At 66.3% G+C, this 89,121-nt stretch carries 76 protein-coding genes and 1 pseudogene; 29 read left to right on the top strand and 48 right to left on the bottom strand.

The window, feature by feature from the left end; all coding sequences use genetic code 11:
- Positions 1 to 125: 125 nt before the first annotated feature.
- A complete protein-coding gene (gene coaBC / locus A9973_RS16895) occupies positions 126 to 1,322 on the top strand; it encodes a bifunctional phosphopantothenoylcysteine decarboxylase/phosphopantothenate--cysteine ligase CoaBC (RefSeq protein ID WP_183014877.1) in 1,197 nt (398 codons plus the stop codon).
- Between the two features lie 95 nt (positions 1,323 to 1,417).
- On the opposite strand, the gene A9973_RS16890 is transcribed toward coaBC, so the two are convergent.
- The 8 genes from A9973_RS16890 to A9973_RS16855 form a co-directional block, all read right to left on the bottom strand.
- Entirely contained in the window at positions 1,418 to 3,946 is a 2,529-nt protein-coding gene (locus A9973_RS16890; RefSeq protein ID WP_183014876.1) for a TonB-dependent receptor, read from the bottom strand.
- Positions 3,947 to 4,049: 103 nt separating this feature from the next.
- Positions 4,050 to 5,021, bottom strand: coding sequence for a FecR domain-containing protein (locus A9973_RS16885; RefSeq protein WP_255469191.1), 972 nt, complete (start codon positions 5,019 to 5,021; stop codon positions 4,050 to 4,052).
- 14 nt (positions 5,022 to 5,035) lie between these two features.
- A complete protein-coding gene (locus A9973_RS16880; protein ID WP_183014874.1) occupies positions 5,036 to 5,575 on the bottom strand; it encodes a sigma-70 family RNA polymerase sigma factor in 540 nt (179 codons plus the stop codon).
- Between the two features lie 131 nt (positions 5,576 to 5,706).
- Positions 5,707 to 6,699 carry a tripartite tricarboxylate transporter substrate binding protein gene (locus tag A9973_RS16875; RefSeq protein ID WP_183014873.1) on the bottom strand — a complete coding sequence of 331 codons (993 nt, stop codon included), beginning with the start codon at positions 6,697 to 6,699 and terminating at the stop codon, positions 5,707 to 5,709.
- Between the two features lie 115 nt (positions 6,700 to 6,814).
- Positions 6,815 to 7,504 carry an AroM family protein gene (locus tag A9973_RS16870; protein WP_183014872.1) on the bottom strand — a complete coding sequence of 230 codons (690 nt, stop codon included), beginning with the start codon at positions 7,502 to 7,504 and terminating at the stop codon, positions 6,815 to 6,817.
- Complete coding sequence (locus A9973_RS16865; RefSeq protein ID WP_183014871.1) at positions 7,501 to 8,430, bottom strand: DUF1177 domain-containing protein; 930 nt, start codon at positions 8,428 to 8,430, stop codon at positions 7,501 to 7,503. The genes A9973_RS16870 and A9973_RS16865 overlap by 4 nt, the downstream gene beginning before the upstream one ends.
- Positions 8,427 to 9,131 carry a dipeptidase PepE gene (gene pepE, locus A9973_RS16860; protein ID WP_183014870.1) on the bottom strand — a complete coding sequence of 235 codons (705 nt, stop codon included), beginning with the start codon at positions 9,129 to 9,131 and terminating at the stop codon, positions 8,427 to 8,429. Before pepE ends, A9973_RS16865 begins: the two co-directional genes overlap by 4 nt.
- A 79-nt stretch (positions 9,132 to 9,210) precedes the next feature.
- Positions 9,211 to 9,978 (bottom strand): IclR family transcriptional regulator, encoded by a 768-nt coding sequence (locus tag A9973_RS16855; RefSeq protein ID WP_183014869.1) that lies wholly within the window; start codon positions 9,976 to 9,978, stop codon positions 9,211 to 9,213.
- Positions 9,979 to 10,172: 194 nt separating this feature from the next.
- On the opposite strand from A9973_RS16855, the gene A9973_RS16850 reads away from it, so the two are divergent.
- Both A9973_RS16850 and A9973_RS16845 read left to right on the top strand, forming a co-directional pair.
- Positions 10,173 to 11,429: a M24 family metallopeptidase gene (locus tag A9973_RS16850; protein WP_183014868.1), complete on the top strand. Its 1,257-nt coding sequence runs from the start codon at positions 10,173 to 10,175 to the stop codon at positions 11,427 to 11,429.
- 20 nt (positions 11,430 to 11,449) lie between these two features.
- Positions 11,450 to 12,097 carry a CerR family C-terminal domain-containing protein gene (locus tag A9973_RS16845; protein ID WP_183014867.1) on the top strand — a complete coding sequence of 216 codons (648 nt, stop codon included), beginning with the start codon at positions 11,450 to 11,452 and terminating at the stop codon, positions 12,095 to 12,097.
- Positions 12,098 to 12,116: 19 nt separating this feature from the next.
- Here A9973_RS16845 and A9973_RS16840 read toward each other — a convergent pair whose 3' ends face one another.
- On the bottom strand, positions 12,117 to 13,157 hold the full coding sequence (locus A9973_RS16840; protein ID WP_183014866.1) for a metal-dependent hydrolase: 1,041 nt from the start codon (positions 13,155 to 13,157) through the stop codon (positions 12,117 to 12,119).
- A gap of 107 nt (positions 13,158 to 13,264) precedes the next feature.
- On the opposite strand from A9973_RS16840, the gene A9973_RS16835 reads away from it, so the two are divergent.
- From A9973_RS16835 to A9973_RS16825, 3 genes are all read left to right on the top strand, one after another.
- Positions 13,265 to 13,903 carry a DedA family protein gene (locus A9973_RS16835; RefSeq protein ID WP_183014865.1) on the top strand — a complete coding sequence of 213 codons (639 nt, stop codon included), beginning with the start codon at positions 13,265 to 13,267 and terminating at the stop codon, positions 13,901 to 13,903.
- 16 nt (positions 13,904 to 13,919) lie between these two features.
- Positions 13,920 to 14,456 (top strand): hypothetical protein, encoded by a 537-nt coding sequence (locus A9973_RS16830; protein WP_183014864.1) that lies wholly within the window; start codon positions 13,920 to 13,922, stop codon positions 14,454 to 14,456.
- Between the two features lie 99 nt (positions 14,457 to 14,555).
- Entirely contained in the window at positions 14,556 to 15,206 is a 651-nt protein-coding gene (locus tag A9973_RS16825) for a dUTP diphosphatase (RefSeq protein WP_183014884.1), read from the top strand.
- A gap of 82 nt (positions 15,207 to 15,288) precedes the next feature.
- On the opposite strand, the gene A9973_RS16820 is transcribed toward A9973_RS16825, so the two are convergent.
- The 6 genes from A9973_RS16820 to A9973_RS16795 form a co-directional block, all read right to left on the bottom strand.
- The gene (locus A9973_RS16820; RefSeq protein ID WP_183014863.1) at positions 15,289 to 16,401 is read right to left on the bottom strand and encodes an NADH:flavin oxidoreductase/NADH oxidase; all 1,113 of its coding nucleotides are present in this window, start codon (positions 16,399 to 16,401) and stop codon (positions 15,289 to 15,291) included.
- A gap of 94 nt (positions 16,402 to 16,495) precedes the next feature.
- Positions 16,496 to 17,266, bottom strand: a complete 771-nt coding sequence (gene ehuA, locus A9973_RS16815) for an ectoine/hydroxyectoine ABC transporter ATP-binding protein EhuA (RefSeq protein ID WP_183014862.1) — start codon at positions 17,264 to 17,266, stop codon at positions 16,496 to 16,498.
- Complete coding sequence (gene ehuD, locus A9973_RS16810) at positions 17,263 to 17,934, bottom strand: ectoine/hydroxyectoine ABC transporter permease subunit EhuD (protein WP_183014861.1); 672 nt, start codon at positions 17,932 to 17,934, stop codon at positions 17,263 to 17,265. The genes ehuA and ehuD overlap by 4 nt, the downstream gene beginning before the upstream one ends.
- The gene (ehuC, locus tag A9973_RS16805; protein ID WP_183014860.1) at positions 17,931 to 18,584 is read right to left on the bottom strand and encodes an ectoine/hydroxyectoine ABC transporter permease subunit EhuC; all 654 of its coding nucleotides are present in this window, start codon (positions 18,582 to 18,584) and stop codon (positions 17,931 to 17,933) included. The genes ehuD and ehuC overlap by 4 nt, the downstream gene beginning before the upstream one ends.
- A 9-nt stretch (positions 18,585 to 18,593) precedes the next feature.
- Positions 18,594 to 19,508, bottom strand: a complete 915-nt coding sequence (gene ehuB / locus A9973_RS16800) for an ectoine/hydroxyectoine ABC transporter substrate-binding protein EhuB (RefSeq protein ID WP_183014859.1) — start codon at positions 19,506 to 19,508, stop codon at positions 18,594 to 18,596.
- A 178-nt stretch (positions 19,509 to 19,686) separates the two neighbouring features.
- Positions 19,687 to 20,841 carry an ABC transporter substrate-binding protein gene (locus tag A9973_RS16795; RefSeq protein ID WP_183014858.1) on the bottom strand — a complete coding sequence of 385 codons (1,155 nt, stop codon included), beginning with the start codon at positions 20,839 to 20,841 and terminating at the stop codon, positions 19,687 to 19,689.
- 241 nt (positions 20,842 to 21,082) lie between these two features.
- Between A9973_RS16795 and A9973_RS16790 the strand changes: the two genes are divergently transcribed.
- Positions 21,083 to 21,508, top strand: a complete 426-nt coding sequence (locus A9973_RS16790) for an OsmC family protein (protein ID WP_183014857.1) — start codon at positions 21,083 to 21,085, stop codon at positions 21,506 to 21,508.
- Between the two features lie 129 nt (positions 21,509 to 21,637).
- Complete coding sequence (locus A9973_RS16785) at positions 21,638 to 22,927, top strand: Nramp family divalent metal transporter (protein ID WP_183014856.1); 1,290 nt, start codon at positions 21,638 to 21,640, stop codon at positions 22,925 to 22,927.
- A 90-nt stretch (positions 22,928 to 23,017) separates the two neighbouring features.
- On the opposite strand, the gene A9973_RS16780 is transcribed toward A9973_RS16785, so the two are convergent.
- Together A9973_RS16780 and A9973_RS16775 are read right to left on the bottom strand one after the other, a co-directional pair.
- Positions 23,018 to 23,239 (bottom strand): XRE family transcriptional regulator, encoded by a 222-nt coding sequence (locus tag A9973_RS16780; protein ID WP_183014855.1) that lies wholly within the window; start codon positions 23,237 to 23,239, stop codon positions 23,018 to 23,020.
- A gap of 181 nt (positions 23,240 to 23,420) precedes the next feature.
- Positions 23,421 to 24,038, bottom strand: a complete 618-nt coding sequence (locus tag A9973_RS16775; protein ID WP_183014854.1) for a TetR/AcrR family transcriptional regulator — start codon at positions 24,036 to 24,038, stop codon at positions 23,421 to 23,423.
- Positions 24,039 to 24,121: 83 nt separating this feature from the next.
- On the opposite strand from A9973_RS16775, the gene A9973_RS16770 reads away from it, so the two are divergent.
- The gene (locus tag A9973_RS16770) at positions 24,122 to 25,405 is read left to right on the top strand and encodes an MFS transporter (RefSeq protein WP_183014853.1); all 1,284 of its coding nucleotides are present in this window, start codon (positions 24,122 to 24,124) and stop codon (positions 25,403 to 25,405) included.
- 16 nt (positions 25,406 to 25,421) lie between these two features.
- On the opposite strand, the gene A9973_RS16765 is transcribed toward A9973_RS16770, so the two are convergent.
- On the bottom strand, positions 25,422 to 26,129 hold the full coding sequence (locus A9973_RS16765) for a GntR family transcriptional regulator (RefSeq protein ID WP_183014852.1): 708 nt from the start codon (positions 26,127 to 26,129) through the stop codon (positions 25,422 to 25,424).
- A gap of 128 nt (positions 26,130 to 26,257) precedes the next feature.
- Here A9973_RS16765 and A9973_RS16760 point away from each other — a divergent pair, with 128 nt between their 5' ends.
- From A9973_RS16760 to A9973_RS16750, 3 genes are read left to right on the top strand one after another with little or no spacing between them, the layout of a single operon-like run.
- Positions 26,258 to 27,253 (top strand): tripartite tricarboxylate transporter substrate binding protein, encoded by a 996-nt coding sequence (locus A9973_RS16760; protein ID WP_183014851.1) that lies wholly within the window; start codon positions 26,258 to 26,260, stop codon positions 27,251 to 27,253.
- 43 nt (positions 27,254 to 27,296) lie between these two features.
- Entirely contained in the window at positions 27,297 to 28,097 is an 801-nt protein-coding gene (locus A9973_RS16755; protein ID WP_183014850.1) for an enoyl-CoA hydratase/isomerase family protein, read from the top strand.
- 20 nt (positions 28,098 to 28,117) lie between these two features.
- Positions 28,118 to 29,389, top strand: coding sequence for a CaiB/BaiF CoA-transferase family protein (locus A9973_RS16750; RefSeq protein WP_183014849.1), 1,272 nt, complete (start codon positions 28,118 to 28,120; stop codon positions 29,387 to 29,389).
- A 142-nt stretch (positions 29,390 to 29,531) separates the two neighbouring features.
- On the opposite strand, the gene A9973_RS16745 is transcribed toward A9973_RS16750, so the two are convergent.
- The 13 genes from A9973_RS16745 to clpS all read right to left on the bottom strand — a co-directional run bounded on the left by A9973_RS16745 (position 29,532) and on the right by clpS (position 52,603).
- Positions 29,532 to 30,260, bottom strand: coding sequence for an ABC transporter ATP-binding protein (locus tag A9973_RS16745; RefSeq protein WP_183014848.1), 729 nt, complete (start codon positions 30,258 to 30,260; stop codon positions 29,532 to 29,534).
- On the bottom strand, positions 30,257 to 31,060 hold the full coding sequence (locus A9973_RS16740; RefSeq protein ID WP_183014847.1) for an ABC transporter ATP-binding protein: 804 nt from the start codon (positions 31,058 to 31,060) through the stop codon (positions 30,257 to 30,259). Before A9973_RS16740 ends, A9973_RS16745 begins: the two co-directional genes overlap by 4 nt.
- Positions 31,057 to 32,145, bottom strand: a complete 1,089-nt coding sequence (locus tag A9973_RS16735; RefSeq protein ID WP_183014846.1) for an ABC transporter ATP-binding protein — start codon at positions 32,143 to 32,145, stop codon at positions 31,057 to 31,059. The genes A9973_RS16740 and A9973_RS16735 overlap by 4 nt, the downstream gene beginning before the upstream one ends.
- The gene (locus A9973_RS16730) at positions 32,142 to 32,993 is read right to left on the bottom strand and encodes a branched-chain amino acid ABC transporter permease (RefSeq protein ID WP_370539500.1); all 852 of its coding nucleotides are present in this window, start codon (positions 32,991 to 32,993) and stop codon (positions 32,142 to 32,144) included. Before A9973_RS16730 ends, A9973_RS16735 begins: the two co-directional genes overlap by 4 nt.
- A 234-nt stretch (positions 32,994 to 33,227) precedes the next feature.
- Positions 33,228 to 34,373, bottom strand: a complete 1,146-nt coding sequence (locus tag A9973_RS16725; protein WP_183014844.1) for a branched-chain amino acid ABC transporter substrate-binding protein — start codon at positions 34,371 to 34,373, stop codon at positions 33,228 to 33,230.
- 263 nt (positions 34,374 to 34,636) lie between these two features.
- Positions 34,637 to 38,458 (bottom strand): trifunctional transcriptional regulator/proline dehydrogenase/L-glutamate gamma-semialdehyde dehydrogenase, encoded by a 3,822-nt coding sequence (gene putA / locus A9973_RS16720; RefSeq protein WP_183014843.1) that lies wholly within the window; start codon positions 38,456 to 38,458, stop codon positions 34,637 to 34,639.
- Between the two features lie 144 nt (positions 38,459 to 38,602).
- A complete protein-coding gene (locus A9973_RS16715) occupies positions 38,603 to 39,250 on the bottom strand; it encodes a membrane integrity-associated transporter subunit PqiC (protein WP_370539499.1) in 648 nt (215 codons plus the stop codon).
- A 5-nt stretch (positions 39,251 to 39,255) separates the two neighbouring features.
- Positions 39,256 to 40,926 carry an intermembrane transport protein PqiB gene (locus A9973_RS16710; protein ID WP_183014842.1) on the bottom strand — a complete coding sequence of 557 codons (1,671 nt, stop codon included), beginning with the start codon at positions 40,924 to 40,926 and terminating at the stop codon, positions 39,256 to 39,258.
- Between the two features lie 40 nt (positions 40,927 to 40,966).
- Entirely contained in the window at positions 40,967 to 42,316 is a 1,350-nt protein-coding gene (locus A9973_RS16705; RefSeq protein ID WP_183014841.1) for a PqiA/YebS family transporter subunit, read from the bottom strand.
- Entirely contained in the window at positions 42,316 to 44,628 is a 2,313-nt protein-coding gene (gene clpA, locus A9973_RS16700) for an ATP-dependent Clp protease ATP-binding subunit ClpA (protein ID WP_183014840.1), read from the bottom strand. Before clpA ends, A9973_RS16705 begins: the two co-directional genes overlap by 1 nt.
- A gap of 55 nt (positions 44,629 to 44,683) precedes the next feature.
- Positions 44,684 to 46,903 (bottom strand): penicillin-binding protein 1C, encoded by a 2,220-nt coding sequence (gene pbpC, locus A9973_RS16695; RefSeq protein WP_183014839.1) that lies wholly within the window; start codon positions 46,901 to 46,903, stop codon positions 44,684 to 44,686.
- Positions 46,900 to 52,137 carry an alpha-2-macroglobulin gene (locus A9973_RS16690; RefSeq protein WP_370539498.1) on the bottom strand — a complete coding sequence of 1,746 codons (5,238 nt, stop codon included), beginning with the start codon at positions 52,135 to 52,137 and terminating at the stop codon, positions 46,900 to 46,902. The genes pbpC and A9973_RS16690 overlap by 4 nt, the downstream gene beginning before the upstream one ends.
- Positions 52,138 to 52,288: 151 nt before the next feature.
- Positions 52,289 to 52,603, bottom strand: a complete 315-nt coding sequence (clpS, locus tag A9973_RS16685; protein WP_006220276.1) for an ATP-dependent Clp protease adapter ClpS — start codon at positions 52,601 to 52,603, stop codon at positions 52,289 to 52,291.
- A 226-nt stretch (positions 52,604 to 52,829) separates the two neighbouring features.
- On the opposite strand from clpS, the gene A9973_RS16680 reads away from it, so the two are divergent.
- Complete coding sequence (locus A9973_RS16680) at positions 52,830 to 53,075, top strand: cold-shock protein (RefSeq protein ID WP_006220277.1); 246 nt, start codon at positions 52,830 to 52,832, stop codon at positions 53,073 to 53,075.
- 95 nt (positions 53,076 to 53,170) lie between these two features.
- Positions 53,171 to 53,698 carry a DUF192 domain-containing protein gene (locus A9973_RS16675; protein WP_183014838.1) on the top strand — a complete coding sequence of 176 codons (528 nt, stop codon included), beginning with the start codon at positions 53,171 to 53,173 and terminating at the stop codon, positions 53,696 to 53,698.
- Between the two features lie 114 nt (positions 53,699 to 53,812).
- Here A9973_RS16675 and pcaF read toward each other — a convergent pair whose 3' ends face one another.
- From pcaF to xseA, 7 genes are all read right to left on the bottom strand, one after another.
- Positions 53,813 to 55,018, bottom strand: a complete 1,206-nt coding sequence (pcaF, locus tag A9973_RS16670) for a 3-oxoadipyl-CoA thiolase (protein WP_105556335.1) — start codon at positions 55,016 to 55,018, stop codon at positions 53,813 to 53,815.
- Between the two features lie 162 nt (positions 55,019 to 55,180).
- A complete protein-coding gene (locus A9973_RS16665) occupies positions 55,181 to 56,557 on the bottom strand; it encodes a chloride channel protein (RefSeq protein ID WP_183014881.1) in 1,377 nt (458 codons plus the stop codon).
- A 167-nt stretch (positions 56,558 to 56,724) separates the two neighbouring features.
- The gene (locus tag A9973_RS16660; RefSeq protein WP_183014837.1) at positions 56,725 to 58,416 is read right to left on the bottom strand and encodes a methyl-accepting chemotaxis protein; all 1,692 of its coding nucleotides are present in this window, start codon (positions 58,414 to 58,416) and stop codon (positions 56,725 to 56,727) included.
- 27 nt (positions 58,417 to 58,443) lie between these two features.
- Positions 58,444 to 58,695, bottom strand: coding sequence for a hypothetical protein (locus A9973_RS16655; RefSeq protein WP_183014836.1), 252 nt, complete (start codon positions 58,693 to 58,695; stop codon positions 58,444 to 58,446).
- Positions 58,696 to 58,701: 6 nt separating this feature from the next.
- Positions 58,702 to 59,280 carry a superoxide dismutase [Fe] gene (sodB, locus tag A9973_RS16650; RefSeq protein WP_105556338.1) on the bottom strand — a complete coding sequence of 193 codons (579 nt, stop codon included), beginning with the start codon at positions 59,278 to 59,280 and terminating at the stop codon, positions 58,702 to 58,704.
- A gap of 142 nt (positions 59,281 to 59,422) precedes the next feature.
- Positions 59,423 to 62,407: an ankyrin repeat domain-containing protein gene (locus A9973_RS16645; RefSeq protein ID WP_255469190.1), complete on the bottom strand. Its 2,985-nt coding sequence runs from the start codon at positions 62,405 to 62,407 to the stop codon at positions 59,423 to 59,425.
- 88 nt (positions 62,408 to 62,495) lie between these two features.
- A complete protein-coding gene (xseA, locus tag A9973_RS16640) occupies positions 62,496 to 63,863 on the bottom strand; it encodes an exodeoxyribonuclease VII large subunit (RefSeq protein ID WP_183014835.1) in 1,368 nt (455 codons plus the stop codon).
- A 352-nt stretch (positions 63,864 to 64,215) separates the two neighbouring features.
- Between xseA and A9973_RS16635 the strand changes: the two genes are divergently transcribed.
- From A9973_RS16635 to lpxK, 3 genes are read left to right on the top strand one after another with little or no spacing between them, the layout of a single operon-like run.
- Positions 64,216 to 64,842: a MotA/TolQ/ExbB proton channel family protein gene (locus A9973_RS16635; RefSeq protein ID WP_183014834.1), complete on the top strand. Its 627-nt coding sequence runs from the start codon at positions 64,216 to 64,218 to the stop codon at positions 64,840 to 64,842.
- Positions 64,839 to 65,252, top strand: a complete 414-nt coding sequence (locus A9973_RS16630) for a biopolymer transporter ExbD (RefSeq protein ID WP_183014833.1) — start codon at positions 64,839 to 64,841, stop codon at positions 65,250 to 65,252. The genes A9973_RS16635 and A9973_RS16630 overlap by 4 nt, the downstream gene beginning before the upstream one ends.
- Positions 65,249 to 66,292: a tetraacyldisaccharide 4'-kinase gene (lpxK, locus tag A9973_RS16625; RefSeq protein ID WP_183014832.1), complete on the top strand. Its 1,044-nt coding sequence runs from the start codon at positions 65,249 to 65,251 to the stop codon at positions 66,290 to 66,292. Before A9973_RS16630 ends, lpxK begins: the two co-directional genes overlap by 4 nt.
- Here lpxK and A9973_RS16620 read toward each other — a convergent pair.
- Positions 66,289 to 68,484 (bottom strand): IgaA/UmoB family intracellular growth attenuator, encoded by a 2,196-nt coding sequence (locus A9973_RS16620; RefSeq protein ID WP_183014831.1) that lies wholly within the window; start codon positions 68,482 to 68,484, stop codon positions 66,289 to 66,291. The genes lpxK and A9973_RS16620 overlap by 4 nt on opposite strands.
- Before the next feature lie 196 nt (positions 68,485 to 68,680).
- Between A9973_RS16620 and A9973_RS16615 the strand changes: the two genes are divergently transcribed.
- From A9973_RS16615 to rpsT, 7 genes are all read left to right on the top strand, one after another.
- Positions 68,681 to 68,863 carry a Trm112 family protein gene (locus A9973_RS16615; RefSeq protein ID WP_183014830.1) on the top strand — a complete coding sequence of 61 codons (183 nt, stop codon included), beginning with the start codon at positions 68,681 to 68,683 and terminating at the stop codon, positions 68,861 to 68,863.
- Between the two features lie 10 nt (positions 68,864 to 68,873).
- Positions 68,874 to 69,638 (top strand): 3-deoxy-manno-octulosonate cytidylyltransferase, encoded by a 765-nt coding sequence (gene kdsB, locus A9973_RS16610; protein WP_183014829.1) that lies wholly within the window; start codon positions 68,874 to 68,876, stop codon positions 69,636 to 69,638.
- 91 nt (positions 69,639 to 69,729) lie between these two features.
- The gene (gene adk, locus A9973_RS16605; protein WP_183014828.1) at positions 69,730 to 70,386 is read left to right on the top strand and encodes an adenylate kinase; all 657 of its coding nucleotides are present in this window, start codon (positions 69,730 to 69,732) and stop codon (positions 70,384 to 70,386) included.
- A gap of 134 nt (positions 70,387 to 70,520) precedes the next feature.
- A complete protein-coding gene (locus A9973_RS16600) occupies positions 70,521 to 71,279 on the top strand; it encodes a 3-hydroxyacyl-CoA dehydrogenase (RefSeq protein ID WP_006220294.1) in 759 nt (252 codons plus the stop codon).
- A 346-nt stretch (positions 71,280 to 71,625) separates the two neighbouring features.
- Positions 71,626 to 73,185, top strand: a complete 1,560-nt coding sequence (gene murJ / locus A9973_RS16595; RefSeq protein WP_183014827.1) for a murein biosynthesis integral membrane protein MurJ — start codon at positions 71,626 to 71,628, stop codon at positions 73,183 to 73,185.
- 193 nt (positions 73,186 to 73,378) lie between these two features.
- On the top strand, positions 73,379 to 74,341 hold the full coding sequence (locus tag A9973_RS16590; protein ID WP_183014879.1) for a FecR domain-containing protein: 963 nt from the start codon (positions 73,379 to 73,381) through the stop codon (positions 74,339 to 74,341).
- A gap of 310 nt (positions 74,342 to 74,651) precedes the next feature.
- Positions 74,652 to 74,915, top strand: a complete 264-nt coding sequence (rpsT, locus tag A9973_RS16585) for a 30S ribosomal protein S20 (RefSeq protein ID WP_006225453.1) — start codon at positions 74,652 to 74,654, stop codon at positions 74,913 to 74,915.
- 123 nt (positions 74,916 to 75,038) lie between these two features.
- Here the strand turns inward: rpsT and A9973_RS16580 are convergent, their stop codons facing one another.
- Positions 75,039 to 75,965, bottom strand: coding sequence for a LysR family transcriptional regulator (locus A9973_RS16580; protein ID WP_183014826.1), 927 nt, complete (start codon positions 75,963 to 75,965; stop codon positions 75,039 to 75,041).
- Between the two features lie 113 nt (positions 75,966 to 76,078).
- Here A9973_RS16580 and lysA point away from each other — a divergent pair, with 113 nt between their 5' ends.
- A complete protein-coding gene (lysA, locus tag A9973_RS16575) occupies positions 76,079 to 77,311 on the top strand; it encodes a diaminopimelate decarboxylase (protein ID WP_183014825.1) in 1,233 nt (410 codons plus the stop codon).
- Between the two features lie 52 nt (positions 77,312 to 77,363).
- On the opposite strand, the gene garL is transcribed toward lysA, so the two are convergent.
- From garL to A9973_RS16550, 5 genes are all read right to left on the bottom strand, one after another.
- Positions 77,364 to 78,131 carry a 2-dehydro-3-deoxyglucarate aldolase gene (garL, locus tag A9973_RS16570; protein WP_183014824.1) on the bottom strand — a complete coding sequence of 256 codons (768 nt, stop codon included), beginning with the start codon at positions 78,129 to 78,131 and terminating at the stop codon, positions 77,364 to 77,366.
- 66 nt (positions 78,132 to 78,197) lie between these two features.
- On the bottom strand, positions 78,198 to 79,199 hold the full coding sequence (locus tag A9973_RS16565) for a tripartite tricarboxylate transporter substrate binding protein (protein WP_183014823.1): 1,002 nt from the start codon (positions 79,197 to 79,199) through the stop codon (positions 78,198 to 78,200).
- A 103-nt stretch (positions 79,200 to 79,302) separates the two neighbouring features.
- The gene (locus A9973_RS16560) at positions 79,303 to 80,415 is read right to left on the bottom strand and encodes an Ldh family oxidoreductase (protein WP_183014822.1); all 1,113 of its coding nucleotides are present in this window, start codon (positions 80,413 to 80,415) and stop codon (positions 79,303 to 79,305) included.
- A gap of 26 nt (positions 80,416 to 80,441) precedes the next feature.
- A complete protein-coding gene (locus A9973_RS16555; protein ID WP_255469189.1) occupies positions 80,442 to 81,266 on the bottom strand; it encodes a FadR/GntR family transcriptional regulator in 825 nt (274 codons plus the stop codon).
- A gap of 52 nt (positions 81,267 to 81,318) precedes the next feature.
- A complete protein-coding gene (locus tag A9973_RS16550; RefSeq protein ID WP_183014820.1) occupies positions 81,319 to 82,248 on the bottom strand; it encodes a dihydrodipicolinate synthase family protein in 930 nt (309 codons plus the stop codon).
- A gap of 222 nt (positions 82,249 to 82,470) precedes the next feature.
- On the opposite strand from A9973_RS16550, the gene A9973_RS16545 reads away from it, so the two are divergent.
- The 3 genes from A9973_RS16545 (at position 82,471) to A9973_RS16535 (ending at position 85,574) form a co-directional block, all read left to right on the top strand.
- Entirely contained in the window at positions 82,471 to 83,472 is a 1,002-nt protein-coding gene (locus A9973_RS16545; protein ID WP_183014819.1) for a tripartite tricarboxylate transporter substrate binding protein, read from the top strand.
- A gap of 74 nt (positions 83,473 to 83,546) precedes the next feature.
- The gene (locus tag A9973_RS16540; protein WP_183014818.1) at positions 83,547 to 84,515 is read left to right on the top strand and encodes a tripartite tricarboxylate transporter substrate binding protein; all 969 of its coding nucleotides are present in this window, start codon (positions 83,547 to 83,549) and stop codon (positions 84,513 to 84,515) included.
- Between the two features lie 102 nt (positions 84,516 to 84,617).
- A complete protein-coding gene (locus A9973_RS16535; protein ID WP_183014878.1) occupies positions 84,618 to 85,574 on the top strand; it encodes a 2-hydroxyacid dehydrogenase in 957 nt (318 codons plus the stop codon).
- 155 nt (positions 85,575 to 85,729) lie between these two features.
- Here the strand turns inward: A9973_RS16535 and A9973_RS16530 are convergent, their stop codons facing one another.
- From A9973_RS16530 to radA, 3 genes are all read right to left on the bottom strand, one after another.
- Positions 85,730 to 85,969, bottom strand: coding sequence for a hypothetical protein (locus tag A9973_RS16530; RefSeq protein ID WP_105556354.1), 240 nt, complete (start codon positions 85,967 to 85,969; stop codon positions 85,730 to 85,732).
- A gap of 154 nt (positions 85,970 to 86,123) precedes the next feature.
- On the bottom strand, positions 86,124 to 86,903 hold the full coding sequence (locus A9973_RS16525) for a sulfite exporter TauE/SafE family protein (RefSeq protein ID WP_183014817.1): 780 nt from the start codon (positions 86,901 to 86,903) through the stop codon (positions 86,124 to 86,126).
- A 94-nt stretch (positions 86,904 to 86,997) separates the two neighbouring features.
- Positions 86,998 to 88,359, bottom strand: a complete 1,362-nt coding sequence (radA, locus tag A9973_RS16520) for a DNA repair protein RadA (RefSeq protein ID WP_183014816.1) — start codon at positions 88,357 to 88,359, stop codon at positions 86,998 to 87,000.
- Between the two features lie 427 nt (positions 88,360 to 88,786).
- Here radA and A9973_RS16515 point away from each other — a divergent pair.
- A pseudogene (locus A9973_RS16515) lies at positions 88,787 to 89,121 on the top strand (hypothetical protein); the annotation flags it as partial.

Here is an 89,121-nt window from a genome sequence, read left to right as displayed (position 1 = left end):
CCCCCAAGGGTTTTGCCCCCCTTGATCCCCCCTGAATGCATCGCGAACGGCGCAATGCCGCAATGCAGAATAAAATCACCCTCCATTCCTCGATTTCACGGCGCTGAACCCGCCGCCACGCCCTCATGCTCGATCTCGCCCGCAAACGCATCGTCCTCGGTCTGACCGGTGGCATCGCCTGCTACAAAATCGCCGAGCTGGTACGGCGCATGACCGAACAAGGCGCCACGGTCGACGTGGTGATGACGGAGGCGGCCACGCACTTCATCACCCCCGTCACCATGCAGGCCCTGTCGGGCCGGCCGGTCTTCGTAGACGCCTGGGATGCGCGCGTGCCCAACAACATGGCGCACATCGACCTGACGCGTGGCGCGGACGCCGTGCTGATCGCGCCCGCCAGCGCCGACTTCATGGCCAAGCTTGCGCACGGCATGGCGGACGACCTGCTGTCCACGCTGTGCCTGGCGCGCGCCTGTCCCCTTCTGGTGGCGCCCGCGATGAACCGCGAGATGTGGGCCAACCCGGCCACGCAGCGCAATGTCGAACAATTGCGCGCGGACGGCATCAGCGTCCTGGGCCCGTCGGCCGGCGAACAGGCCTGCGGCGAAACCGGCGATGGCCGCATGCTGGAAGCGCATGAGCTGCTGACCGACCTGATCGCGTTCTTCCAGCCCAAACTGCTGGCCGGCCGCCATGTGCTGCTGACCGCCGGCCCCACGTCTGAACCCGTGGACCCCGTGCGCGTGCTGAGCAACCGCTCGTCGGGCAAGACCGGCTACGCGCTGGCGCGCGCCGCCCGCGAAGCCGGCGCCCGCGTCACGCTGATCACCGGCGCCACTTTCCTGCCCGTGCCGCGCGGCGTGACCGCGCTGTCGGTCACCACCGCGCGCCAGATGCACGACGCCGTCATGGCCAGCGCCGCCGACGCCGACATCTTCATCGCTGTGGCCGCGGTGGCCGATTGGCGCGTGAAGAACGTCAGCACGCAGAAGTTGAAGAAGACCAGCGAAGGCGGCGGCGCGCCGTTGATGGAATTCGAACCCAATCCGGACATCCTGGCCGAAGTGGCCAAGCTGGAAAACGGCCCGTGGTGCGTGGGATTTGCCGCTGAAACCGAAAAGCTTGCGGAACACGCCGAAGCCAAGCGCGCCCGCAAGGGCATCCCGCTGCTGGTGGGCAACCTGGCGCACAAGGTCATGGACGCAGACACCACCGAACTGGTGCTGTTCGACGAGCAAGGCGCCCACCCCCTGCCCGCCGGCGACAAGCTGGACGCGGCGCGCCGCCTGATCGCCGAAATCGCGGCGCGGTTCCCGGCGTAGGATGGGTGAAGCGCGGGAGATCGGGGGCAAGAACCCCCGTCTGGAACGCGCGTAACTCATCAAACAATGCTGGCTTGCTAAGCCGATCCCCAGCGTCAGAACTTGTAGTTCACCGTCATCAGCGCGTTGCGCGGTTCGCCGTAGTAAGCGCTACCGTACGACCCCAACCCGCTGTAATACGTCTTGTCGAACAGGTTGTTGATGTTCAGCGAGGCGCTCAGCTGACGGCTGAATTCATATCGCGCCATCAGCCCCGCGATGGCATAGCTTTTCTGGTCGGCCACAACATCGCGTCCCCCAACGGAAGCCGTGTAATAGATGCGGCTCTGCCAGTACACGTTGCCGCCGATCGTCAATGCGCTCCAACGGCCCGGAAAGCGATAGGTCGTCGCCAGCTTGAAGAGTTGCTCGGGGTCGGTGGTGTTGACCTTGGCACCCGTCGCGTCCTTGGAATTGCGATAGGTATAACCCGCCATCACCTGCCATCCGGGTGCGACTTCGCCTACGGCGTTGAGTTCAAAACCATTGCTGGTGACGCCCTTGGCGGCGGTGTATGCCGCCGAACCGTCGGGGCGCGTCGCGTTCGGGTCCAGCAGCGCGACATTGCTCTGCTTGATCTGGAACACCGCGATCGCAGTATTGAGCTTGCCGTCGAAATACTCGCCTTTGGCGCCGACCTCATAGCTTGTGCCAGTCTGCGGATCCAGTTGACGGTTGTTGCGGTCGAAGTACCAGGCCAGGGGCTTGAAGATATCGGTATAGCTGGCGTAGACGGAGTTGTACGCGTCCACGTCATACACCACGCCGGCATAGGGCGTGACCTTGCCGCTCACATTGATGCTTGAAGGCTCTTGCCAGCCGTCGCCGCGCCAGACCTGGCTCCAGTCATAGGAATTGACCCGCGCGCCTGCGATCAGGGACAAGGCGTCCGTCGGGCGCAGCCGCACCGTGCCATAAGCCGCCCGCTGCAGCGTACTGATGGGCGCCTCCGACGTGACATAGCCGGTAGGCCTGGGCGGGTTGTTGTCCCAATGGAAGATGTCCGGGATGTCATAGCTGGTGGGCACGCCGTTGGACGAAATGCTGTGGCTGTTGACGGATGACAAACTCCAGCCCACTACGGCTTCGTGACGGCGCCCGCCTAATTCGAACGGCCCGCGCAACTGCAGATCAATCGTCTTCTCTTTGGAGCCTGACGGGAACTGAGAGGTGTAGCCCAGCATGGAATGCGTATCGGCATCGATGAACCCCACGCCGTTGGAAATCAGCGCTTCCTTGAGCTTGTTGCGCTTGTAGCCCAAGGCCACCTTGGCCTGCCAATCGTTGCTGAACTGATGGTCAAGCGTGGCAAAGACCTTGTCGCTTTCCTGAACCGTCCGCCCCCATTTGGCAGCGGGGCTGAACGAGCGCGGGAAAGTCGCCCGCGTGCCATCGCTGAAGAACAGCGGAATGTGCGTCCACGACGATCCGGTCCCCTCGTTTTCTTGATGGTCCAGGCCCAAAGAAAGCAGCGTGGAAGGCGTCAGGTCGGCTTCGACGATGCCGTAGAAGATGCGTTCCTTTTGCTGGTAGTAGTCGAAGAACGCGTGGCGGTTCTGCTGCGCGGCGACGACACGTCCACGGATGCCGCCACTTTCTGAGAGCGGACTGGACAGGTCGACCTCGCCGCGATAGCGGTCCCACGAACCGGCGGTCATGGCGATCTGTCCTTGAAAGTCGCGCGTAGGCCGCTTGCGCACCAGATTGACGGAGCCCGACGGATAGCCGGTGCCGTTAAGCAGCCCGCTGGCACCGCGCACCACTTCAATGCGGTCGTAGATCGCCGTGCTGGTGGTTGAAAACGTGTCCCAGCTGCCATCAGAGGTGGACAAGCTGGGCAGTCCGTCGTATTGGAAGTTGTCCAGGGAGAAGCCGCGCGACGAGAACGCGTAGCGTTGCGTGTTGTCCTGCGCCACAGTGACGCCCGGCGTCTGCTGCAGCACGTCGGCAATGCTCAACAAGCCTTGGTCGTCCATCTGCTGGCGCGTGATGATGGACACCGATTGCGGGGTCTCGCGCAGCGACAGGGTCAAACCGGTTGACGAGTCGGTGGGGCCGCCCAAATACGAACCGCTCCCTTCCGTCACCTGGCTACGGTGGTACCGGCCTTCGACCTGGATCTCGGGCAGGATTGCCGCATCGGCGGCCGACGAGGACGGCTGTCGGCGCAAGATCCAGGTGTCTGCGCCGCTCGGCACGGCCACCAGGCCTGTACCCGCCAACAGGCGCTCCAGGCCCTGCCGGATTGGATAAGCGCCATTCACGCCAGGCGACGCAAGCCCACGCACCAGTTCAGGCGGCGCGCTCACGCTGACGCCAGCGGCTTCGGCGAACCCGGCAATTGCGCCTGGCAGCGGGCCCGCAGGCACCTGGAACGCCAGGGTGCGGGCTGCCACGTCGGTTTGGGTGGCAGCGTCGGCTGCCGTCGCTTGGGCAAATGCCCGCGACCCCAAGGGCAGCACCGCTGATACCGCGACGGCGAACCAGCCAATGCGCAATGCGCGCGAAACAGGTGATACCGCGAACGAAGCCGGCGCAATCGCGGCTGCGGGGCGTCGGCGGGCGGAGGTCAAAGGGTTGGCCATGCGTTGTTCCTTGTAGGCGTGCCTGGATGTTGAAAGCTCACATCGAAGAGGACACGCCAGGTCCAACAAAAGGGCCAAAAAAAAGGATGGACTGCAAAAACGATCAGGAAGAGGCGCCGGCGGCCACCACCGTCACCCAGTAGCGCGTGCGGTACCGCGCCTGCACTGGCAGCAAATGCGCCAGGTTTTGCAGGATGGCATCGGTGTCGCGCAGCTGGAAGGCGCCCGTGATGCGCAGATGGCCGATTTCCGGGTCGCAGCGCAAGATGCCAGGCCGGTAGCGCGCCAACTCGGCGACAAAGGCGTCCAGGCACATATCGTCCACGGCCAGGATGCCGCCCGGCCATTTGTCGGCATCCGGCTGCGCCGTGCCAGCAGCAGCGATGCGGGACTGATCGAATCTGGCTTGCTGCCCGGCCTCCAGTCGCAAGCTGTCGGCCCCGCTGCGCGGGGTGACCTCGACGGTCCCACCCAAAACCGCGACGCGGCTGTCCTCATCCCCCTGCTCCACAACGAAGCGCGTGCCCAGCGCCCGCGCCGTGCCGTGGCTCGTGCGGACCCGGAACGGTCGGGCGGCGCTGTCCGTTGCCGTCTCCACGAGAATCCGGCCCTCTTTCAGCACCACCAGCCGCTCGGACGCGTCGTACACGGTATCGATGGCCGTTCGGGTATCCAGCCAGATCCGCGTGCCATCGGCCAATTGCACCTGGCGCTGCTCTCCCGTCGCGGTGGCGTGGGTCGCAGTCAGGTGCTGCCAGGGCACGGCACGCAATGCCAACCATGCGGCAGGCGGCGCCACCATCAGCAGCACCATTGCGCGCACCGCTGCACGGCGCCCGCAGGTCCGGCGCAACGTCGCCGCAGCCAGCGTCGGCGGCACGCTGCCCGCGTGTTGGCTGACCTGCAGCGCGCGCTGCCAGGCGCGCTCGTGATCCGACGCCCGGGATAGCCATTGCTCAAAAGCGTGTTCGTCCCGGGGCGTGGCATCCCCGCCATGAAGCAGCACGAACCACTCGGCCGCCTGAACGGCCACGTGGCGCGGCAGTGGCGGGTCGGGCAATGGAGAATTGGGCAATCCTGCGACGCCTGTCATGGGGCCAGCAAAATGCACTCGGTCATGGCCTGGGCCATGTATCGCTTGACTGATCGCTCGCCGATGTTCATCTGTTCGGCGATTGCCGCGTAGGTCAGGCCTTCAATCTGGGACAGGATGAAGACCGTGCGCACTTTGGCCGGCAACCCGTCCAGCATGGTGTCGATCTGCTGCAGCGTTTGCAGGATGATCAGTTGCTGCTCGGGGGACGGCGCCAGCGCTTCGGGCAGCAACGCCAGCGTTTCCAGATATGCCTGTTCCAGCGCCCGGCGGCGCAGGAAGTTGATCAGCAAGCGGCGCGCGATAGTGGCCAGATAGGCGCGCGGTTCGCGCAAGGCCCCTGTCGGCGCGGAGGGAGCATCGCCAGCCGCAGCCGGCGCCAACAGGCGCAGGAACGTGTCCTGCGCCAAGTCAGCCGCATCGCCCGAGTGCTTCAGCCTGCGCCGAAGCCAATCCTGCAGCCAGCGGTGATGCTCGCTGTACAACGTCTGGACGTGTCCGTGAGGTGCGGATGATGAGGAGTCGGCGGCGGACATGGGCGGCGGAAGGCGGACGTTGAGGCGATTGCGCCGGATGCGGGTCCGGAGGCCGCAAGGGAGCGGTGCCGGATTCTATAATGAGAGTCAATCTCATTGCAAACCTACGCACCGCCGCCGTCCAAGCCCGCTTACTGCTCCAGGCTGATGTTCGCGGTCTTCACGATTTCGGCCCACTGCTTGCGGTCGTTTTCCAGGAACTGGCTGGTCTTCTCGGGCGTCATGTCCGTTACCGGCTCCGAGCCCAGGCCCGCCATCTTCTCGATCACACCAGGCTGCTTGAGCACGTCTTGCAGCGCGGCGTAGTAGGCCGCCAGCACGTCGGCGGGCAAGCCTGCCGGCGCGAACACGCCCTGCCACGTCGGCATGTCGAAACCCTTCAGACCCTGTTCGTCCAGCGTCGGCACGTTGGGCAGTTGGGGCGCGCGCTTGATCGATGCGACCGCGATGGCCTTGACCTTGCCTTGCGAGGCCAGGGGCGCCGCGGTCGAGATGTTGTCCATCGTCATCGCGATGTGGCCGCCCAACAGGTCGGTGATGACCGGCGCGGCGCCGCGATAGGCGGCGTGCGGGACCTTCACGCCCATCTTGTACAGCATGGTCTCGGCGATCAGGTGGTTCGAAATGCCCACGCCTGCCGTGCCGTAGGTGGCCGTCGGCGTCTTCTGGAAATAGTCCTTGAGTTCGGCCAGGTTGTTGGCCGGCACGTCCTTGTTCACGATGACCACGTTCGGCTGCACCGCCGCCAGCGTGATCGGCGTGAAGTCCGCGGGCTTGTAGTTCGTGCCCTTGGGATTCAGGACGTGGGTGATGGCCATGGAACCGGCCGCGGCGATGCCGATCGTGTAGCCGTCGGCAGGCGATTGCGACAGGCGGAACGCCATGATGTTGCCGCCGGCGCCGGCCAGGTTTTCGACGACGACCGTCTGGCCCAGCCGCTGCGACAGCGGTTCGGCCAAGAGGCGCGCCAGCGTGTCGGCGGAGCCGCCGGGCGCGAAGCCCACCAGCAGCCGCACGGGTTTCGTGGGCTTCCACGCATCGGCGGCCATGGCCGTGGAGGCGGCCGTCAACGCGCTGACGGCGAACAGGGCGCCAACGGCGCGGTGCAGAGTAAGGCTGAACATGAAAAGACTCTCCCAACGATAAATTGACGAAGACTGCTTCGTCTCCCCTCGCCGCTCGTTCGGCATGGCGGCGGACAGGACGCCCGCCGCCATGCATCGGCCAGCTACGGCGGCGTTATTCCAACAATTGCGACAGCGCCTGGGCGACCAGCCGGTTCGACAGCAGCACCGGCCGGCCCGACGCCTGCGCGACCGCTTCGCGCATGCGCGCGGCATAGCCCATGCAATGCATGACGATCAGGTCGCAAGACGCCAATGCCTGGCCCGCTTGCGCGAAACTGCGCGCGGCCTGTCCGGCGTCGGCCTCGTAAGGCGAGGCGTGCACGACCTGCGTCTCGCAAGACAGCGGCACGGCCATGTGAAAGAAATCGACCTGCTCGGCCAGTGGCACCACCAGCCCTACCTTGCGGCAGTGCTGCGACAAGCCGGCGACAAGGTGGTCGACGACCTGCTGCGGTTCGACGACCAGCGTGCGCATCGGCGCGATGGCCGTGCCGGTGCACAGCGGCACCAGCACGTCGTAGCCCGCGCCGTCCGCCTGCCGCATGACCTCGGCCAGCCGGGCTTCGGCGGCGGCGGCATCCAGTTCGATCTGGGCGCCGTCGCGCAGGCGCGTGGCGAAACGGTATGCGCCGTCCTTCGGGGCCAACGCGGCAAGCGCCGCGGCATCCAGCCCGTCGAGCGCGCCGAATTCGTCGATCCGCACGGCGTCGCCCAGCAGCCGCGCCATCTCGGGCACGACATCGCTGCGCGGCGATTCGCCGATGGTGAAGAAGGCCACCCGGCGCGATTGCGGCGCGCTCATGCCGCGCCGCCGTCTACGCGGCCCACGGTCTGCAGGTGCGCCATCGACCCGTAGCGGCGTTGCAGCGCGTGCCACTCCGCGTCGTCGAAGAACGTCATCGTGCGCTGACCGTACAGTTTGGCGATCTCGATGCAGAAGCGCATGGCGACGTCGGCGTCCACGGCGTTCGTGACGCCCGTCGCGCAGCCCGGCACAGTGGTCTGCGCCGTCAGCGCCACGCCCACGACCGGCGCATCCGTCACGATGGCCGGCTGCATCAGCGAGTTCACGTGCCACAGGCCGTTCTCGTAAGGCGTGATGTCTTGCGTGGTCAGCGGCAGGGTCACGGGCAGTTCGCCGCTGACCCAGCCCATCACGTCCAGCATGGTTTCCGGAATGCGCAGCAGGTAGCCCTGCTTGGCCACCGGCGTCAGCGCCACGCCGCGCTTGTTGACCAGGCGGTTGCCGCGCGTCGTATCGACCGACAAGATCGCGTCCATGCGCGGGTCCACCTCGTGCGACATCATTTCGCGCATGGGGAACGGCGAACGCATCATCGGCACCGGATGGTGCGGCCGCGTGCCGGCGCGCGGGCAGATATGGGTGCGGATGCGCACGGTGCCGGGCAGGACGTCGCCCTGGCGCGCCATCGCCATCAATTTGAGCGCCGCGGCGATGGCGACGACCGCGCCGTCGCTGTCGGACACCAGGCCCGTGACGGCCGGGCGCGCGCCGATGCCGCCCAGGCGCCCCACGATGCCCAGTTGCGGCGCCGCGTCATCGGCGCCGGGGATCACGATGGACAGGAAATCCGTGGCCGCGCCGTCGCGTTCAAGGCGGGTCACGTCCACGTCGCACTCGCCGGCCGCGCGCAGTACCTGCGCCACGGCCTCGCCCGTGATGTGGGCGGACGACAGCAGTTCGATGGTATCGATCACCTGCTTCATGCCGAGATCTCCAGCGGGCCGGGACGGAACACGCGCGGCTCGGCCAGGCCCAGGAACAACGGTGCGTCGTGCGGACCGATCAGCGCGACCTTGCCGCCCCGCACGCGCAGTGCGGCGCCTTCGGGCAGCCCCAGCACGGGCATCTCCGGATTCAGCGCGCAGAATTCGGCCAGGCGCTGGGCGCGCGTTTCGCCGCGGTGCCCGGGCGGATGGGCGTTGGTGTAATGCGGATTGATCTGGAACGACAGCAGGCCCAGCGCGTCGAAGCCCTCCGGGTCCGTGATGGGCATGTCGTTGGTGGTGCAAATGCTGGGGCACGTCAGGTTCGAACCCGCGCTCCAGCCCAGGTAGGCTGCGCCTGCGCGCACGCGGCGCGCGACCACATCCAGCAGGCCCTGGCGGCGCAACTGGCCCAGCAGGTTGAAGGTGTTGCCGCCCCCCACGATGATGAGCGCGGCGCTTTCCAACGCGGCCACCGGGTTTTCGGCGCGATGCAGGCCTTGAATGTCCAGGCCGGTGTTGGCCAGCGCCGACGCCACCAGCGCCGTGTAGTCGTCCCAGTCGCGCGTGACGCCGGCGAACGGCACGAACACCGCCGGCGCGCCGGGCGGCAGGGATGCGATCAGTTCGCGGATGTCCGGCATGGCGTGGACCAGATAGCCGGCATCACTGCTGGAATTGCTGAGTAGCAAGAGGTTCATGGAAGAAGGTTCCGTCAAGGGTTCTGGGAGTGTTCTGGATGGCGTCGGCGCGGACGCATCGGAAAGGGAAAACGTCGGGTCAGGCCAGCCAATAAGGGTCGTTCAGTTCGCGGCCCAACGCGGCTACCTGCTGCAGCACGGATTCGCGCAAGCGCGCCACACGGGCCGCGTCGGCCTGGAACGACACGAAAGACAGGCACAGGCCGCGCAATTCGCCGGTCGCGGGATCGCGCACCGCGGCCGCCACCGCGCCGATGCCGGGCATGGCTTGATCGATGGCGACGCCGCAGTGGTCCGCACGCGTCTGCGCGACCAGCCGGGCCAGGTCGCCAACGGTCGCGGGGCAATCGCGGCCTTCCATCGGCAAGGGCTGATCGGTGTCGGTGCCGTACAAGGCCTGGAATTCGGCGTCGTTCAGGCGCGAGAGCAGCGCCCGGCCCATCGCCGTGCCCGAGGCGTTGCGGCGTGATCCGGGCGGCGACAGCACCTGCACCGGATGCGACCCGTTCAACCGCTGCAGCACCACGGTTTCACGCTGATTGAGAGTGGAAAGATAGGCCGTCAGGCCGCTGTCGTCCGACAAGCGGGACAGCACCGCGCGGCAGGCTTCATCCAGCGGCGTGGCGGCCATGCCGGCACGCACGGCATGGGCCAGCAAGGCGCCCGGGCGATAGCGGCGCGTGGCGGCGTCCTGGTCCAGCATGCCGTAGTGCTGCATCTGGTTGAGCAGGCGCGAGGCCGTGCTCTTGGGCATGGCCAGGCGCGCCGCAACGTCGGTAAAGCTCAGTTCCGTCGCGCCTTCCGCGTAAAGCGCGAGGACGCGTTGGACACCATCGAGAATGCTCATGTTTGTTCCATAAATCGGAACTTAAGTTCCTTAATTGGGAACAAGAATAATGCAAGGCGCGAAAGACGGTCAATACGGCTAATCCCTGTTTCGGATCCAGGCCCGGGCTCTGGTGAAGTCTCGCGAATTGATTAATTCATTTGAATGAATTAAATTGCGGACCTATCGCTTCTCCCACCCCTCAGGACTTCGTCATGCCTACGCCCCCCTCTCCCCTGACCCTCACCGAACGCGACCGCCGCTGGCAGCTTGCCCGCGACCTGATGCGCGCCGAGCACCTGGAAGCGTTGATCGTCTACGGCGACCGGGAAGCCTGCGCGCCTGCCGGTTTTGCGCACGACTGCTACTTCTCCAACGACCGGCCCGGATCCATGGTGGTTTTCATCGGCGACGAGACGCCGCGGGTCTACACGTTTGCCTCGCTGATGGTCGCCGACCATCTGCAAGCCGCATTGCGCGGCGACCTGCAATGGATCGCGCCCGAACAACTGTTCGTAGGCAAGACAGGCCGCGACGTCGGCGCCTGGCTGGCGACGCGCGGGATGAACGGCACCCGGATCGGCGTGATCGGGCTGGAGCCCTACCCGCCCTTCTACTTCGATGGCGCCATGCCCGCCCGGACGCTTCAGGCGCTGGAAGCGGCGGTGCCCGAAGCGAAGTTCGTGCCGGTGTACCGGCCTTTCTTCCAGCGGGCATCCGTCAAAAGCGGCGAGGAACTTGCGCTGATCCGCCATGCCGCGCATATCGGCGAAGCGATGAGCGAGGCGCTGCGCGCAACCGCCAAACCGGGCGTATCGGAGGCCGAGTTGGTAGCGGCGGTGACGGCCACCTGCTTTTCGATGGGCGGCTACACGGCCGAGATACTGCTTGGGTCAGGTCCGGAATATGTGGGGTGGGGCCCTGCGGCGTGGCAGTACCGCGCGCAGGCGCCCAGGATCCTGCGCGACGGCGATTTGATCCTGTCGGAGATTTTCGCGCTGTACGGCATGATGGAGACGCAGCATCAGGCCGCGGTGGCGATCGGCGACGTCCACCCCGATATCCTGCGCGCAGCCGAGGTGGCCCGCGCCAGCTACGAGGCAGGCGTACAGGCGCTGCGGGTCGGCAGCACCTTCGGCGATGTGGTCGACGCCATGGAGGCGCCGTTGCTTACGGCCGGCGGCTGGCACGTCCATCCGCTGATCCACAGCATCAATCCCTATGGTCCTGTAGGATTCGGCATCGCGCCGGGCGTGGAATCGCTGCCCGAAGCCGCCCGTTACCCCGAGCTGAAGCGATTGCCCACCGTGGGACGCGACGTGCCCTTGCAGGAAGGCATGTGCTTCGCCTTCGAACCCAATTGCGCCTTCGGGCGTCACATGGCTAATATCGGCGGCACCGTGCTGGTCGGCCCGACCGCGGGGGTCGAACTGAACGACAACACGACCCGCTTGATGCACGCGGACATCTAGCCAGACACGCCCGCCAGACCATGACGACCTCGACGCCAGACCAAGACACGCTGAACGCGCGCTCCCGCGACACCCGGGACCGGCTCATCCGGGCCGGACTGGCCCTGTTCAGCCGTCAAGGGCTTGATGGCGTGCGCACACGGCAACTGGTGGACGAAGCGGGCGTGAACCAGTCTGCCATCCCCTACCATTTCGGCGGCAAGGAAGGCGTGTACGCGGCCGTGCTGGAACAGGTGGCCGCCGGCATCGCCAGCCGTCTCGACTTGCAGCCGCCCGCGCCCGCTTCCCCCGACGCGGCCCGCGCGGCGCTCAAATCGCTGATGCGGGACTTTGCTTGCGCCCTGCTGGACTCCGAAACGTCGACGGCGGGCAGCCTGCTGCTGGCGCGCGAACAGCTCCGGCCCACGGAAAAATTCGACGGGCTCTACCTGCAACTGTTCCTGCCCCTGCACACGAACGTTGCCGACCTGGTGGCCGACATCCGCAACCAAGCGCGCGGACACCGTGAACAGGTGCTTCGCGCCCACGCGATCCTGGGCCAGGCGCTTGCGTTCGCGGTCGCGCGTGAAGCGCTGCTGCGACGGCTTGGCGTGCCGGCCCTGTCCCGCAAAGACGTTGCCGACATCGCCGGGATGGTCGGCGACATGGCCATCGCCGCCTGCGCCTGACCGGCGGCTGCCGGCGCGCTTATTTCATCGACCCTTCCGACCATTGCTCCAGCGGCAGCGGCGGCTGCGCATGCAGGATGCGCGCCAGCACCCGCTTCAGTTCGGCCCACCCGCCCCGCTCGCTGGGCCACACGGCGGGCGTGACCGGCGTCCACCCGCCGTCCGCCGCGCGCTCGGCCATTTTGAAGCGGAAGGTGTAGTGCCCCGCCATGCCCATGCGCAGATCGGACACCACCAGCGCGTCGCCGATCGCGTCATAGCGCAGCCAGTCGTCCGTGAACCAGCGCAGCCGCTGATGCAAGGGCACCTCAGCCAGCGGACGGGCCAGCTCCAGGTTCAACGGCTGGCGCAGCCATTCCGGCTGGCCGCGGTCGAACAGGCTGCTGACGGCTTCGTAGTAGTCCCCGTCGGCCGTCTTGGCGATCACACGCCACACCAGCGTGTTGAACGGCATCGACACCGCCCGCAGTTCCGTGACGGCGATGCCCTGCTGGCGCATCGCGTCGCGCACGCGGTCTTCGGCCATGATGCGGCCCGCCAGGCCGAAACCCAGATAGGCCGTGCTGAAGACCAGGGCGGCCGCCAGCAGTCGGCGTGCCCGGTCCGTCATGCCCACCGCGATGGCGAACAGCACCGCCGCCAGCAAGGGCACCGTATAGACCGGGTCGATGATGAAGATGGCCGACCAGCTTTCAGGGATGGGCGTGAACGGCCAGAACAGCTGCGTGCCGTAGACGGTGAAGGCGTCCAGCACCGGGTGCGTCACCAGCACCAGCCACAAGGTCAGGAACAACCTTCGCCCGCTGTAGGGCGCCTGCGGCCAGTATCTGCGCATCAGCCAGGTCAGCAGCAGCGCCAGGCCGGTCAGGACGATCAGCGAGTGGGAAAAGCCCCGGTGGTAGGTCATGAGCGAAACCGGGTCCGGATAGCGCACCAGCACGTCCAGGTCGGGCACCGTGGCCAGCGCGGCCCCGTAGATCAGCGCCCGGCGCCCTTGGAAGCGCCCCAGCATCACGCCCTGTATGCCCGCGCCCAGCACGGCTTGTGTCACCGAATCCATAGTTCCCCGATATATCGCATCATTCAGATAGCCTAGATAACATTTGGCCATCAAGGCAGGCGTTAAGATACCCGATTGCTTTCAGCTAATTTTCAGACTTCGCCTTCATGGACCAATACATAGACAAAATCGGCCTTTTCATCGAGGCCAACCAGATGTGGGCGGGCCCGATCACCTTCCTGCTGACCCTGGGTGAATCCGTGGTCTTGCTGGGGCTGTTCATCCCCGCGACCGCGCTGATGCTGCTGACTGGCGGCCTGATCGGCGCCGGCACGCTCGACCCCTGGGGCATCATCGCCTGGGGCATCGCCGGCGCCATCGTAGGCGATGCGCTGTCGTATTGGCTGGGGCGCTGGGCCGGTCCGGGCGTATTGCGCCGCTGGCCGCTCAAGCAGCAGCGCACCGGCGTGGCGCGCGCGCGCCTGTTCTTCTACCGCTACGGCTTCGCGTCGGTGTTGATCGGCCGGTTCCTGGGCCCGATCCGTTCCACCATCCCCACCGTCGCCGGGGTGATGGGCATGGCGCAAAGCCGCTTCCAACTGGCCAATGTGCTGTCCGCGCTCGTGTGGATGCCGCTGATGCTGGCGCCGGGCTACATTACCGCGCGCAGCCTGGGCACCGCGGAAAACACCCAACAGATCGCCATGATGATCGGCGCTGGCCTCTCTGTGCTGCTAGGATGCGGACTTCTGCTCGCCATGATCCGCAAGCGCCGCCAACCGGCGCGGGCCAGGCGCGGCAACTGAACTGGAAGAGAGAGTCATGGCGATAGATCCGGAGCCGAAAAACGGCGATTTCGCGCGCTATATCGAAAATCTGACGAATGCCGGCGGCACTACGCCCGGCCGCGTCCCCGACAAGCGCGATGCCGCCCGGCAGGCCACCGCCCCGGTCGCCGTGCCCGTGCCGCCGCCCAGTTCCGACTCCCTGTCCACCGCCCCTTGGGGCAAGGCGGCGCCGCCGCCCTTGCAGTCCCGGCGCGACGCGGGATCTCCCGGCTCGACGGCGCCCGACCAGAACGACGAAGGCGCGGTCTCGATGGCCCGGCGGGCGCGTCAGCGCAAGATCGGCGCCGTGCTGACGATCGGCGGCATCCTGGCCGGGTGGGCAGCTGTCAATATCGGATTCCGCGCGTTCCGCAACCCGCAATTCGATCTGGACGAACTGGTGCCCGCCGTCTTCCTGGGATTCTTCGCGTTCATGCTGATCAAGGCGGCCGGCGCCGCGCGCAAACCGGGCAAGGGCTTGCTGGACAAGCTGCCGCCGCTGAAATCGTCCTACCGCAAGGACGGCGGCTGACCCCGATGGCCCGTCGGCCGAGCGGCTAAGTGCTAACATTTCCGCCGCAATTGAACCGCCCCTATAGAACCCGGAGTGAAAGTGAATAACGTTGTCGGATTGAACCAGGCCCAAGCGGCCACGATGCTGAAGTTGCAGGACCACTTGAACAGCATGATCAATCCCGACTGGGTCAACGGCGGAGCCCGCTTCCTGCGCGCCGCCTTCGTCGAGTCCGCTGAAGCCCTGGAGCACTACGGCTGGAAGTGGTGGAAGAAGCAGACCATCGACCTGCCCCAGGTGCAGATGGAACTGGTCGACATCCTGCACTTCTACCTGTCCCACACGATCGTAGAGGCCCGCGGCCAGCTGGATGGCGCGGCCCAAGCGCTGGTGGCCGACCTGGCCACGCCGCCCACGGTCGTGCTGGACGGCAAGGACTATGCGCTGAACGCCCTGCCCGTGCCGGAACTGCTGGAACTCATCGGCGGCCTGGCCGTCTGCGGCCGCGCCAGCTACAAGGTGCTGGAACAGACCATGACGGCGTGCGAAATGAGCTGGAACGACGCCTACACGCAGTACGTGTCGAAGAACGTGCTGAACATCTTCCGCCAGCAGCATGGCTACAAGGAAGGCACCTACATCAAGATCTGGAACGGCGAAGAAGACAACGTCGTGCTGGCGCGCCTGCTGTCGCAGCTGGACCCGGCCAGCGCGGATTTCGCCGATGCGCTGAACCGCGAGCTGGAACAGGCCTATTCCCGCCTGTAATCCGCGCTCTTGCCGAAACGCAAAACGCCGCCTGGGTCTGAACTGACCCCAGGCGGCGTTTTTCTTGGCTGCGTGCCGCCGGTCAACGCTGGCCGAAGCGCGTCTCGCCGAACAGTTCCTTCAATTCACGTGGCTGCGAGCGCCAGTATTGGTGCGGCGCCGACACCTGCCCGCCCAATTCAGCCGCCGCATGCCACGGCCAGCGCGGGTCGTACAACATGCCGCGCGCCAGCGCGACCATGTCGGCCTGCCCTTGCGCCAGGATCGCTTCGGCCTGCTTCGCTTCGGTGATCAGCCCGACCGTGATCGTGGGCATGCCGACCTTGCGCTTGATGGCGTCCGCGAACGGCACCTGATAGTTCGGCCCCACCGGAATCTTCTGTCGCGACGACACGCCGCCGCTGGAGACGTCGATGAACTCGCAACCGCGCACCTTCAGCGCTTCGGCGAACGCCAAGGTCTGCTCCAGGTCCCAGCCGCCTTCCACCCAATCGGTGGCCGACACGCGCACGCCCAGCGCCACGCCGGACGGCGTGACCTCGCGCAGCGCCTGGAAGACTTCCAGCGGAAACCGCATGCGGTTCTCCAGCGAACCGCCGTAGGCGTCCTGACGCTGGTTCGACAAGGGCGACAGGAACTGGTGCAGCAGATAACCGTGCGCGGCATGCAGTTCAATCGCGTCGAAACCCAGGCGGATGGCGCGGCGGGCACTGTCCGCGAAGGCGTCGCGCACGCGCGCCAGGCCCGCCTCGTCAAGCGCGTGGGGCGGCGGTTCTGACGCATTGTGGGCAATCGCCGACGGCGCCCAGCCCTGCCAGCCGCCATCGGCGGGCGGCACCAGCTGGCCGCCGTTCCAGGGCGCATCGCTGGACGCCTTGCGTCCCGCGTGGCCCAGCTGGATGCCCAGCTTGATGGGGGAATAACGGCGCACCGCGGCCACCACGCGGCCCAAGGCAGCTTCCGTCTCGTCCGACCAGAGGCCCAGGTCCCCCGGGGAGATGCGGCCATCGGGCTCGACGGCGGTGGCTTCCGTGAACAGCAGCGCGGCGCCCGACAAGGCAAGGTGCCCCAGATGGATCATGTGCCAGTCGGTGGCACAGCCGTCTTCGGCCGAGTATTCGCACATGGGCGCGATGACGATGCGGTTGGCAAGCGGAACGTTGCCGACCGCCGTGGGACTGAACAGGTGACTCATGCTGGGGCCTCCGGGCCGTTGGACGCCACAGCATAGCGCCGGCCGACGACGGCCCTCCCAATCCCAACGCCCCCGTCAGGGTTAAACGCCACCGCTATTGGCCTTCGATCACGCTGTCCAGGAACTGGCGCGTGCGCGCCTCTTTCGGCTGGCTGAACAGCACGGTGGATTCGGCGTCTTCGACGATATTGCCTTCATCGAAGAACAGCGTGCGGTCCGAGCTGCGTTCGGCGAACTTCATCTGGTGGGTCACGATGATCATCGTCATGCTGCGCCGGGCAGACAGGTCCCGCAGAATCTGCAGGATGCCGCCCACCAGTTCCGGATCCAGCGCGGAGGTGACCTCGTCGAACAGCATGATCTCGGGGCACATGGCCAGCGCGCGGGCGATCCCCACGCGCTGCTTCTGCCCGCCGGACAGCTGCGCGGGGTAGACGTCCAGCTTGTCGCCCAGGCCCACCATGTCCAGATATTCCACGGCGCGTTCGCGCGCCTGGTCCTTGGGCAGGCCCATCACATGCACTGGCGCTTCCATCGCGTTGCCCAGCGCCGTCATGTGCGGGAACAGGTTGAAGTGCTGGAACACCATGCCGATCTTGCCGCGCACGCGGCGCAGGTGCTCGGAATTGGCCCCCACGGGGCGGCCGTGCTCGTCCTTCCACATCGATTGGCCATCGACTTCGATGTCGCCGCTGGTGGGCTGGTCCAACGTCATCAGCACGCGCAGCAAGGTGGATTTTCCCGACCCCGACGGGCCGATCACCGCCACCGTCTGGCCGGCCGGAATATCCAGGTTGATGCCGCGCAGCACCTCCAGCTCTCCGTAACGCTTGTGCAGGTTCTTGATGTTCAAGCTGGCGCTCATCGCTTTCCTCCATATCGTTGCAGGCGGGCCTCCAGGCCGCGCACGCCCCATGCCGCCAACAGGCTCAAGGCCAGGAACAGCAGGCCCACCAGCGTCAGGGGTTCGGTGTACCGGAACGTCGCGGACCCGATCATCTTGCTTTGCTGCAACAGTTCCACCACGGTGATGGCCGACAGCAGCGGCGTGTCCTTGAACATCGCCACCAGGTAATTGCCCAGCGCCGGCACCACGGGCGGGATCGCCTGCGGCAGCACGACGCCTATCGCCGTGCGCCAGCGCGACATGTTCAGGGCGGTCGCGGCTTCCCACTGCCCGCGCGGAACCGCCTCGATGCCGGCGCGGTAGACCTCGGCGCAATACGTGGCATAGTGCAGGCCAAGCGCCACGATGCCGGTCGTAAGCGGCGACATCCGCACCCCCGTCAACGGCAGCACGTAGAACAGGAAATACATCTGCACCAGCAGCGGCGTGCTGCGCACGAACTCGATCACGAACGCCGTGGGCAGCGACACGATGCGCAGCCGCGAACGCCGCAGCATCGCCAGCGCGAGGCCCAGCGTGACCGCCACCAACATGCCCAGCACCGTCGCCTGGATGGTGATGACCAGCGCGGAGCCCAAGGTGGGCAGGATTTCCAGCGCGAAAGACCAATCGAATACCGGTGTCATCGGACGCGGACCCTCCGCTCAAGCAGGCGCACGCCCGCCGTGATCAGCAAGGCCACCGCGAAGTACAGCAGCAGCATCAAGCCGAAGATCTCGGTGGTGCGCAGCGTTTCGCTGCGCAGCAGCTGGCCGCGGAACGTCAGGTCGGTGATGGTGATCAACGACACCAGCGCCGTGTTCTTCATCAATTCGATCAGCAGGTTGCCGGCCGGCGGCAGCATGGCGGGCACCGCCTGCGGCACGACGATGCGGCGCAGGATCTGCGCGCGGGTCAGGTTCAGCGCGACGCCGGCCTCGCGCTGGCCGGGCGGCACGGCGCGGATGGCCCCACGCACCACTTCGGCCCCGTACGCGCCGGCGTTCAATGCCAGCACCACGATCCCCACCAGCATGGCGGGCAGCTGGACGCCGAACAGCGGCAGCACGAAATAGAACCAGAACAACTGCACCAGCGCCGACGTGCCGCGGAAGACCTCGACATAGATCGACGCCAGCCAGCGCAACGGCCGCATGGGCGACAGGCGCCCGATGCCCGAGACCAGGGCCAGCGGCACCGCCAGCACCACGGCGCCCGCCATGATTTGAAGCGTGACGGCCAGCCCCTCAAGCAGGGGCGGCACCAGCTCCGCGATGTGCTCCGAAACGAGTTGCATCGGCGCCCCTTACTGCCCGGCGCAAAGCTTCGCGGCGGTCATGCCCTGGGGCAGCTCCTGGTCGGTGAAGCCGAACGGCGCCACTCGTTTCTTGTGCTCGTCGGTGCCAATGTACTTGGCCAGTTCCGCGTTGAAAGCATCGGCGAAGGCCTTGTCATCAGTGCGGAACGCATAGGCTCCGTAGCCGCGCACGCCCTTGCCGTCGATCACCGGATCCGTGAACGGCTCGGCCTTCTCCAAACCGCTGCCAGCCTGCGTCTTGCCCATCAGGTCATTGACGGTCAATCCGGTGGCGGCATAGGCGTCGGCCCGCCCGGCCTGCACCCCGGACAGGGCGCTGACGGCGTCGGGAAACACCACGATCTGGCCCGCCGGAATCTTCACTTTCTCGGCGTACTCGCCCTCGATCGCCCCCACCACCACGCCCAGCTTGACGTCAGGGTTCTTCACCACGTCTTCATAGCTGTGCAGGTTCTTGGGATTGCCCTGTTTGACCAGGAAGGCCTGCCCCACCCCATAGGTCGGGTCGGAGAATGCCACTTGCTGGCAACGTTCCGGCGTCACATACATGCCGGCGGCGATGATGTCGAACCGCTTGGCGGCCAGCCCGGGAATCAACGAGCCGAACTCGGTCAGCACGCCTTCCACCTCGTTGATGCCCATGCGCTTGAGCACCACGCGGGCGATCTCGACCGATTCGCCCGTGACCTTGGCTTCCTTGCTGTCCATGTAGGCGAACGGCGCCTCGTTGGCATAGCCGACACGAATCTTGCCGGCGGCCTTGGCCGCTTCCAGCGTATTCGTGGCGCCCGCCGGCGCGCCGCCTGCCACCGGGGCGGCCTTATCGGCGCCCGAGTCGGAACACGCGGCCAACACGCCCAGGCTTAAGGCCAACAGCAAGCGTCTGGATCGGAACAAGGTCATGTAATTTTTCTCCCAAATCTATTTCTAGGTGCATGGCTTCACTAAAAATAATACGCTATTAAATGATTTCTATAAGAATGATATGGGCATGAAAAAGCAGGCCTAAGCCTGCTTTTAGGGACTGATGCCCTATGGGGCGTCAGTAAATGCTACGAAACGTAGAAATTTCTATCAGCGCCTATTCCGCGTACGCGAACCGGCCGTTCTTGACGATGCCCATCACGCGCGCCCGCTCGTCGAAACCCTGATGATTGTCCTTCGAGATGTTCAGCACGCCGTTGGGCACGACCAGGTCGCGCGTCGTTTCCAGGGCGTCACGCAAGGCCGCGCGGAATTCCGGCGTGCCGGGCTTGGCGCCCGTCTTCAGTGCGCGGGACACCGCCGAATCCAGCAGCATCCAGGCGCCGTAGGCGTCGCCCGCGAACTGCGTCAGCGTGTTGGCGCCGTACTGGCCTTCGTACTTGTCCGCGAACGCCACCGCCACCTTTTTGACCGGGTTGCTGTCCGGCAGCTCACGCGCCACCACGCCCGGGCCGGTCGGGAACAGGGTGCCCTCGACGTCCTTGCCGCCGACCTGCAGAAATTCCAGCGTGCCGATGCCGTGCGTCTGATAGATCGCGCCCGTATAGCCACGTTCCAGCAGCGTCTTCTGCGGCAAGGCGGACGGCGTGCCCGCACCCGCGATCAGCACGGCGTCCGGCTTGGCTGCGATGACCTTCAGCGCCTGCCCGACCACCGACGCGTCGGTGCGCTGGAAGCGCTCCTCGGCCACGATCTTCAGGTCGTCGCCCGCGGCGGCCTTGAATTCCTTCCACCAGCTGTCGCCATACGAATCCGCGAAGCCGATGAAGGCCACATTCTTCAGGCCCTTCTTCTTCATGTCTTCGACCAGGATGGTCGCCATCAGCGAATCGTTCTGCGGCATCTTGAAGGCCCAGGCGCGCTTGGGATCCGACAAGGGTTCCACGATGACGCTGGAGGCCGCCAGCGCGATCATCGGCGTCCCGGTTTCGGCCAGCACGTCCAGCCCGGCCAACGCGGCGGCCGTGGTGTTGGGGCCGACGATGGCATCGACCTTGTCTTCCGAGGTCAGCTTGCGCATGTTTTTCACCGCGCGGCTGACATCGGTGCCGTCGTCCAGGACCACGTAGCGCGCCGGTTCGCCGCCCAGCGTGTTCGGCCACAGGCGGATCGCGTTGTTGGTCTGGATGCCGATGGCGGCGGCGGGACCCGTGGTGGACACGTCCACGCCGATCACGATTTCGGCGTGGGCGGACAGAACTGGAAAGACCAGCGCGGCGGCGCAGGCGTAGCGTAGGAAATGGCGGGACATGACAGCGGCTCTTGGGTTTGAATGAAACGGATGCCGCTATTTTGCCTGATGGGCATCAAGCGCTTCGGCCTGCCGTTACATCGGCTTGCCGTTGCGCACCGGTGGATTCCGCGCCCGCCCCCCGCGCTCGCCGTATCATCGACGATGCCGCCTCCGGCAACATGCACCGCCCGCAGCGGCGGATCGCATCCCTGCACCGGACGCGCCCGCGACGGGCGCGCCCCCCTCAACAGGAGTCACCATGAAGAAAACCGCATCCGCCGCCTGGTCGGGCGATCTGAAGACTGGCAAGGGCACGATCTCCACGCAAAGCGGCGCGCTCAAGAGCCAGCCTTACGGCTTCAATACGCGCTTCGGCGACACCCCGGGCACCAACCCCGAAGAACTGCTGGGCGCCGCCCATGCCGGCTGCTTCACCATGGCCCTGTCCAACATCCTGTCCGAATCCGGCATGGTCGCCACCAGCCTGGACACCAAGGCCGAAGTCACGCTGGACAAAGTGGACGACGGCTTCTCCATCACTGCCGTCCACCTGACCGTCGAGGCCGTCATTCCCGGCGCCACCGCGCAAGCCTTCGAGGAAGCGGCCCGCAAGGCCGAAACCGGCTGCCCGGTGTCGAAGGTGCTGAAGGCCAAGATCACGATGGAAGCCAAGCTCAAGTCCTGATCGTCCCCTGCCCCTGATGGCGCGCCGGCGCGGCGCGCCATTGGTCGCCCCTATCCCGGGCTTGCCCAAAATCAATTTGACGGGCGGCCTGCACTTCTAGAAAATGAGAACCATTCTCAGGAGTGTCGCATGACCCGATTCATCTACGCGATATCAGGCGGCAAAGCCGCCCTTGCGCACGACGCCCAGCTTTCGGCGAATCTGCGGCGCATGGTCGGTTCGGGCATCCTGGTGGCCGTGGGCTACATCGATCCGGGCAACTGGGCCACCGACATCGCCGGCGGCAGCGGCTTCGGCTACGGGCTGTTGATGGTCGTCATCACGTCGGCCTTCCTGGCGCTGGGGTTCCAGATCCTCGTATCGCGCCTGGCCCTGGCCACGGGCCAAGACCTGGCGACGCTGACGGCCCGCCACCTGTCTCCCGCCTGGTCCAAGGCCGCCTGGCTAGCCGGCGAAGCCGCCATCCTGGCGACCGCGCTGGCCGAACTGATCGGCGGCGCGATCGCGCTGCGCCTGCTATTCGGCCTGCCCCTGATCGCCGGCGTGGCGGTGACCGGCGTCGGCACCTTCGCCGTGCTGGCGCTTACCCGCGGCAATGCCGACCGCCATGAACGCGTCATCGCCCTGTTGCTGGCGGTCGTGGCGGCATCGTTCGTCTTCCTGCTCTTCAAGGCGAACCCGGCCTGGACGGAAGTCGCGCATGGCGTGACGCAAACGGGCCATGCGTTGCGCGATCCGCAGGGCTTCCTGATCGCCTTGGGCATCCTGGGCGCGACCCTGATGCCGCACAACCTGTATCTGCACTCCGGCTCGCTGGCTGAGCGCGCGAAGGCGCTGCCGCCGACCGCGCTCGACATGGCGATGCGCCTGGCCCGCAACGACACGATCGTGTCGCTGGGCGTGGCCATGCTGATCAATTCGGCCATCATGATCGTGGCGGCGGCGTCGCTGTCCGGCTCCGGGCTGATCGTGTCCAGCCTGGATGACGCCCACGCCGTGATCGGCCAGACGCTGGGCGTCGGCGCCGCCATCGTCTTCGCCGTGGCGCTCTACGCCGCCGGCCAAAGCTCCACCATCACGGGCGTGCTGGCCGGCCGGATCCTGTCCCGGGGCTTCCAGATTCGCAGCAACTGGTCGGACCGCCGCCGCGCGCTGGCGACCCGTCTGGTCGCAGGCGCCGCCGCCGTGGGCCTGCTGGTCTTCACGGGCGGCAAAGACCCCGACGAACTGCTGGTGTTGAGCCAGGTCATCCTGAGCCTGGCGCTGCCCTTCGCGCTGGGTCCGCTGGTGATGCTGGCCTGCCGCAAGGGCGTGATGGGGCCGTATGCGCTGCGCGGCGCCTGGGCCTGGGCGGCCATCAGCGCGACAGTCGGCATCGTGGTCCTGGACGGCTACCTGCTGGTCGACATGGCGGTCTAGGCAGCCACGCCTTGCCACGTGGGGGGCCGCCCGCGGCCCATAAAAAAACGCCAGCGTCTGCTGGCGTTTTTTCTGGCCGACCGCTTGCGCTCAGTGGCGGGCGGAGATGACCGGGTGCTGCTGCCGGCCCGCGTCCATGTCGTGCAGGACTTCGCCGACGGCGCCGCCCCAGGAGGCCAGACGAACCTTCAGGCGCAGCCAGGCGGCGCGCGCGAAGGGGCCGGACAGGGTTTCCGCTTTGACGGCCTCGCGGATCAAGGACCGCTCCAGCGCATCCGACATACGGGCATTTTTCAACGCGGTATCGCTCATGATTCTCTCCTTGAGAAAGCGCGATGTGGAACAACACGAATTCATGTTAGATCCGCGTTTGCTGCGTTGCAACGGAAATTTCAACCATTTTTTTGTTCGTTGCGCAATGGGGACAAACACCACCATTACGGTGCATGCGGCACCACATTAAGCACTGCTTTTGTGCAGTGCAATACGCCTTTCAGTCAGGCAAGTGGGCCTGGATGAGCTTATCGGCCATCTCGGCGACCCGTCCCGCCGGGCCGCCCTTGCCAAACAGCTGGCTGGACACGAAGGCGCCCTCGATCAATAGCAGCAATCCATCGGCCAGCGCCTCGGGGTCGGTCGCGCCCATGCCCGCCGCCATCTCGTTCAACCGGACACGCAGCGTCAGCTTGTGTTCGACGGCGACCGCTCGGGCGGGATGCCCGGCTTCGGGGTACTCGACTGCCGCGTTGGTCAGGCCGCAGCCCCGGTAGCCGCTCTGCACGGCGCGCTGGCTCAAACCCGACAGGTAATCCAGCAGTTGCGCCCGCGGATCGCCGGGATGGGCGGCGCAAGCGCCGTCGAAACGCGCCCAGAACTCCGCGTCGTAGTCGCGCAGATAGGTGGCCGCCAGCTCGTCCTTGGACGAAAAACTGCGGTACAGGCTGGGCTTGGTCACGCCGGCCTGGGTCACGATGGCGTCGACCCCGACCGCGCGGATGCCGTCGCGGTAGAACATCTCGCGCGCGGTCTTGCGGATACGGTCTGCCGCCAGCAGGGGTTTGCTTGCCGGCGTGTCCGGGGTGGCGGACGGGACGGTGGGTTTGCTGGCCATTCGGGTCTCCATCAAATAGTGCTTGACGATGTTACTGACCGGTACGTACTATTCGCAAATCTTAATACGTACCGGTCAGCAACATGAGTATAGCCCAGCCCCCTATTCCGTTCCGGCGTGCCGGCCAGAAGTACGCTTTTGTCGTCGTTGCGGTGATATTCCTGTCGTTGCTGGTGTCGGCCGGGCTGCGCTCGTCGCCCAGCGTCCTGCTGGTGCCGCTGGAAGAAGCCTTCGGCTGGAGCCGCAGTTCGATCTCGTTCGCCGCCGCCGTCGGCATCTTCCTATATGGACTGATCGGCCCCTTTGCCGCCGCGGCGATGGAGCGCTTCGGTTTGCGCCGCATTCTGATCAGCGCCCTGCTCTTGATGTCCGCCTCCAGCGCCGTCAGCGCCTACATGACCGAGCCCTGGCACCTGCTCATGACCTGGGGCGTGTTCTCGGGCATCAGCTCGGGCGCGGTGGCCTCGGTGCTGGGCGCCACCATCGTCAACCGCTGGTTCAGCAAGCACCGCGGCCTGGTCATGGGCCTGTTGACCGCCAGCACCGCCAGCGGCACGCTGGTGTTTCTGCCCGTGCTGGCCACGCTGGCTTCGTCCGGCGACTGGACCCGCGTGGTCTGGACCGTGGCGGCCGCCGCCGCGGCGCTGGTGCCGCTGGCCTGGTGGCTGGTGCCCGACCGCCCGTCCAGCGTCGGCCTGGTGCCGTTCGGCAGCGACCCGAGTGCGCCGCCCGCCCCCGCCGCGCCGCGCACCGGCATGGTGGCCGCCACCTTCGGCGCCTTGGCCCGCGCCGCCAGGACGCGCACGTTCTGGTTCCTGTTCGCCACGTTCTTCATCTGCGGCTTCACCACCAACGGTCTGGTCGGCACGCACCTGATCGCGCTTTGCGGCGACCACGGCATGCTGGAAGTCCAGGCGGCCGGCCTGCTGGCGATCATGGGCATCTTCGACCTGGTTGGCACCACGGCCTCGGGCTGGCTGACCGACCGCTACGACCCGCGCAAGCTGCTGTTCGTCTACTACGCGCTGCGCGGCCTGTCGCTGATCTATCTGCCCTATTCCGACTTCTCGTTCTACAGCCTGTCGATCTTCGCGATCTTCTTCGGCCTGGACTGGATCGCCACCGTGCCGCCCACCCTGCGCCTGACGACGGAAGCCTTCGGCGAGCGCGATGCGGCCATCGTGTTCGGGTGGATCGTCGCGGGCCATCAGCTGGGCGCGGCCACCGCCGCCTGGATGGCCGGCGCCATCCGCGAGGCGCAGGGCAGCTACATGATGGCTTTCGTGATCTCCGGCGCCACGGGGCTCGTCGCCGCCGTGATCGCGCTGCGGATCGGCAAGAAGCAACTGACCGCGCAGCCGGCCTGATCGGGGCCGGCCCCGGTCAGGATTTGACCGCGGCGCCCGGGCGGCCTCGAAGGTTGTAGGCCTTCTTGCCGCCCACGTGCTTGCGGATCAGCGTTTCGGCGCGCTTGCCGTCGCGCGCCATCAAGGCCTGCACGAACGCCTCGTGGTCCGAGACCGCGGTCGTCCATTCGTCCAGGTCGAAGTTGGATTTGTAGCGCAACGCCTGTACCTGCAGGTTCAGGCGGTCATAGGACTGCGTCAGCGCCGGATTGTGCGCGGCGCGGTTGATCGCGATATGCGTGCCCATGCTGGCCGCGAAATACGCGCGGATATCACGCTTCTCGTAGTTCTCAAGCATCTGCGCATGCAGGCCCGCGATCTGGGCGAGCTCCGCGTCCGACGCGCGCTCGGCGGCGCTGCGCACCGCCAACCCCTCCAGCACCGACAGCACATCGAAGATGTTCTCGATGTCGTCCGCCGACAACTCGATCACCATCGCGCCGCGCTTGGGCTGCAACGCCACCAGCCCGTCCGAGGCCAGCATCCGATAGGCCTCGCGCAGCGGCGTGCGTGAAATCTTCAACTGGTCGCACAGGTCCCGCTCGTTGAGCCAGGTGCCCGGCTTCAGCGTGCCGTCGATGATCAATTGCCGCAGCCGCTCGGCCACGACCGCCGGCAAGGTGGGATGGTGGATGGCCAGATCCGGGACGGACGCGTCCGGAATCAGGCTTTCAGGGTTAGCCATGGGTTGTTCACGCTCACAACATCGATTATTTTTGTATCTGGTATACCAGACACCAAAGGCATACCAACCTGACCCCATCATAAATCAAGCAACACCCGGGCAGGCCTCATCCACCAAGGAGACTCCATATGAACAAGCATGTTCGCGCCTGGACGGGCGCGCTGGCGGCAGCCGCCGGCCTGACCGCCGCCGGATCCGCCGTGGCGCAGGATCCGGCGAAGTGGCCGGAACGCCCCATCCGCCTGGTCGTCGGTTTTGTGCCGGGTGGCGGCACCGACGTATCGGCCCGCATCGTTTCCACGCGCCTGTCCACGTTGCTGGGCCAGCAGATCGTGGTCGAAAACAAGCCGGGCGCGTCCGGCCTGATCGCCGCCGACTATGTGGCGAAAGCCGAGCCCGACGGCTACACGCTGTTGCTGGCCAACATGCAGTCGACCGTCGCCGCGCCCTATGTCGTGCAATCCAGCATCGACCCCATCCGGGATTTCACGGCGGTGCGATACATCGGTTCGGTGCCCAACGTGCTGGTCGTGAACCCGGCCAAGCACCGCTACGCCACCGTCCAGAACCTGGTGGACGACGCCCGCGCCAAGCCCAAGCAGCTGCTGTATGCCTCATCCGGCATGGGCAGCCCGCAGCATCTGAGCGCCGCTCGCTTTTCGCAGATCGCCGGCGTGTCGATGGAGCACGTGCCCTACAAGGGCAGCGGCCAGGCCATGACCGACCTGCTGGGCGGCAGCGTGGACATGAACTTCGACACCCTGCCCGGCGCGATCAATCAGATCCAGGCCGGCAAGCTGCGCCCGCTGGCGGTGACCAGCGCCGAACGCAGCAAGCGCCTGCCGGACGTGCCCACCTTGGCCGAATCCGGCATCAAGGGCCTGGACATCGTGCAGTGGTACGCCGTGCTGGCCCCCGCCAAGCTGCCCCGCCCGATCATGGACAAGCTGGACCGGGCGCTGGCCCAGACATTGGCCGACCCCGAGATCGCCGCCAAGCTGGCCGACCAGGGCATGGACCTGGGCGGCGGGCCGCAAACCCCTGCGGCATTCGCGGCCTATGTGCAGGACGAATGGACCAAGTACGGCAAGCTCACCGCCAGCCTCGGCCTGACGAAACAATGATCCCCAGCGGGGGTCCGCCCCCGCGCCTGACGAAAGGAAAACCATGAGCGCTACCTCTACTCCCGACTCCTCGCCCGTCCTGCTGCAACGCGATGGCGACATCGCGACCGTGGTGCTGAACCGCCCGGAAAAGCTCAATGCGTTCACGATCGACGGCTGGCGCCTGCTGGGCGACGTCTTCCTGGAACTGGACCGCGACGACGGCGTGCGCTGCGTGCTGTTGCGGGGTGCGGGCGAAAAGGCATTCTCGCCCGGCAACGACATCAGCGAATTCGAAACCGCGCGCAGCAACAAGCGGCAGGCGGTGGAATATGGCGCCGTCATGCGCCGCACCATCGAGGCCATCGGCGGTTGCCGCCATCCGGTGGTGGCGCAGATACACGGCATCTGCGTGGGCGGCGGCCTGGAAATCGCCAGCCTGGCCGACCTGCGCATCTGCGGCGAAAGCTCGCGGTTCGGCGTCCCGATCAAGAACCTGGGGCTGGTGATGTCGTATTCGGAATTGGCGCCGCTGGTGCGTCTTGTCGGGCCGACAACGGCGCTGCAAGTGCTGCTGGAAGGCACGATCTTCGACGCCGCCGAAGCCCTGCGGCTGGGCGTGGTCACGCGCGTGGTGCCGGACAGCGAGGTGGCCGGAGAAGCGCAGGCCGCCGCGCGCCGCATTGCCGACGGGGCGCCGCTAGTCGCGCGCTGGCACAAGAAGTTCGTGCGCAACCTCGTGCAAGGCAAGGCATTGACTGACGCCGACCGCGACGAAGCGTTCGACTGCTTCGACACCGAGGACTTCCGCGCCGGCTACCGCGCTTTCCTGGCCAAGGCCAAACCGCAATTCAGCGGCCGCTGAACGAAGATCAAGGAGCAGGCATGCATGACGATATTCGCGGCCCCGGCCGCCCGCTTTCCGCCAACGCTGATGTGCCCGCCGGCGCGCTGGCCGGCATGCGCGTGATCGAGCTGTCGCAGATCATGGCCGGCCCGACCTGCGGCATGATGCTGGCCGATCTTGGCGCCGATGTGATCAAGGTCGAGAAGATCGACGGCGGCGACGATTCCCGCCAATACCGCGACCCGCAAATCAACGGGATCTCGGCCCCTTACCTGATGCTCAACCGCAACAAGCGCGCCATCGCGCTGGACTTGAAGCATCCCGAAGGCAAGAAGGTCCTGCTGCGCATGATCCGGGACGCCGATGTCGTGACCGAGAACTTCCGCAAAGGCACGATGGAAAAACTGGGCCTGGGCTACGACACGCTGCGCCAGGAGAACCCGGGCCTGATCTATTGCGCCGTCTCCGGATACGGCACGACCGGCCCGTACGCCGATAAAGGGGGGTTCGACCTGGTGGCGCAAGGCTTCTCGGGTTTGATGGCCATAACCGGCGAACCCGGCGGCCCGCCGCTGCGCACGGGAAACTCCGTGGCCGACATCAATGCGGGCTTGCTGGCGGCATTCGGCGTGCTGGCGGCCTACCAGCACAAGCAGCGCACCGGCGAGGGCCAGATCGTCGAGACTTCGCTGCTGGAAGCCAGCCTGCAGCAGCTGTACTGGCACGCCGCGATCTACTTCGGCAGCGGCGTGTCGCCCGGCCCCACCGGCTCGGCGCATGTACTGAGCGCGCCGTACCAGGCGTTTCCCACGGGCACCGACTGGATCATCATCGGCGGCGCGAACGAGAAGAACTGGCAGCGCATCGCGCAAGCGCTGGGCAAGCCCGAATGGGCCGACGATCCGCGCTTCGCGCGCAACCGCGACCGCATGAATAACCGCGACGAACTGGTGGCGGAGATGTCGGCCATCCTGGAGACGCGCAGCGCGCAGGAATGGCTGGACGTTTTCGACGAGGCCGGCGTGCCCGCCGGCCCGGTGCATTCGGTCGCGCAGGCGCTGTCGCATCCGCAGACGCTGGCTCGCGGCATGGTCGTAGAACAGGATCACCCGGTAGCCGGCAAGGTGCGCACCGTCGGCATGCCAGTGAAGCTGTCGGCCACGCCTGCGCAATACCACCGCGCGGCGCCCAGGCTGGGCGAGGACAGCATCGCGATCCTGGGCGAGTTCGGCTACGGCCAGCAGGAAATCGACGCACTGATCGAGGCCGGCGTGGTCATGGCCGTGGACCGTGAACGCGCACCGGCTTAGAACATCCAAAACCCACGCATGAGGCCGCCGTCAGCCGAGGACCCCGGAGCCATCCGAAGCGCAGCCCCACCGGGGCGAGCATCGGAATGGCGCAGGGCAGCCTCGGCGGCTAAAGAACCTGGCCATCCGCAAGCTCGAAGCCCTACTCGGACTCGCCCAGATAGGCCGCGCGCACTTTGGGATCGTGCAGCATGTCGCCGGCGGGCCCGGACAGGATGATCTCACCCGACTCCATCACATAGCCGCGGTGGCTGTTTTCCAGCGCCAGGCGCGCGTTCTGCTCGATCAGCAGGATCGTCACGCCTTCGCTGGCGATGGTGCGGACCACCTCGAAGACCTTCTCGACCATCAAGGGCGCAAGGCCCATCGACGGCTCGTCCAGCAGTAGCAGCTTGGGGCGCGCGATCATCGCGCGGCCCATCGCCACCATCTGTTGTTCGCCTCCTGACAAGGTGCCCGCCGCTTGCTTGCGGCGTTCGGCCAGGCGGGGGAACAAGGTGAAGACTCGGTCGGTGTCCTGGCGGATCTGCGCCGCATCGCGACGGATGTAAGCGCCCATCGCCAGGTTTTCCTCGATGGTCAACTGGCCGAAGATGCCGCGGCCCTCGGGCACCATGACCAGGCCCTTGCGGACCAGTTCATGCGACTTCTGGCCGCCGATCGAATGCCCGCCATAAACCACTTCGCCCCCCGCCAGCGGCACCAGGCCGCAGATCGCGCGCAGCGTCGTGCTCTTGCCCGCGCCGTTGGCGCCGATCAGGCACACGAGTTCGCCTTCGTCCACGCGCAGGTCGATCCCGCGCACCGCGCGGATGCCGCCGTAGGCGACCTGCAGGCCACGCAGTTCCAATAAGGGTTGGGATGCCGTCATGTTGCCGGGCTCTCCTTGTGAATCAGCGGATCCTGGGCCGCGCCGGCGCCCAGGTACGCTTCGATGACCTTGGGGTCGCGTTGCACCTGGGCAGGCTTGCCCATTGCCAGCACTTTGCCGTACTCCAGCACCAGCACGCGGTCGCACAACCCCATGACCAGCTTCATGTCGTGTTCGATCAGCAGCACCGTGACGCCGTCGTCGCGGATCTTCTCGACCAGCTTGCGAAGCACCACGGTTTCCGATGCGTTCATGCCGGCCGCGGGTTCGTCCAGCGCCAGCAGCTTGGGATCCGTCGCCAGGGCGCGCGCGATCTCAAGCCGGCGCTGGTCGCCATAAGGCAACGACCGCGCGACGTCGTTGGCGCGATGGCCGATGCCCACGTAGTCCAGCAGCGCTTGCGCCCGCGCCTCGATGGCGGCCTCTTCGGCACGCGTGGCGCGCGTGCGCAGCACCGCGCCCAGCACGCCCGCCTTGGTGCGCAAGTGGCGGCCGATCATCACGTTCTCGATGGCGGACAGGTTCGCGAACAGGCGGATGTTCTGGAAGGTGCGCGCCAGGCCGGCGAACGCGACCTCGTGCGGCTTCTTGCCCGACATGGACGCGCCGTTGAAGGTGCAGTTGCCCTCTTCCGGGATGTACAGGCCGGTCAGCACGTTGAACAGCGTGGTCTTGCCCGCGCCGTTCGGGCCGATCAGGCCATAGATCTCGCCTTGCTCAATGTCGAAACTGACGTCCGACAGCGCTTGCAGGCCGCCGAAGCGCTTGCCCAGGCCTTGGGCTTGCAGCAGTTTGCTCATGCCCCGCCTCCTTGCGCCTTGGTGGCCAGTTCACGCTTGCGCACCGCCGACGGCCACAGGCCCGCGGGGCGGAACAGCATGACGCACACCATCGCCAGGCCGAACAGCAGCATGCGGATGCCTTCGGGGTCCAGCACCACGGCGCCGAACACCATGTGCTGGAAGGGCTCGACCACCGCGCGCAGGAATTCCGGCAACGCCGCCAGGATGAGCGCGCCCAGGATCACGCCCGGGATATGCCCCATGCCGCCCAGCACCACCATGCACAGGATCGAGATCGATTCCATCAGCGAGAAGCTCTCGGGGCTGACAAAACCCTGCATCGACGCGAACAGCGCGCCCGCCACGCCGCCGAACGAAGCGCCCATCGCGAACGCCAGCAGCTTGATGTTGCGGGTGTTGATGCCCATCGCCTTGGCGGCGATCTCGTCTTCGCGGATGGCTTCCCAGGCGCGGCCGATGCGCGAATTCTGCAGGCGCACGCACACCACGATGATGATGAGCGTCAGCGCCAGCAGCAGGTAGTAGTACTTCTCCGGCCCGGTGAACCGGATGCCGAACAGGCTTTCCGTCCGGCCGAACGCGAACTCGCCCACCTTGAACGTATCGATGCGGTTGATGCCCTGCGGCCCGTTGGTGATGTTGATCGGGGCGTTCAGGTTGTTCAGGAAGATGCGGATGATTTCCCCGAAGCCCAAGGTGACGATCGCCAGATAGTCCCCCCGCAGCTTCAGTGTCGGCGCCCCCAGCAGCACGCCGAACAGGCACGCCACGGCCAGCGCGATCGGCAGGATCGCCCAGAACGGCAGATGCAGCCCGAAGTGCGGCGACGCCAGCAAGGCCCAGGTGTAGGCGCCCACCGCGTAGAACGCGATGTAGCCCAGATCCAGCAGGCCGGCGAAACCCACCACGATGTTCAGCCCCAGCGACAGCATCACGTACAGCAGGGCGAAGTTCAGGATGCGCACCCAGCTCTGGCCGGCCATGCCGATCACAAAAGGCAGCACCGCCAGCACGATGCCGATCAGCGCGATGCCGATCAGGTTGCGGGTCGACAGCCCGCTGGTCTTCAAGGCGGCGTTCATGCGCGGTCCCCCACACGTTCGCCCAGCAGGCCGGACGGACGGAAGATCAGCACCAGCACCAGCACGAAGAACGCGAACACGTCCTGGTAATGGCTGCCGAGGAATCCGCCGGTCAGGTCGCCGATATAGCCGGCGCCCAGCGATTCGATGATGCCAAGCAGCAAGCCGCCGGCCATCGCGCCCACCATGTTGCCGATGCCGCCCAGCACGGCGGCCGTGAAGGCCTTCAGGCCCAGCATGAAGCCCATCGTGTATTGCGACACGCCGTAATAGGTCGCGACCATCATGCCCGCCACGGCGGCCAGCGCCGACCCGATCAGGAACGCCGCCGAAATGACGGTATTGATGTTGACGCCCATCAGCCCCGCCACTTCGCGGTTCTGCGCGGTGGCGCGCATCGCCGTGCCCAGGCGGGTTTTGTGCACCACGGCCAGCAGGCCGCCCATGATCAGCGCCGCGATCGCGACGATGGCGATCTGCAGCGAACTCATGCGCGCGCCGGCGAATTCGAACACATGTGGCGACAGCACCTGCGGAAAGTTCAGGTAGTTGCGGCCCCAGCCCATCATCGCCACATTCTGCAGGATGATGGACACGCCGATCGCCGTGATCAGCGCCGCCAGGCGCGGCGCGCGGCGCAGCGGCCGGTAGGCCACGCGCTCGGCCGTCCAGCCCACCGCCATGCACAGCGGCACGGACACCAAGAGGCCCACGCCCAGCACCACGAACGCGGACACGCCGGGATCGCCGCCCACCAGCGAGATGGCGATCGTCGTGGCCGCCATGGCGCCGATCATGACGACGTCGCCATGCGCGAAGTTGATCAGCCCGATGATGCCGTACACCATGGTGTAGCCAAGGGCGACCAGGGCGTACACGCTGCCTAGCGTGACGCCGTTAATCAGTTGTTGAATGAAGATATCCATAGGGGCCGCGGAAATAAGCCTGGAAAAGTCGCGCGGGCCGCGCGGCCGGAGCCGTCACGGGCCGGGCGCGGGAGGCGCGCCGCACACGCCGGGCGGCGCGTGCGGACAAAGCGGGCGGATGCCGGCACGGCCGGGGTCCGCCCTGTTCAACCCGCCTTAGTTGGCTTGGCTGACCATCGTTTCAACCATCTCCCACTTGCCGTTCTTGACTTCGTAGATGGTGACCGAGATTTCCTTCAGATCGCCGCGGGCGTCGTAGGAGATGTGCTCGCTGGTAGCGCCCTTGCGGTCCAGTTTGGCCAGCACGGGCAGGTACTTCTCGGGCTTGGCCGAACCGGCCTGTTCGATGGCGGTGATCATGTTCCATGCGCCGTCATAGGCGTAGGGCGCATAGACGCCGGGGGCCTTCTTGAAGCGCGCCTGATAGCGCTGCTCGAAGTCCTTGCCCGCGGCCATCTTGTCCAGCGGCACGCCGGCAAGCGACGCGAAGGTGCCGTCGGCGGCGTCGCCGGCCAGCTTGATGAACGTGTCGCTGCGGGTCATTTCACCCGACACCAGCGGCGCCTTCAGGCCCAGCGTGGCCAGTTGGCGTTTCATCGGGCCGGATTGCGCATCCAGGCCGCCGTAGAAGATCGCGTCGGGCGCCGATCCCTTGATGTTGGTCAGGATGGCGGTGAAATCGTTCGCTTTGTCCGTCGTGTATTCGCGGCGGACCACTTCGCCGCCGGCGGCCTTCACGGCCTTCTCGACTTCGTCGGCCAGGCCCTGGCCGTAGGCGGTGCGGTCATCGATGATCGCGACCTTCTTGGCCTTCAGGTTCTGCACCATGAACTTGCCGACGGCAGCGCCCTGCTGGGTGTCGCTGGTCATCATGCGGAACGTGGTTTCGTAGCCCTGCTTGGTGTATTCGGGCGACGTCGCCATGGCGATCTGGGGCAGACCGGCTTCATGGTAGACGCGCGACGCGGGGATCGTCGTGCCGGAATTGAAGTGGCCAAGGATGCCCACGACGTCCTGGTCGACCAGCTGTTGCGCCACTTGCACGCCCACGCGCGGGTCGGCCTGGTCGTCGCGCGACACCAGCACGAACTTGGCCGGCTGGCCGTCGACCTTGATGCCCTTCTTGTTCGCTTCTTCCAGGGCCAGGTTCAGGCCGTTCTGCATGTCTTCGCCGTAGTGCGATTGCGGGCCGGTCAACGGCGCGGCAAAGCCCAGCTTGATGTCGGCGGCGTGCGCGGCGGCCGTCATGCCGACGGCGGCGATGCTGGCGGCGAGAAGCTTCAAAGTGGTGCGGAACTTCATGGGGAATCCTCCGGGATGTCGGACTTATTGCCTTGTTATACCTGAGCTTTTAGCCAGGCTTTTGGTTTCTTTTACTACCGCAGCCCTGGCGGTGGCCAGGTGCTGCGCATGCATTTTCTGCAAAGTCCGGATGCCGGGTTGCGACATCCAGACTTGAGGTGCGACCGGATTTTGCTTCCAGTGCAACCTTGCCCGATATTGGAGATAACCCTCAGTGACTCGGCGATAACCCCCGGCCCTCGAGGGTTACCGCACGGTCACTTTCAGCCGATGGTCATGAGGCTGGCGTTGCCCCCTGCCGCGGCCGTATTCACGCTGATGGAGCGCTCGGTCAGCAGGCGTTCCGGCACATAGCCGGCCCCCGCCGCCAGGGCGTCGGAGGTCAGGCCGTGCACCGACAGGATGGCACCGGGACGCTGCGCGATGCGCTGGTTGAGCGCCTGCAGCGCATCGCCGTCGCCTTCGAACAGCACCGCCTGGTAATCCGCCTGATCGACCTCGTCGTCGGCCAGGATGCCTGCCTGGCCCTGCTGTTCGGCATCCAGCGTGGCCAGCAGCGCTTGCGCGGCCGGCGTGTCCGCGAACCAGGCGTGGTTGCCCGTCAGGCGGGCCACCGACCACTGCGCCCGCGCGCCGGCCTCGGTGGCCGCCACGCAATACACGGCGCCGCGCGGCTCGACCATATAGGTGTTGGTCTCGCCGGTAGGGCCGGGCAGCGCCATGCGCTGCGGCAGCGGCGCGGCGGCGTCCAGCGCCGGCGGCAAGCCCGCCGGACGGGTGCCCAGCAGGCGGTACATGTACAGCGGGCCACCGGCTTTGGGGCCGGTGCCCGACAGGCATTCGCCGCCGAAGGGCTGCACGCCCACGACCGCGCCCACGATGTTGCGGTTGACGTAGACGTTGCCGGCATGGACCTGCCCCGTCACGTGCGCGATCGTTTCGTCGATGCGGGTATGCACGCCGAACGTCAGGCCGTAGCCGGTGCCGTTGATGGCATCCAGCAACGCGTCCAGTTCCTCGCGCTTGTAGCGCACCACGTGCAGCACCGGGCCGAACACTTCACGGGTCAGTTCGCTGACGTGGTCGATTTCGATGATGGTGGGCGCCACGAAAGTGCCATGGCGGCACTCGCCGTTCAGCTCGACCTGGTCCACGCGGTGGCCGGCCGTGCGCATCGTCTCGATGTGCCGCTGGATGCCGTTGCGCGCTTCGGTATCGATGACGGGCCCCACGTCCACCGACAGGCGGTCCGGGTTGCCCACGGCAAGCTCGCGCATCGCGCCGCGCAGCATCGTCAACACGTGATCGGCGTTGTCTTCCTGCACGCACAGCACGCGCAGCGCCGAGCAGCGCTGGCCGGCCGAATCGAAGGCCGAGCTCAGCACGTCGAACACCACCTGTTCGGACAGCGCGGACGAATCCACCACCATCGCGTTCTGGCCGCCCGTCTCCGCGATCAGCGGAATGGTGTGCCCATCGTCGTCCAGGCGGTCTGCCAGCGTGCGCGCGATGATGCGCGCCACGTCGGTCGACCCGGTGAACATCACGCCCCGCACGGCGGGGCTGGCCACCAGCTGGGCGCCCACGGTCTCGCCACGGCCCGGCAGCAGTTGCACGGCGCCGGCAGGCACGCCGGCCGCGCGCAGGATGGCGACCGCTTGCGCGGCGATCAGCGGCGTCTGCTCGGCGGGCTTGGCCACGACGGTGTTGCCGGCGGCCAGCGCGGCCGCGACCTGGCCCGTGAAGATGGCCAGCGGGAAGTTCCAGGGGCTGATGCACAGCACGGTGCCCAAGGGGCGGTGCGTGTCGTTGCTGAATTCGTGTTCGGCCTGGTCCGCGTAGTAGCGCAGGAAGTCCACGGCTTCGCGCACTTCGGCGATGGCGTTGGGCAGCGATTTGCCTGCTTCACGCACGATCAGGCCCAGCAGGGTCTGCATCTGCTCTTCCAGCAATTGCGCGGCACGGCGCAGGCACTGCGCCCGCTCCGCCACCGGCGTCGATTGCCAGATGGGCGCCGTGTTGGCGGCGGCGCGCAAGGCGGTGTCGGCCTCGTCGGCTTGCGCCTCGATCACATGGCCCACGACGTCGCGCAGATTGGCGGGGTTGCGCACTTCAATGGCACGCGCCGCGTCCCAAGCCTGCTCCCCCTCGCCCAGCATCGGACCCGCGCGCCACGGCGTGCCGGCGCTGGCCAGCAACGCGGCGGACAGCGAGCCCAGGCGGTGTTCGTTGGTAAGATCCAGGCCCGCCGAGTTGGCGCGGGCGCCCTGCTGCAGATTGCCGTACAGTTCGCGCGGCAATGCGATCTTCTCGTGCGGCGCGCCCAGCGGCACGATACGCGAGGCGGCGTCCACCGGATCGGCCACCAGCGTTTCGACCGGAATGCTGTCGTCGCCGATCAGGTTCACGAACGAGGTATTGGCGCCGTTTTCCAGCAGTCGGCGCACCAGGTACGCCAGCAGCGTTTCATGCGTGCCGACCGGCGCGTAGATGCGGCACGGGCGGTTCAGCTTGCCTTGGGCCAACGGGCCGACCACTTCGTCGTACAGCGGTTCGCCCATGCCGTGCAGGCACTGGAATTCGTATTGGCCGGGATAGTAGTTCTGACCGGCCAGCTGATAGATCGCCGCCAGCGTGTAGGCGTTGTGCGTGGCGAATTGCGGGTACACGGCTTCGGGCGCGCCCAGCAGCTTGCGGGCGCAGGCCAGGTAGGCCACGTCGGTGTACAGCTTGCGGGTATAGACGGGGTAGCCTTCCAGGCCGTCCACCTGGGCGCGCTTGATTTCGCTGTCCCAGTATGCGCCCTTCACCAGCCGCACCATCACGCGGTGGCGGCTGCGGCGGGCCAGGTCGATCACGTAGTCGATGACGAACGGCGCGCGCTTCTGGTAGGCCTGGATGACAAAGCCGATGCCGTTCCAGCCGTCGAGTTCGGGTGCGAAACAGAGCGCCTCCAGCAAGTCCAGCGAGATCTCCAGGCGGTCGGCCTCTTCGGCGTCGATGTTCAAGCCGATATCGTAGCTGCGGGCCAGCGCCGTCAGCGCCTTCACGCGCGGCAGCAGTTCCGCGATGACGCGTTCGCGCTGGCTGCGCGAATAGCGCGGATGCAGCGCCGACAGCTTGATCGAGATGCCGGGGCCTTCATAGATGCCGCGGCCGGCCGCAGCCTTGCCGATGGCGTGGATGGCCTGCTCGTAAGACGCGTAGTAGCGGTCGGCGTCTTCCGCCGTGGTCGCAGCCTCGCCCAGCATGTCGTACGAATAGCGGAAGCCGCGCGCTTCCATCTTGCGGTTGTTGGCCAGCGCCTCAGAGATGGTCTGGCCCGAAACGAACTGTTCGCCCATCATGCGCATGGCCATGTTCACGCCCTTGCGCACCAGCGGTTCGCCGCCCTTGCCGATCAGGCGGGTCAGCGCCTTGGACAGCGACTGCTCGCTGCTCACGGCCACCAGCTTGCCGGTGATCATCAGGCCCCAGGTGGCGGCGTTGACGAACAGCGATTGCGAACCGCCCATATGGGACTTCCAGTCGCCGCGGGCGACCTTGTCGCGGATCAGCGCGTCGCGCGTGGCGCGGTCGGGAATGCGCAGCAGCGCTTCGGCCAGGCACATCAGCGCCACGCCTTCCTGGCTGGACAGCGAGAATTCCTGGATCAGCCCTTCGACGCCGCCGCCGGTGCGCTTGCCGCGCAGCTTCTTGACCAGGTCGGTCGCCATCGCGTGGACCTTTTCCAGGTTCGGCATGCGAGCCTGGCCCAGCAGCAGCGGCACGCATTCCGGCTCGGGGCGGCGATAGGCCGCGGTGATCGCGGCGCGCAGCACGGATTGCGGTTGCACATCCTGGCCGAACTCGTAGAAAGGCGGCGTGGGCGCCGACTGGCTATCGCCGGCATCGTCTTCCGTGCCCGCATCAATGCCCAGGTGCGACATTTCGGCAGGCAGATGGCCGCGCTCGATCTTGTCCAGGTAGGCAAGGATCGCCTGCTTGTGCAGCCAGTGAGGCGTGCAATTGAGCTTGTGCGCGGCGGCCTTCAGGCGGTCGCGTAGTGCGTCATCGACTTTGACGCCAAGGGTCGTGCTGGCCATAAGAGATTGCTTCCTGTCGCATGGCAAAGGTAATACCGGGCTCAAAAAGAACCCAGCATGGGTAGGACCGTATGCTAGACAGGTTGCAACCGTGTTTGTATTAAGGTTAACCCTAGGTTAACCGCTTGAGATCACGTAGATTTCTCAATCCTTCAAGGCCGAGCAACCCAGCATCTGCACAGATCCTGATCCTGCGGGGGCCTGCCCCCGGATGGCCGAGGCCATCACGCCGGCCAGACTGACCACGGCGCGCTGCTGCGCGGCGATCAGCGCGGGGACGCCGGCTTGCGACACGGGTTCCGTGACCACGCTGCGGCAAAGCAGCCCCGTGCCCTTCATATTGACGGGCCGGACGCGCCAGGTCGCATCCAGCTGCGCCATGCTGCCGGTCACGAGATCAAAGCGCTGCACGTCGGTCTGCACCCGCCAGACGGCCGCGCCCGGACCGGGTTTGACCATCTGCACGTCCAGCGCGCCCAGCTCCCGCTTCAGCGCATCCGACAGCGCGCCGCGCAACTCGTCGCCCAGCGGCGAACTCCAGCGTTCCGAATACAGCGCCGACACGCTGCCGTCGCCCGTGCGCACCATCAACTGCGGCTGATCCGCCTGGGTCGACAGGCTGACAGGCTGGACTTCGATCAAGAAGCCCGCCGGCGCAGTGGCGGATGCTGGCGCCGACGCTGTCGGCCCTTGCAGCGTGTAGTAGTTCACCGGTGGCGACGAGCCGCAGCCCGCCAGGGCGGCGCCGGCAACCAGCAGGGACAGGACGGTACGCATGGGGGAAATAGTCATGTTCTTCAGTTCCTGACAGGGCCTGCGCCGGGAATCGGGTCATTGCCGCGGCCACGCAGCAAGGCTTCGGGATTCGATTGCAGGAAGTCGGCCAACGCCCGCAGCGAACGCGCCGCGCGGCTCAGTTCCTGCATCGCCTTTTCGGTATTGACCGGCAAGGAGGCGTCCGACGCCAGCATCGCGTTGATGTTGGCCATCGACTCCTTGGCCTGCTTCAACATGCTCTGCGCTTCCGGCGCCACCTGCTTGTCCAGGCGGGTCATCAGCTTGGAGGTGCTGGCCAGCGTGGTGCGCAGGTCTTCGCCGATCTTGTCGAACGGGATCTTCTCGATCTTGGCGACGATGTTGCTGACCTGCTGCTGCAGTTGGTCCAGGTTGCCCGGGATCGTCGGGATGATGGCCGGATCGGACGGCTTGAACTCCACCGGCTTGGCATTCGGGAAGTCGTCCAGCACCACGTACAACTGGCCGGTCAGCAAGTTGGACGTGCGCAGCTGCGCGCGCAGGCCGTGCTTGACCATCACGCCCAGCAAGCGGGTGCCGGCCACGTCGCCGTCCTTCGTCGCGCGCTCGCGCACTTCCTCGTACACGCGGCCCAGGCGCTCCGGATACAGCGTGGCGTCCACCAGCGAATAGAAGCGCTTGGAGACCGGATCGAAGTCCAGGTTGATCTGCGTGACATTGCCCAGCGTGATGCCGTTGAAGTCGATCGGCGCGCCGACCGCCAGCCCGCGGATCGACTGGTCAAAGCGCATGCGGATCGGGAAGGCCTCACCGTCCGGATTGGCCTTGGCGGCCGATTCGGTGGGATACAGGTCAAAATTCGCGTCGGCGGGCGCGGGCGCCGCACCGTCGCGCGCGCTCTGGACGGGCTCGAACGCCACGCCGCCCACCGCCATCGACACGAGCGACTGCGTGCGCACCTTCAAACCGTCGGCGTTCACGCTGAAGTCCACGCCGCTGGCGTTCCAGAAGCGCGTGCCGTTGGTCACGAACTTGTCGTTCGGCGCATCCACGAACACTTCCACATTCACGGCGCCGCCGGTCTTGTCCAACGCATAGCCGATCACGCGGCCCACATTGATGCGGCGGAAATACACCGGAGAACCGATATCCAGCGATCCCAGGTCGGACGCCTTCAACATGAAGCGCTTGCCCGCGCGGTCATGCGTGACCGCGGGCGGAATCTCCAGCCCTTCGAAATTCAGCTTGGTGGCCTTGGCGCTGGATCCGTTCTTGCCTTCGACGGCGTCCACGCCGATGTAGGCGCCGGACAGCAACGTGCCCAGGCCGGATACGCCGCTCACGTCCAGCCGCGGCCGGACCACCCAGAAATTGGTGCCCTCGCGCGCCAGGTCGGCCACTTCCTTGGCCAGCGCGGCCTGCACGACCACCTTGCTGCGGTCTTCATTGAAGCCGATGGACTTGACCGTGCCGATGTTCACGTCCTTGTAGCGCAGCTGGGTCTTGCCCACTTCCAGCCCTTCGGCCGTATTGAATGAAATGGAGATGTCGGGCCCGGCCTGCATCCACGTGCGCACAACCAGGGATATGCCCATCAAGGCTGCCACGATCGGCACCAGCCAGATCCATGAGATCCTGCTCTTCTGCTTGCGCGAGATGGTCGGCGAACGGTACTGCTTGTCGTCACCGGATCCAGGAGCTTGGTCGGACATCAACTTTCCTTTTTTCTTCTTAAGTGGGAAACCACGGTTGCTAGCCCACTTCTTTGCTTGTTACAGGCGCCATTTGCCGCTGTGCGTGTTGCTGCGCCGGTGCCGGGGGAGCCCTTCCCTCGACTTCGGGCATATCGATCTCGCTCTCGCCTTCCAGATCCCAACTGCGCCGCAGGTCGAAGCTCATGGCGGCCAGCATGGTCAGGATCACCACCACCCCAAAGGCCGCAGCGCCCGCGCCGGCGCTGATTTCCATCAGTCCCTGAAAATCGGCCAGCGCCGCCAGCAATATAACGACAAAAACGTCCAGCATCGACCACTGGCCGATGAACTCGACCATTTGATACAAGCGGGTGCGCGGCCGCAAGTTGGTCGTGCTGCGCCATTGTTCGGTCAACAGCAGCAGGATCAACGCCAGCAGTTTGGTCAACGGCACGGCCACGCTGGCGATGAAGACGATCAGCGCGATGTCCCAGGAACCCATCTCCCATAGCTCGACGACACCGCCCAGAATGGTGTGGGCGCTGTCACCCAGCACGGATCTGACCTCCATGACGGGCAGCACGTTGGCGGGAATGTAGAACACCACCGCCGCCAGCAGCAGCGCCCAGGTGCGGGCCAGATGGTCCGGCTTGCGGTAGTGCACGACCGCGTCGCAGCGCACGCAATGGTGTTCTTCTTCGGGGTCCGCATCGCGCGGCAGCGCCTGCACCTGGCCGCAGACATGGCAGCCGGCCAGCACCGTATCCGGCGAGCTTTCAGGGATGTGCACGGGCACCACGTCCACGGACTCTGCGTATCGCCACAGCACATGCGGCGACAGCCGCCCCAGCATCGTCAGGAAAATGGTCAGCACGCCGAAGGCGCCCAGCCCGATGCCCGGCGACACCGCCGCCATGCCGGCCAGTTTCACCACCGCGACCAGCACGCCCAGCAGGAACACGGGCACCATGCACCACGGCCGCAGCACGCCCAGCAGCCGCATCGCGCCGCGGAACGCCACGGGCTCGCGGCCTTGCGACAAGGGCCCCAGCACCCACAGCAGCACCGTCAGTTGCAGGAGCGGCAACGCGAAGCCGGCCAGCCCCGTCATGACGGCGACCACCCAATGGCCTTGACGCCAGGTAATGGAAATGGCGTCCAGCAAGGACGCCTCTTGAACCATGCCCTGAACGGACATGGAAGCGACCGGGTAGGCGTTGGCCACCCCGAAAATGATCAGGGCAGAGATGGCGAGGGCCAGCCAATTGGACAGACTAAGCCCGCTGTAGCGCCAAAGTATGGCTCCGCAGCGGGCGCAATTGGCAGTCTCACCAGGTTCAAGCTGATGTCGGCGATAAACGCTTGCGCAGTGTTCGCACTCGATCAGCGGCTGGCGGTCCGCGGTCATCAATCGATCAGTTCGACTTCCTGCTTGTCAGGCGCATCCGATGAAGGCGGCTTGCCGCTATCGTCGAAGTCCAGCGTCACCTTGCCCGCATCGTCCAGGTCGACCGTGACCGACCCCCCGTCGACCAGCTTGCCGAACAACAGTTCGTCGGCCAGCGCGCGGCGGATGGTGTCCTGGATGAGACGTTGCATGGGACGTGCGCCCATGAGCGGGTCGAACCCCTCCTTGGCAAGGTGTTCGCGCAGTTTCGTGGTGAACACGGCTTCCACGCGGCGCTCATGCAATTGGTCTTCCAGCTGCATGAGGAACTTGTCCACCACGCGCAGGATGACCTCGCGGTCCAACGCGGCGAACGGAATGATCGCATCAAGGCGGTTGCGGAATTCAGGCGTGAACATGCGGCGGATTTCCGCCATTTCGTCGCCCAGCATCCGCGAATTGGCAAACCCGATCGACGGACGGTTCAAGGTTTCGGCGCCCGCGTTCGTCGTCATGATCAGGATGACGTTGCGGAAGTCCGCCTTGCGGCCGTTGTTGTCGGTCAGCGTGCCGTGGTCCATGACCTGCAGCAGGATGTTGAACACATCCGGGTGCGCCTTTTCGATTTCATCCAGCAGCAGCACGCAATGCGGCTGCTTCGTGATGGCTTCGGTCAACAAGCCGCCCTGGTCGAACCCGACATATCCCGGCGGCGCGCCGATCAGGCGCGACACCGCATGGCGTTCCATGTATTCCGACATGTCGAAACGCAGCAGCTCGACCCCCAGCGTGAACGCCAGCTGGCGCGCCACTTCGGTCTTGCCCACGCCCGTGGGACCCGACAGCAGGAAGGCGCCGATCGGCTTTTCCGGCTTGCCCAGACCCGAGCGCGCCATCTTGATGGCGGCAGCCAGCGCATCGATCGCGCCGTCCTGGCCGAACACGACCGTTTTCAGGTCGCGGTCCAGCGTGGCCAGCTTGCTGCGGTCGTCGTTGGAAACGGACTGCGGCGGAATGCGGGCGATCTTGGAGACGATGTTCTCGATGTCCACCTTGCCGATCACCTTCTTCTGGCGCGACCGCGGCAACAGGCGCTGTGCGGCGCCGGCCTCGTCGATCACGTCGATGGCCTTGTCAGGCAGGTGACGGTCGTTGATGAAGCGCGCGGACAGCTCGGCAGCCGCCGACAGGGCCGCGGCCGAATAACGGACGCTGTGGTGCTCTTCGAAGCGGCTCTTCAGCCCGCGCAGGATCTGCACGGTCTGCTCGACGCTGGGCTCCGGCACGTCGATCTTCTGGAACCGGCGCGACAGCGCGTGGTCCTTTTCGAACACGCCGCGATACTCGGTGTACGTGGTGGCGCCGATGCACTTGAGCTGCCCGGAAGACAACGCCGGCTTCAGCAGGTTGGACGCGTCCAGCGTGCCGCCCGACGCCGAACCGGCGCCGATCAGCGTGTGGATCTCGTCGATGAACAGGATTGCGTCGGGGTTGCCGCGGATCTGCTTCAGCACGCCCTTCAGACGCTGTTCGAAATCGCCGCGGTACTTGGTGCCGGCCAGCAGCGCGCCCATGTCCAGCGAAAAGACCTGGGCGGCCTGCAGGATTTCGGGCACTTCGCCGCGCGTGATGCGCCAGGCCAGGCCTTCGGCGATGGCGGTCTTGCCCACGCCGGCCTCGCCGACCAGCAGCGGGTTGTTCTTACGGCGGCGGCACAACACCTGGATCACGCGCTCGACTTCGTGCTCGCGTCCGATCAGGGGATCGATGCGGCCCGCCAGCGCGGCGGCGTTCAGGTCCGTGGCGTACTGATCCAGCGGCGACTGACGCGATTCGCCCTGTTCTTCACCATTGGACTGCTGCTCTTTCTGCACGGCGGCGGACTCCACCTGGGGCTGTTTGGTAATGCCATGCGACAGGAAATTGACGACATCCAGCCGCGTCACGCCCTGCTGTTGCAGGTAATAAACAGCGTGGGAATCCTTTTCGCCGAAAATGGCCACCAGCACGTTCGCGCCGGTGACGGGCTTCTTGCCGGTGCCGCCTGCGGAAACATGCATGATCGCGCGCTGGATCACGCGCTGGAATCCCAGCGTCGGCTGCGTGTCGACCTCGGCGCCGCTGGGGATCACGGGCGTGTTCTCCGAGACGAACTGGCGCAGGTTGCGGCGCAAATCGTCCAGGTTCGCCGCGCACGCGCGCAGAACCTCGACTGCCGAAGCGTTATCGAGCAGTGCCAATAGCAGATGCTCGACGGTAATAAATTCGTGCCGGGCCGAACGGGCCTCGACGAAAGCCATATGCAGGCTGACTTCAAGCTCTTGAGAAATCACGCTTCCTCCGTATTGCATCGAAGCGGTCAAATACACGATTCATATTCTATGCCGATCATGGCGTAACGCCAGAGATTTCAAAAACCACTCTGTCGTGGCGACCATGCGCGTCCATGACGGTAAGCGTATACCGGCCGTCTTGCGCCAGCACTAATTTAAACGGATGACTCGACGCGCCGTGGTTCACCACACGCCCATCAAGCATCCACCATACTTCGCCTTCGGCGCCCTGCACATCCACATCCAGCGCCACCTGCCGGCTGCCGGGCACGGGCCGCAGCACCGAACCGTTCGCCACGCCACCCAGGCGCAAAGGCCCCTGCGTGGCGTCGGCGTAGCCGGCAAAAGACGGCGGCGCCGTGTCGTTCAGCAGCCAGGCCGCGCGCTGTTCGGGGCATTCCCCCGAGGGCACGCTGCCCAGTCTGTAACCCAATGGCCAGCATGTGACTGCCGCCTGCACCGTTTCGGGCCGGCTGCGCACCTGCTGCACCCCTTCCGGTAACGCCGCCACGATATCCTGCAGTAGCGGCGCCGCCACATTCGCCCCGAAAAATCCGGGGTTCGGCGTGCCATCCGGCCGACCGACCCAGACGCCAAGCGTCCATCTGTCGGTCACCCCGATCGCCCAGGCATCCCGGAATCCGAAGCTGGTCCCGGTTTTCCAGGCCAGCCGCCGGGCCGGGCTGCCCGACTGGTAGAAAGGCCGGTCGGGATGCCCGCCGCCTTCCAGAATATCGCGGACGATCCAGGCGGCTCCAGCGCTCATCATACGGGACTCGATCCGAGGCTGCTCCGCCCGCAAACGCGGCCGGCCGGAGATCCCGCCCCGGGCCAACGCCCGATAAGCGCCGACCAGTTCTTCCAATGTGGTGCCACCCCCGCCCAAAATCAAGCTCAAATTTGGTTCGGCGCCGGCAGGCAAACGTAACCGGACGCCGCCAGCCAGCATCGCCGAGGCGAAACTGACCGGTCCAACGCGGTCCAGCAGGTCTACGGCCGGCACGTTCAGCGACCGCTGCAGCGCCTGCGCCACACTGATCGGGCCCGAAAAGGCCGCCTGGAAATTGCCCGGCGCGTAACCGCCAAACGACATGGGCGCGTCGATCAGCAGACTTTCGGAGTGGATCAGGCCTTCGTCCAACGCCTGCGCGTACAGGAACGGCTTCAGAGTAGAACCCGGCGACCGCACACCGCGCACCATATCCACATGCGCATAACGGGTATCGTCGGAAAAATCGGCGGATCCGGCGTAGGCCTTGACCTCGAGCGTGTCGTTGTCCATGACCAGGACGGCCATCGACACCTTCGGCGGCAGGTTATCGACGCGGTCCAGCAGCATGCGTTCGACCGAGGCCTGCATGTCGGCGTCCAGCGTGGACGCCACCAGCGGCGGACGTTCCCCCGGACGGCGCTTGCCGGGTCGGCCGCCGGCTTCCTGCAACACGCGCTGGGCCGCAAGCGGCGCCAGCCAGCGCGCCCGCAATGGCGGCGCGATCACGGTTTCGATCTTGGCGTCGGCGACTTCCGCCGGCGTCCAGCGGCCCAGCTCGGCCATGCGGTCCAGCACTTTGTCGCGGGCGGCCTGAGCCGCCTCTGGATGGCGGTCGGGACGCAGCCGGGACGGCGCCTGCGGCAAGGCGGTCAGCATGGCGGCTTCGGCCGGGCTCAAGTCGCGCGCCGGTTTGCCCAGCCACAGCCGCGACCCCATTTCCACGCCCTCGACGATGCCGCCCATCGGCGCGTGCGTCAGGTACAGCGACAGGATTTCATCCTTGCTGTAGTGCATTTCCAACTGCACGGCGCGCCAGGCTTGCCGCAATTTCGCGGACATCGACCGCGACGGCTTGCCAGCCAGCTGCGGATCGATCAACCGCGCGACCTGCATCGTCAGCGTGGAACCGCCCGACACGATGCGGCGGTTGGTGGCCCATTGCCAGCCGGCGCGCGCCAGCGCCACCGGATTCACTCCCGGATGCCAATAGAACCAGCGATCCTCGTAAGTCAGCAACGTGTCCATGTAGCTGGACGACACCTGGTCCGGCTTGACCGGGTAGCGCCAGATGCCGTCACGGCTGGGATAGTTGCGCAGCGGCGTGCCGTCAGCGGCGACGACAACCGCCGCCCCGCCCGAGTCGATGGGAGGAAGCGGATACAGGCGGTCAAGCACGAATAACAACGCGGCCAGCGCAAACAACACGCTGGCCGCGATGATGCCGCGCCGCCGCCAGCGACGGGCGCGCTGGGCGCCCGTCGCGGAGGTGGCGGCGGCGGTCAAGGACGCTTGGCGCCGCGGTCGCGGATGTCGACCGTGCTCCATTGCTCGCCCACGCCGCGGATTTCGGGGCGGTACATGTCTTCGGCCACCGTCGACGGCACCGCAAAGCGGCCCGGCGTCACGACACGCACCAGATAGAACACGTCCACCTTGCCGCGGCCCAAGGACACGGCGGCCACGTAGCGGTCGTCGCGGAACTCGCGATGCTTGATGTTGGAGTCCGCCATGGCGTCAGCCACGCGGCGTCCGCCGATCGTCCATTCCTGCATCTCGGGGCTTTGCGACAGGTTCAGGTTCTCGACTTCGAAGCCCGCTGGCACGCGGTCCTCGATCAGCGCATCGGGGATGCTCTGGTTGGCCGAGGCCTGCACCCACACCACCAGCATGTCGCCGGTCTGCAACGCGCCGCCGTCCCACGGCTTGCCGTCGGGCCGGTACCAGCCGCGCTTCAACTGGATGACGTCGTTGCGCGGTTTCGGCGCAACCGTCGGGCTGCCCTGGATGTCGTACTCCACGAACAGCGCTTGCGAGCCGGTGTTGACCAGTTGCGTGTTGGCCAGGTCGGCCGCCGACAGCGACACCATCTGGTCGCTCTTGCCGCCGTCCAGCGGCTTGCGCGCGCCGTTGACGGTCAGCGTGGCTTCCCACGGCGTGCCCTTGTCGCCACCGCTTGCGCGCGCGGCCAGCAGCAGCGCCATCCGTTCCTGCGTCGACAGATACGAACGGTTGCCCAGGCGCGCCGTCAGTTGCGTCATCAGGTTTTCCAGGCGCTCGTGCTTCAGGCCGTACTGGTTGGCCAGCGCATAGGCCAGCGCGTAGTCGCGCACGCTGCTGCCGTAGTCGCCCAGCCACTCGTCGTAGTAGGCGTTGTAATTGCGGCGCGGGAACCCGTATTCGCGCGTCATGGCGGCGTCCAGCGCGGACTTCATGCGCCCTTCGTCGCCCATCAGCTTGAACGCGGCGGCCAGCTGGATCAACGGCAGCGGCGAACGCGCGCGCTCCTGGTAGTTGTCGAACAACTGGCGCACGGTCGACAACGGCGCCTTCTTGTCGCGCGCCAGGGCCAGCACGGCGGTCGCCAGGCCGGCGAAGCGGCGATGGTCTTCGCGCAGGATGTTGGCGTCGCTGCCGTCGATGCGGCCTGCTTCGACATTGCGGCGCAGGTTCACCGACCACGTGCCGAATCCGTTGGACGTCTGCTGCACCTGCTCCAGCAGCCATTGGCGCGAACGGTCCAGCGTGGCTTCAGGCACTTCGAAGCCATTGTCGCGCGCGTCCTGCAGGAAGCCCACGGCATAAGCCGTCAGCCAGACGTCGCGCGAGGTGGAACCGCTCCACAAGTTGTAGGAGCCCACCGCGTTGCGCATGCCCGACAAGCGGGCGATGGCGCCCGAAACCTGGGTCGCGCGCTCGAGTTGCGTGCGCGGCTTCAGGCCGAACTGCTTGGCCACGCTGTCGTCGATCAACACCCATGGCAAGGCGCGGCTGATGGTCTGCTCGGTGCAGCCGTACGGATAGGCCAGCAGGCCTTCGACCAGGCGGTTGACGTTGAACGGCGGACGGTTCGACACGGTCATGCTGACCAAGGCCGAATCCGGATAGTACGAAGACACCCACGACGCCTGCGGCGTATTCGATTCGCCCGGATTCAGGCGCAAGCGGCGCACCTGGCGCTCGCCCGCATAGGCCGGCTGCACCTGCAGGACGGATTCACGCACGATGTGCACGGGCTTGCCGCCGCCCTGGCCATCGACGGTCAGGCGCATCAAGCCCAGTCCGTACGAACCGGTGGTGGTCGCGGTAAAGCGCAAGGTCGTGCGCTGCTTGTCCTTGAGCGTCAGCGTGCGCACGCCGTCGGGAATCGCCAGCGGATCCAGCGCTTCCAGCTTGACCGTGATCTTCTGCTCGGCCCCGCTCAAGTTGGTCACGTCCAGCGCGATCGCCGCCTGGTCGCCCGGGGTGATGAAACGCGGCGTATTCAGCTCGGCCACGATCGGCGCCGCCACCACCATCTCGGTGTCGGTGCTGCCGTAGTTGTCGGCGGTGAAGGCCACGGCCATCAGGCGCAGCGTGCCATTGAAGTCGGGCAGGTCCAGCGGGATGTCCGCCTCGCCCTGCGCGTTCAGCGTCACCGGCCCAGAGAACAGGTCGACCAGTTTGACCTTCTTCGGCAGGCTCTTGCTGTCGCCTCGCATGGCGGCGTCGCCGCCCCACTTCAGCTTGCCCTTGGTGCCGTCCATCTTCTCGATCAGCTTGCCGTACATGTCCAGCAATTCGGGCGCGTAACGGTGTTTGCCGAAGAAGAAGTCCAGCGGATCCGGCGTGGCGTACTGGTTGATGTTCAGAATGCCCACGTCCACGGCGGACAGGGTCACCGTCGCCTGCTTGCCCTGGGCGCCGTCCACCTTGACGCGCACGGTCGTCTTGTTCTCGGGCACGGCCTTGGGCGGCGCGGTCAGCTTGACGTCCAGCTTGCGGTCGGCGCTGGCGATTGGCAGGAACGCCAGGCCCAGCGCGCGCGCCGGGGTCACGCGGTCGCCTTCGCTGCCGGGACGGAACACGGCGGCGGCCACGTACAGGTCGTGACGCTTCCAGTCCTTGTTGATGGGGATCTCGACCTGCGTGCCCGTCGCTTTCACGGCCACCCAGGTGGACCACAGCATGCGGTCGCCTTCGACGGTGATCAGCGCCTGGCCGTCGTGCGGCGGCGTCAGCGTCAGCTTGACGGTGTCGCCCGGCTTGGCCGGCACGCCTTCAAGCTTCATCTGGACGCGGTCCGGGCGGTTGCCCATGGCGTCGGCGTCCTGCGCGTTCCAGCCCGCGTAGAAGCGGTAGCGCATCGTCTCGCCCGTTTCCGGGTCGGACAGTTCCAGGCGGTAGCGCCCCCACTTGACCGGGACGGTCAACTGGGTGCGGTCGGTCAACGCGAGCTCGCGCGAATCGATCAGTTCATCAGTCTCGGTATAGCCGCTGTTCCAGCCGCGCTGGTCATCGAAACGCCAGTAGTACTGGCGCTCTTCGCGGAACAGGCGCATCTGGGCCTGGGCCAGCGGTTCGATCTTGCCTTCGGCGTTCGCGCGGATCACTTCAAACGTGGCTGGCGCGCCTTCGCGGGCGACGTCGCCGTCGAATTGCGGACGCACGCCGATCAGCTTGTCGGCAGGCCAGACGCTACGCTCGATGGAGCGCACCACCGGGCGGCCGCCGGATTCCAGCAGGCTGGCCGACACCCGGAGTTTCATGGGCGAATGCGTGCCGGCGGTGCTCGACGGGACTTCCAACTGCGCATAGCCCTTGTCGTCCAGCGCCGCTTCCGGCAGCTCGCCAAACGAGCGGCGCGAATCATCCGCCACGTCTCCGAAGATGAAACCCGGCCATTGCTGGGCCAGGGCGAAGCGGTCGCGCTTGACCTGGAAGGTGGACAACAGCCGATTTCCGGCCGCGGGCGCGCCATACAGGTAGTCGCCCTGCACATCGACGGTCAGGTCGTCGCCCACGGACAGCACGTCCTGGTCGGACGTCAGCGCCATCTTCATGCGCTCGGGCAGGAATTCTTCGACCTGGAACTTCCACGACGCATCCGGCGCGCGCGACGCGGGGTCCACGCGCAATTCAAGCATCCACGAACCGGTCTGCGCGTCCAGCGGCAGGTCGATCGCGCGCTCGACATAGCCCACCAGGTCCTTCTTGGGCTGCCACAAGGTGGTCTGCACCACGCGGCCGTCGGGGCGCTTGATCGTGGCGGTCAGCGGCGCGGGGGTCAGCATGCGGCCGTCCAGATCGCGCGGCAACACCGACACATTGAAGGTTTCGCCCGGGCGGTACAGGTTGCGGCCCGCGTAGACGAACAGGTTGTTCGGGCGCGACGTATGGCCGCCCGTGTCGAACTCCGACAGGTCCAGCGCCGGCTCAGCCAGCGCCAGGACGGTCATTTCCTTGTCGCGCGACGCGCGGATGACGCGCGCATTCGCGAAGCTGCCTTCAAAACGGACGTGGCCTTGCGAATCGGCGGCGGCCTTGGCCAGCGATTTGCCGGCGCCGTCCACCAATTCGAACGTGGCGCCCGAAATGGCCTGGCCTGTCTTCAACGACACGGAATAGGCTTCGATGCGGTCGCTGTAGCGGCGCGCATGCAAGCCGATATCGCTGACGTAGAAATACGTTACCTGGTATTCGTAGCGGAAGCGGCCAGGCTGGCTCATCACCGCGATGTAGATGCCGGGCTCTTGCAGTTCCTTCACGCCTTCGACGGGCAGGAAGGTCACATGGCGGCGGTTGGGCTTGTCATCGGTCAGGAAACGGCCTTGGTACACACTGGTCGTCAACGAATTCAGGCGGTCCAGGTCCCAGTTGCTGACCGAGCCTTTCAGGCCGCGGTTGTCGGAATAGCGCCAGCCGTCGTCTTCGTCGTATTGGCCGCCCTCGCCTTCGTCATCGTCGGACTGGGCCGCGGTATTGCGGCCGATGCCCAGCACGCTTTCGAACAGTTCCGGCACGCGCTCCGGCGCCACGCGCAGGAATTGCACGTCGACTTCGGACACATTGACCGTCGCCACGGGCAGGCCGCCATTCTGGCCGGCCGGCAGTACGACGCCGCGGCTGGCGAAGTAGAACGACGGCGGCATGGCCTGGGTGGTCACTTCGCAGTTCGACGTTTCGGCCAGCACGACCTTGTCGCCCACGCCGGGCAAGCCCGAGCGCACCGTGATCGCGTACTTGCGCTGCGGCTGGATGTAGGGGAAATACACCATGCGCGGGTTGTCGCCGACGACCCAGTTGCCCTTGACGATCTTGCCCTTGGGCGCGGAGTCGCCTGGCTTGACCGAGGCCGGCTGGTCGTTCGGGGACGCGGAAGATTCGCTGTCCTGGTCCGCCTTGCCGGAGGTCGAGCCGATGTCGGTCACCTGAAGGAAGCTGTCCAGGTTGGCCTTGCCATCGACCGGTTGCGTGAACGTCACCGAGAGCGACAGCGCATCGTTATATTGGCGGGGCTGGCAGGTCAGTGCCGCAAAGGGGTCGGCCGAACCGACCACCGCGCTGGCCGGCAGCGCCGGTTTCGCGTCGCCAGCAGCGGGTGCGGCCGAATTGGCCGCCGCCGGGGTCGATGCAGCGGGTACGGGGGTTGGCGCGACCGCCTGGCGGTCCTTGCCCATCCACCAGCCCGCGCCGATGGCCCCTGCCAATACCACTACGCCGGCTACCGCCAGCCAGGTCTTGCTGATCTTTCCACTCACGGCAAACCCCTCCGCCTACTCGAAATCAATGCTCCTTTGCGGCGGAGCTGCCGACCATCATGTCCGCGTGCTTCCCGGTACGCGGATACTACTTTCCTGCAAACAGCGGACAGCACAACGCCGCCATCGCTGGCGGCGCCTTCTTTTAGTATTAGACCGGTTCCATCACGCACTGAAGCGGGTGCTGGCGCGCCCGCGCATACTGCCCGACCTGGGCAATCCGGGTCGCGGCGAGGTCGCGGGGATACACCCCGCATACTCCGCGCCCTTCGTGATGCACTTGCAACATGATCCGCGTCGCCTCTTCGTGATTCTTATTGAAGAATTTTTGCAGGACTTTCACGACGAATTCCATCGGCGTGTAGTCGTCATTGAGCAACAGGACCTGGTACATCGGAGGCGGCGCGGCGCGTGCCGGAGCCTTCTCGACGGCCAAATCATGCTGGGTATCCAAGGTAGAACTCATAGGGCGGCTATTCTATTTAAACTGGGGACGCCTAACGTGTAACTTACGCAAAATTACACGCAGAAATACGTAGTTTCCATACTTGACGACACGAAGAAAAGCAGCGCATTATCAGCGCATTCTGGGGTTTTCAACTCATCGAAAATCTGCCAGGAAGCCGGAGGGGGGACAGGGGTCTTGACCGCGATGCCCTTCTGTCAACATACGATTCAATGAGGCAGTCCGCATGTCTGATACGACCGCAACCGCCGTCCAAGGGGACAATCCCAAATCGACGGGCACCGTCAAATGGTTCAACGATGCAAAGGGGTTCGGCTTCATTACGCCCGACGACGGCGGTGAAGATTTGTTCGCCCACTTTTCGTCCATCCAGATGAATGGTTTTAAAACCCTGAAAGAAGGCCAGAAAGTGGCCTTCGAAATTATCCAGGGGCCCAAAGGCAAGCAGGCGCTTAATATCACAGCTGCCTGAGTTACCCTTAAAGTGCAACGGTAAGGTTGCGCCATCAAATTCAGGCGGGGCTTTCGAGCCCCGCCTTGTTATTTTCTCTAATACCAAGTCAGGCCATGCTGAAGAATGCTGTGTTGTTCCCTGTCAATCGCTCGTTGTTCCAAACAGCGTTCTTTAAACCGGCACGACTGAAAGCCTTGGCCACGGCGGCAGCCGCCACGGTAATGACCGCCGCGGCGCTCGCCTGGAGCGTCAGCGCGCAAGCCCAGACCGGCCCGCAAGCGCCGCTGCCGACCACCCAGCTTTCGGCGGGTATCCATATTATCCGCGCAGAAGTCGCCAATACCGACGCCACGCGCCGCGACGGCCTCATGTTCCGCAAAGAACTTCCTGGCAACGACGGCATGCTGTTCGTATTCGAACAGCCCGACGTTCAGTGTTTCTGGATGCGCAACACGCTTCTGCCGCTTTCGATAGCCTTTATCGCCGACGACGGCACGATCGTCAACATCGACGACATGGCGCCGCAGACCGAAGACCCGCATTGCGCGAAGAAACCGGTGCGCTACGCCCTGGAAATGGCCCAAGGCTGGTTTGCCGAGCACGGCATCACGGCCGGACGGAAAATCGACGGCCTGCCCTGAGCGGCGCGATCCCGGGGCGGCAATACCCCGTTCCGGATGCGACAAGGGAGCCCCGCAGGGCTCCCTTTTCATTCCCGCCCCCGAAAAACGGCGGGAAAAAACAACACTTTGGCGTTAGACGCGCTCGATAATCAGCGCGATGCCCTGACCCACGCCGATGCACATCGTGCACAGCGCATAGCGGCCGCCGGTGCGGTGCAGCTGGTTGATCGCCGTCGTGGCCAGACGCGCGCCGCTGGCGCCCAGCGGGTGGCCCAGGGCGATCGCGCCGCCGTTGGGGTTCACGCGCGGGTCGTTGTCGGCAAGGCCCAACTGGCGCATCACGGCCAGGCCTTGGGCAGCGAAGGCCTCGTTCAGTTCGATCACGTCCATCTGGTCAAGCGTCAGGCCGGTCTGGGCCAGCACCTTCAGCGTGGCGGGCGCCGGGCCGATGCCCATGATGCGCGGCGCGACGCCGGCGGTGGCCATGCCGACCACGCGAGCGCGCGGGGTCAGACCGTGGCGGGCAGCCGCCTTCTCGTCGGCCAGCAGCAGCGCGGCGGCGCCGTCGTTCACGCCCGACGCGTTGCCGGCCGTGACGGTACCGCCTTCACGGACCACGCCCTTCAGCTTGGCCAGCGATTCCAGGCTGGTCTCGCGCGGGTGCTCGTCCTTGGCGACGATGATGGCGTCGCCCTTTTTCTGGGCGATCGACACCGGCACGATTTCGGCGTCGAACACGCCTTCTTTCTGCGCGCGGGCCGTCTTCTGCTGGCTGGCCAGCGCGAACAAGTCCTGGTCTTCGCGGCTGATCTTGAAATCGTCGGCGACGTTCTCGGCGGTCTCGGGCATCGAGTCCACGCCGTATTGCGCCTTCATCAGCTTGTTGATGAAGCGCCAGCCGATGGTCGTGTCGAAGATGGCGGCATTGCGCGAGAACGCGCTGTCGGCCTTGCCCATGACGAACGGCGCGCGGCTCATGCTTTCGACGCCGCCGGCCAGCATCAAGCCGGCTTCACCAGCGCGGATCGCGCGGGCGGCGGTGCCGATGGCGTCCAGGCCGGAACCGCACAGGCGGTTGACGGTGGCGCCGGGCACTTCGATCGGCAGGCCGGCAAGCAGGGTCGCCATGCGGGCGACGTTGCGGTTGTCTTCGCCGGCCTGGTTCGCGCAACCCATGATCGCGTCATCCAGCTCTTCCCAGCGCACGCCGGGGTTGCGCGCCACCAGGGCCTTGATGGCGACGGCAGCCAGATCGTCGGGGCGCACGCTCGCCAGCGCACCGCCGTAGCGGCCGAAGGGGGTGCGAATCGCATCACAAATAAAGGCATTCACGGTCATGAGAAGCTCGGAGTGAAGTGGGAAAAACGGGATCGCCCGATGTTAACGCAGCGGTTTTCGCGCCAAGTTGGTGCAAGGTGCGCCTGTCCGCCACACGGACAATGTCCAGTAGGTGTTCACCCTGATAGGGCGCCGCGCAGGCACGGTTTGCGTGCAGGGCGCTCACGGCGCGGAGGATTTGGCGCCTGCCGGGCCCGTATCCACTTCCGATTTCGCCGCGCGTCCGGCCTCCACGATCGCCTGCCGGCGAAAGCGTCCCGCCGCCAGGTGATAGAAAGGTTGCGGGCAGAACTGGCGCGATACGCCCGAGGCCAACAGCGAGCCCACCAGCAGCCAGAACAGCATGGGCTGGCTGCCCGTCATTTCCATGACCACCACGCTGGCCGTCAACGGCGCCTGCGTGGCCGCGGCCAGAAAGGCCGCCATCGACACCAGCACCAGCACGCGCTGGTCCACGCCCTCGCCCGCCAATTCCCAGATGTGCTGGCCAATGCCGGCGCCGGTGGTCAGGGCCGGCGTGAAGATGCCGCCGGGAATGCCCGCCCAGTACGAGGCCACGGTGGCGGCCAGTTTGGCAAGCCCGAAACCGGCGGGCGCCGCGTCATGGCCCGACAGCAGGTCCGCCGCCACGCCGTAGCCCGTGCCATAGACGCTGCCGGCCGTGCACAGGCCGATCACGGCCAGGATCAACCCCATGATGAAGGCGGTCCAGATGGGATGCGCGCGGATCCAGGCGCGCCAGGCCGCCGGCGCGGAACCTGCCGCGCCCTTGCCCAGCAGGCGCGCGAAGATTCCGCCCAGCGCGCCGTTGATGGTGCCGCAGACGACGATCCACATCACCATGCCTTGCGCCAGCGGCGCGCCGCCAAACACGCCGAAATACGGGTTATTGCCTTGCACCGCGACCACCAGGAAGCCCGCGGCCAGCACGCCGATCAGCACCAGGCGCTGCCAGCGCAGCACGGTGCCGCGGCCCAGCTCTTCGATGGCGAAGATGACGCCGGCCAGCGGCGCGTTGAACGCGGCGGCAAGCCCGCCCGCCGCGCCGGCGGCGATCAGTTCGTTGGCATGGAAGCCGCGCAGTTGCACGCCGCGCCGCTTCCAGAAGTCGCCCCAGGCGAGCATGAGGGCGGCGCCCACTTGCACCGACGGGCCTTCGCGGCCGATCGATGCGCCGGCCAGCATGCCGAGGAACGCCAGCGGAACCTTCCACAAGGCCTGCGCCAGCGACACCAGGCTGCTTTGGCTGGCGCCGGGCGGCAACGACAGCGCGCCGATGACTTGGGGAATGCCGCTGCCCGAGGCGTTGGGCGCGAAGCGCAAGGTCAGCCAACGCAGACCGGCCAGGCTGAAAGGCAACACCAGCAATGCGAGCCAACCATTGTGGCCAACCCATTCCCGGTTCCAATCCAGCGCCTTGTCGGCCAGAAAGGCGAAGCCCAATGACATCAACGCCACCAGGCCCGCGCCCCCGAGCAGCAAGAGCATTTGCAGGCTCTTGCGCGACAAGCGGTTGATTTGACGCACTTTTCGGCGCATCAGTCGGCGAGCGCCGGTGGAGATCCGGCGGAAGGAATCAATCAGGCTCATGGGCTGCGGGCAGGCGGCGGGAAGTCGCTAACCTTACCATTCCAACCTGACCCGCAGCCCACAACCCGGCATGGCGCCGGGCGGCAAAATGGTCGCCACCGCAGGCGACGACCCGCTTAGAACGTCGACCAGTCGTCGTCGGACGCATGCGCCAGCGCCGGACGAGCCGGCGATGCCGCGGACGTCTTGGCCACCGCCGGCACGGCCCGCACCAGCCGGGCTTGCGCCTGGCGCGCCGGCACGCCGCCGGCATCCACCTTGAAGCGGCGCACTTCCTGCGCCAGGCGGGACGCCTGTTCCTGCATGCTGGCGGCGGCCGCCGCGGCCTCCTCCACCAGCGCGGCGTTCTGCTGCGTCACGGTGTCCATCTGCGCGACCGCCTGGTTGACCTGGCCGATGCCCGAGGACTGTTCTTCCGACGCGCTGGCAATCTCGCGCACCAGGACGGCGACTTGACGCACGCTATCAACCACTTCGCGCATGGTGCGCCCGGCTTCGTCGACCTGGCGCGTGCCGCCCTCGACACGCGTGACGGACTCGTCGATCAAGACCTTGATTTCCTTGGCTGCCACGGCCGAACGCTGCGCCAACGTGCGCACCTCTCCCGCCACCACGGCAAAGCCGCGCCCTTGTTCACCGGCGCGCGCCGCTTCCACCGCGGCGTTGAGCGCCAGGATGTTGGTCTGGAACGCGATGCCGTCGATCACGCCCGTGATATCGGCGATGCGGCGCGAACTGTCGGAAATGGCGCTCATCGTCTGCACCACGCCTTCGACCACTTCACCGCCGCGCACGGCGACGGTGGACGCCTGGCTGACGAGGCGGTCGGCCTCGCTGGCGTTGTTGGCGTTTTGCTGCACGGTGCTGGTCAGCTCCTCCATCGACGCCGCGGTCTCTTCCAGCGACGAGGCCTGCTCTTCCGTGCGCTGCGACAGGTCGGAATTGCCCTGCGCGATCTGCGAGGAGGCCGAGGCGATGCTTTCGCATCCGTCGCGCACGTCCGCGACGATGCGCGCCAGGCTTTCGTTCATCGCCTTGAGCGCGTTCATCAAATCGCCCGTCTCATCGCGGGTGGACACCTGGATATCGGTCGTCAGGTCGCCGGCGGCGACTTGGCGCGCCGCTTTGACGGCTTGCTCCAGCGGACGCACGATGCCGCGCGTGACCAGCCAGCCCAGCAGCATGCCGATGGCCACGCCGGCCACCGCCAGCGAGATCATGACCGCGCGCATCGTGCCGTACAGGTCCGTGCCTTCCTGCACGGATTGCGCGGCGGCCTTCTCCTTGCCCACCGCCAGGTCCGTCATCAAGTCGTCCAGCTTCTGCGACGACACGATCACCCGCTTCTCGATTTCGGCGACACGCGGATCCGACTGCGTCAGCGAATGCGTCTGCGCGGCGGCGAAGAACGCCGCCGACTCGCGCTTCCAGACCTGCTCGGTTTCCGCGAATTGCGCCAGCAGGCGCTTGCCCTCTTCCGCATGGAAATTGGCGGCAGCCTTCTCGCGCAGCGTGTCCATGTTCTTGACGGCGTCGTCGAACTGCTTCTTCAGCGCCTGACGGTCCTGATCGCTCGTGGCGGCCAGATAGCCGCTGCGGGCACGGCCCGCGTAGATCAGGTTGATGTTGGCTTCCTTCAAATCCGAGATGCCGCGCAACTCGGTGTCGTACAACCGATCGTTCATTTCATTGATGCGTGACAGCCCCCACACGCCAAAGGCCCCGATGGCGCCGCCGATCACCGCGACGAGCAAGAACGCGCCCGACAGGCGCGCCCCGATGCGCAAGCCCGAAAATAACCGCAACATGCTTCCCTTCCCTGTAGATACCCCGGTTTATGGCGGCAGGCCGCGGTCATCGGCGCCGGGGTTCAGCCGCAGACTGCTGGCAACAATAGCGGCACGGGTTTCTAGGGATAACCCTAAAGAAAAGGATGTTTTCTCTTCATTTCCCCACAATGAATTCGACAATCGACAGGGTTTCAAAAGCTGAATTTTTTCTGAACGGATAAAAGAAAACCCCTCGGCCAGCCGAGGGGTTTTCTTCCAGCGCCGCGCCGCAAACGCGGTGGGCGCGGAGGACGTCATTGCCGATCAGGCAAAGTTCTTGGCGGCGAACTCCCAGTTCACCAGGGCCCAGAAGTTTTCCAGATACTTGGGACGCGCGTTGCGGTAATCGATGTAGTACGCGTGTTCCCAGACATCACAGGTGATCAGCGGCTTGTCGGCCGTGGTCAGCGGCGTGGCGGCGTTGCTGGTGTTGACGATGTCGACCGAACCGTCGGCCTTCTTGACCAGCCAGGTCCAGCCCGAACCGAAGTTGCCGGCTGCCGACTTGTTGAACGCTTCCTTGAAAGCGTCGAAGCTGCCCCACTTGGCATTGATGGCGTCAGCCAGCTTGCCCGAGGGTGCGCCGCCGGCCTTGGGAGCCAGGCTGTTCCAGTAGAACGTGTGGTTCCAGATCTGAGCGGCGTTGTTGAAAATGCCACCCGAGGATTTCTTCACGATGTCTTCCAGCGACAGCGTTTCGAATTCCGTACCCGGGATCAGGTTGTTCAGGTTCGTGACGTACGTCTGGTGATGCTTACCGTAGTGGAACTCCAGCGTTTCCTTGGAGATGTGCGGAGCCAGCGCGTCCAGTTCGTAAGGCAGGGGGGGAAGAGTATGTGCCATGTGTTGGTTCCTTCTGTTGAGTGCACGATCAAGCCGTTCGATTGTATCGGCAACTAATGAGGATACCTTGTTAAACCCGCGCCTGTGCGGGGTTAACGGACACATGTGCTTATGACTTTGGCGCGTCTTGTTTTTGTAAACGCTACTCTTTCTCGTATCGCAATTCGCGGCCACCGCTGGACTCGACCAGCGCACCGTCTTTCTGCACCGTGAACGTCTTGTGCAACGGCGTGCCCGCGGCGGATTCAGGTACCGAAACATCCACGCGGATCGCGCGTGCGCCGGCATCGAACTTGCTGATGTCGACCTCGTGCCAGCGCGCGCCCGACGGCAACGGCACGAACACGGCCAACGCTTTCAAGGCCCCTGGCGCGATCGGCGCGCTGACGCCGTCCGAGCCTTCCGATTGCCTCGGGACGCCGCCATAGTCTGCATCCACCGACGACATCGCCACGTCGATCTTCACAGGCCGGTCGCGGTAGTACACACGCACCGTCAACTGGCCGGGTACGGCGGGCCGCGTATCGGCGCGCACGCCCGCGATCGCCGAGTACGGCGCGATCGGCGGCGTATCCAGGAACACGTGTTTGCCGTCGCTGCGCCACGAGCCACGGGCCATGATGTCGACCGCGCCGTAGGTCATCATGTAGTTGAAGCCGCCGCCTTCCGACAACAGGAATTCACTGCCCACTTCCGGCATGCCTAGCAACCGGTAGTGTCCTGCCAAGCGGGTGATGGCCGCGGATTTGCTGGGTGCCTTGGCGCCGGCCCGCTTGCCCTGCGCGGCGGGTTCGGCAGCCTCTTCGAGGCGCGCGCCATAGTGCGCAAGCAACGCCCGCATGCCGGGCTGGCCGGTCTCCAGCGCGACCCCGGCGGGGCTTCGGCCTGCGGCGTCGACCGAATCCGGACTGGCCCCTGCGGTCAGCAGCGCATCGGCCAGATCCTGCCGGCCCAGCCTGATGGCCACGTTCAATGGCGTATCGCCATCGGCCTGCGGCGCGTCCAGGTCCGTGCCCGACGCTTTCAATTGCCGCAGCAACTGCACCACTGCCGCCTGCCGCGCCACGATCAATTGGCGGCTGTGCAATAGCTGCGACACGATGCGTTGCGGCAACGGCGCCGCATCGCGCGCGCATTGGTCCGGCTTGCCGGTAAAACCCGCCGCCTGCAGTTGCGCGAAGTATCCCGGCTTGTCCAGCAAATTGAGTTCGCCGCCCTCGGGCATGCAGGCGTCCGCCAAGGATTGGCCCGTAGCCTGGCTGACTTGCTTGACCAGCGCCATGTCGCCAGAGGCCACGGCCGCGTTCAGCAAGGCATACGGGGCCGGCGCGCGCGGCAGGCGCGGATCGTCCAGCTTCGCGCCCGCGCGCAACAAGCGATCAAGCATCGCGGTGTCTTGCCTGCCGATCAGCCAATACAAGGCGCTTTCGCCATTGGGCGCGAGGCCTGCGGGGTCGGCGCCGCGTGCCAGCAAGGCATCGACGACCGGCGCCAGACCGGATGTCACGGCCAGCAGCAACGGCGGCTCGGCGCGATGGCCGCGCGCGTCGTCCGACTCGCCTGCCCGCACGACCTTCGAATCCACCGGCACGCCGACGTCGATCAGCATCAAGGCCAATGCCGCGTCGCGGTTTTCCAGTGCCTGGCGGATCGCGCCCGCCCCCAGCGTCTTCAGGTCGAACCCGGCGTCGGCGAACTGCCGCAACGTCGGCACATCGCCAGCCTGCACCGCCACGTCGACCGCCGACTTCAAGTCATAACCTTCGCGCTTGGCGCCGGGATCCGCGCCCGCCGCGAGCAGCACCTTCACCGCATCGGGCTTGCGAGCCTCGACCGCATCGGCCAACGGCGTGTTGCCGTACGGGTCGCGCGGATCGCCGTCGACCGGCGCGCCCAACGACAGCAAGCGTTGCAGGGTCTGCACATCGCCTTGCCGGGCGGCAAGGTTCATGATGGGACGCGCCGCCATTTCCAGTTTGCCGAAGATCAGGTCCGTCGATCCGGTCTGCGGGCCGCGTTGCGCAAACGGCATGCCGGCCCGCAGCAGTTGCGCGGCGATCTCGGGATGGCCGCCCTCCACGGCGGCTTGCGCCGCATCCAGCCACACGTCGCGCTCTCCGGTCTCGCCGTACCCCGTCGCGGGAATATGACGCGGCCCCAACTCCATCAGCACCGGCACGGCGCCGCCGTTGCCCAGGTAGCCGGCCAGCGCCAATGCGGTCAGGCCGTCTTCGTACGCCGGCTGGGTGCCCGTGGCGGCCAGCGCGCGCAACGGCGCCGCGCCTTCGGTCATTTCCACCATGGGGCCCCAGGCCAGGTAGTCCGCGACAGAGGGCTCGAAGCCCATATAGGGCTTGGCCGCCCCGGCCTTGAACAAGGCCAGCACCATTCGCGTCATCGATGCGCGGTCGACCAGCCGGGGCAGATACGTCATGCGCACCGCGAATTCGAAATCGCGGTTCAACAGGAACTCAAGCGGCGTGCGGCTGTCGTCCCCGCGCTGATCCGGCTTTGCACCCGCCGCCAGCAGCATGTCCATGATGGCAGGCGTGCCGTACAAGAGGGCCAGATGCAGCGGCGGACGGCGCGACGAATAGGTCACGTCGTCCATCGCGGGCTTCGTCGCCAGCAACGCGGCCAGCATGCGCGTGCGGGCGGGCAGGATCGCCTCATGCGCCTTGCGGATGCGCGCCGCGTCTTCCGCCGTCATGCTCCAGTACACGTCCGCGGCACGCAAAGCGCGCGGCGGCATCAGCAACACATGCAGCAGCGGCACCCCATCCATGGCGTAGTCGCCCGGGCGGTTCACGTGGGTCAAGGCAGAAAGGAACGCCGTCTCGTCGCTGGCGCCTGCGGCCGCGAACAGGGCGGCGGTGGCCGGCGTATCGACGTCTTTATATTCGCGGTACGGCGATTCGCAATCGCAGGCGCACTCACAAGGTTTGGTCGCCTGGCGCACCGTCTTTTCCGCCTGGTTCGGCTCGACCCGCGTGGGGTCGGTTTTAACGCCTTCCCGTTCCGCAGCGGAAACCGCCGGAGCGGCCTGCGCGATCGCGGCATGTCCCAACGCGATTGCCGTTCCGGCCAGCAGGCCCGCCATCCACTCCACGCTTCTGTTGTGCCGCATCGCATCGCCTTGGATTGCGTGAAATGGTCCCGCGCCCTCACGCCCTTGCCCTGCGCCCGGATGACCGGATCGCGGGCGGGGACTCCGCTCAGATAGCGTCGCGCGTCTTGCGGGTATTCAGGACTTCGACCTGGGCGCCGCCTTGCGCGAAGCTCAAATCCAGCGGCTGCCCGGCCGCCAATGCCGCCGCGTCGCGCACGATGCGGCCATCGGCGTCGCGGGCAATCGCGTAGCCGCGCGACAACGTATTGCCCGGGTCCAGTGCGCGCAATTGCGCGGTGGCCGCGGCCACGCGGTTGCGGTTCTGTACCAGCAGGCGCGCATGGGCCTGGCCCAATTGGCGCACGGCGCCGGCCAGACGGTCGGCCGCGCGGCCGGTATCTGGAACGCGGTGCGTCAAGCGCTGGGTCAGCAGGTTGACGCGCGCGGCGCGACGGCCCTGCGGACCGGACCACGCCGACGCCAGGCGGAAGCGCAAGCTGTTCAACCGTTCACGCTGATGCTCCAGGCGTTGCGCCGGAGACACCAGTTGCCCCGCCGCGCGGTCCAGGCGCTGGGCGGCGCGTTCCAGGCGGCGCTGCTGGCCGCGCGCCATGGCTTGGGCGGTCTGCATGACCCGGCCCAGCAATTCCGAGCGCGGCGCGCAGGCCAGTTCGGCGGCGGCGGTGGGCGTCGGCGCGCGCACGTCGGCCACGAAGTCCACGATGGTGAAGTCGGTCTCGTGCCCGACGCCGCTGATGACGGGAATCTCGCTGGCCGCCACCTGGCGCGCCAGGTCTTCGTCATTGAAGCTCCAAAGGTCTTCGATGCTGCCCCCGCCGCGCACCAGCAGCAAGGTATCGACCTCGGCGCGCTCGTTGGCCAGCCGCACCTGGGCGGCCAGGCGGTTGGCGGCGTCCGCGCCCTGAACCGGGGCCGGATAGATGATGACGGGCACCTGGGGCGCGCGCCGGGCCAATGCCGACAGGACGTCCCGCAGGGCCGCCGCGTGCAGCGAGGTCACCACGCCGATGGCGCGCGGCAGGCGGACCGGGTCGCGCTTGCGGGCCGGATCGAACAGGCCTTCGGAGGCCAATTGCTCTTTCAGGCGCAGAAATGCTTCATACAGGTTGCCCAGCCCGGCCCGGCGCATGCCGTCGGCTTGCAACTGGTAGTCGCCACGGGCCTCGTACAGGGAAACCCTGGCCCGGATCTCGACCTGATCGCCCGCCCGGGGCACGAACCCCACCGCGCTGGCGCGGCTGCGGAACATGACGGCGCGCACGGAGGCCCGGCTGTCCTTGAGCGTGAAGTACCAATGCCCGGATGCCGCCGCCGTGAAGTTGGAAATCTCGCCGCGCACCCATATTGCCGGGATGCTGCGCTCCAACAACTGCCCCACTGCTTGGTTTAGCTGGGCAACTGTCAGGATATCCCGCGCAAATGCGTTGTTTGTGACTGCAAATTCAATTGTCATGAGGCTTTCCGGTGCGTACCTGTCCACAGGGCATACGTAGCGGGCCGCAATGATACCGCGCCCACAGTTTTTTGCAGCAACGGCCCAGACAGCCAGCAATCTCCGTGCAATTCATTGATTTATATGGATTTTTTACTTAAACGCCGCTGCGCTCATTTGAAGCAAACAAGCGCAAGCCCTGTGCCCACAAGCGTTCCGGCAGAGTTTTGCACAGAATTATCCACAATTTCTGTGGATAATTCCGGGGTCAATCCGCCTTGCCACAACCCCGCCGCACCGTTACAGTTTCGGCTTGATCAGATGCCGATGCGCTCCCTCCCGCGCGCGACGGCTTCCCCGGGAGTTGAACGCTTTGCTTTCCATTTTGCGCGAGGCCGGCTGGCCTATCTGGCCCCTGCTGGCGACATCCGTGCTGGGTCTGGCGCTGATTTTCGAGCGCTTCCTCTCCCTGCGCCGCAGCCTGATCCTGCCCCGTGGCCTGAATGACCAGGTCGCCGACATGCTGCGCAACCACCAGGACACCCCCGAATCGATCAACCGGCTGGAACGCAACTCGCCGCTGGGCCGCGTGCTGGCCGAAGTGATGCGTCACCGACATCTGCCCCGCGAAGAACTGCGCAACGTGGTTGAAGACACCGGCCGTGCAGTCGCCCATGACCTCAGCCGCTACATCCCCGCCATCGGCACGATCGCCGTCGTCGCGCCGCTGATGGGCTTGTTCGGTACCGTGGTCGGCATGATCGAAATTTTCGGCTCGTACACGCCCGGCGGCGGCGATCCTGCCCAACTGGCGCGCGGCATCTCCATCGCGCTCTACAACACCGGCTTCGGCATCCTGATCGCCATTCCGGCCATGATCGCGCACCGCTACCTGCGCAGCCGCGTCGACGGCTACCTGAGCGCCATGGAGCAATCCGCGTCGCGGCTGGTCCGTGCCGTGTCCGCGTCCCCCGCCCCCCCGCGCGAGGGACGTTCATGAATTTCCGCGGCTCCCGGGGCGACCGCGATGAACTGGACATCAACCTGATTCCGCTCATCGACGTCCTGCTGGTCATCCTGATCTTCCTGGCGGCGACCACGTCGTTCGCGCGTTTCACGCAGTTGAAGGTGACGCTGCCCCAGGCCTCGTCAGAACAGGACACGCCGCCTGCGCTGGAAGTCGCCGTCAGCCAGGACGGGCGCTACGCTCTGAACGGCACGCTGATCGACGTTTCCACGCCGCCCGAAATCGCCGACGCCCTGCGCCAGGCCGCGGCCGGCAAGCCCGAACCCCTCGTCGTCATCAACGCCGACGCGCAAGCCACCCACCAATCCGTGATCAACGTCATGGAAGCCGCCCGCCTGGCCGGCATCGGCCGCGTCAACTTCGCCGCCCAGACCACCCGGTGACCACCACGCGTTCTTCTGCCTCGCTGCTGGCTCGCCAGTGGCAGCATGGCGGTTGGCTGTCGAGCCTGCTGCTGCCGCTGTCCGCGCTGACCGCGTGGGCCGTGGCGCGCAAGCGCCGGCAGTACCTGGACGGGTCCCGGGCCGCCTACCGCGCCCCGGTGCCGGTGGTGGTGGTCGGTAATGTCTACGTGGGCGGCACGGGCAAGACCCCGATGGTCATCGCCACCGTTGAAGGCCTGCGCGCCCGCGGCTATACGCCGGGCGTGGTCAGCCGCGGCTATGGCGTGAAGATCGGCCCGCGCGCCCGCGTCGGCACCGGCGCGCTGGCGGCCGCCCGCTACGGCGACGAACCCGCCTTGATCGCCCGCGCCACCGGCGCCCCCGTATCCGTGCACCCGAAACGCGCCCTGGCGGCCCAGGCCTTGCTGCAAGCGCACCCCGAGGTGGACGTGATCGTGTCCGACGACGGCCTGCAGCACCTGGCGCTGGCCCGAGACATCGAAATCGTGGTGCAGGACGAGCGCGGGGTGGGCAATGGCCGGCTATTGCCCGCCGGCCCGTTGCGCGAACCCGCCCGCCGCTTGCAGGAAGTGGATGCCGTGGTCACCAATATCGGCACGCCTGACGGCCAGCCGGGCGCCACGGGCGATACCCGTCCGCGCCAGGTGCGGATGTGGCTGGAGCCGGGTCCGGTGCGCCAGATCGAAGGCGGCGCCACGCGCCCGCTATCCGCCTATGCCGGACAGCCGCGCATCGCGGCAGCGGCCGGCATCGGCAACCCTGAACGGTTCTTCACCACGTTGCGCGCCGCGGGGCTCACGCTGGCCACGACGCTGCCCCTGCCCGACCATCACGACTATGCAGAATCGCCCTTCCAGGCGGTGACGGCGGACGCGATCCTCGTCACGTCCAAGGACGCGATCAAGTGCGCCGGCTTGCGCGACGCGCGCTTGTGGGAGGTTCCGGTTCAGGCCGCGTTCTCGGACCCGCTGCTGTTCGATTGGCTGGCGCAGACCCTGCGCCAGCCTGCCCACGCCTAGAAAAACGCGGGCTTGGCCGCGCTGCGCTGCCGCGCGTATTCCTGCAAGGCCCGCTCGCGCGCGGACGCCGCCCGCATCCGGATCACCGCCAACGGCGCATGCGCCAGCACCAGCAAACCCGCCAGCAGCATCCAGGCCATGCGGGCCACTGCCGGCCACGGATCATCGGCCGTCCTCGCCGCATCTACAGTGATTTCCGGCGACCCCGACGCATCGACGCCTGTCCCCACGACCATGCCGCTGACCTTGAAGGGCAACGCGCCGTCGGGCGACATCATGCGAATCTGCTCGTCCCACACCGCAAGCAGGTCTTCGTTGTAGCGGCCATTCAAGGCCGGCAAGGCGGCATGCGGGCCAGGCAGCACCCGCAGAACGAACCCGCCCTGCTGAGACGCCATCATGGTTCGCGACGCGCGGTCCAGCGCGGCCTCAACCGTTGGCCGCATGCTGGAACGGGCCTGGTCGCGCATGCGGCGCACGTCGCGCGACATCATCACGCCGTCGTCCCCACGCCCCTTGGCCTTGAATGCCCCGGCTTCCGCGAGCCTGAACAATTCCAGCCAGCTCTCAGGCGTTTCCCTGGCCAGCAGGATGCTGTCGACGAATGCCTTCTTCAGCTCGTCGCACGCCGAAATCGCGGCGCCGGCAGCGGACTCGATCGCAAGCACGGTCCGGCTCAAGCCGACCACCGTCTCTGCCGACGGCGAACGGGCGCCGTAGAGCGCCATCGGGTTGTCCTGCATCAGGCGCAAGGCCTGGCTCCGGATCATCATGTCCACCATCGGATTGGGCCGAGTCTGCAGGAAGTCGCCTGAATACAGCCGCAATATCGGTTCGTCCAGTTCCAATCGGGCGGCCTGCGAGGCCGCGCCATCCCAACGCAAGCGATTGCAATCGAACGCCGCGCGCCCGGACGCGTCGTCGAGCGCTAATTCGCAACGCGCACGACCTTGCAGCGACAGCACGGTTCCGAAAGCTGGCGGGTCCTGGGCCAAGGCAGCTGCCGAGTCGCCGCTGCGGACCGGCGCACCGCGGAACCAGGCGCTGGTCAGCGCCGCGTCTCCCCTCAAGTTGTCCGCCATCGCCCATAGCGCGATTCCGGCCAGCACGCCCACCAGCGCAAACGTCGCATGGCGACCCCAGTAGACGCGCGGAAACCGGCGCTGCTCTTCGTCCACCGAATAGTTGCCGCCAAAGCGCAGGACCGCGTAGTCATCGACGCGCACGTCCACGTCGACCCGCCCGTCTTCAGGCAGCGTCAGCGTGTCGCGCCAGTGATCCGGCAACTTGATCGGCAGCTTGTCGCCCAGGAACAGCTGGGTGGACACGGCCTGCGCGTTCTCCGGATTGGTCAGCACGATGGCGTTGAGTTCGCCGCGCGCCCGGTTGACCTTTCCCGGTTGACCCGGCCTCCGGCGACGCCACGTCAGCCACAAGGCAAGGACGGTCAACGCCGCCGCCGCGCCGGCGAACGCCACGCCGCCACCGGCGGCGGTCACGGCCAGGCCGGCAAACGCCAGCAGCCACACCATGGAGACCCAGAACCCGATGCCGGGGCGTTGTCGCTCGGCGACTTCGGCGGGGGTCTCGTCACGCTGACTCAGGATTTCCACCTGCAGCGCGTCGGCCAGCTCGCGGTCGTCCTGTCCGCTTTCCCCCCCGTCTTCCACGGGCACCACGTCTTGCAACACCCCGACCTTGCCGCCCGACCACTGCTGATCCTGCTTCTGGCGCCGCAGGTCGCGCTCTCGGCCGCCAGCGATGTCGAATTGGCCGTTCAGGGCCAAGACGATGGCGAATTTTTCCGTCATCGCCACTTCGGCGAGGTTGTCCTCCTGCAGATAGTCGCGGGCGTCGTAAGGCAGGACCACATCGACGCCCCCCAGGGTGTCGTGCATCGTCGAGGCGCCCTGACCGGTCTCCAGCCCGTGGCGCACGAAGGGGCCTTTCAACGTGAAGACGTTGTCGCTCGCCAAGGTGGCGGTTTTCTTGGGATCGGCGGGGAATACGAGGAACGGCTGTACCAGCGCGCGCTCTTCGTGTGTCATGGGCCGCAGCGCATGGCTCTCCTGCTTCAGCTCGCGCAGCGCGCCCTTGTTATCGCTGCGCCGCACCATGTATGTGATCCAGCTGATGACCGACCAGACCAGGATGATAAGCATCAAGCCGATCTTGAGCGTATTCGCGTCCATCGCGCTTCTTTCCCTTTCCGTAGAAACGCGGCGGATCATAGCGATGAACCGTCCCTTGTATTTGGCCCAATCCATTCAAAACATGACAATAATTAACAATTAAACAGAAAAGGGGCATTCCGGAGGCTTCGCAGGCGGCTCGTCCGACGGAATGCCCCCCCGTGCCCGCCCCCAAAACTGTTTTAGAATCCAGGTCATGGAATCCCGACTTCTCGACATCCTCGTCTGCCCCTTGTGCAAGGGCCGCCTCGAACACGACCGGCAGCAAGCCGAACTGGTGTGCCGCGCCGACCGCCTGGCCTTCCCGCTGCGCGACGGCATCCCCGTCATGCTGGAGTCGGAAGCGCGCGCGCTGGACGAAACCTCCGCTGCCTCCTGACGCGCCCATCGTGAGCTTCATCGCCCTGATTCCGGCGCGGACCGCCTCGACCCGCCTGCCCGACAAGCCGCTTGCCGACATCGCCGGCAAGCCGATGGTCGTGCGCACGGCCGAACGCGCCGCCCTGTCGGGCGCGTCGCAGGTCTACATCGCGACGGATGACGCCCGCGTCCAGGCCGCCGTCCGGGCGCATGGCCTGACCGCCCTGATGACGCGCGGCGACCACCCCACCGGCACCGACCGCCTGGCCGAAGCCGTCGACCAGCTGGGCCTGCCCGACGACGCCATCGTGGTGAACGTCCAGGGCGACGAACCGCTGATCGAACCCGAACTCATCGACGCCGTCGCCGCCAAACTCCAGGCCAGCCCCGACGCCGATATCGCCACCTGCGCCTGCCCGCTGGTCGACGCAGAAGCGCTGTTCAACCCGAACATCGTCAAGCTGGTCTGCGCCGCCAACGACCGCGCGCTGTACTTTTCGCGCGCCCCCATCCCCTGGGCCCGCGATGCGCTGGCCGCGGGCGAACGCGTGCTGGCCCCCGGCCTGCCCGCCTGGCACCACATCGGGCTGTACGCGTACCGCGTGTCCTTCCTGCGCCGATTCCCGACCCTGCCGCAAGGCGTGCTGGAACAGTTCGAATCGCTGGAACAGCTGCGCGCCATGGAACATGGCCACAACATCGTCGTACACCGAGCATCCAGCCCTCCTGCGGCAGGGGTCGATACCCCGGCGGATCTGGAGCGCGTCCGGTTGATCTACAGCAAACAGATATAAGGGTTATTTCCCATGGCGCAGCCCCGCATTGGCTGCTGCGTTGCGGCATAATCCCCCGGATCACAAAAAATAAACCCCATCAGGAGCACTCATGCGTCTTATCTTGCTCGGACCTCCCGGCGCCGGCAAAGGCACCCAGGCCGCGTTTCTCACCCAGCACTTCGGCATCCCCCAGATCTCCACCGGCGACATGCTGCGTGCCGCGGTGAAGGCGGGCACGCCGTTGGGTATTGAAGCCAAAAAGGTCATGGATGCCGGCGGTCTGGTTTCCGACGAGATCATCATCGGCCTGGTCCAGGACCGCCTGAAGCAGCCCGACTGCGCCAGCGGCTACCTGTTCGACGGCTTCCCCCGCACCATCCCGCAAGCCGACGCGCTAAAGAGCGCCGGCGTCAAGCTGGACTACGTGGTGGAAATCGAAGTCCCCGAAGAAGACATCATCGAACGCATGAGCGGCCGCCGCGTGCACCAGCCCAGCGGCCGTAGCTACCACGTGCGGTTCAACCCGCCCAAAGTGGAAGGCCACGACGACGTCACCGGCGAAGAACTGATCCAGCGCGACGACGATCGCGAAGAAACCGTTCGCCACCGCCTGTCCGTCTACCGCGAACAAACGCGCCCGCTCGTCGACTACTACTCGACCTGGGCGCAGCAAAACGCCGCCGAAGCCCCGAAGTACCGCAAGATCTCGGGCGTGGGCGCCGTCGACGAAATCAAGTCGCGCCTCTTCGAGGCCGTCAAGAGCTGATTGGCGCATTGATGGCCTGCAGGCCTTCGGCGCCGGCCGGACGCGACGCGTTCCAGCCCCGGCCCGAAGGCTTTGTCACATTCGGCGCCCGCCGCGCCGCATTCATCCCCTTGAACTGATCTGGTGGTAGAGACATGGAAATCGCGAACAAGGTATTCATTGTTACGGGCGGCGCGTCCGGCCTGGGTGCAGGCACCGTGCGCATGCTGGTGGAGAACGGCGCCAAGGTCGTCATCGCCGACGTGCAGGACGAGCCCGGCCAGGCGCTGGCCAAAGAGCTCGGCCAACGCTACGTGCATTGCGACGTGACGCAGGAAGCCGACGGCAAGAGCGCCGTCGCCGCGGCCCTTGAATTGGGCGCCCTCTTCGGCCTGGTGAACTGCGCGGGCGTCGCGCCCGCCGCCAAGATCGTCGGCAAGAACGGCGCGCATCCGCTGGACCTGTTCCAGAAGGTCGTGTCGATCAATCTGATCGGCAGCTTCAACATGATGCGCCTGGCCGCCGAAGCCATGAGCGCCAACACGCCCGAGCCCACCGGCGAACGCGGCGTGATGATCAACACGGCGTCGGTCGCCGCATTCGACGGCCAGATCGGCCAGGCGGCCTATGCCGCGTCGAAGGCGGGAGTTGCCGGCATGACCTTGCCGATCGCCCGCGATCTGGCCAAGACCGGCATCCGCTGCATGACCATCGCCCCGGGCATCTTCGGCACGCCGATGATTTTCGGCATGCCCCAGGAGGTGCAGGATTCGCTGGCCGCCAGCATCCCGTTCCCCGCCCGCCTGGGCCGCCCGGAAGACTACGCCAAGCTGGTCTACAGCATCGTCACGAACGATATGCTGAACGGCGAAACCATCCGCCTCGACGGCGCCATCCGCATGCCGCCGAAATAATGCCCCCACGCCGCACATGCTTCGCACGCTTGCTGCCCCCCGAGGGGGCGCTTTTCCCCTTGGGGCGGCCCGGCGGAATATGATGCCCCCACGCGGCGCATGCTTCGCACGCTTGCTGCCCCCCGAGGGGGCGCTTTTCCCCTTGGGGCGGCCCGGCGGAATATGATGCCCCCACGCGGCGCATGCTTCGCACGCTTGCTGCCCCCCGAGGGGGCGCTTTTCCCCTTGGGGCGGCCCGGCGGGGAAAAGGCATTCTTACGCGAAGCGGTGCGTGGCGGGGCAATGCCCCTTTCAACGGGCATTGTGTTTTCGGGGCCAGCCGGCCCCTTTTTTACGTAGTCCATCCATGAGCCTGTTCCGTTCGGCGGCCACTGTCAGCAGCTTCACCCTGCTGTCCCGTATTTCCGGCCTGATCCGCGACATCCTGGTCGCCCGCGCCTTTGGCGCCGGCCCCATCACCGACGCCTTCTGGGTCGCCTTCCGCATCCCCAACCTGTTGCGGCGGCTGTTCGCCGAGGGCGCTTTCGCCCAGGCCTTCGTGCCCATCCTGGGCAGCGCGCGCAACAACCGCTCTGAAGAAGAGGTCCGCACCCTGCTGGACCGGGTGGCCCTGCTGTTGACGGCCACGCTGATGCTGATCACGCTGATCGGCATCGTGGCCGCTCCGTGGGTCGTGTCCGCCATGGCCAGCGGCCTGCGCGGCGCCGCCCGCGATACCGAATTCGGCGCCGCCGTCTGGATGACGCGGATGATGTTCCCCTACATCTTCTGCATGTCGCTGATCGCCTTCGCCTCGGGCGTGCTGAACACCTGGCGCCGTTTCGCCGTGCCGGCGTTCACGCCCGTGCTGCTGAACCTGGCCATGATCGCCGCCTGCATCTGGCTCGCGCCGCGCATGGACGTCCCGGTTTACGCCTTGGCCGTCGGCGTCATGATCGGCGGCGTGGCGCAACTGGCGGTGCAATGGGTCGCCCTGTCGCGGCTGGGACTCACTCCGCGCTTCTCCCTGCGTTTTCGCCAAGCGTGGGCCGACCCCACCGTGCAGCGCATCCTGAAGCAGATGGCGCCCGCCACGCTGGGCGTCTCGGTGGCGCAGATCTCCCTGCTGATCAACACCAACATCGCCACCTGGCTGACGCCGGGCAGCGTGACCTGGCTGTCGTTCGCCGACCGCCTGATGGAATTCCCCACCGCATTGCTGGGCGTCGCCCTGGGCACCGTGCTGCTGCCCAGCCTGTCGGCCGCCCACGCGCGGGACGACCACGGCGGCTACAGCGCCCTGCTGGACTGGGGCCTGCGCCTGGTACTGCTGCTGGGCCTGCCCGCCGCGGTGGGGATGGCACTGCTGTCGGACGGCCTGGTCGCCACCCTGTTCCACTATGGCGCGTTCGCCGCCCACGACGTGCTGCAGACCCGCCTGGCCGTGATTTCCTATTCCGTCGGCCTGATCGGCCTGCTGTCGGTGAAGATCCTGGCACCTGGCTTCTACGCCAAGCAGGACATCCGGACGCCGGTCAAGATCGCGATCGGCGTGCTGATCCTGACCCAGTTAATGAACGTGGCGCTGGTGCCGCTCATGGCCCATGCCGGCCTGGCCCTGGCCATCGGGCTGGGCGCCTGCCTGAACGCCCTGGCGCTGCTGATCGGCCTGCGCCGCCGCGGCGTCTATCAGCCCGCTCCCGGCTGGGCGGTGTTTGCCCTGCGCCTGATCCCGGCCCTGGCCGCGCTATCGGCGCTGCTGTGGTACGCCGACGGACGGATCGACTGGATCGCGCTGCAAGCCCATTCCGGCTTGCGAGCGGCGTGGCTGGGCGGCGTATTGGCCGCCAGCGGGCTGGTCTACTTCGGAACGTTGTTACTCTTTGGCTTCCGCCTTAAGGACTTTGGACGACGCCGTACCGGGTAATTTCGGCCCTTAGGGCACCTTCCCCACCAAAAAGCCGGCTTCAGCCGGCTTTTTTGCCGTAGATTCGTCAAGAATTGACAAGCGGGCCGTAATCTTTGGTAAAAAACCTTTATTATTTACAAATTGCCATCGAAAGGATCCCCGCCAGCACTGCATGCGGGATGATGAAGTGAAGTACGCCCAAGGACAACCCATGGCGGACCAGGTGATCAATTGGTTGCTGCTGCTGCGGTCCGGCAAAGCGACCGCGCAGGACTACAACGACTTCCTGGCGTGGCGTGCGGCTGACCCTGTCCATGAGAATGCCTGGCAACAGCTGACAGGCACGCTTTCAGGATCGACGTTCGGCCGCCTAGGCGATGCCTACCCCGCCGGGTACGCCGCCGAATCGCCCGCGCAGTCCCTGATCCCTCCGCCCCCGGCCCTCATGCCGGCCCGCCGCCGCTTTCTGACCGGCGCGCTGGCGCTCGCCAGTACCGGCGCCTGCGCCGCCTATGTCGGCAATGCCTTCTACCCCCTGAACAACGTCGCGGCGGATGCCGCCACGGCCACGGGCGAACGGCGCCGCTACGTGCTGTCGGACGGCAGCCAATTGTTGCTGGACGCCCGCAGCCGGGTCAACCTGGACTTCACGCCCGCCTACCGCCAGGTCCGCCTGCTGGATGGCGCCGTGACGGTCTCTGTCGCGCCCGATGCGCGCCGCCCGTTCCTGGTGCAGACCGCCGAAGGCACCGTGCGCGCGCTGGGCACCCGCTACATGGTGCGCCAGCAGGCGCAACGCACGGTCGTGGTGGTACACGAGCATGAAGTCGAGGTCGAAACCATGTCGGGCGCCCACGGTTCCGTGCGCGCCGGCACCGGTGCGCGCTTCGACGCGTCCCGCATGGATACCCCCCGCGCCGAGCTCATGGCGGAGGCGGCCTGGGAATCCGGCTGGGTCGACGCCCGCGGCCGCCCCCTGGCCGAAGTGATCGCCGCGCTGCGGCCCTATCGCACCGGCACGCTGCGCCTGTCGATGGCGGCCGGCGGCCTGCCCGTGTCCGGCCATTTCCCGCTGGACGACACCAATGCCGCGCTGAGCACGCTTGAAGACATGATGCCGATCAGCGTCCGGCGTTTCACGCCCTGGTTCGTGTCGATCAACGTCGCCGCCTGACAACGCTATGCCCCAGGCCTGTGCCTGCAGCCCGCTTCGTTGTATACTCAGTACCGTGTTTTTATCCAGTAGGCGCCGCGGGTTTTTCCTCAAGGCTTTTTGAGGACCATCCGCCAGGGTTGTCCAGCTAAGATTGCTCAAGTTTGGGAATATCTTTCCAGCGACGGGCTCTCCGGCCCAGGAACCTTACCCTTAGCGCCCCCCGCCCGGTTGACGGGCGCTCCATCGGTAGATCAAACATTAAAAGCTTGCAATCCCGCAGGGACTTGCTACAATGTTCGACTTTGCCGAATTCAACTTATATAGCAACATGGCCAATACCGCCCAAGCCCGCAAGCGCGCTCGCCAATCCGTTGAGCGCAACAAGCACAATTCCAGCCTGCGCTCGATGCTGCGCACCGCCATCAAGCGCGTTCGCCAATCCATCGCCGCTGGCGACAAGGCTTCGGCTGGCGAAGTGTTCCAGAAGGCCTCGAGCGTGATCGATCGCGTGGCTGACAAGAACATCATCCACAAGAACAAGGCCGCTCGCCACAAGAGCCGCCTGGCTGCCGCTATCAAGGCGCTGGCCTAAGATTCTGCCGCCCCTGCTTTTTGGGGCGTCATGAATACGGCAAATGAAGAAGGATGCCCCAGGGCATCCTTTTTTGTTGCCTGATTTGTTGCCTGATCAAAACGGCGCGGAAAGCGCTGCCCCCTATGCGCCATCTTGCGCCATGCGGGATGCCAGCTGGCGCTTGATCGCCTCGGCCGCGCCGGCAAGCGATGCCATGAACGCGTCCACCAGTGGATTGGCCGGACGATGTTCGGGAAACACCACGTTGACGCGAAACGGCAGCGACCGGCGCAACGGGCGGATATGCAGGCCGCGGCCCGCGAAATCCAACGCCGTCAACGGGTTCACGATCGCCAGGCCCAAGCCCTGGCGCACGAACGTGCACACGGACACGGCCGTGGGCGTCTCCACGATGGACCGGCGCAGCACGCCCGCCTCGGCAAAGGCTTCGTCGATCTGGATCCGGTAGGGATCGCTGGACGACAGACTGACGAAGGCATGCCCTTCAAAATCGGGAAGATCGATTTCCGGCTTCGCCAGCAGCGCGTGCCCGTCCGGCAGCACGCACACCTCATCCACCTGCAACAGCAACTGCACGCGCGTGCCGGCCGGCGCCGCATCGTGTTCCGTCAGCCCCAGGTCATAGCGCTGCGCGGTCAACCATTCCTCCAGGAACGGCGACTCCTGCGCCTCAAGCGACAGGCTGACGCCTGGATGCTCGTCATGGAACCGCCGGAACGCGTCGGGCAGGATGGAATGCGAGAACGCGGGCAACGCGATCACCGACAACTGCCCGCCCCGGAATGCCCGCAGCCGGGCCGCGGCGGACGCCACGCGCTCCAGGCCCGCGTAGGACTGCCGGATCTCGTCGTAAAGCGCCAACGCCGGCATGGTGGGCCGCAGGCGCCCATGCACGCGCTCGAACAGCGCAAAGCCGATGCCCTGCTCCATGCGCGCCAGCTCGCGGCTGACGGTGGGCTGCGAGGTGCTTAGCAGCTCGGCCGCCCGCGTCACGCTGCCGGCGATCATCACCGCCCGGAACACTTCGATATGCCGATGCGTCAGCATGCGCTACCCTATATCAGAAATGAATGGATCTTCTAAATATAAGCATTTTACTGGATGCCCCGGACCGGGCATCATGCCGCCTGGTTTCAATCCCCGATCAAGGTCCGCCCGACATGGCATTCGATCCGCGCCAACTCACCCAACTCGCCACCCAGCACGGCACGCCGCTGTGGGTGTACGACGCCGCCGTCATCCGCGAACGCATCGCGCAACTGCGCCGCTTCGACACCATCCGCTACGCGCAGAAAGCGTGCTCCAACCTGCACATCCTGCGCCTGATGCGCGAGGAAGGCGCGGTGGTCGACGCCGTATCGCTGGGCGAGATCGAACGCAGCCTGGCCGCGGGCTTTGACCCCAAAGGCGAACCCGAAGGCATGGTCTTCACCGCCGACCTGATCGACCACACCACGCTGGCCACCGTGCTGCGCCACGGCATCACGGTCAACGCCGGTTCACTGGACATGCTGGACCGCGTGGGCCAAGCGTCGCGCGGGCACCGTGTCTGGTTGCGCATCAACCCCGGCTTCGGCCACGGCCACAGCAACAAGACCAACACCGGCGGCCCGCAAAGCAAGCACGGCATCTGGATCGACGACGTGGCCGAAGCCATCTCCATCGTGCGCCGCCATGGCTTGAAGCTCGTCGGCGTCCACATGCACATCGGCTCGGGCGTCGATTACGGCCACCTGTCCAGCGTCTGCGACGCCATGGTCGACGTGGTGCGCTCGCTGGACCACGACCTGGAAGCGATCTCGGCGGGTGGCGGCTTGTCCATCCCGTACCGCGACGGCGAGCCGCGCATCGATTGCGACCACTATTTCGAGCAATGGGACGCGGCCCGCAAGCGCATCGAACAATTCCTGGGCCATCCGGTCCGGCTTGAGATCGAGCCCGGCCGTTTCCTGGTCGCCGAAGCCGGCGTGCTGGTGTCGGAAGTGCATTCGGTCAACCGCCGTCCCGAGCGCGACTTCGCGCTGGTGGACGCGGGCTTCAACGACTTGATGCGCCCGGCCATGTACGGCAGCTATCACCGCATTTCGGTGCATGCCCCGGACGGCTCGGCGCCGCAGGGCGTCGCCGAAACGCGCATCGCGGTCGCCGGCCCCCTGTGCGAATCGGGCGACGTATTCACGCAGGACGAAGGCGGCGTCATGTCCGCCCAGTTGCTGCCGCAGCCGCGCATCGGCGACATCATGGTGTTCCACAACGCGGGCGCCTATGGCTCGTCGATGTCATCCAACTACAACAGCCGGCCCCTGGCGCCGGAAGTGCTGCTGGACAACGGCGGCGCGCGGCTGATCCGGCGCCGCCAGACCGTCGGCGAACTGCTGGCGCTGGAAGAATAAGCACAAAGCCCCGCAACGAGTTGCGGGGCTTTCCTTTTTTGGGATGAACGCTTCAGGTCGGGAAGGCGTCGCGCAGCGCGAACGTCGCCTGTTTGAACACGCCCAGATCGGTCCCCACCGCGACGAAGTGCATCCCCATGTCCAGGTAGCGTCGCGCGTCCGCGTGCACCGGCGCCAGGATGCCCACGGCCTTGCCCTGGGCCGTCACGCGCTGATGCAGGTGGCGAATGGCCTCTTGCACTTCGGGGTGCCCCGGATTGCCGATATGGCCCAGCGCCGCGGCCAGGTCAGACGGTCCGATGAAGATGCCGTCCACGCCTTCGACCGACGCGATCTCATCGACGGCGTCGATGCCCGGCCGGCTTTCGATCTGCAGCAGCACGCAGATGTTGTCGTTGATGGTCTGCAGGTAGTCGGGCACCGTGCCGTAGCGGTTGCTGCGCTGCGCGCCGGCCACGCCGCGGATGCCTTGCGGCGGATAGCGGGTCGCGGCCACGGCCAGGCGTGCGTCGGCCTCCGACTCGATGAACGGGATCAGCAGGTTGTAGAAGCCGATGTCCAGCAGGCGCTTGATCTGCACCGGATCGTTCCACGACGGCCGGCCCACGGCGGCGCTGGCACTGCCCTGCAGGGCTTGCAGCTGCTGCAGGAACATCGGCACTTCGTTGGGCGAATGCTCGCCGTCCAGAAGCAGCCAGTCGAAATCCGCCAGTCCGACCAGCTCGGCCGTGATGTGGCTGGACATGCACATCCAGAATCCGATGAGCCGTTCGCGTGCCAGGATGCGTTGCCGGAAACGGTTGGGTAAGGGAGAGTTCATTGCCGCCTTCATTTTTTTCAAAAGAAATTCGGATACCCGCCGGGCCCAGACCCGGCGGCACAGCCGTTAATCCATCCGGGCGCCGGACGCCTTCGCGGCCTTGCCCCACTTCGTGATTTCGTTGTCGACAAACGCCGAGAACGATTTCGGATCATCGCCCACCACCACGAAGCCCACGCTTTCCAGCTTCTGCCGGATCTCGGGCGACGCCAGTGCCTTCACCGTGGCCTGGTTCAGCCGCTGGATGACCGCGGGCGGTGTCTTGGCAGGCGCGGACAGGCCGAACCACGATTCGGCCGCAAAGCCCGGATAGCCCGATTCGGCCACCGTCGGCGTATCGGGATACGCGGGATTGCGCTTGGGGCTGGCGACCGCCAGCGCGCGCAGCTTGCCGGAGGTCACCTGCGGCAACAGCGTGTCCTGGTTCAGGAACATCACCGCGACACGCCCGCCGATCATATCGGTGATGGCGGCGGCGCCGCCCTTGTACGGCACGTGCACCAGATCGATCTTGGCGTCCTGCTCCAGCATTTCCATGGCCAGGTGGCCCGACGAGCCGCTGCCCGAACTGGCATGCGTGTACTTGCCCGGGTTATCGCGCGCCAGCCGGATGAAATCCGCAAACGTCTTGCCTGGAAACTCCATGTTGGCGACCAGCACGTTGGGGCCGGTCGCCAGCAGCGAGATATGCGCGAAGTCGCTGTCGCTATAGGGCATCTTCTGGTAGATCGCGTAGCTGATCGCGTTGGACCCCACGCCCGACAGCAGCAAGGTATAGCCGTCCGGCTCGGCCTTGGCGACGGCATCCGAGCCGATGTTGCCGTTGGCGCCGCCCTTGTTCTCGACGATGACGCTTTGGCCCAATTCCTTGGATAGCTCGGCCGCCAGCAAGCGGCCCACGGAATCCGTGCTGCCGCCGGCCGGGAAGGGCACGACCAGCTTGACGGGCTTCGCGGGCCAGGCGCCGGCTTGCGCCGTCGCGGCCCCGGGCAGCAGGGTCAGCGCCCCGGCCGCCGCAGCGGCCAGGATGGCAAGGCGCCTGCGCGCCACGGGTTGGTTCTGTCGCATGGTTGTCTCCTCATGGTTTCTTATCGCGTTATCGCCCGGTGTCCGGGTCTGTGCTTGGCGTTCGATGCGGTGCGGCCGCATCATCCGGTTCAAACCCGCCGGTTCAAATATCCTCCAGCAGATACGGCGCGCCGGCGCGTTCGCAGATGCCGCGCAGGCGTTCGGCCAGCGCAGCCGATATGGGAATGCCCTGGCGCAACCGCTGCGCGCGTTCGGCCGCCTCGGGTTCACCGGCCACCAGCACCGGTTCATCCTCGTTGGCGGGCGGCGTGTCGTGCAGCGCGTCGATCATGTCGTCCATATCGGATTCGAACGAGCCCGCGGCGCGGAACGCGTCGGGATTCAGCGCCAGGAAGAAATGCCCCACGTCGTCCGGTTCCCCGGGACGGCGGGTGGGCGCGCGGCGCGCCGCGAACGCGCTGCCGCTGAGCGTGCCGCCCAGGATCTGCGCCATCATCGCCAGGCCGTAACCCTTGTGGCTGCTCATCGCGGACGTGCCGCCCAACGGCGTCAGCCCGCCTTCGGGGCGCTTGAAGATGAACTGCATCGCGGCGTCGGCATCGGTGACTGCCGCGCCCTGCCCGTCGATGGCCCAGCCCGCCGGCAACGGTTTGTCCAGGAAATCGTAGACCTTGACCTTGTTGGCCGCGACCGTGGTCGTCGCCATGTCCAGCACGAAGGGCTCGTTGTGGGCCGCGGGCGCGCCGAACGCGATGGGGTTGGTACCCAGCATGGGCATGGCGCCGCGCGTGGGCACCATGATGATGCCGTTGGCGCTGCTGGTGACCAGCCCGACCACGCCGCGCTGCACCGCGATGCGCGCATACACGCCGGCCGCGCCGAAGTGATGCGAATTGCAGACGGACACCGCGCCCACGCCGTGCTCCAGGGCCTTGTCGACCGCCAGGTGCATGGCCTGCGACGCCACCGGATAGCCCAAGCCGCCCATACCGTCAATCAAGGCGCTGGCTCCGCTGTCGCGCAGCACCCGCGCGCGGGCGTCCAGCCGCAACGAACCCGCGCGCCATTTTTCCTCGTACGCCGGCAGCATCGAAATGCCATGCGAATCGATGCCCAGCAGATCCGTCTGCGCCATCAGGCCCGCTGTAGTGTGCGCCAGGTCTTCGTCCATGCCCCAGGCTTGCAGCACCTGCAGGATCTGTTCGCGCACTTGCTCGACCGGCACGTTTTTCGCTATTGCTCCATTGCCTTGCACTCGTTGTCTCCGTTGCGTGATTGATGTCAGTCGCGCTCGCGGTCCACCAACCGGTGGCGCGCCTGCCCCAGATGGAATTGCATGGCGACGCGCGCGCGTTCGCTGTCTTGTTCGCGGATGGCGTCCAGGATGGTCGCGTGCTCGTCCACGACGCGTTGCGCGCGCTGCCGGGAACCGGTGCGCGTCAGGCTGAGCGTCAGTCGCATGAAACCGTTGATGGATTCGTGGATGCTTTCCAGCACCCCCAGATAGAAGTCGTTGCCGCTGGCCTCGGCGATGCTGGCGTGAAACGCCAGGTCGGCCTCGGGCGATACCTGGCCGTGCGTCAGGCTGTCGGCGAACGCCGCATGCGCATCGGCGATCTTCTTCAGCTGTTCGTCCGTGCGGCGCAGCGCGGCCAAGCGGGCCGCGTCGCCTTCCAGCGCCACCCGCACCTCTTGCGCGCGCAGATAGGCGCTGACGTTCTGCACGTCGTTGAAGGTCTTCAGGCGCGGCGCGGGTTGATGGCTGACGAACGTTCCCAGCCCCTGATGCGCGGTGATCAGGCCGTCGGCGCGCAGGCGCAGCAACGCCTCGCGCACGACGGGCCGCGACACGCCGAAACGTTCAGAGATCTCGTTTTCGGATGGCAGCTTGTCGCCGACGTTCAGTCCGCCGGACACGATCTGTTCGAAAATCTGCCCGAAGACCTGATCCGCCAGCCGCACCCGGTGCCCGCGTTCGAGCAGGGGCGAACCTGGCGCGTCGGATTCGACTGGCGCCTGCGGCTCGGATGACGTTGATGCTTTGGATCGGGCCACGAAACCTCCTGAGTGCTTAGGCCTGTTCACCACGCGGGGAACAGCGCCCATCGTAACGCCAACAGACGGCCCGACGGGAGGATCGCGGCCGCCGCGTCCACGGTCAGGCCGCCACGGCTTCCTTGTCCCACGCCGCCAGCGCCCGCGCGACGGGCGCCACGCGTTCACGCTCCGCGCTGGAAATGCCGGTCAACAGCGGCAGCATCGGGCCCATGTCCGCCACGCCCGACAGGGTCACGGCGTCGTGCAGCACGCGGATCGGGCTGATGCCGTCGCGGCAGTCTTCCAACCCCAGGTAATGCTCGCGCACCGCCTCGGCTTCGTCGTAACGGCCTTCGCGCAGCAGATGAAGCAGGCGCATCGACCCGCGCGGCGCCACGCAGACCGAGCCCGACGTGAAGCTCTTCAGCCCGAAGTCGCGGTAATGGACGATGGCCGGACGTTCGCCGATGCCGCTGACGATCCAGCGCGCATCCACCGCCTGCAGCAGGGACGACAGGTACGCGTCCTTCGCCGGGTTCTCGCGCACGACGGCGTACTTGAATGCGGCGATGCGACCTTCCTCGATCAGGCGCGCAGCCGTCTCCGGCGCCAGATAGTCCGCCGACTTGATGTAGACGACGGCGGGCTTGCCCAGCGCATCGGTGAACCGCCGCACGCCATCGGCCAGCCCGGCGTCCGTGTACGGGAACGACATGGGCAGCAGCATGGCCGTGGGAAACGGCCGCGAACGCAGGATCGCCGCCTGATCCATCATCTTGCCGTAGTCGGGCCCGACCGACGGCAGGATCCACGTATCCGACCCCGCCAGGCCCGCCAGCATGTCCACGATACGCGCGTATTCGCTCACGCCCACGTTGTAGAAGTTGGCGTTGCCGCCGTACATCACATTGCGCACGCCACCCGCTTCCAGATGACCCAGCAACGCCTTGTTGGCGGCTTCGTTCAGGGAAAGGTCGTCGTGGCGGGCCAACGGCGGCACGGCAATCACCGAACGCTGCAAGTCCTGGGCGGATACCGGGGAAGTTTTCATGGATGGGGCTCCTGGCTGATCCAGTTGTCAGATAAGTAAGGTGAAAAAAGTATACTTGGTTGACAACCATAAGCTCAATACCTATATTTGTTTGACAAGTAAGACGGCAGCAAAACGCAGGGTGCCGCGCGCGCCTTGCGCGCTTCACGCCTCGGGCGACGCCAGGGGCGGAATTCCTCACAATCGATGCGCGGCCACGCGCACACCAAGGAGACACGTTCCATGCAAGCAGCCCCCCTGCGCAGCCGGTGGCTCACCGCCGCCATGCTGACCGCCACCGCCTTCCTGCTGCCGGCGGCCCCCGCGCTGGCCGACTACCCCGAACGCGACGTGAAGATCATCGTGCCCTTCCCCGCCGGCGGCACAGCCGACATCGCCGCGCGTGTCGTGGCCGCCGAACTGGGCAAGAGCTGGAACAAGTCGGTGGTGGTGGACAACAAGGCGGGCGCGGGCGGCAACGTCGGCTCGGCGGAAGCGGCGCGCGCCCCGGCCGACGGCTACACGCTGCTGATGGGCACTGTCAGCACGCATGCGATCAACCAGTCCGTCTACGCCAAGCTGCCGTATGACCCGGTCAAGGACTTCGTCCCCGTGACGCTCGTCATCCCGGTGCCGAACATCCTTGAGCTGAATCCGAAATTCGCCGACAAGCACGGCATCCGCACCGTGGCGGACCTGATCAAGTACCTGAAGGCCAACCCCGACAGCGTCAACATGGCCTCCACTGGCAACGGCACCTCCACGCACCTGTCCGGCGAGCTGTTCCAGAGCATGACGGGCACTCGCATGACGCACGTGCCGTACAAGGGCAGCAGCCCCGCGCTGACCGATGTGATGGGCGGTTCCGCCGACCTGATCTTCGATAACCTGCCGTCATCCATGGGCTACATCAAGGGCGGCAAGCTGCGTCCGCTGGCGGTCACCACCGCCGCGCGCTCGCCCGCCCTGCCCGACGTGCCCACGATGGCCGAAGCCGGCGTGAAGGGCTACGAGGCCTCCAGCTGGTTCGGGCTGCTGGCGCCTGCCGGCACGCCGCCCGCCATCGTTGACAAGATCCAGCGCGACGTGGCGGCCGCGTTGCAGCAAGAGCCCGTGCGCGCGCAATTGCAGGCCCAGGGCGCCACGCCCTCGGGCAACACGCCGGCGCAATTCAAACAGTTCATGGCGCAAGAGACCGTGAAGTGGGCGGAAGTCGTGAAAACATCCGGCGCCAAGGTCGACTGACCTGGCGCAGATCCAGGCCCGCGCGCAACGCGTGAGCGGCGGGCTTCCCATCATCACGCGAACCAGGAGACAACATGCATAAACTGATCTGCGCCATCGCGGCGGGCGCCGCCCTGCTTGGCGGGCCGGCGGTCCAGGCCGCCGGCTACCCCGAAAAGCCCGTCACCATGATCGTGCCGTTCGTGCCGGGCGGCTCGTCCGACATCACCGCGCGCTCGGTCACCCCCGCGCTGTCCAAGCTGCTGGGCCAGACCTTCGTGGTCGAGAACAAGCCGGGCGCCAACAGCGCCATCGGCGCGCAAGCCCTGGCCCGCAGCACGCCTGACGGCTACACCATGATGGTGGGCTCGATCGGCACCTTCGCCATCAACGAAGCGCTCTACAAGAACCTGTCGTACAACCCCAGCAAGGATTTCGAATACCTGACCCAGGCCGTGCGCAATCCCAACGTGCTGGTCGCCGCCACTTCCTTTCCCGCCGGCACCGTGGCCGAACTGGTCGATTACGCGAAGAAGCATCCCGGCGCCGTCTCCTATGCCTCATCGGGCACGGGCTCTTCTGACCACCTGTCCGCCGTGCTGTTCCGCCAGCGCACGGACAGCACCGGCGTGGATGTGCCCTACAAGGGCGGCGGCGCCGCCATCGCCGACCTGATCGGCGGGCAGGTCAACGTGTCGTTCCAGAACCTGGGCGCGGTGCAGAACCACATCAAGGCCGGCAAGCTGAAAGCCCTGGCCATCACGGGCGATGCGCGCACGCCCGACCTGCCGGACGTGCCCACGCTGGGCGAGGCCGGCATCAAGGACATGGTGGTGTATTCCTGGCAGGGGTTCGCGGTGCCCAAGGGCACGCCGCCCGCCGTGGTGCAGCAACTGTCCAAGGCCCTGCAGACCGCGTTGCGCGATCCGAAGACCGAACAGACGCTGCAGGGCCTGGGCTTCGAAGTGGTGGCCAACACGCCTCAGCAGTTCACCTCGTTCCAGCAAGGCGAGGTCAAGCGCTGGAAGGACGTGATCCAGAAGGCCAACATTCAGCTCGAATAGGCGCCTGCATCCGGTCAAGGGGGTGCCTGGGGCATCCCCTCAGCGGATTTCAAGGACGAATCAAGTAGCATGACCGTTTTCGCCACCCACCCGTACGACAACATGACCACTAAGCATCGCATCATCCAGGTCGGCTCGCTGGCCGGCTCCCCCTCCGCCAACAAGAACCTCGCAGACCGGTACGACGTGGTGGAGCTGTGGAAATTCCCCGACCGCCAGGCCGCGCTGGCCGAACACGGCAAGGGCATCACGGCCGTCGTCACGTCGGCCAACTTCGGCGCCAACGCCGAACTCATCAACGCCCTGCCCGACTTGAAGGCGATCTGCAGCTGGGGCGTGGGCTACGAGACCATCGACGTGGACGCGGCGCGCAAGCGCGGCGTGCAGGTCAGCAATACGCCGGACGTGTTGACGGACTGCGTGGCGGACCTGGCCTGGGGCCTCTTGATCGCCGGCGCCCGCCGCATGGGCCAGGGCGAACGGTTCGTGCGCGCCGGCCAGTGGGGCCAGGTGCACGGCAGCATCCCGCTGGGCCAGCGCGTCAGCGGCAAGAAGCTGGGCATCGTGGGACTGGGCCGCATCGGCGAAGCCATCGCCAAGCGCGGCATCGGGTTCGACATGGATGTGCGCTATCACAACCGCCGCAAGCGCGACGACATCACCTATGGCTACGAGGCCTCGCTGGTCGATCTGGCCGCCTGGGCCGACTTCCTGATCGTGGCCACCGTGGGCGGCCCCAGCACGCGCCATCTGGTGAATCAGCCGGTGCTGGAAGCGCTGGGCCCCAAGGGCATCATCGTCAACATCGCGCGCGGTCCGGTCATCGATGAAACCGCGCTTGTGGCGGCGCTGGAATCCGGCAAGCTGGGCTGCGCCGCGCTGGACGTGTTCGAACATGAACCCAAGGTGCCTGAAGCCCTGGCCAAGAGCGACAACGCAGTCGTCCTGCCGCACATCGGCAGCGCCACGCTGGAAACGCGCCTTGCCATGGAGAACATGATGCTGGACAACCTTCAGGCCTACTTCGACACCGGCCGGGTGATCACGCCCGTGGAATGACGCCGCGTTGCGCCGCGGCAGCGTGGCGGCGCACACATGATGCAGAAACGAAAAAGCCTCCCGGTGCCCATACCGGGAGGCTTTCGACTTTCCGGCCCCGGAGGGTCGGCAGTCTTCCTGCAAAGGAACTACGTCGGGCTTGAAAAGCCCCCTGCTTACTTCGCCGGCGTCGTGGCGCCGGAATGGTCCATCTTCGATGCGGTGCCCGATTTGGCGGCCGCCGGTTTGGCGGACGTCTTGTCGGACTTGTGATGCTTGTGCTGCGCCTGGGTCTTGGTATCGCCCGCCTTGGCCGAGGCATCGGCGCCCGCCGCGAACGCCGAAGGCGCAGCAGCAAGACCGAGGCACAAGGCCGAGGTGGACAAGAACGCAGCGATACGGGAGTGAGTCGTCATTTCATGAACTCCTGAATGCAAAAGGCCGAAGCCTCTTTCGACACGGGGCGGCAACATCGCCGCTTACCCCGTACTCCGTTTGAAGCCAGCCCATCCAGAAGGTTCAACACGGAACCATAAACTTTCGGACGCTAACGTTTGCTAATACGCCGCGTCAGGCTTCGAACGCCAGCAGCCCCACGGTGGCGAACAGCATCAGCGCAAAGCAGATTCTCAGCTTGCGTTCAGGAAGCCGGTACGCGAGCTTCACACCAATGGGAACGAACAGCAGGCTGCCGATGGCCAGCGGCACGCCAACCATCCAATCCGCCTGCCCCGCCCACGCATACGTGATCAGCGCGATGGTCGACCCGGGGATCACCATGCTCAGCGCCAAGGCCTGCGCGGTGGTTTGCGGCAACCGGAACACCGAGGTGATGATGGGCACGGCCAGCACCGCGCCGCCTACGCCGAAGAATCCGCCCAACGTGCCGCACAGCATGCCCAGCACGCTGGCGCGACGCGGCGTGAAGACCGGCGCCTCGCGCGGATCGGCCTTCGGACGCCGCGAAGCCGGACGCATGGCGCGGTATGTCTGCCAGACGTAGAACAGGGCAATGAAGAACAGGAACACGGCGAAGCTCTGGCGCAGCACGCTGGAATCGATGCCCAACGCCAGTCGCGCGCCCACCCAGGTGAAGACCACGGCACCGGCCGCGCCGGCCGCCGCAACGCGTTTGTCGATCCGCGTTTGCTGGTTGTACTTGCGCACGGCCATCGTGATGGCGGGCAGCACCATGATCAGCGCCGTGCCTTGCGCCAGCTGCTGCGACATCCCCATCAAGAGCACCAGCGCCGGGATGGCGATGAGTCCCCCCCCGATGCCCAGCACGCCGCCCATGAAACCGATCAGACCACCCGCGGCGAGGCACGCGGCGATAACAAACAGACTCACGTCTTGCTCCAGCAGACCCGGCCTTGTCCAGGAAGGGCGATTCGAAAAAGGGAAGTTCAAGCAGCCCGGGTCCGGCTGCCGCCGGACCGCGATGTCAACGCAATTTGTCCAGTGCCGCGTCCAGGCGGTCCACCGCCCAGATCTCCAGCCCTTCGATGGGCTGGCGCGGCGCGTTGGCCTTGGGGATCAACGCAATGGAGAAGCCCAGCTTGGCCGCTTCACGCAGCCGTTCCTGGCCGCGCGGCGCCGGCCGGATCTCGCCCGCCAGGCCGACCTCGCCGAAGGCGATCAGGCCGCGCGGCAGCGGCTTGTCCCGCAGCGACGACATGATGGCCAGCAGCACCGGCAAGTCCGCCGCCGGCTCCGTGATGCGCACCCCGCCCACCGCGTTGACGAAGACGTCCTGATCGAAGGTGGTGACGCCAGCGTGCCGGTGCAGCACCGCCAGCAGCATGGCCAGCCGGTTGCCTTCCAGGCCGACCGTCAGGCGGCGCGGGTTGGGCGCGTGGGAACTGTCGACCAGCGCCTGGATTTCCACCAGCAGCGGCCGCGTACCCTCTTGCGTGGCCATCACGCAAGAACCGGCCACCTGCTGCTCATGCTGCGACAGGAACAGCGCTGACGGATTGGCCACGCCGCGCAGGCCGCGGTCGGTCATCGCGAAGACGCCCAGTTCGTTCACCGCGCCGAAGCGGTTCTTGAACGCGCGCACCAGCCGGAACGACGAATGCGTGTCGCCTTCGAAATACAGCACCGTGTCCACGATATGCTCCAGCACGCGCGGTCCAGCCAGCGCGCCGTCTTTCGTGACGTGGCCGATCATGACGATGGCGATCCCCGTCTGTTTGGCCAGCCGCGTGAGTTGCGCCGCGCATTCCCTCACTTGCGACACCGAGCCGGGCGCCGCGCTGAGTTCGCCGCTGTACAACGTCTGGATCGAGTCGATCACGGCGACGGTCGGCTTCTGCTCGGACACCGCGGCCTGGATGGCCTCCAGCCGGATCTCGGCCAACAGGTTCACATTGCCGGTCTCCAGGTCCAGCCGGCGGGCGCGCAACGCGACCTGCTCGGCGGATTCCTCGCCCGTGACATACAGGACGTTGGCGCTCTGGGACATCGACGCCAGCGCCTGCAGCAGCAGCGTGGACTTGCCGATGCCCGGATCGCCACCGATCAGCACTACGGCGCCGGCCACCAGGCCGCCGCCCAGCACGCGGTCGAACTCGTCCAGGCCGGTGGGCTGGCGCGGCGTTTCGCGGGCTTCGATTTCAGACAGGCTGCGCACGGGGCTGGCCGAGGCCAGCGGCGCGTAGCGGTGCGCCGCCGCCGCAGGCGTCGACGATTCCACCGTTTCTTCCAGGGTGTTCCAGGCGTTGCAATGCGGGCATTTGCCCTGCCACTTCGGGGTGGTGCCGCCGCAGTCGGCGCACACGTATACGGTTCGGGATTTGGCCATGCGCGAAAGTGTACCGGCAACCCGTCTTTCCAGCGCGCGGCGCGCGCGCCAAAAAGCGCATCCTCCGCCCGGATGGCGCCGTCCCGGCGCATGAATCTGTCATTTCGCTTTCACTAACGGGGACGGTCCAAAGTTACATCATGCAAATAGAAGAAATTCCCTGGCGGATTTCCACAAATCGCGCATAATCAACGGGTGCAGCGCATTGTCGAACCGTCCGGTCAGGACGGCATACCCGGCGCCGAACGCCCTTCGCGGGCGCAGCAACGGGAATCGCGGCGCAATCGCCCTGCGGTCTTTGCCGAGGCCGCATAAACCGGAACAAGACCCTAGCCACGACGAGACTGCCGGACCACCGGCGCGGCGCCCAGCAAAGGTCAAACGCGGATACGTCCTGCCACCGGCCGTATGCGCGAGGAGTACGCGCATGAGCATTACCTATCGCCCCCCTTTCGATGAAGACGATGAACGGGATCTGCGCGCCCTGTACCGTAAGCCCAGACCCGGAACCAGTCCCGAACTTGACGCGGCCGTGCGCCGTACCTGGCACCCTGGCCACAGCTGGCATCCCGGCTGGGCCGCGGCCGCTTGCGCCGCGATGGTGGCCGGCCTGTTCGCCTGGACCGATATGCGCGAAAGCGCCGACATGCAGGAAGTGACGGCGCAACTGGCCGCCCCCCACGAAGTCGGCACCAGCGCCGAACGCTCACCCGCCCCGGCGCCTGCCCCCGTCGCATTGGCTGAAGTCAGCCAGCCCCAGGT

The sequence above is a fragment of the Achromobacter sp. UMC46 genome (assembly GCF_014170335.1).
In the GTDB taxonomy this organism is placed as follows: Bacteria; Pseudomonadota; Gammaproteobacteria; order Burkholderiales; family Burkholderiaceae_B; genus Achromobacter.
This window is presented reverse-complemented; position numbering and strand designations above follow the sequence as displayed.

Bases quoted from the DNA above. Each gene is read 5' to 3' on its own strand.
- adk (WP_183014828.1), top strand. From the start codon at position 69,730: ATGCGTCTTATCTTGCTCGGACCTCCCGGCGCCGGCAAAGGCACCCAG.
- A9973_RS16850 (WP_183014868.1), top strand. From the start codon at position 10,173: ATGCCTACGCCCCCCTCTCCCCTGACCCTCACCGAACGCGACCGCCGC.
- A9973_RS16725 (WP_183014844.1), bottom strand. From the start codon at position 34,373: ATGAAGTTCCGCACCACTTTGAAGCTTCTCGCCGCCAGCATCGCCGCC.
- A9973_RS16615 (WP_183014830.1), top strand. From the start codon at position 68,681: ATGGAATCCCGACTTCTCGACATCCTCGTCTGCCCCTTGTGCAAGGGC.
- A9973_RS16765 (WP_183014852.1), bottom strand. From the start codon at position 26,129: ATGGCTAACCCTGAAAGCCTGATTCCGGACGCGTCCGTCCCGGATCTG.
- ehuD (WP_183014861.1), bottom strand. From the start codon at position 17,934: ATGACACCGGTATTCGATTGGTCTTTCGCGCTGGAAATCCTGCCCACC.
- rpsT (WP_006225453.1), top strand. From the start codon at position 74,652: ATGGCCAATACCGCCCAAGCCCGCAAGCGCGCTCGCCAATCCGTTGAG.
- A9973_RS16755 (WP_183014850.1), top strand. From the start codon at position 27,297: ATGAGCGCTACCTCTACTCCCGACTCCTCGCCCGTCCTGCTGCAACGC.
- A9973_RS16830 (WP_183014864.1), top strand. From the start codon at position 13,920: ATGGCGATAGATCCGGAGCCGAAAAACGGCGATTTCGCGCGCTATATC.
- putA (WP_183014843.1), bottom strand. From the start codon at position 38,458: ATGGCCAGCACGACCCTTGGCGTCAAAGTCGATGACGCACTACGCGAC.
- A9973_RS16600 (WP_006220294.1), top strand. From the start codon at position 70,521: ATGGAAATCGCGAACAAGGTATTCATTGTTACGGGCGGCGCGTCCGGC.
- A9973_RS16820 (WP_183014863.1), bottom strand. From the start codon at position 16,401: ATGAGTCACCTGTTCAGTCCCACGGCGGTCGGCAACGTTCCGCTTGCC.
- pepE (WP_183014870.1), bottom strand. From the start codon at position 9,131: ATGAACCTCTTGCTACTCAGCAATTCCAGCAGTGATGCCGGCTATCTG.
- A9973_RS16565 (WP_183014823.1), bottom strand. From the start codon at position 79,199: ATGCGACAGAACCAACCCGTGGCGCGCAGGCGCCTTGCCATCCTGGCC.
- clpS (WP_006220276.1), bottom strand. From the start codon at position 52,603: ATGAGTTCTACCTTGGATACCCAGCATGATTTGGCCGTCGAGAAGGCT.
- A9973_RS16740 (WP_183014847.1), bottom strand. From the start codon at position 31,060: ATGAGCAAACTGCTGCAAGCCCAAGGCCTGGGCAAGCGCTTCGGCGGC.
- sodB (WP_105556338.1), bottom strand. From the start codon at position 59,280: ATGGCACATACTCTTCCCCCCCTGCCTTACGAACTGGACGCGCTGGCT.
- A9973_RS16540 (WP_183014818.1), top strand. From the start codon at position 83,547: ATGCATAAACTGATCTGCGCCATCGCGGCGGGCGCCGCCCTGCTTGGC.
- A9973_RS16655 (WP_183014836.1), bottom strand. From the start codon at position 58,695: ATGACGTCCTCCGCGCCCACCGCGTTTGCGGCGCGGCGCTGGAAGAAA.
- A9973_RS16715 (WP_370539499.1), bottom strand. From the start codon at position 39,250: ATGACTATTTCCCCCATGCGTACCGTCCTGTCCCTGCTGGTTGCCGGC.
- A9973_RS16880 (WP_183014874.1), bottom strand. From the start codon at position 5,575: ATGTCCGCCGCCGACTCCTCATCATCCGCACCTCACGGACACGTCCAG.
- A9973_RS16620 (WP_183014831.1), bottom strand. From the start codon at position 68,484: ATGGACGCGAATACGCTCAAGATCGGCTTGATGCTTATCATCCTGGTC.
- A9973_RS16665 (WP_183014881.1), bottom strand. From the start codon at position 56,557: ATGCGCCGAAAAGTGCGTCAAATCAACCGCTTGTCGCGCAAGAGCCTG.
- garL (WP_183014824.1), bottom strand. From the start codon at position 78,131: ATGAACTCTCCCTTACCCAACCGTTTCCGGCAACGCATCCTGGCACGC.
- A9973_RS16780 (WP_183014855.1), bottom strand. From the start codon at position 23,239: ATGAGCGATACCGCGTTGAAAAATGCCCGTATGTCGGATGCGCTGGAG.
- A9973_RS16590 (WP_183014879.1), top strand. From the start codon at position 73,379: ATGGCGGACCAGGTGATCAATTGGTTGCTGCTGCTGCGGTCCGGCAAA.
- A9973_RS16865 (WP_183014871.1), bottom strand. From the start codon at position 8,430: ATGAAGCAGGTGATCGATACCATCGAACTGCTGTCGTCCGCCCACATC.
- A9973_RS16890 (WP_183014876.1), bottom strand. From the start codon at position 3,946: ATGGCCAACCCTTTGACCTCCGCCCGCCGACGCCCCGCAGCCGCGATT.
- A9973_RS16580 (WP_183014826.1), bottom strand. From the start codon at position 75,965: ATGCTGACGCATCGGCATATCGAAGTGTTCCGGGCGGTGATGATCGCC.
- radA (WP_183014816.1), bottom strand. From the start codon at position 88,359: ATGGCCAAATCCCGAACCGTATACGTGTGCGCCGACTGCGGCGGCACC.
- A9973_RS16795 (WP_183014858.1), bottom strand. From the start codon at position 20,841: ATGTCCCGCCATTTCCTACGCTACGCCTGCGCCGCCGCGCTGGTCTTT.
- ehuB (WP_183014859.1), bottom strand. From the start codon at position 19,508: ATGACCTTGTTCCGATCCAGACGCTTGCTGTTGGCCTTAAGCCTGGGC.
- A9973_RS16875 (WP_183014873.1), bottom strand. From the start codon at position 6,699: ATGTTCAGCCTTACTCTGCACCGCGCCGTTGGCGCCCTGTTCGCCGTC.
- A9973_RS16705 (WP_183014841.1), bottom strand. From the start codon at position 42,316: ATGACCGCGGACCGCCAGCCGCTGATCGAGTGCGAACACTGCGCAAGC.
- A9973_RS16775 (WP_183014854.1), bottom strand. From the start codon at position 24,038: ATGGCCAGCAAACCCACCGTCCCGTCCGCCACCCCGGACACGCCGGCA.
- murJ (WP_183014827.1), top strand. From the start codon at position 71,626: ATGAGCCTGTTCCGTTCGGCGGCCACTGTCAGCAGCTTCACCCTGCTG.
- A9973_RS16535 (WP_183014878.1), top strand. From the start codon at position 84,618: ATGACCACTAAGCATCGCATCATCCAGGTCGGCTCGCTGGCCGGCTCC.
- A9973_RS16855 (WP_183014869.1), bottom strand. From the start codon at position 9,978: ATGAGCATTCTCGATGGTGTCCAACGCGTCCTCGCGCTTTACGCGGAA.
- A9973_RS16550 (WP_183014820.1), bottom strand. From the start codon at position 82,248: ATGAAAACTTCCCCGGTATCCGCCCAGGACTTGCAGCGTTCGGTGATT.
- A9973_RS16870 (WP_183014872.1), bottom strand. From the start codon at position 7,504: ATGAGCGCGCCGCAATCGCGCCGGGTGGCCTTCTTCACCATCGGCGAA.
- A9973_RS16835 (WP_183014865.1), top strand. From the start codon at position 13,265: ATGGACCAATACATAGACAAAATCGGCCTTTTCATCGAGGCCAACCAG.
- coaBC (WP_183014877.1), top strand. From the start codon at position 126: ATGCTCGATCTCGCCCGCAAACGCATCGTCCTCGGTCTGACCGGTGGC.
- A9973_RS16840 (WP_183014866.1), bottom strand. From the start codon at position 13,157: ATGGATTCGGTGACACAAGCCGTGCTGGGCGCGGGCATACAGGGCGTG.
- A9973_RS16770 (WP_183014853.1), top strand. From the start codon at position 24,122: ATGAGTATAGCCCAGCCCCCTATTCCGTTCCGGCGTGCCGGCCAGAAG.
- A9973_RS16645 (WP_255469190.1), bottom strand. From the start codon at position 62,407: ATGCGGCACAACAGAAGCGTGGAGTGGATGGCGGGCCTGCTGGCCGGA.
- A9973_RS16545 (WP_183014819.1), top strand. From the start codon at position 82,471: ATGCAAGCAGCCCCCCTGCGCAGCCGGTGGCTCACCGCCGCCATGCTG.
- A9973_RS16660 (WP_183014837.1), bottom strand. From the start codon at position 58,416: ATGTTGCGGTTATTTTCGGGCTTGCGCATCGGGGCGCGCCTGTCGGGC.
- A9973_RS16790 (WP_183014857.1), top strand. From the start codon at position 21,083: ATGAAGAAAACCGCATCCGCCGCCTGGTCGGGCGATCTGAAGACTGGC.
- xseA (WP_183014835.1), bottom strand. From the start codon at position 63,863: ATGACAATTGAATTTGCAGTCACAAACAACGCATTTGCGCGGGATATC.
- pcaF (WP_105556335.1), bottom strand. From the start codon at position 55,018: ATGACCGTGAATGCCTTTATTTGTGATGCGATTCGCACCCCCTTCGGC.
- A9973_RS16630 (WP_183014833.1), top strand. From the start codon at position 64,839: ATGAATTTCCGCGGCTCCCGGGGCGACCGCGATGAACTGGACATCAAC.
- A9973_RS16745 (WP_183014848.1), bottom strand. From the start codon at position 30,260: ATGACGGCATCCCAACCCTTATTGGAACTGCGTGGCCTGCAGGTCGCC.
- ehuC (WP_183014860.1), bottom strand. From the start codon at position 18,584: ATGCAACTCGTTTCGGAGCACATCGCGGAGCTGGTGCCGCCCCTGCTT.
- A9973_RS16730 (WP_370539500.1), bottom strand. From the start codon at position 32,993: ATGGTGTACGGCATCATCGGGCTGATCAACTTCGCGCATGGCGACGTC.
- lysA (WP_183014825.1), top strand. From the start codon at position 76,079: ATGGCATTCGATCCGCGCCAACTCACCCAACTCGCCACCCAGCACGGC.
- A9973_RS16530 (WP_105556354.1), bottom strand. From the start codon at position 85,969: ATGACGACTCACTCCCGTATCGCTGCGTTCTTGTCCACCTCGGCCTTG.
- ehuA (WP_183014862.1), bottom strand. From the start codon at position 17,266: ATGAGCGCCAGCTTGAACATCAAGAACCTGCACAAGCGTTACGGAGAG.
- A9973_RS16845 (WP_183014867.1), top strand. From the start codon at position 11,450: ATGACGACCTCGACGCCAGACCAAGACACGCTGAACGCGCGCTCCCGC.
- A9973_RS16750 (WP_183014849.1), top strand. From the start codon at position 28,118: ATGCATGACGATATTCGCGGCCCCGGCCGCCCGCTTTCCGCCAACGCT.
- A9973_RS16735 (WP_183014846.1), bottom strand. From the start codon at position 32,145: ATGAACGCCGCCTTGAAGACCAGCGGGCTGTCGACCCGCAACCTGATC.
- A9973_RS16785 (WP_183014856.1), top strand. From the start codon at position 21,638: ATGACCCGATTCATCTACGCGATATCAGGCGGCAAAGCCGCCCTTGCG.
- A9973_RS16710 (WP_183014842.1), bottom strand. From the start codon at position 40,926: ATGTCCGACCAAGCTCCTGGATCCGGTGACGACAAGCAGTACCGTTCG.
- A9973_RS16675 (WP_183014838.1), top strand. From the start codon at position 53,171: ATGCTGAAGAATGCTGTGTTGTTCCCTGTCAATCGCTCGTTGTTCCAA.
- A9973_RS16680 (WP_006220277.1), top strand. From the start codon at position 52,830: ATGTCTGATACGACCGCAACCGCCGTCCAAGGGGACAATCCCAAATCG.
- A9973_RS16555 (WP_255469189.1), bottom strand. From the start codon at position 81,266: ATGGGCGCTGTTCCCCGCGTGGTGAACAGGCCTAAGCACTCAGGAGGT.
- A9973_RS16760 (WP_183014851.1), top strand. From the start codon at position 26,258: ATGAACAAGCATGTTCGCGCCTGGACGGGCGCGCTGGCGGCAGCCGCC.